104 protein-coding genes, 1 tRNA gene and 1 pseudogene (2 of these 106 running past the window's edge) are annotated in these 113,260 nt (G+C 71.3%); 35 read left to right on the plus strand and 71 right to left on the minus strand.

The window, feature by feature from the left end:
- On the minus strand, positions 1-618 hold the 5' portion of the coding sequence (locus ACZ6NZ_RS28415) for an endonuclease domain-containing protein (RefSeq protein ID WP_465861009.1). 357 nt of this gene lie to the left of the window's left edge; the window shows 618 of its 975 coding nt (coding positions 1-618); it begins with the start codon at positions 616-618; its stop codon lies off the left edge, out of view.
- Between the two features lie 161 nt (positions 619-779).
- Between ACZ6NZ_RS28415 and ACZ6NZ_RS28420 the strand changes: the two genes are divergently transcribed.
- The 3 genes from ACZ6NZ_RS28420 to ACZ6NZ_RS28430 are packed head-to-tail and all read left to right on the plus strand — an operon-like array spanning position 780 to position 2,492.
- Positions 780-926: a hypothetical protein gene (locus tag ACZ6NZ_RS28420; protein ID WP_465861010.1), complete on the plus strand. Its 147-nt coding sequence runs from the start codon at positions 780-782 to the stop codon at positions 924-926.
- Positions 917-1,105: a DUF397 domain-containing protein gene (locus tag ACZ6NZ_RS28425; RefSeq protein WP_465861011.1), complete on the plus strand. Its 189-nt coding sequence runs from the start codon at positions 917-919 to the stop codon at positions 1,103-1,105. The genes ACZ6NZ_RS28420 and ACZ6NZ_RS28425 overlap by 10 nt, the downstream gene beginning before the upstream one ends.
- Before the next feature lie 13 nt (positions 1,106-1,118).
- Entirely contained in the window at positions 1,119-2,492 is a 1,374-nt protein-coding gene (locus ACZ6NZ_RS28430; protein WP_465861012.1) for an AI-2E family transporter, read from the plus strand.
- Between the two features lie 43 nt (positions 2,493-2,535).
- Here the strand turns inward: ACZ6NZ_RS28430 and ACZ6NZ_RS28435 are convergent, their stop codons facing one another.
- The 7 genes from ACZ6NZ_RS28435 to ACZ6NZ_RS28465 all read right to left on the minus strand — a co-directional run bounded on the left by ACZ6NZ_RS28435 (position 2,536) and on the right by ACZ6NZ_RS28465 (position 8,994).
- On the minus strand, positions 2,536-3,345 hold the full coding sequence (locus ACZ6NZ_RS28435) for an alpha/beta hydrolase (protein WP_465861013.1): 810 nt from the start codon (positions 3,343-3,345) through the stop codon (positions 2,536-2,538).
- Between the two features lie 137 nt (positions 3,346-3,482).
- Positions 3,483-3,812, minus strand: a complete 330-nt coding sequence (locus tag ACZ6NZ_RS28440) for a hypothetical protein (protein WP_355008042.1) — start codon at positions 3,810-3,812, stop codon at positions 3,483-3,485.
- Positions 3,813-3,823: 11 nt separating this feature from the next.
- Positions 3,824-4,978: a hypothetical protein gene (locus tag ACZ6NZ_RS28445; protein WP_465861014.1), complete on the minus strand. Its 1,155-nt coding sequence runs from the start codon at positions 4,976-4,978 to the stop codon at positions 3,824-3,826.
- Positions 4,975-5,469, minus strand: a complete 495-nt coding sequence (locus ACZ6NZ_RS28450; RefSeq protein WP_366608065.1) for a SigE family RNA polymerase sigma factor — start codon at positions 5,467-5,469, stop codon at positions 4,975-4,977. Before ACZ6NZ_RS28450 ends, ACZ6NZ_RS28445 begins: the two co-directional genes overlap by 4 nt.
- Positions 5,470-5,510: 41 nt before the next feature.
- Positions 5,511-7,301, minus strand: coding sequence for a 3-hydroxyacyl-CoA dehydrogenase family protein (locus tag ACZ6NZ_RS28455; protein ID WP_366608064.1), 1,791 nt, complete (start codon positions 7,299-7,301; stop codon positions 5,511-5,513).
- A gap of 125 nt (positions 7,302-7,426) precedes the next feature.
- Entirely contained in the window at positions 7,427-8,497 is a 1,071-nt protein-coding gene (locus ACZ6NZ_RS28460) for an alpha/beta hydrolase (protein ID WP_465861015.1), read from the minus strand.
- A gap of 80 nt (positions 8,498-8,577) precedes the next feature.
- A complete protein-coding gene (locus ACZ6NZ_RS28465; RefSeq protein ID WP_465861016.1) occupies positions 8,578-8,994 on the minus strand; it encodes an FHA domain-containing protein in 417 nt (138 codons plus the stop codon).
- 257 nt (positions 8,995-9,251) lie between these two features.
- Between ACZ6NZ_RS28465 and ACZ6NZ_RS28470 the strand changes: the two genes are divergently transcribed.
- On the plus strand, positions 9,252-10,748 hold the full coding sequence (locus ACZ6NZ_RS28470; RefSeq protein WP_465861017.1) for an aldehyde dehydrogenase family protein: 1,497 nt from the start codon (positions 9,252-9,254) through the stop codon (positions 10,746-10,748).
- Positions 10,749-10,828: 80 nt separating this feature from the next.
- The gene (locus ACZ6NZ_RS28475; RefSeq protein WP_465861018.1) at positions 10,829-11,485 is read left to right on the plus strand and encodes a class I SAM-dependent methyltransferase; all 657 of its coding nucleotides are present in this window, start codon (positions 10,829-10,831) and stop codon (positions 11,483-11,485) included.
- A gap of 8 nt (positions 11,486-11,493) precedes the next feature.
- Here the strand turns inward: ACZ6NZ_RS28475 and nucS are convergent, their stop codons facing one another.
- The gene (nucS, locus tag ACZ6NZ_RS28480) at positions 11,494-12,153 is read right to left on the minus strand and encodes an endonuclease NucS (RefSeq protein ID WP_366608060.1); all 660 of its coding nucleotides are present in this window, start codon (positions 12,151-12,153) and stop codon (positions 11,494-11,496) included.
- 71 nt (positions 12,154-12,224) lie between these two features.
- Here nucS and ACZ6NZ_RS28485 point away from each other — a divergent pair, with 71 nt between their 5' ends.
- Positions 12,225-12,842 carry a DUF4126 domain-containing protein gene (locus ACZ6NZ_RS28485; RefSeq protein ID WP_465861019.1) on the plus strand — a complete coding sequence of 206 codons (618 nt, stop codon included), beginning with the start codon at positions 12,225-12,227 and terminating at the stop codon, positions 12,840-12,842.
- Positions 12,843-12,925: 83 nt separating this feature from the next.
- Positions 12,926-13,222, plus strand: coding sequence for a DUF1540 domain-containing protein (locus ACZ6NZ_RS28490; RefSeq protein WP_357756083.1), 297 nt, complete (start codon positions 12,926-12,928; stop codon positions 13,220-13,222).
- Positions 13,223-13,264: 42 nt separating this feature from the next.
- Here the strand turns inward: ACZ6NZ_RS28490 and ACZ6NZ_RS28495 are convergent, their stop codons facing one another.
- Positions 13,265-15,271, minus strand: a complete 2,007-nt coding sequence (locus tag ACZ6NZ_RS28495) for a protein meaA (protein ID WP_465861020.1) — start codon at positions 15,269-15,271, stop codon at positions 13,265-13,267.
- Between the two features lie 151 nt (positions 15,272-15,422).
- Here ACZ6NZ_RS28495 and ACZ6NZ_RS28500 point away from each other — a divergent pair, with 151 nt between their 5' ends.
- Both ACZ6NZ_RS28500 and ACZ6NZ_RS28505 read left to right on the plus strand, forming a co-directional pair.
- Positions 15,423-16,274 carry an ABC transporter ATP-binding protein gene (locus ACZ6NZ_RS28500; RefSeq protein WP_465861021.1) on the plus strand — a complete coding sequence of 284 codons (852 nt, stop codon included), beginning with the start codon at positions 15,423-15,425 and terminating at the stop codon, positions 16,272-16,274.
- Positions 16,271-17,116 carry an ABC transporter permease gene (locus ACZ6NZ_RS28505; protein ID WP_465861022.1) on the plus strand — a complete coding sequence of 282 codons (846 nt, stop codon included), beginning with the start codon at positions 16,271-16,273 and terminating at the stop codon, positions 17,114-17,116. Before ACZ6NZ_RS28500 ends, ACZ6NZ_RS28505 begins: the two co-directional genes overlap by 4 nt.
- A gap of 40 nt (positions 17,117-17,156) precedes the next feature.
- On the opposite strand, the gene ACZ6NZ_RS28510 is transcribed toward ACZ6NZ_RS28505, so the two are convergent.
- Together ACZ6NZ_RS28510 and murA are read right to left on the minus strand one after the other, a co-directional pair.
- Positions 17,157-18,005, minus strand: a complete 849-nt coding sequence (locus ACZ6NZ_RS28510; RefSeq protein WP_355008054.1) for a 3-hydroxyacyl-CoA dehydrogenase family protein — start codon at positions 18,003-18,005, stop codon at positions 17,157-17,159.
- Between the two features lie 80 nt (positions 18,006-18,085).
- Positions 18,086-19,528: a UDP-N-acetylglucosamine 1-carboxyvinyltransferase gene (gene murA / locus ACZ6NZ_RS28515; protein ID WP_465861023.1), complete on the minus strand. Its 1,443-nt coding sequence runs from the start codon at positions 19,526-19,528 to the stop codon at positions 18,086-18,088.
- Between murA and ACZ6NZ_RS28520 the strand changes: the two genes are divergently transcribed.
- Complete coding sequence (locus ACZ6NZ_RS28520; protein ID WP_091405871.1) at positions 19,527-20,099, plus strand: cob(I)yrinic acid a,c-diamide adenosyltransferase; 573 nt, start codon at positions 19,527-19,529, stop codon at positions 20,097-20,099. The genes murA and ACZ6NZ_RS28520 overlap by 2 nt on opposite strands.
- Positions 20,100-20,502: 403 nt before the next feature.
- On the opposite strand, the gene ACZ6NZ_RS28525 is transcribed toward ACZ6NZ_RS28520, so the two are convergent.
- From ACZ6NZ_RS28525 to ACZ6NZ_RS28585, 13 genes are all read right to left on the minus strand, one after another.
- Complete coding sequence (locus ACZ6NZ_RS28525; protein WP_366608054.1) at positions 20,503-20,958, minus strand: DUF2550 domain-containing protein; 456 nt, start codon at positions 20,956-20,958, stop codon at positions 20,503-20,505.
- A 12-nt stretch (positions 20,959-20,970) separates the two neighbouring features.
- Complete coding sequence (locus ACZ6NZ_RS28530; protein WP_366608053.1) at positions 20,971-21,252, minus strand: F0F1 ATP synthase subunit epsilon; 282 nt, start codon at positions 21,250-21,252, stop codon at positions 20,971-20,973.
- A gap of 88 nt (positions 21,253-21,340) precedes the next feature.
- Positions 21,341-22,483: an LCP family protein gene (locus tag ACZ6NZ_RS28535; protein ID WP_366608141.1), complete on the minus strand. Its 1,143-nt coding sequence runs from the start codon at positions 22,481-22,483 to the stop codon at positions 21,341-21,343.
- A gap of 224 nt (positions 22,484-22,707) precedes the next feature.
- Positions 22,708-24,144: a F0F1 ATP synthase subunit beta gene (atpD, locus tag ACZ6NZ_RS28540; RefSeq protein WP_366608052.1), complete on the minus strand. Its 1,437-nt coding sequence runs from the start codon at positions 24,142-24,144 to the stop codon at positions 22,708-22,710.
- Complete coding sequence (locus ACZ6NZ_RS28545) at positions 24,144-25,073, minus strand: F0F1 ATP synthase subunit gamma (protein WP_465861024.1); 930 nt, start codon at positions 25,071-25,073, stop codon at positions 24,144-24,146. The genes atpD and ACZ6NZ_RS28545 overlap by 1 nt, the downstream gene beginning before the upstream one ends.
- 4 nt (positions 25,074-25,077) lie before the next feature.
- Positions 25,078-26,730 (minus strand): F0F1 ATP synthase subunit alpha, encoded by a 1,653-nt coding sequence (gene atpA / locus ACZ6NZ_RS28550; RefSeq protein WP_465861025.1) that lies wholly within the window; start codon positions 26,728-26,730, stop codon positions 25,078-25,080.
- A gap of 142 nt (positions 26,731-26,872) precedes the next feature.
- Positions 26,873-27,694, minus strand: a complete 822-nt coding sequence (locus ACZ6NZ_RS28555) for a F0F1 ATP synthase subunit delta (RefSeq protein WP_366608050.1) — start codon at positions 27,692-27,694, stop codon at positions 26,873-26,875.
- A complete protein-coding gene (locus tag ACZ6NZ_RS28560) occupies positions 27,694-28,233 on the minus strand; it encodes a F0F1 ATP synthase subunit B (RefSeq protein ID WP_112584053.1) in 540 nt (179 codons plus the stop codon). Before ACZ6NZ_RS28560 ends, ACZ6NZ_RS28555 begins: the two co-directional genes overlap by 1 nt.
- Before the next feature lie 32 nt (positions 28,234-28,265).
- On the minus strand, positions 28,266-28,493 hold the full coding sequence (locus tag ACZ6NZ_RS28565; RefSeq protein ID WP_074314047.1) for an ATP synthase F0 subunit C: 228 nt from the start codon (positions 28,491-28,493) through the stop codon (positions 28,266-28,268).
- Positions 28,494-28,556: 63 nt separating this feature from the next.
- Positions 28,557-29,354, minus strand: coding sequence for a F0F1 ATP synthase subunit A (gene atpB, locus ACZ6NZ_RS28570; protein WP_124857598.1), 798 nt, complete (start codon positions 29,352-29,354; stop codon positions 28,557-28,559).
- 11 nt (positions 29,355-29,365) lie between these two features.
- Entirely contained in the window at positions 29,366-29,602 is a 237-nt protein-coding gene (locus ACZ6NZ_RS28575; RefSeq protein ID WP_091405894.1) for an AtpZ/AtpI family protein, read from the minus strand.
- A 181-nt stretch (positions 29,603-29,783) separates the two neighbouring features.
- Positions 29,784-30,209, minus strand: coding sequence for a hypothetical protein (locus tag ACZ6NZ_RS28580; protein WP_465861026.1), 426 nt, complete (start codon positions 30,207-30,209; stop codon positions 29,784-29,786).
- Positions 30,202-31,491, minus strand: coding sequence for a serine hydroxymethyltransferase (locus tag ACZ6NZ_RS28585; RefSeq protein ID WP_366608048.1), 1,290 nt, complete (start codon positions 31,489-31,491; stop codon positions 30,202-30,204). The genes ACZ6NZ_RS28580 and ACZ6NZ_RS28585 overlap by 8 nt, the downstream gene beginning before the upstream one ends.
- Before the next feature lie 200 nt (positions 31,492-31,691).
- Here ACZ6NZ_RS28585 and ACZ6NZ_RS28590 point away from each other — a divergent pair, with 200 nt between their 5' ends.
- Positions 31,692-33,155, plus strand: coding sequence for an SDR family oxidoreductase (locus ACZ6NZ_RS28590; protein WP_465861027.1), 1,464 nt, complete (start codon positions 31,692-31,694; stop codon positions 33,153-33,155).
- A gap of 485 nt (positions 33,156-33,640) precedes the next feature.
- Here ACZ6NZ_RS28590 and ACZ6NZ_RS28595 read toward each other — a convergent pair whose 3' ends face one another.
- From ACZ6NZ_RS28595 to prmC, 4 genes are all read right to left on the minus strand, one after another.
- Positions 33,641-35,752, minus strand: a complete 2,112-nt coding sequence (locus ACZ6NZ_RS28595) for a transglycosylase domain-containing protein (RefSeq protein ID WP_465861028.1) — start codon at positions 35,750-35,752, stop codon at positions 33,641-33,643.
- A 106-nt stretch (positions 35,753-35,858) separates the two neighbouring features.
- Positions 35,859-36,470 (minus strand): arsenate reductase/protein-tyrosine-phosphatase family protein, encoded by a 612-nt coding sequence (locus tag ACZ6NZ_RS28600; RefSeq protein WP_465861029.1) that lies wholly within the window; start codon positions 36,468-36,470, stop codon positions 35,859-35,861.
- Positions 36,471-37,118, minus strand: a complete 648-nt coding sequence (locus tag ACZ6NZ_RS28605; RefSeq protein ID WP_091406475.1) for an L-threonylcarbamoyladenylate synthase — start codon at positions 37,116-37,118, stop codon at positions 36,471-36,473.
- Positions 37,118-38,065: a peptide chain release factor N(5)-glutamine methyltransferase gene (prmC, locus tag ACZ6NZ_RS28610; RefSeq protein ID WP_465861030.1), complete on the minus strand. Its 948-nt coding sequence runs from the start codon at positions 38,063-38,065 to the stop codon at positions 37,118-37,120. Before prmC ends, ACZ6NZ_RS28605 begins: the two co-directional genes overlap by 1 nt.
- 73 nt (positions 38,066-38,138) lie before the next feature.
- Between prmC and ACZ6NZ_RS28615 the strand changes: the two genes are divergently transcribed.
- The gene (locus ACZ6NZ_RS28615) at positions 38,139-39,683 is read left to right on the plus strand and encodes a GGDEF domain-containing protein (RefSeq protein ID WP_465861031.1); all 1,545 of its coding nucleotides are present in this window, start codon (positions 38,139-38,141) and stop codon (positions 39,681-39,683) included.
- Between the two features lie 124 nt (positions 39,684-39,807).
- On the opposite strand, the gene prfA is transcribed toward ACZ6NZ_RS28615, so the two are convergent.
- Entirely contained in the window at positions 39,808-40,896 is a 1,089-nt protein-coding gene (gene prfA, locus ACZ6NZ_RS28620; protein ID WP_366608042.1) for a peptide chain release factor 1, read from the minus strand.
- A gap of 133 nt (positions 40,897-41,029) precedes the next feature.
- Entirely contained in the window at positions 41,030-41,254 is a 225-nt protein-coding gene (rpmE, locus tag ACZ6NZ_RS28625) for a 50S ribosomal protein L31 (RefSeq protein WP_355008073.1), read from the minus strand.
- Between the two features lie 275 nt (positions 41,255-41,529).
- Between rpmE and ACZ6NZ_RS28630 the strand changes: the two genes are divergently transcribed.
- Complete coding sequence (locus ACZ6NZ_RS28630) at positions 41,530-42,426, plus strand: phosphatase domain-containing protein (protein ID WP_465861032.1); 897 nt, start codon at positions 41,530-41,532, stop codon at positions 42,424-42,426.
- Positions 42,427-42,468: 42 nt separating this feature from the next.
- Here the strand turns inward: ACZ6NZ_RS28630 and ACZ6NZ_RS28635 are convergent, their stop codons facing one another.
- The 10 genes from ACZ6NZ_RS28635 to argS all read right to left on the minus strand — a co-directional run bounded on the left by ACZ6NZ_RS28635 (position 42,469) and on the right by argS (position 60,825).
- Positions 42,469-45,963, minus strand: coding sequence for a phosphodiester glycosidase family protein (locus ACZ6NZ_RS28635; RefSeq protein ID WP_465861033.1), 3,495 nt, complete (start codon positions 45,961-45,963; stop codon positions 42,469-42,471).
- A gap of 171 nt (positions 45,964-46,134) precedes the next feature.
- A complete protein-coding gene (gene rho, locus ACZ6NZ_RS28640; RefSeq protein ID WP_465861034.1) occupies positions 46,135-48,300 on the minus strand; it encodes a transcription termination factor Rho in 2,166 nt (721 codons plus the stop codon).
- Between the two features lie 296 nt (positions 48,301-48,596).
- On the minus strand, positions 48,597-49,541 hold the full coding sequence (gene thrB, locus ACZ6NZ_RS28645) for a homoserine kinase (protein ID WP_465861035.1): 945 nt from the start codon (positions 49,539-49,541) through the stop codon (positions 48,597-48,599).
- Between the two features lie 64 nt (positions 49,542-49,605).
- The gene (locus tag ACZ6NZ_RS28650; RefSeq protein WP_355579839.1) at positions 49,606-50,850 is read right to left on the minus strand and encodes an MFS transporter; all 1,245 of its coding nucleotides are present in this window, start codon (positions 50,848-50,850) and stop codon (positions 49,606-49,608) included.
- Between the two features lie 11 nt (positions 50,851-50,861).
- A complete protein-coding gene (locus ACZ6NZ_RS28655; RefSeq protein ID WP_465861036.1) occupies positions 50,862-51,680 on the minus strand; it encodes a polysaccharide deacetylase family protein in 819 nt (272 codons plus the stop codon).
- A 158-nt stretch (positions 51,681-51,838) separates the two neighbouring features.
- Positions 51,839-55,120, minus strand: coding sequence for an efflux RND transporter permease subunit (locus ACZ6NZ_RS28660; protein WP_465861037.1), 3,282 nt, complete (start codon positions 55,118-55,120; stop codon positions 51,839-51,841).
- Between the two features lie 142 nt (positions 55,121-55,262).
- Positions 55,263-56,312, minus strand: a complete 1,050-nt coding sequence (gene thrC / locus ACZ6NZ_RS28665; protein WP_366608034.1) for a threonine synthase — start codon at positions 56,310-56,312, stop codon at positions 55,263-55,265.
- Positions 56,313-56,451: 139 nt separating this feature from the next.
- A complete protein-coding gene (locus ACZ6NZ_RS28670) occupies positions 56,452-57,762 on the minus strand; it encodes a homoserine dehydrogenase (RefSeq protein ID WP_465861133.1) in 1,311 nt (436 codons plus the stop codon).
- 8 nt (positions 57,763-57,770) lie between these two features.
- The gene (gene lysA / locus ACZ6NZ_RS28675; RefSeq protein ID WP_366608033.1) at positions 57,771-59,156 is read right to left on the minus strand and encodes a diaminopimelate decarboxylase; all 1,386 of its coding nucleotides are present in this window, start codon (positions 59,154-59,156) and stop codon (positions 57,771-57,773) included.
- A gap of 1 nt (position 59,157) precedes the next feature.
- Positions 59,158-60,825: an arginine--tRNA ligase gene (argS, locus tag ACZ6NZ_RS28680; protein WP_465861038.1), complete on the minus strand. Its 1,668-nt coding sequence runs from the start codon at positions 60,823-60,825 to the stop codon at positions 59,158-59,160.
- A gap of 97 nt (positions 60,826-60,922) precedes the next feature.
- On the opposite strand from argS, the gene ACZ6NZ_RS28685 reads away from it, so the two are divergent.
- The 4 genes from ACZ6NZ_RS28685 (at position 60,923) to ACZ6NZ_RS28700 (ending at position 63,574) form a co-directional block, all read left to right on the plus strand.
- Positions 60,923-61,720 carry a DUF3105 domain-containing protein gene (locus tag ACZ6NZ_RS28685; RefSeq protein WP_465861039.1) on the plus strand — a complete coding sequence of 266 codons (798 nt, stop codon included), beginning with the start codon at positions 60,923-60,925 and terminating at the stop codon, positions 61,718-61,720.
- A gap of 8 nt (positions 61,721-61,728) precedes the next feature.
- The gene (locus ACZ6NZ_RS28690) at positions 61,729-62,397 is read left to right on the plus strand and encodes a DUF305 domain-containing protein (protein ID WP_366608030.1); all 669 of its coding nucleotides are present in this window, start codon (positions 61,729-61,731) and stop codon (positions 62,395-62,397) included.
- 319 nt (positions 62,398-62,716) lie between these two features.
- Positions 62,717-63,409 carry a winged helix-turn-helix domain-containing protein gene (locus tag ACZ6NZ_RS28695; protein WP_465861040.1) on the plus strand — a complete coding sequence of 231 codons (693 nt, stop codon included), beginning with the start codon at positions 62,717-62,719 and terminating at the stop codon, positions 63,407-63,409.
- Positions 63,410-63,499: 90 nt separating this feature from the next.
- Positions 63,500-63,574: transfer RNA gene (locus tag ACZ6NZ_RS28700), tRNA-Arg, on the plus strand.
- Between the two features lie 359 nt (positions 63,575-63,933).
- Here ACZ6NZ_RS28700 and ACZ6NZ_RS28705 read toward each other — a convergent pair.
- The 3 genes from ACZ6NZ_RS28705 to ACZ6NZ_RS28715 all read right to left on the minus strand — a co-directional run bounded on the left by ACZ6NZ_RS28705 (position 63,934) and on the right by ACZ6NZ_RS28715 (position 66,289).
- The gene (locus tag ACZ6NZ_RS28705) at positions 63,934-65,172 is read right to left on the minus strand and encodes an RNA polymerase sigma factor (RefSeq protein ID WP_465861041.1); all 1,239 of its coding nucleotides are present in this window, start codon (positions 65,170-65,172) and stop codon (positions 63,934-63,936) included.
- A 64-nt stretch (positions 65,173-65,236) separates the two neighbouring features.
- The gene (locus ACZ6NZ_RS28710; RefSeq protein ID WP_366608028.1) at positions 65,237-65,608 is read right to left on the minus strand and encodes a YciI family protein; all 372 of its coding nucleotides are present in this window, start codon (positions 65,606-65,608) and stop codon (positions 65,237-65,239) included.
- Positions 65,609-65,650: 42 nt separating this feature from the next.
- Entirely contained in the window at positions 65,651-66,289 is a 639-nt protein-coding gene (locus ACZ6NZ_RS28715; RefSeq protein ID WP_465861042.1) for a DUF998 domain-containing protein, read from the minus strand.
- Between the two features lie 151 nt (positions 66,290-66,440).
- Here ACZ6NZ_RS28715 and ACZ6NZ_RS28720 point away from each other — a divergent pair, with 151 nt between their 5' ends.
- Positions 66,441-66,866: a hypothetical protein gene (locus tag ACZ6NZ_RS28720; protein WP_465861043.1), complete on the plus strand. Its 426-nt coding sequence runs from the start codon at positions 66,441-66,443 to the stop codon at positions 66,864-66,866.
- Between the two features lie 229 nt (positions 66,867-67,095).
- Here the strand turns inward: ACZ6NZ_RS28720 and ACZ6NZ_RS28725 are convergent, their stop codons facing one another.
- The 5 genes from ACZ6NZ_RS28725 to ACZ6NZ_RS28745 all read right to left on the minus strand — a co-directional run bounded on the left by ACZ6NZ_RS28725 (position 67,096) and on the right by ACZ6NZ_RS28745 (position 72,913).
- Positions 67,096-69,477, minus strand: coding sequence for an ATP-binding cassette domain-containing protein (locus ACZ6NZ_RS28725; protein ID WP_465861044.1), 2,382 nt, complete (start codon positions 69,475-69,477; stop codon positions 67,096-67,098).
- A gap of 30 nt (positions 69,478-69,507) precedes the next feature.
- Positions 69,508-69,918: a VOC family protein gene (locus ACZ6NZ_RS28730; protein ID WP_366608024.1), complete on the minus strand. Its 411-nt coding sequence runs from the start codon at positions 69,916-69,918 to the stop codon at positions 69,508-69,510.
- A gap of 5 nt (positions 69,919-69,923) precedes the next feature.
- On the minus strand, positions 69,924-70,373 hold the full coding sequence (locus ACZ6NZ_RS28735) for a helix-turn-helix transcriptional regulator (RefSeq protein ID WP_366608023.1): 450 nt from the start codon (positions 70,371-70,373) through the stop codon (positions 69,924-69,926).
- A 64-nt stretch (positions 70,374-70,437) separates the two neighbouring features.
- Positions 70,438-71,397 (minus strand): DNA polymerase domain-containing protein, encoded by a 960-nt coding sequence (locus ACZ6NZ_RS28740; RefSeq protein ID WP_465861045.1) that lies wholly within the window; start codon positions 71,395-71,397, stop codon positions 70,438-70,440.
- 31 nt (positions 71,398-71,428) lie between these two features.
- Complete coding sequence (locus ACZ6NZ_RS28745) at positions 71,429-72,913, minus strand: MFS transporter (RefSeq protein ID WP_465861046.1); 1,485 nt, start codon at positions 72,911-72,913, stop codon at positions 71,429-71,431.
- 74 nt (positions 72,914-72,987) lie between these two features.
- Between ACZ6NZ_RS28745 and ACZ6NZ_RS28750 the strand changes: the two genes are divergently transcribed.
- The 3 genes from ACZ6NZ_RS28750 to ACZ6NZ_RS28760 all read left to right on the plus strand — a co-directional run bounded on the left by ACZ6NZ_RS28750 (position 72,988) and on the right by ACZ6NZ_RS28760 (position 76,367).
- Positions 72,988-73,419 (plus strand): winged helix-turn-helix transcriptional regulator, encoded by a 432-nt coding sequence (locus ACZ6NZ_RS28750; protein WP_465861047.1) that lies wholly within the window; start codon positions 72,988-72,990, stop codon positions 73,417-73,419.
- A 105-nt stretch (positions 73,420-73,524) separates the two neighbouring features.
- The gene (locus tag ACZ6NZ_RS28755) at positions 73,525-74,112 is read left to right on the plus strand and encodes a TetR/AcrR family transcriptional regulator (RefSeq protein ID WP_366608020.1); all 588 of its coding nucleotides are present in this window, start codon (positions 73,525-73,527) and stop codon (positions 74,110-74,112) included.
- Positions 74,112-76,367, plus strand: coding sequence for an MMPL family transporter (locus tag ACZ6NZ_RS28760; RefSeq protein ID WP_465861048.1), 2,256 nt, complete (start codon positions 74,112-74,114; stop codon positions 76,365-76,367). Before ACZ6NZ_RS28755 ends, ACZ6NZ_RS28760 begins: the two co-directional genes overlap by 1 nt.
- A gap of 102 nt (positions 76,368-76,469) precedes the next feature.
- Here the strand turns inward: ACZ6NZ_RS28760 and ACZ6NZ_RS28765 are convergent, their stop codons facing one another.
- On the minus strand, positions 76,470-77,726 hold the full coding sequence (locus ACZ6NZ_RS28765) for an erythromycin esterase family protein (RefSeq protein WP_465861049.1): 1,257 nt from the start codon (positions 77,724-77,726) through the stop codon (positions 76,470-76,472).
- Between the two features lie 128 nt (positions 77,727-77,854).
- Here ACZ6NZ_RS28765 and ACZ6NZ_RS28770 point away from each other — a divergent pair, with 128 nt between their 5' ends.
- Positions 77,855-78,046: a DUF2795 domain-containing protein gene (locus ACZ6NZ_RS28770; protein ID WP_465861050.1), complete on the plus strand. Its 192-nt coding sequence runs from the start codon at positions 77,855-77,857 to the stop codon at positions 78,044-78,046.
- A gap of 176 nt (positions 78,047-78,222) precedes the next feature.
- Here ACZ6NZ_RS28770 and ACZ6NZ_RS28775 read toward each other — a convergent pair whose 3' ends face one another.
- Positions 78,223-79,125: a Gfo/Idh/MocA family protein gene (locus tag ACZ6NZ_RS28775; RefSeq protein WP_465861051.1), complete on the minus strand. Its 903-nt coding sequence runs from the start codon at positions 79,123-79,125 to the stop codon at positions 78,223-78,225.
- A gap of 276 nt (positions 79,126-79,401) precedes the next feature.
- Between ACZ6NZ_RS28775 and ACZ6NZ_RS28780 the strand changes: the two genes are divergently transcribed.
- The 3 genes from ACZ6NZ_RS28780 (at position 79,402) to ACZ6NZ_RS28790 (ending at position 80,659) form a co-directional block, all read left to right on the plus strand.
- Complete coding sequence (locus tag ACZ6NZ_RS28780) at positions 79,402-79,728, plus strand: cupin domain-containing protein (RefSeq protein WP_465861052.1); 327 nt, start codon at positions 79,402-79,404, stop codon at positions 79,726-79,728.
- 129 nt (positions 79,729-79,857) lie between these two features.
- Positions 79,858-80,250, plus strand: coding sequence for a hypothetical protein (locus ACZ6NZ_RS28785; RefSeq protein ID WP_465861053.1), 393 nt, complete (start codon positions 79,858-79,860; stop codon positions 80,248-80,250).
- A complete protein-coding gene (locus ACZ6NZ_RS28790; protein ID WP_366608013.1) occupies positions 80,243-80,659 on the plus strand; it encodes a hypothetical protein in 417 nt (138 codons plus the stop codon). Before ACZ6NZ_RS28785 ends, ACZ6NZ_RS28790 begins: the two co-directional genes overlap by 8 nt.
- A 93-nt stretch (positions 80,660-80,752) precedes the next feature.
- On the opposite strand, the gene fabG is transcribed toward ACZ6NZ_RS28790, so the two are convergent.
- Together fabG and ACZ6NZ_RS28800 are read right to left on the minus strand one after the other, a co-directional pair.
- Entirely contained in the window at positions 80,753-81,511 is a 759-nt protein-coding gene (gene fabG / locus ACZ6NZ_RS28795; protein WP_465861054.1) for a 3-oxoacyl-ACP reductase FabG, read from the minus strand.
- 42 nt (positions 81,512-81,553) lie between these two features.
- A complete protein-coding gene (locus ACZ6NZ_RS28800) occupies positions 81,554-83,206 on the minus strand; it encodes an alpha-amylase family protein (RefSeq protein ID WP_465861134.1) in 1,653 nt (550 codons plus the stop codon).
- A gap of 80 nt (positions 83,207-83,286) precedes the next feature.
- On the opposite strand from ACZ6NZ_RS28800, the gene ACZ6NZ_RS28805 reads away from it, so the two are divergent.
- Positions 83,287-83,901 (plus strand): DUF1349 domain-containing protein, encoded by a 615-nt coding sequence (locus tag ACZ6NZ_RS28805; RefSeq protein WP_465861055.1) that lies wholly within the window; start codon positions 83,287-83,289, stop codon positions 83,899-83,901.
- A 57-nt stretch (positions 83,902-83,958) separates the two neighbouring features.
- Positions 83,959-84,630 carry a DedA family protein gene (locus ACZ6NZ_RS28810; RefSeq protein ID WP_465861056.1) on the plus strand — a complete coding sequence of 224 codons (672 nt, stop codon included), beginning with the start codon at positions 83,959-83,961 and terminating at the stop codon, positions 84,628-84,630.
- A gap of 51 nt (positions 84,631-84,681) precedes the next feature.
- Here the strand turns inward: ACZ6NZ_RS28810 and ACZ6NZ_RS28815 are convergent, their stop codons facing one another.
- The 4 genes from ACZ6NZ_RS28815 to ACZ6NZ_RS28830 all read right to left on the minus strand — a co-directional run bounded on the left by ACZ6NZ_RS28815 (position 84,682) and on the right by ACZ6NZ_RS28830 (position 88,831).
- Complete coding sequence (locus ACZ6NZ_RS28815) at positions 84,682-86,082, minus strand: chitinase (RefSeq protein ID WP_465861057.1); 1,401 nt, start codon at positions 86,080-86,082, stop codon at positions 84,682-84,684.
- A gap of 147 nt (positions 86,083-86,229) precedes the next feature.
- Entirely contained in the window at positions 86,230-87,639 is a 1,410-nt protein-coding gene (locus ACZ6NZ_RS28820; protein WP_465861058.1) for a carbohydrate-binding protein, read from the minus strand.
- A gap of 72 nt (positions 87,640-87,711) precedes the next feature.
- Entirely contained in the window at positions 87,712-88,467 is a 756-nt protein-coding gene (locus tag ACZ6NZ_RS28825; protein WP_465861059.1) for a YidC/Oxa1 family membrane protein insertase, read from the minus strand.
- Between the two features lie 103 nt (positions 88,468-88,570).
- Positions 88,571-88,831 (minus strand): DUF6412 domain-containing protein, encoded by a 261-nt coding sequence (locus tag ACZ6NZ_RS28830; RefSeq protein ID WP_465861060.1) that lies wholly within the window; start codon positions 88,829-88,831, stop codon positions 88,571-88,573.
- 192 nt (positions 88,832-89,023) lie between these two features.
- Here ACZ6NZ_RS28830 and ACZ6NZ_RS28835 point away from each other — a divergent pair, with 192 nt between their 5' ends.
- From ACZ6NZ_RS28835 to ACZ6NZ_RS28845, 3 genes are all read left to right on the plus strand, one after another.
- Entirely contained in the window at positions 89,024-90,160 is a 1,137-nt protein-coding gene (locus ACZ6NZ_RS28835) for a carboxylate-amine ligase (RefSeq protein WP_366608000.1), read from the plus strand.
- Positions 90,161-90,183: 23 nt separating this feature from the next.
- The gene (locus ACZ6NZ_RS28840; RefSeq protein ID WP_465861061.1) at positions 90,184-91,563 is read left to right on the plus strand and encodes an FAD-dependent oxidoreductase; all 1,380 of its coding nucleotides are present in this window, start codon (positions 90,184-90,186) and stop codon (positions 91,561-91,563) included.
- Between the two features lie 72 nt (positions 91,564-91,635).
- Positions 91,636-92,604, plus strand: a complete 969-nt coding sequence (locus tag ACZ6NZ_RS28845; RefSeq protein WP_465861135.1) for a LacI family DNA-binding transcriptional regulator — start codon at positions 91,636-91,638, stop codon at positions 92,602-92,604.
- 124 nt (positions 92,605-92,728) lie between these two features.
- On the opposite strand, the gene ACZ6NZ_RS28850 is transcribed toward ACZ6NZ_RS28845, so the two are convergent.
- The 4 genes from ACZ6NZ_RS28850 to ACZ6NZ_RS28865 all read right to left on the minus strand — a co-directional run bounded on the left by ACZ6NZ_RS28850 (position 92,729) and on the right by ACZ6NZ_RS28865 (position 96,454).
- Positions 92,729-93,682, minus strand: a complete 954-nt coding sequence (locus ACZ6NZ_RS28850) for a carbohydrate kinase family protein (RefSeq protein ID WP_465861062.1) — start codon at positions 93,680-93,682, stop codon at positions 92,729-92,731.
- The gene (locus ACZ6NZ_RS28855; RefSeq protein WP_465861063.1) at positions 93,679-94,944 is read right to left on the minus strand and encodes an AGE family epimerase/isomerase; all 1,266 of its coding nucleotides are present in this window, start codon (positions 94,942-94,944) and stop codon (positions 93,679-93,681) included. The genes ACZ6NZ_RS28850 and ACZ6NZ_RS28855 overlap by 4 nt, the downstream gene beginning before the upstream one ends.
- Positions 94,945-95,180: 236 nt before the next feature.
- On the minus strand, positions 95,181-95,606 hold the full coding sequence (locus ACZ6NZ_RS28860; protein ID WP_465861064.1) for a nucleoside deaminase: 426 nt from the start codon (positions 95,604-95,606) through the stop codon (positions 95,181-95,183).
- A complete protein-coding gene (locus ACZ6NZ_RS28865) occupies positions 95,603-96,454 on the minus strand; it encodes an LLM class flavin-dependent oxidoreductase (RefSeq protein ID WP_465861065.1) in 852 nt (283 codons plus the stop codon). The genes ACZ6NZ_RS28860 and ACZ6NZ_RS28865 overlap by 4 nt, the downstream gene beginning before the upstream one ends.
- Before the next feature lie 99 nt (positions 96,455-96,553).
- Here ACZ6NZ_RS28865 and ACZ6NZ_RS28870 point away from each other — a divergent pair, with 99 nt between their 5' ends.
- Positions 96,554-97,450: an aminoglycoside phosphotransferase family protein gene (locus ACZ6NZ_RS28870; protein ID WP_465861066.1), complete on the plus strand. Its 897-nt coding sequence runs from the start codon at positions 96,554-96,556 to the stop codon at positions 97,448-97,450.
- 296 nt (positions 97,451-97,746) lie between these two features.
- Here the strand turns inward: ACZ6NZ_RS28870 and ACZ6NZ_RS28875 are convergent, their stop codons facing one another.
- Positions 97,747-98,556 carry an Fpg/Nei family DNA glycosylase gene (locus ACZ6NZ_RS28875; RefSeq protein WP_465861067.1) on the minus strand — a complete coding sequence of 270 codons (810 nt, stop codon included), beginning with the start codon at positions 98,554-98,556 and terminating at the stop codon, positions 97,747-97,749.
- Positions 98,557-99,064: 508 nt separating this feature from the next.
- On the opposite strand from ACZ6NZ_RS28875, the gene ACZ6NZ_RS28880 reads away from it, so the two are divergent.
- From ACZ6NZ_RS28880 to rocD, 3 genes are all read left to right on the plus strand, one after another.
- The gene (locus tag ACZ6NZ_RS28880) at positions 99,065-100,000 is read left to right on the plus strand and encodes a thrombospondin (RefSeq protein WP_465861068.1); all 936 of its coding nucleotides are present in this window, start codon (positions 99,065-99,067) and stop codon (positions 99,998-100,000) included.
- Positions 100,001-100,607: 607 nt separating this feature from the next.
- On the plus strand, positions 100,608-101,423 hold the full coding sequence (gene ddaH, locus ACZ6NZ_RS28885) for a dimethylargininase (RefSeq protein ID WP_465861136.1): 816 nt from the start codon (positions 100,608-100,610) through the stop codon (positions 101,421-101,423).
- Positions 101,423-102,637, plus strand: a complete 1,215-nt coding sequence (rocD, locus tag ACZ6NZ_RS28890; RefSeq protein ID WP_465861137.1) for an ornithine--oxo-acid transaminase — start codon at positions 101,423-101,425, stop codon at positions 102,635-102,637. Before ddaH ends, rocD begins: the two co-directional genes overlap by 1 nt.
- 53 nt (positions 102,638-102,690) lie before the next feature.
- Here the strand turns inward: rocD and ACZ6NZ_RS28895 are convergent, their stop codons facing one another.
- The 3 genes from ACZ6NZ_RS28895 to ACZ6NZ_RS28905 form a co-directional block, all read right to left on the minus strand.
- A complete protein-coding gene (locus ACZ6NZ_RS28895) occupies positions 102,691-103,845 on the minus strand; it encodes an FHA domain-containing protein (protein WP_366607985.1) in 1,155 nt (384 codons plus the stop codon).
- On the minus strand, positions 103,842-104,135 hold the full coding sequence (locus ACZ6NZ_RS28900) for a 4a-hydroxytetrahydrobiopterin dehydratase (protein WP_366607983.1): 294 nt from the start codon (positions 104,133-104,135) through the stop codon (positions 103,842-103,844). The genes ACZ6NZ_RS28895 and ACZ6NZ_RS28900 overlap by 4 nt, the downstream gene beginning before the upstream one ends.
- Positions 104,136-104,251: 116 nt before the next feature.
- Positions 104,252-104,797 carry a barstar family protein gene (locus ACZ6NZ_RS28905; protein WP_465861069.1) on the minus strand — a complete coding sequence of 182 codons (546 nt, stop codon included), beginning with the start codon at positions 104,795-104,797 and terminating at the stop codon, positions 104,252-104,254.
- Between the two features lie 71 nt (positions 104,798-104,868).
- Between ACZ6NZ_RS28905 and ACZ6NZ_RS28910 the strand changes: the two are divergent.
- Positions 104,869-105,012: pseudogene (locus tag ACZ6NZ_RS28910) on the plus strand (GntR family transcriptional regulator); the annotation flags it as partial.
- Positions 105,013-105,170: 158 nt separating this feature from the next.
- Here ACZ6NZ_RS28910 and ACZ6NZ_RS28915 read toward each other — a convergent pair.
- The 6 genes from ACZ6NZ_RS28915 to ACZ6NZ_RS28940 all read right to left on the minus strand — a co-directional run.
- On the minus strand, positions 105,171-105,662 hold the full coding sequence (locus tag ACZ6NZ_RS28915) for a hypothetical protein (RefSeq protein WP_465861070.1): 492 nt from the start codon (positions 105,660-105,662) through the stop codon (positions 105,171-105,173).
- Positions 105,663-105,667: 5 nt separating this feature from the next.
- On the minus strand, positions 105,668-107,134 hold the full coding sequence (locus tag ACZ6NZ_RS28920; protein ID WP_465861071.1) for a polymorphic toxin-type HINT domain-containing protein: 1,467 nt from the start codon (positions 107,132-107,134) through the stop codon (positions 105,668-105,670).
- 323 nt (positions 107,135-107,457) lie between these two features.
- A complete protein-coding gene (locus ACZ6NZ_RS28925) occupies positions 107,458-108,510 on the minus strand; it encodes a fatty acid desaturase family protein (RefSeq protein WP_465861072.1) in 1,053 nt (350 codons plus the stop codon).
- A 135-nt stretch (positions 108,511-108,645) separates the two neighbouring features.
- Positions 108,646-112,107, minus strand: a complete 3,462-nt coding sequence (locus ACZ6NZ_RS28930) for an SCO7613 C-terminal domain-containing membrane protein (RefSeq protein WP_465861073.1) — start codon at positions 112,105-112,107, stop codon at positions 108,646-108,648.
- A gap of 48 nt (positions 112,108-112,155) precedes the next feature.
- Positions 112,156-112,476: a divalent-cation tolerance protein CutA gene (gene cutA, locus ACZ6NZ_RS28935; RefSeq protein WP_091406014.1), complete on the minus strand. Its 321-nt coding sequence runs from the start codon at positions 112,474-112,476 to the stop codon at positions 112,156-112,158.
- A 21-nt stretch (positions 112,477-112,497) separates the two neighbouring features.
- Positions 112,498-113,260, minus strand: the 3' portion of a protein-coding gene (locus ACZ6NZ_RS28940) for a 1-acyl-sn-glycerol-3-phosphate acyltransferase (protein ID WP_465861074.1). Its footprint extends 242 nt past the window's final position; the window shows 763 of its 1,005 coding nt (coding positions 243-1,005); its start codon lies off the right edge, out of view — the gene reads right to left on this strand; the stop codon is at positions 112,498-112,500.

The raw sequence follows: 113,260 nt of genomic DNA on the forward strand, positions 1-113,260 counted from the left end.
GCCACCCGCGATGTCGCTGATGGTCTGCCCGATCAGCCGCCGACGGGGGGCCCGAGGGAGGACGTCGAGCACCACCCGCAGTTCCTCGGGCAGTACCCAGCGTTGCTGGCAACCGGCGGCCAGCACCGACTGCGCCTCGTCCACCCCGGCCGCCCAGCCCGCCGCGTCCACCAGAGCTCGCGCCGTCGTGGTACGCGGCGGCCGCGCCCGTTGGAGATGAGCCTCCGGGAGGACCGTCGTGCGGTGAACCAGAACGGCGGGCATGTCGATCGGAAGTCGACGCAGGGTGGTCCGCGCGGCACGGCGGGCTGCCGGCACCAGCACGTGCAGCGGTTCGCGTCGCAGTCCCCGTACCCCGGCTTCGGCGGCTGCGGACACCCCGGCCAGCACCGCGCCCGGCCCGGCGGCCAGCACCGCCACCCAGAGTTGCTGGTCACGGGTGAGTCGACCGTTGCCGGCCAGCAGGATCCCGCGGCAGATCGACCGCCACCGACCGGAGCGGATCCGGCCCCGCACCCGCGCTTCGCTGAGCAACCCGGCGACCTGCGCGGTCGTCAGCACGCCCGCCTGCTCGAAGGCGAGCCAGTCGAGTGCGTCGGCGTCATCGGAGGGCAGCATCCGGACAGCTTTCGCCTTTCAGCTCCGCCCCACCACCAGATCTTGGACAGTTTCCGTCATGCCGTGACGGAAACTGTCCAAGATCTGCGGGCCGGCGACGTCCCGAAGCGGAACGTGCGGCGTCCGCGCGCCGAGGCGTCGACGGTGGTTGGGTGAGGCACATGGAGCATCGGATTGACCCTCTCGTGGTCGATGGCGACCATGAGGTGACTACGCTGCTGGCGCGCTGGGAGATGATCAGAAATGGTGCGATGTCTCGCCGCCAGTCGATGGAACTGATGAAGGAAGTCGTGACCTCATGGACCTGACCGGCGCGCTCTGGCGCACGTCCAGCCCCAGCGGCAACGCGGAGTGCGTCGAGGTGGCGCACGACCTGCCCGGCACGGTGGGAGTGCGGGACAGTAAGGGTCCGTCCGGACCGGTGTTGGTGTTCGCGCCGGCCGCGTGGCGGGCGTTCGTGGCCGACGCCCGTCGTCCGACTGCCTGAGCCGGAGGTCCTGATGCCGCAGCACGACCCGTCCGGCGACGACCCGGACCTGCCGCCTGACCCCCGGCCGCCGAAGACGCCACCGCCGGCCGCAACGCCACCGCCGGCCGCAACTCCACCGCCCGCCGAGACTCCACCGGCCGCTGAGACGCCACCGCCGCCGAAGACGCCCCCGCCGGCCGAGACGCCACCGCCGCCGAAGACGCCGCCGTCGGGTGAGACGCCGCCGTCGGGTGAGACGCCGCCGTCGGGTGAGACGCCACCATCGATTGAGACGCCACCACCGGTGCCGGTTCCCGTTCCGGGGGTCGACCTGGACGAGCCGCCGGCGGTTCCGTCCGGAAAGTTCGGCACACCCGGGCGGCCACTGCGCCGCAGCAGCTTCCTGCTCGGCTTCACCGGTGCGCTGGGCGTGCTGCTGGCGTACACCCTCTATCTGGGGATTCGCAATGCCGGCGGCATCCTCGTGCTGGTGGTGATCGCGCTCTTCCTCGCGGTCGGCCTCAACCCGGCGGTGGTCCGACTACGCCGCTGGGGTGTGCCGCACGGCCTGGCGGTGGCGGCGGTCGCCCTGACGGTGGTGCTGCTGCTCTGCGGCGGCATCGTGGCGCTGGTTCCACCGATCATCACCCAGTCGGGGCAGTTCATCGACCAGATCCCGAGCCTGCTCGAGGAGTTGCGCCGCAACCCGACGGTCAACGACCTGGTGGAGCGGTACGACGTGGTAGAGCGGGTGCAGGGCGCGGCCAACGCGGAGACGGTCGGACGGGCGCTCGGCGGGGTGCTGGGCGGCGCACAACTGATCTTCGGCACGGTGTTCCGGACGCTGACCGTGCTGGTGCTGACCATCTACTTCCTGGCGTACTTCGACAAGCTGCGCTCGCTGGGCTACTCGCTGGTGCCCCGGTCGCGGCGGCAGCGGGTGCAGTTGATCGGCGACGAGATCCTGGCCAAGGTGGGCTCGTACATGGTCGGCGCGCTGAGCATCGCGGTGCTGGCCGGCGCGACCACCTTCGTCTTCGCGCTGATCGCCGACCTGCCGTACCCGTTCGCGCTGGCCGTGGTGGTCGCGGTGACCGACCTGATCCCGCAGATCGGCGCCACCCTGGGCGCGGTGATCGTGAGTCTGGTCGGTTTCGCCGCCGACCTGCCCACCGGCATCGCCTGCGCGGTCTTCTTCCTCGTCTACCAGCAGGTGGAGAACTACCTCATCTACCCGAAGGTGATGCGACGTTCGGTGGAGGTCAACGAGGTGGCCGCCCTGCTGGCCGCGCTGCTCGGAGTGGCGCTGCTGGGTGTGGTGGGCGCGCTGATCGCGATCCCCACGGTGGCCGCGCTGCAACTGATCCTGCGCGAGGTGGTGCTGCCCCGCCAGGAACGCCGCTGAGCGTCAGCCCACCTGACCGGCGGCCGGGCCGTGGGCCGTCGGGTCAGTCCGCCCTGGTGGCGGCCGGGCCGGGGACGGGGGTGTCGGCGAAGGCGGCCACCGTCCGGTCGGCGTACGCGCTGACGTCGCCGGACTCCATCGGGCCGTCCCAGGTTGTCGGCAGCGGCACCTCGACGGCCGGGTTGACCCGCCGGACGATCTCGTCGAGCACCGTCTCCGCGTCGCCCACCCACAGGTGCTTGGCGCCCGGCACCCCGACCACCTCGGCCTGCGGCACGGCGGCGAACCGCTCCCGCGCCTCGGTGGGGCGCAGGTAGTCGTCGAACTCCGGCACCAGTGCCACCAGCGGCCGACCCGAGTCGGCCCAGGTGCCCAGGTCCTCGGGGGCGGAGAAACGCAGCGGCGGGGAGAGCAGGATCGCCCCGGCGATCGTCGGGTCGCAGCCGTACTTCAGCGCCAGGTCGGTGCCGAACGACCAGCCGACGAGCCAGATGTCGGGCAGCTCGGCGAACTCCGCGTACTCGATCGCGGCGGCCACGTCGTACCGCTCGCCCACCGCCCCGTCGAAGGCTCCCTCGCTGGTGCCCCGCACGCTGCTGGTGCCCCGGGTGTTGAACCGCAGCACCGCCAGGTCGGCCAGCGCGGGCAACCGCCAGGCCGCCTTGCGGAACACGTGGCTGTCCATCATTCCGCCGTGGGTCGGTAGCGGGTGCAGGCAGACCAGGGTGGCCACCGGCGGCCGGTCGGCTGGTAGGGCCAGCTCACCGACCAGCCGCAGACCGTCGGCGGTGTGCAGCTCGATGTTCTCCCGGCGGCCGGGCAGGATCGACGACGCGCGGATCGCTGTGCTCACCGCCCAAGTCTGTCGCGAAGTCGCCGCCGCCGCCCGCCCAGGCACGAACAGGGTGACCCAGGTCGCTACCGGGTGGTCCCGCTCACCCCGGCAATCGGCTCGGTCCCAGCACGGCAGCGCCCCGAGGACCGGTCGTTTCAGTAGCGCGGGGAGCTGCGGCCCCGCTGCACCGCCGGCCCGCGCCGCTCCCGGGCCCGCCAGCAGCCGCTGTGCCAGTGCCGGCGGTCGGTCAGGTCACCCAGGCCGTCCGCCGGCCAGGCGACCAGGTGCGCCACCCCCGGTGGGATCTCCTGGTTACAACCGGGGCAACGGTACGTCTTGACCGACGCTCCGGCGCCGATGCCGCGTACCTGCCAGGCACCGTCGGTCCACTGCTGGACCGAGGCGACGCCCTGCCGGACCCGGTCGGCGTCCAGGTTGGCGTTGTCGTCCCGGCGAGGGCGATTGCGACGGGGGCTCACAGTCACCAAGGTTACGGTCACTCCCAGGTGGCCGGCTCGCCAAGGTCGTCGGCGACCCGGAGCCCGCCGATAACCGTGCTGACCTCCGCGTCCGTGGGCGACCGTTCCCAGCGGTTCTCGTACCCCATGGACAGCAGGGTGTTCGGAATTCCGAGCACGTGCCAGAAGTCGCCCATGTCGAACACCGGCCTGCCGGCGATCTCGCGATTGGCCTTGGCGGTGGCCCGGCCGGGCGAGGCGGGACGGGGTGAGTGGTCGAGCCGTACCGGTAGGGTGGCCGCGCCCTGGAGAGCGACGGTCAGCGCCGCCTCGGTGAGGTCCGAGGCCGCGTCGGGGATCTGCGTCGGCGTCGTGGTTCCCGCCACGTTCACGATGCGGGGCCAGAACAGTTGGCGTACCGCCACCTCGCACGCGCTGATCCGGGCACCCGGGGGCAGAGCGGTCAATCGAAACGGCGCGACGCAACGGCGGGCCTCGTCGAACCGGAGCGCTGCCGCCGCCCGGCGGACCTCGGCGCTGGTCTCCCCGAGAGCCGCGACCCGGACGTACAGGCCCGGAACGGGCTGCCAGCGCAGCACCCAACCCTTCGTGACCCGGTCAAGCTGACGTGTCACCCCGTTGTACCGCGATGCGGCGTCGACGTCCTGGCCAGGCGGGGCGAGTTCCTTGTCGCTGGTGACGGTGGCCTTGTCGGGGCCGATGTCACGCGACTGGCTCGGGTCACCGGTCTCGGCCGTCCGTGGGTCAGCGGCAACGGTCACCATCGCCTGCACGCCGCCGCCCAGGTCCAGTCGCATGCTCTCGACCTGGCCCGCGGAGCGCCAGGCGACCGGCTCCGCCGCTGTCGGGTCGACCCCGAAGTGCAACACCTGGGGGTCCGTGCCGACCAAGGCGGGGCGCGCCGCCGCGCCCGGCACTCCCGGTGCCCGGGGTGGCGTGACCACGACCGGGCTGGGCGTGACGGCCGGCTGAGGAGGCGCAGCCGGCGTACGCACTGCCACACCGGCCCCGAGCAGCACCGCGACGCCGAGCGCCGCCCCGATGACGGCGCGCCGTCGCCGCCGCCGGGCCCGTCCCCCGTTCACCGCCGCCGTCAGCAGGCTGCCGGTGTCCACGGGCCCGTCGGCCCTCTCCCGCAGCGCCCGTGCGATCCGCTCGTCGAGGTCGGTCACGGCCGGCTCCCGTTCGTCGTGGGGACGCCGTGGCGCTCCCGCAGCTGGCTGAGCGCCCGCATCGCGTGGGTGCGGACGGTGACCGGGGAACAGCCGAGAATCTGGGCGATGCTCGAGTCGTCGAGGTCCTCGTAGTAGCGCAGCACGAGCACCGCGCGCTGCCGGTCGGGCAGGCCGAGGATCAGCCGCCACATCTCGTCCCGGTCGGCCGCATCGCCACCCAGGTCCCCGCGCCCGGGCCGGTCGGCGAACTCGGCCGTGGCCAACTCCCTGCTGGATCTGCGGCGCCACCAGGAGGTGTTGGCGTTGACCATCATCCGGCGCACGTACACGTCCGGGTGGTCGGCGCGGGAGATCTTGCGCCAGTGCACGTACGCGCGCGCCAACACGTCCTGGGTGAGGTCCTCGGCCCGGTGTTCGTCACCGGTCAGCAGTCGGGCCAGCCGGACGAGCGCCGGCCCGCGACTGCTGACGTACTCCTCGAAGGTCACACCACTCAGACGCCGTCACCGGCGCGCGCTGTTGACACCGCTCAGCGGTGCGAGTGGTCGCGGAAGCCGCGGCGGGTCTTACGGCCCAGGTAGCCGGCGGTGACCAGGTGCTCCAGCAGCGGCGCGGGCGCGAAACCCGGCTCGCGCAGTTCCAGGTACAGCTCGCGCTGGATGGCCAGCGAGACGTCCAGCCCGACCACGTCGAGCAGCTCGAACGGGCCCATCGGGTAGCCGCAGCCCAACTTCATGGCGTGGTCGATGTCGTCGGCCGTCGAGTAGCTGGCCTCCAGCATCTTCACCGCGTCGTTCAGGTACGGGAAGAGCAGCGCGTTGACGATGAAGCCGGACCGGTCGCCGCAGACAACGCCGGTCTTGCCGAGCGCGGCGCAGACGGCGCGGGCGGTGGCGGTGGCCTCCGGTGAGGTGCGGATGGTGCGGACGACCTCGACCAACGGCATCACCGGGGCCGGGTTGAAGAAGTGCAGCCCCACCACGTCGGCCGGGCGCTGGGTGGCCATCGCCACGTCGATCACCGGCAGCGACGAGGTGGTGGTGGCCAGGACCACACCCGGCTTGCAGATCTCGTCGAGGCTGGCGAAGAGGGCCTTCTTGACGCTCAGCTCCTCGACCACCGCCTCGACCACCAGGTCGACGTCGGCGAGATGGTCGAGCGTGGCGGACCAGCTGATCCGGCCCAGGGCGGCGTCCCGGTCGGCCTCGGCGAGCTTGCCGCGCACCACGCCCTTGTTGAGCGAGGTCTTCACGGCCTCGCAGACCGTCGCGGACTTCTCCATGCCGCGGGTGACCGAGACGACCTCGTAGCCGGCCTTCGCGAAGACCTCGATGATCCCGGTGGCCATCGTTCCGGAGCCGACCACGCCGACCTTCGCGATGGCGCGCGCGCCGTCGGCGAGCGCGGCGTCGGTGGCCGACGGCGTCGCACCATCCGGTACGACCACCGGGGAGCCGGGCCGCTCGTAGGTGTAGAAACCCCGGCCGGACTTCCGGCCGAGCAGCCCCGCCGTCACCATCTGCTTGAGCAGCGGCACCGGGGCGTGGCGGCGGTCCCGTCCGCCGCGCCGGTACATGGTGTCCAGGATCTCGTACGCGGTGTCCAGGCCGATCAGGTCCATCAACGCCAGCGGGCCCATCGGCAGGCCGCAGCCGAGCTTCATGGCGGCGTCGATGTCCTCCCGGGTCGCGTAGTGCGACTCGAACATGCCGACCGCGTGGTTGAGGTAGCCGAAGAGCAGCGCGTTGGCGATGAAGCCGGCCCGGTCGTTGATGGTGACGTCGACCTTGCCGAGCCGGGCGCAGAGCGCCTCGACGTCGGCGACCACCTCGGGTGCGGTGACGACGGTGCGGACCACCTCGACCAGCTTCATCACCGGGGCCGGGTTGAAGAAGTGGATGCCGATCACCTGGTTGGGTCGGCTGGTGGCGACCGAGATCTCGGTGACGCTCAACGACGAGGTGTTGGTGGCGAGGATCGTCTCCGGTCGGCAGACCCGGTCCAGCTCCGCGAAGATCCGCTGCTTGAGGTCGAGGTGCTCGGGCACCGCCTCGATGACCAGGTCCACGGAGTGCAGCGCGTCCAGCCCGACAGCGAAGTGCACCCGCTCGTGCAGGGCGTCGCGGTCCGCTTCGGCGAGCTTGCCCTTGGCGACAGCCCGGTCGGTGGAGCCCTTCAGGGTGGCCCGGCCGCGCTCCAGCGCGGGTGCCGAGATTTCCACCGCCACCACGTCGATGCCGTTGCGGGCGAAGACCTCGACGATGCCGGCACCCATGGTGCCCAGCCCCACCACGCCAACGGTGCTGAACTCGCGCGCCACGACCGGCCTCCCCGGGACTCCGCACGGCCACTGAACGGCCGCTAAGGTTATGCGCGCGAGTCTGCCACGTGACGGTGAGTTGTCGAGACGCCGTGGCCTATGTCACCCACGACCCCGCGGTGCCGTTATCCGGCCGCCACGCTGGTCAGGGCCAACAGTTCCGCGACGAACTCCGAAGGGCGCTCCAGGTGCGGGCTGTGCCCGCAGCCGGGCAGCACCACCTCGTGGTACGCGCCGCCGGCCGCCGCGTAGCGGTCGAGCACCGCCCGGGTCTGGCCGACCATCGGCTGCGGCGGGCAGGCGTCCGCGCCGGGCCAGCCGGGCACGAGATCCAGCGAACCCAGGTACGCCAGGTCGAACAGCGAGGTGTCCGAGACGATGACGTCGACGTCTCCGCGTACCCAGGTGACCGGGGGTTTCTCGGCGACGGCCACCAGCTCGTCGGCGAGCCGGAACCAGGTCGGCGCGAGCGCGTTGAGCACCCCGCGCTCCCCCGGCGCGGTGCCCGGCCAGTTCTCCGACGGCACCGCCGTGCCCGGGTAGTTGTCGTCGCCGGTGGCGGTGGAGAGCACGGTGTCCAGCAGCAGTTCCTCGTCGGCGCCCAGCGAGGCGGGATCGGCCACATAGGTGGCTCGCAGCACGGCGCGCGGGCTGGCCGGCGCGTCCGCGCTCCGGTCACCGGCCGCGAGGCGGGCGACGAAGTCCGGGTTCGCCGTGCCGGCGCCGGTGCCGGCGAAGTCGGGGGTGGTCGGTGTGCCGGTCAGGTCGCGGGTGCCGCCGAAGCCGTACGGGGAGACCGGTGCGGCCAGCAGCAACGCCCCCACCCGGTGCGGATGGTCGACCAGCAGGCGCATCGCCACCCCGCCGCCGAGGGAGTGCCCGACCACCACCGGTCGCGCGTCGGCGTCGAAGAGCGTCGGGTCGTCCAGCAGTGCGGCCACGTCGTCGGAGAAGTCCCGCAGGCCCCGGGTGGCGTCCACCGGCGCGGTGGCGGAGTCGCCGTACCCCCGCAGGTCGGGGGCGACCACCCGCAGCGTCGGCGGCAGACGGCGGACCAGCGGCTCCCAGAACAGCGCGGACGAGCAGTTGCCGTGGATCAGCAGGACCGGTGTGCCGTCCGGCGGGCCGGCCACCCGTACCGCCTGAGTGATGCCGTTCGCCGTCACGGTCCGCTGCTCGGTCTCCATCCGCGGCATGGTGCCACGGGTCCCCCCGCCGGTCCAGGTGTCGAACCGCCATCCGACGGGGCGACCCGGTGTGGCGGGTCACCAGGCGATCAGCGCCGCGAGCCCGGTGGCGCGGCCAGCGGCAGCGGCAGCGTCGGTCGGACATCGCGCCGGGACGGGCCGAAGCTGAGGCCCACCGGGTCGGTGAGCGCCACCCCGGGGTCGAACAGGCGCAGTTCGGTACGGCCCAGCCGGATCACGTCACCGTCGGAGAGTCGTTCCACCTCGGTGATCCGCCGGTCGTTGAGCCAGGTGCCGTTGGTGGAGCCCAGGTCCCGCAGGGACGGGCCCTCCGGTGCCAGCCACACCTCGGCGTGGCGACGGGACAGGTGTGGGTCGTTGATGACCACCTGACCGGTCGGCGCTCGGCCGATCACCTGCACCTCGGCTCGCATGCGAAAGCTCGCGCCGCGCATCGGTCCACCCGCGACCGTCAACAGCGGCATCAGTTCCGGATGTTCCTCCATGGACAGTCAGCCCTCCACCCCACACCGTCACTCCGCGCGTCAGCTTGCCATCAGACGGTAGTCGTCAATACCGACCGGCCGGTCAGCCTCTCGTCACCTCCCGGCCACCTGCCGTTCGACGATTCGGGCGGGCCATTTCCGATACCAACGCCCTGACCTGCACTGATCAACGATCGGCCGGGTCGGTGCGACGCCGCTCCCCCGGCCCCGAATCGGGGACCCTACCGGTGAGTAATCCTCGGGTCTAGACTTCCGCCATGACGGCAGTGCATATCCCGGGCGTTCCGGTCATCGATGCGGGCCAGCTGGTGTCCACCAGCCCGGCGACCGGCGCTGAGGCCGGTCGCCTCCCGGTCGCCACCGACACCGACGTGCGGCAGGCCGTCGACCGGGCCCGCGCCGCGGGCGAATGGTGGGCGGGTCTCGGCTTCACCGGCCGCCGTCAGCGGATGCTGCGCTGGCGTGCCCTGCTGGCCAAGCGCATCGAGCAGCTGGCCGAGTTGGTGCACCTTGAGGGCGGAAAACCGATCGCCGACGCCATCGTCGAGATCGTCACCGCGATCGAACACATCGACTGGGCCGCCCGCAACGCCGGTAGCGTGCTCGGTCCACGTCGGGTGCGGTCCCGACTCATCCTGGCCGAGTTCTCCGGGCACCTCGAATATCAGCCCTACGGTGTGGTCGGCGTGATCGGGCCGTGGAACTATCCGGTCTTCACGCCGATCGGCTCCGCCGCGTACGCCCTCGCGGCCGGCAACGCCGTGGTGCTCAAGCCGAGCGAGTACACGCCCGCCGTCGGCCAGTGGCTGGTGGACAGCTTCGCCGAGGTGGTGCCCGAGCAGCCGGTCTTCACCGCCGTGCACGGGCTGGGCGACGTGGGTGCCGCGCTGTGCCGCTCCGGCGTCAACAAGCTGGCCTTCACCGGCTCCACCGCCACCGCCCGCAAGGTGATGGCAGCCTGCGCCGAGACGCTGACCCCGGTGCTCATCGAGGGCGGCGGCAAGGACGCCATGATCGTGGACAGCGACGCCGACCTGGACGCGGCCGCCGAGGCGTGCGTCTGGGGCGCCATGACCAACGCCGGTCAGACCTGCATCGGCATCGAGCGGGTGTACGCGGTCGACGCCGTCTTCGACGCCTTCGTCGACAAGGTGGTGAGCCGCGCCGGTCGACTGACCGTCGGGCCGGAGGGCACCGACATCGGCCCGATGACCATGCCCAAGCAGATCGACGTGATCCGTCGGCACATCGACGCCGCGATCACGTCCGGCGGGCGCGCCGTGCTCGGCGGCCCGAGCGCCGTCCAGCCGCCGTACGTCCACCCCACCGTGCTGGTGGACGTACCGGAGGAGTCGGCTGCCGTGCGCGAGGAGACCTTCGGTCCCACGCTGACCATCAGCCGGGTCCGCGACGCCGACGAGGCCCTCACCCGCGCCAACGCCCTGTCGTACGGCCTCGGGGGTTCGGTCTTCGGCCGGCGGCGCGCGGTGGCCATCGCCCGCCGACTGCGCTCCGGGATGGCGTCGATCAACTCCACGCTGACCTTCGCCGGCATGTCCACCCTGCCGTTCGGCGGTGTCGGCGACTCCGGCTTCGGGCGCATCCACGGCGAGGACGGCCTGCGTGAGTTCGGTCGGGCCAAGGCGATCACCCGGCGTCGGGCCCGGTCGCTGCTGCCGTCGATGACCTTCGAGCGCACCCCGGCCGACGTGGCCCGACTCGTCAAGGCCATCAAGGTCATGTACGGCAGGTGAGTGTCGGATAACCGATCATCAACAAGGATCGGCGCATCCACATGTTTGGTCGCTGTGGCCACGGCGGTACATTGCGTTAAATGGGCCCCAATCGATTGCGCTACCGCCTTGTCGACAGTGACCAGTCGTGGAGCGCCCGACGGCGTCGACACCGCTCGGACTGGCTGGCGCGCACCTTTCCCGAGATCGGCGACATGCACGTGGTCGACCTCGGTGGTCGGCTCGGCACCTGGCACCGCGCCACCGTCCGACCGGCCCGGGTGACAGTCGTCAACCTGGAGCAGCCGCCCGCCGTCGTCCCGGATTGGGCCCACGTCGAGCAGGCCGATGCCTGCGACCTGCCCCCGCACCTCACCAAGGGCGGCTACGACCTGGTCTTCTCGAACTCGGTGCTGGAGCATGTGGGCGGGCACGAACGCCGGATCCGCTTCGCCGCCGCCACCCGCTCACTGGCCGACCGGCACTGGGTGCAGACGCCCTACCGCTACTTCCCCATCGAGCCACACTGGATCGCGCCCGGCATGCAGTTCCTGCCGGTACGACTGCGCACCGCGTTCGCCCGACGCTGGCCGCTGGGGCACAAGCCGACCCGCAGCCACGACGCCGCCATCCACCAGGTGCTCTGGACCGAGCTGTTGGACCGCTCGCAGATGCGTCACTACTTCCCCGACTCGACAATGCTGGTGGAGCGGGTGTTCGGTCTGCCGAAGTCGTTGATCGCGGTGCGCGCCGGGTAGTCCGCCGGTCAGAAGAGGGTCAGCTCGTCCTTCACGATGCCGCGCAGCTTGTCGTAGTCCACGACCACACACCTGATGCCCCGGTCGGTGGCGAGCACCCGGGCCTGCGGCTTGATCTCCTGGGCGGCGAAGACCCCGACGACCGGGCTGAGTAGCGGGTCACGGTTCATCAGCTCGAGATAGCGGGTCAGTTGCTCCACGCCGTCGATGTCGCCGCGCCGCTTGACCTCGACGGCTACCGAGCCCGAGTTGGCGTCCCGGCACAGCAGGTCGACCGGGCCGATGGCCGTCATGTACTCGCGGCGGACCAGCGTGAACCCCTCACCCAGGACGCCCGGGTTGGCGGCCAGCAACTCCTGCAGGTGCGCCTCCACGCCGTCCTTGCGCAGGCCCGGATCCACACCCAACTCGTACGAGGTGTCCTGGAAGACCTCCTCCAGGGTGATCCGCAGCTCCTCGCCGGCCTTGTTGACGACCCGCCACACACCGGGGGCCTCCTCCAACCGACACGGCGGGCTCATCCAGTTCAACGGCTTGTACGCCCGGTCGTCGGCGTGAATGGAAACCGACCCGTCCGCCTTCACCATCAACAACCGGGTGGCCAGCGGCAGGTGAGCCGAGAGCCGTCCGACGTAATCCACCGAGCACTTCGCAATGACCAACCGCACCCGACGAGGGTAGCCGAGCACCCCCCGGTCGCCAGCGAGCGGCACTGGCGCGTCGATGCGATGCTGAGACCGTGTTCGAAGTCCTCACCGGTACCGGTCTCGCCGCCTCGGCGGGGCTGAACGCCTACATACCCCTGCTCATCCTCGGCCTGCTCGGCCGTTACACCGACCTGATCGACCTGCCCAGCGGCTGGACCTGGCTCGGCAACGGCTGGGTCATCGCCATCATGGCCGTGCTGCTGGCCGTGGAGATGGTGGCGGACAAGGTGCCGGTGGTCGACCACATCAACGACGTGGTCCAGACCGTGGTCCGACCCACCGCCGGTGGCCTGGCCTTCGGTGCCGGCTCCTCGTCGGAGACGGTGACGGTCAGCGACCCGGGGAGCTTCTTCTCGTCGCACCAGTGGGTGCCGGTCGTCACCGGCGTGCTGCTGGCGTTGGGCGTGCATCTGCTCAAGTCCGCGGCCCGCCCGGTGATCAACGCGACCACCGCCGGAATCGGCGCCCCGGTCGCCAGCACCGCCGAGGACGCCACCAGCGTGGTGGTCTCCCTGGTGGCGATCGTCCTGCCGGTGCTGGTGCTCGTCGCCCTGGTCGGCCTGGCGTTCTTCGCCTTCTGGTTCTTCCGCCGTCGGTCCGATCGACGTCGCGAACGGGAGGCCGCCCGCGCCGCCGGCTTCCGCGTCTGACGCGTGATCGGCGACTCGCAATACCGGAGCTGCGCGGGGCGACAAAAGCCTAGGATCGGGGCAAGAGCCTAGAGGAGGTCGGCATGACCGCAGCGTTGGAGATGCCCCGAGTCCAGGAATGTGTGGTCGCCGCGTGCGCGTACAACCAGTCGGGTGACTGCCACGCCTTCGCGATCACCATCGGCAGCATGGATCACGCCCACTGCCACACCTTCGTCGAGTCGCCCGTCCGGGGTGGCGTGGAGAGCCTGATCGCGCAGGTGGGGGCGTGCCAGCGCGCCGACTGCCGGCACAACGAGCAGTTGGAGTGCCACGCGGCGTCGATCAGGGTCGGCCCGGACAACGACATGGCCGACTGCATGACCTACACCGGCCGCTGACCCACGCCGGGCCGACGACCTGCCCGAGAGACGACCCTGCGGTCAGGGCAGGTCGTTGGCGCGACGGATGACGGTCACCAGGTCGTCGATGATGCCGGTGAGGGCGAAGTCCTTCGGCGTGAAGACCCGGGCGACCCCGGCCGCGCGGAGGGTGTCCGCGTCACCGGCCGGGATGATGCCGCCCACCACCACCGGCAGGTCGGCCCGGCCGGCGGCGCGCAGCCCGTCGAGCACCGCCGGCACGGCGGCCAGGTGCGACCCGGAGAGCACGGAGAGCCCGACCAGGTCGACGTCCTCCTCGACAGCCGCGGCGACGATCTGCCCCGCGGTCAACCGGATGCCCTGGTAGACGACCTCGAAACCGGCGTCCCGGGCACGTACCGCGATCTGCTCCGCGCCGTTGGAGTGCCCGTCCAGGCCGGGTTTGCCGACCAGCAGCCGCAGCCGGCCACTGCCCAGCTCCCGCGCCGTCGCGGCGACCCGCTCGCGGACCGCCGCGAGGCCCGGCTCCCCGCCGCCGCCGGTGGCGCCGGCCAGCCCGGTCGGCGCCCGGTACTCGCCGAAGACCTGGCGCAGCGCGCCGGCCCACTCGCCGGTGGTCACCCCGGCCCGCACGCACTCCAGGGTGGCCGGCATCAGGTTGGTGGTGGTCGCGGCGTCCGCGCGCAGCCGGGCCAGCGCCGCGTCGACGACGGCCGCGTCCCGGTCGGCCCGCCACCGGCGTACGCCGTCCACGGCGGCCGCCTCGACCGCGGGGTCGACCTGCTCGACGGCGCCCGCGCCGGCAGCGGTCAGTGGGGACGGTTCGGTCTCGGTGTACCGGTTGACCCCGACCACCACGTCGGCACCGGACTCCATCCGTCGACGCCGCTCGGCGAGCGACGCGACCAGCGCGCTCTTGAGGTAGCCGGTCTCCACCGCGGCGACGACGCCGCCCAGCTCGAGCACCGCGCCCAGCTCGACCCGCGCCCCGGTGACGATCTCGTCGACGAGCGCGGTCATCACGTGCGAGCCGGCGAAGAGGTCGGGATATTCGAGCAGGTCCGACTCGTACGCCAGGACCTGCTGCATCCGCAGCGACCACTGCTGGTCCCACGGTCGGGGCAGGCCGAGCGCCTCGTTCCAGGCGGGCAGTTGAACCGCGCGGGCCCGGGCGTCGCGGGACATCGTCACGCCGAGCATCTCCAGCACGATGCGCTGGATGTTGTTCTCCGGCTGCGCCTCGGTCAGGCCGAGGGAGTTGACCTGCACGCCGTAGCGGAACCGCCGGTGTCTGGCGTCGGTGACCCCGTACCGGTCCCGGGTGATCTCGTCCCAGAGCGCGCCGAAAGCGCGCATCTTGGCGATCTCCTCGACGAAGCGCACCCCGGCGTTGACGAAGAACGAGATCCGCTGGACGACGTCACCCATCCGCTCGGCCGGCACCTGACCGGAGTCCCGTACCGCGTCGAGCACGGCGACGGCGGTGGCCAGCGCGAAGCCGACCTCCTGCACGGGCGTGGCACCGGCCTCCTGGAGGTGGTACGAGCAGATGTTCACCGGGTTCCACCGGGGCATCTCGCGCAGCGTGTACGCCACCACGTCGGCGGTGAGCCGCAGCGACGCCGACGGCGGGAAGATGTAGGTGCCCCGGGACAGGTACTCCTTGATGATGTCGTTCTGGGTGGTGCCGGCGCAGCGGGCCAGGTCGGCGCCCTGCTCCAGCCCGACGGTGCCGTACAGGGCGAGCAGCCACATCGCCGGGGCGTTGATGGTCATCGAGGTGTTCGTCTCGGTGAGCGGGAGACCGTCGAAGAGCGCCCGCATGTCGCCCAGGTGCGCCACCGGCACGCCGACCCGTCCGACCTCACCGGCGGCGAGTTCGTGGTCCGGGTCGTACCCGGTCTGGGTGGGCAGGTCGAAGGCGACCGAGAGGCCGGTCTGCCCCTTCGCCAGGTTGCGGCGGAAGAGCGCGTTCGTCGCCGCGGCCGACGAGTGGCCGGCGTAGGTGCGCATCACCCACGGGCGGTCCCGCTCGGGCAGCCGCCCCGGGAATGGCGTCTCATCCATGGCCGGAGTCTAAGTTACCGTTCAGTAAAAGGAGCTGTGGAAAACCACACAGGTCCATGTCGGGGACGTCCGGGCGTCAAGCCCCCGCTGTGGCGCGGACCGCCACACCCCGGACACCCGCCCGCTGCTGCCAGGACGCACACTTGACGGCATGGATGACGAGCTGGCCATCTCCGTCCGAGGGCTGCGCAAGGCGTACGGCGACAACGTCGCCGTGGCGAGCGTGGATCTCGACGTCCACCGTGGCGAGGTGTTCGCGTTGCTCGGCCCGAACGGCGCCGGCAAGACCACGACGGTGGAGATCCTGGAGGGTTACCGGCACCGGGATGCCGGCGAGGTCCGCGTGCTCGGCGCGGACCCGGCCAACTCCGACGCCGACTGGCGTTCCCGGGTCGGCATCGTGCTCCAGGGCACCGGCGAGTTCGACGAGCTGACCGTGGCCGAGGTGATCCGGCACTTCTCCGGCTTCTACCCCGACGCCGACGACCCGGCAAAGGTGATCGAGCGGGTCGGGCTGGCCGACAAGGCGAAAGCCCGCACGCACACCCTCTCCGGCGGGCAGAAGCGCCGCCTGGACGTGGCCCTGGGCATCATCGGTCGCCCCGAGCTGCTCTTCCTCGACGAGCCGACCACCGGTTTCGACCCGGAGGCCCGCCGTGAGTTCTGGGAGCTGATCCGCGATCTCGCCGCGGCCGGCACCACGATCGTGCTCACCACCCACTACCTGGACGAGGCCGAAGCCCTCGCCGACCGGGTCGGCGTGATCGCCGGTGGCCGACTTGTCGAGGTCGCCGCGCCCAACCGGCTGGGCAATCGGCAGGAGGCCCTCGCCACGGTCTCCTGGCGCACCCCGGACGGGACGCTGGAACGTGCGCAAACCGCGACGCCGACGGCCCTCGTGGCCGACCTCGCCGCGCGTCACGGCGGTGAGGTCCCCGGGCTGACGGTGACCCGGCCGACCCTGGAGGACGTCTACCTGAAGATGATCGGACACTCGCGATGACGACCACGACGAAGCCGGCGACGCCGGTCACCGCGACCCGCGGCCGACGGCCGGGTGCCGGCGCGCTCGCCCTGCGCCAGGGCCGACTGGAGATCACCCAGTTCCTGCGCAGCCGGGAGTCGGTGGTCTTCACGATGGGCTTCCCCATCATCATGATCCTGATCTTCGCGTCGATCTTCGACGGCACGATCGGCGGCGGGGTCAAGTTCACCCAGTACTTCATCACCGGCATGATCGCGACCGGCCTGATGACGGTGAGCTTCCAGAACCTGGGCATCTGGATCCCGATCGAGCGGGACCGGGGCGTGCTCAAGCGCTACCGGGGCACGCCGATGCCGAAGTGGGTCTGGTTCGCCGGCAAAGTGATCATGGTGGTGGCGATCGGCATCGCCGAGACGGCGCTGCTGCTGGCCGTCGCGGTGGCGCTGTTCGACCTCGACCTTCCGGGCACCGCCGCGAAGTGGCTCACCTTCGGCTGGGTCTCCGTGCTCGGGGTGACCGCGTGCACCCTGTGCGGCATCGCCATCTCGTCGCTGGCCCGCACCGCCCGCAGCGGCTCGGCGGTGGTCACCCCGGTGGCCCTGGTGCTCCAGTTCATCTCCGGGGTGTTCTTCGTCTTCACCGACCTGCCCACCTGGATGCAGCAGGTGGCAGCGGTGTTCCCGCTCAAGTGGATGTGCCAGGGGTTGCGCTCGGTGTTCCTGCCGGAGAGCTTCGGCGCCCAGGAGCCGGGCGGCTCGTTCGAGCTGGGCCGGGTGGCCGTGGTGCTGGTTCTGTGGTGCGTGATCGGTGTGGTGCTCTGCCTGACCACCTTCCGCTGGACCACCAAGCGCGACGGCTGACCGGCCGACCGGAGCGGGTGCCCGCCCCGGTCGCCACAACTCAGTAGGTGTAGAAGCCCTTGCCGGTCTTGCGGCCCAGGTCGCCGGCGGTGACCATCCGCTGGAGCAGCTCCGGCGGGAAGAACTTCTCGTCGGCGGTGTCGGTGTAGATGTTCTTCGAGGCGTGCAGGAGCACGTCCACGCCGGTCAGGTCGGTGGTGGCCAGCGGGCCCATGGCGTGCCCGAAGCCCAGCCGGCAGGCGGTGTCCAGGTCTTCCGCGGACACCACACCGGACTCGACCAGCTTGACCGCCTCCATCACCAGGGCGGAGATCAGCCGGGTGGTGACGAAGCCGGCGATGTCCCGGTTGACCACGACGACCGTCTTGCCGATCTCCTCGGCGAAGGCCCGCGCGGTGTCCAGCGCGGCGTCGCTGGTCTTGTACCCGCGTACCAGCTCGCAGAGCTGCATCATCGGCACCGGGGAGAAGAAGTGGGTGCCGACCACCGCCTCGGGCCGCTCGGTCACCGCGGCGATCTGGGTGACCGGGATCGCCGAGGTGTTGGTGGCGAGCACCGCGTCCGACTTGCAGATCTTGTCCAGAGCGCGGAACACCTCGTGCTTGATCTCCAACCGCTCGAAGACCGCCTCGACCACGATGTCCGCGTCCGCCGCCGCCTCCAGGTCGGTGGTCGGCGTGATCCGCGCGAGGGTCGCCTCGACCTCGGACGCCTCGATCTTGCCCTTCTCGGCGAACTTCTCCAGTGACTTCCGGATGCCGCCCAGACCCCGGGTGGTGGCCGCCTCGTCCAGGTCGCGCAGCGTCACCTGCCAGCCCGCCTGCGCCGCCACCTGGGCGATGCCGGAACCCATCAACCCGGCCCCGACGACCGCGAGTCGACCCGCCATCTGTTTCTCCCTCGCTGCGATTGAGTGCCTGCCTGCACCCTAGTCGGCGAGACTGAACGATGGCTAAGTGGCGGTCGGGGTCAGATCTCCAGTTCCGGCTCCTCCGGCGTGGTGCCCCGCTCGACCGTCACCCCGAGTGCTCGCAGGTCGGCCACGAAGTCCGGGTAACCCCGGTCGACGTGGTGCACGTGGGAGACCTCGGTGACCCCCTCCGCGCAGAGTCCGGCGATGATCAACCCTGCTCCGGCCCGGATGTCGGTGGCCCGCACCGGGGCACCGGAGAGCCGGTCCCGGCCCCGGACGACCGCGTGATGCCCGTCGGTCTTGATGTCCGCGCCGAGCCGCATCATCTCGTTGGCGAACATGAACCGGCCGTCGAAGATGTTCTCGGTGATCAGGGAGGCGCCGTCGCTGACGGCCGCCAGCCCGATCGCCATCGGCAGCAGGTCGGTGGCGAAACCGGGGTACGGCAGCGTCACCACGTCCACCGCCCGGGGCCGCTCGTCCATCCGTACGCGGAAGCCGTCCCCCCGGGTCTCCACCAGCGCGCCGGCCGCCACCACCTTGTCCAGGGCGACCTCCAGGAAGGCCGGGTCGAGCCCGGTCACCGTCACGTCGCCGCGGGTCATCGCCGCGCCGAACGCCCAGGTGCCGGCGACGATCCGGTCCCCCACCGTGGCGTGGCGCACCGGACGCAGACCGGGCACACCGGTGATGCGCAACGTCGACGTGCCCGCGCCGACGATCCGCGCGCCCATCTGGTTGAGCATGGTGCAGATGTCGACGATCTCCGGCTCCCGCGCCGCGTTGTCGATCATCGTGGTGCCCTGGGCCAGGACCGCCGCCATCACCAGGTTCTCGGTCGCGCCGACGCTGGGGAAATCCAGCACGATGTCCGCGCCCCGCAGCCCGTGTGGGGCGGAGGCGATGACGAACCCGTGCTCACCGGAGATCTCCGCGCCCATCCGGGTCAGCCCGGAGATGTGCATGTCCAACCCCCGCGACCCGATCGCGTCGCCGCCGGGATGCGCCACCCGCACGTACCCCCGGCGGGCCAGCAACGGCCCGAGCACGCAGATCGACGCGCGCAACCGCCGGACCAGGTCGTAGTCGGCCTCCGCGCCCGGCTGCTCGGGTACGTCGATCGTCACCGACCGGGACCGGGCCACCCCGCCCCGGGCGACCATCGGGTCGACCGGGTCGTCCGCGTCGAACTGGACGTCGCAGCCCAGCCGACGCAGCACCTCCCCCATGATCGCGATGTCGGTGATCCGGGGGACGTTGGTGATCACGCTGCGGCCCGGCGCCAGCAGCGCGGCGGCCATCAGCTTCAACGCCGAGTTCTTGGCACCGACCACGTGCACGGTGCCGGACAGCCGGGCGTCACCGTGTACCCGGATGACGTCGACATCGTTGACCGCCGAATCGCCGGCGTCGCCGGGGCCCACCACCACCGGCCAGCCGGCGGTGCTGTCCGGCCGCGCCGGGATCGTCAGGTCGGGAATCCGTAGGCTGTGCGTCATGGCCGTCCACCTCACGCGCATCTACACCAAGGCCGGCGACGCCGGCATGACCAGGCTGAGCAACAACGAGCAGGTGCCGAAGACCGATCCACGGATCGCCGCGTACGCGGATGTCGACGAGTGCAACGCGGCGATCGGCGTCGCGCTCGCGCTGGGAAACCTCGACGAGGAGCTTCGCGGCGTGCTGGGGTCGGTGCAGAACGACCTGTTCGACGTCGGCGCCGACCTGTCCACCCCGGTCGAGCCGGAGCCGAAGTACCCGCCGCTGCGGGTCACCGAGGAGTACGTCGAGCGCCTGGAGGGCTGGTGCGACGAGTACAACGCACGCCTGAGCAAGCTCGACTCCTTCATCCTCCCCGGCGGCACCGCAGGCGCGGCGCTGCTGCACGTGGCGCGGACCGTCGCCCGGCGTGCCGAACGGGCAGCGTGGGCGCTGGTCAGCCACGATCCGGAACGAACCAGCACGCTCCCGGCAAAGTATCTCAACCGGCTCTCCGATCTGCTCTTTATCCTGTCAAGAACGGCAAATCCGGCAGGAGATGTGCTATGGGTGCCGGGCGGCAAGCGCTGAACGTCGGGCGCTCCGCACCACGTCGAGGTCCGAGTTCCCACTCTGCCCGCCACCACGCGTAGCCAGGGCCGACTCGTCGACGAAGGCCCACCAACGCCTTGATCAACTCTGGTTCCTTGATGTCGGGGCATCCCCGCCACCCGGACACCCCGACATCAAGAAAACCGAGTCGATCAAGCAGGCTGCCTAGCCGCGACGGCGCGACCGGGTGCCACCCGACCGCCGAGAAGGCGGAACTCAGCTGCACCGGTGACGGCAGGTGATCACAAACCGCGCCGGACCGACGCGCAGCGGCAGCGACAGGGTTTCCGGGGGAGCCCGACCGGCGCAGGGATCAAGCCTGACCGCCCGGAGCCGGGCGGGCTCCCCCGGAAACCCAGAAGAGCAACCACAGAAGAGCCGATCAGGCAGCCGGCCAGTCCTGGGAGGCCATACGCGGCGAGACCGCCCCCGGAGGAGCGGCCTCGAGCCAGGAGAGAAAACCGGTCACTGTCGATCGCGCCATGGCGATCTCCACCGGTGCGTGGTGACTGGTACAGCGGAGGATCACCCAGTCGGCCGGCATGGAGAACCGTTCCTGACCTTCGGGCAACCGGCGGCGCTCCACGGCCAGCCCCTTGCGGGAGAGCACCCGCTTGGGGCGAATCGCGAAGCTGAACATCCGGTACCAGCGGAGCTCGTCACCGGCGAACCGGCCGAAGCCGGGCGACCAGCCACGGCCGTCGAGCATGGTGGAGACCCGGACGCTGAGCCGAATGATGCCGCCGCTGCGGGTGACCACAGCTCGCCGGACGAAGAGGATCAGAAGCGCGCCGAGGATGACGACAACGCCGATTCCGAATCCTTCGACGATCTCCATCCCCGGTGTGGCTCAGCGGCTCTGCGCGGAGACCGGGGTTGCGCTCTCGGCCAGCACGGTGACACCTTGGGCGCTCACCGAGAGGAAGCCGCCGGCCACCTCGTAGGCGACCTGCTCGCCGCCGGCGAGCTTGATGCGTACCTGCCCGGGCTCGGCGAGCTGGCCGAGCAGCGGCGCGTGCCCCGGCAGGACACCGAGCTCGCCTTCGGTCGTCCGGGCGACGACCATCTCGGCGTCACCGGACCAGACCTTCTCCTCGACGGCGACGAGCTCGACGTGAAGCTGCTGTGCCACGCTGTCTCCTTGCTGCGGCTACGGATTGCCGAAAGTCTAGCCTGACGATGCGGCGCGCCCAACGCGGGTGGGGACAACGCCGACCTGACTACTTGGTCTTGTTGACGAATTCCGGGTGCTCCAGCAGGAACGGGTCGAGTTGCTCGTTGTGCAGGGCGGTGAAGAAGTCCGGCACACCGTCCTGGAACTGCTCGCCCAGGTACTTCTTACCCTCGAAGACTCCACCACCGGGCAACTTGATCATCTCAATGGTGTTCGGGCGGATGTCCTTCAGCGCGAGCCCGAAGTCGACAACGCTGTTGCCCCGACCGTTGAAGATCAACGACTGGCCGGCGGCGCGGAGCACCTTGTCCAGCTTGATCGGGTTGGACACCACGTCGGCGCTGAACGCCTGGCCGACCATGGCCTTGACGAACTGTTGCTGGTGGCGCTGGCGACCGTAGTCGGAATCCGGAACACCGTTCTTCGGGTAGCGCTGCCGGACGTAGTCCAGCGCCTGCCACCCACTGAGGTGCCGGTTGCCCTTCTTGTAGATCGCCTGCGGGCCGACGTAGCCCTCACCACGGGTGTTGCCCGGCCGCGGCTTGCCGTCCGGCTGCTTGTGCTCGGACTTCACGTCGCGCTCGATGTACATGTCGACGCCGCCCATGGCGTCGACGATCTTCTGGAAACCGGTGAAGTTGATGATCGCGCCGGCGTCGAAGCGCTTGATGCCGGTGACGTTCTGCACGGTGCTGGCCAGCAACTCGAAGCCCCGCGCCGCGTCGGGGTTGGCCCCCGGCACCCTGCTGCCGAACGACATCGCGGCGTTGATCTTCGTGGTCTCGCCCGGGAACTCGGCCTTCTTGAACGCCGGAATCCGCACGTAGAGGTCACGAGGCAGCGAGAACAGGTAGGCCCGGTCCATCGAGGCCGGCACGTGCAGCACCATGATCGAGTCGGCCAGCGGCGCGGCCGTCGCCGTACGCGGGTCGATGCCGACGAGCAGGATGTTGAGCGGACCCTTGATGTCGCTCTTCTTCGCCTGGGCGCCCGCCGCCTGGTCGCCGAAGAGGTCGGCCTTGCCGACGGACCCCTCGTAGCGGGCCATCAACACCTCGGTGCTGACCAGCACGGCGCCGCTGAGCACGGTCAGCACGGTGCCGAACACCGTGCAGAGCCTGGCCCACCGCGGCACACCTCGCCAGAGGGACGGCTTGCGGCCACTCTTGCCGGCCTTACCCACGAGCAGCTCCGTTCGTTACGCCCACGCCGAGAAAGACGGGCGCACGTCGTCGAAAGGTTGCACAGATCAACGCTCGTTCAGGTGAGCGCGGAACGAACCGTAGCTCGGGAGCCGCGAGAGTGACTACCACGAGTAATGGACCGCGACGATGGTAAGGCGCGAACATGAACAAAAGACTGCCCCGGCATTGCCGGGGCAGTCTTTTTGCTACGGGAATCGATGGGGGCTGGTCAGCCCTTCATCAGCTCCTCAGCCTTCTTCTCCAGGTCATCGAGACCGCCGCACATGAAGAACGCCTGCTCGGGGAAGTGATCGTACTCACCCTCGCTGATCTTGCGGAAGGCCTCGATGGTCTCCTTGATCGGGACCGTCGAGCCCGGCACGCCGGTGAACTGCTCCGCCGCGTAGGTGTTCTGCGAGAGGAAGCGCTCGATCCGCCGGGCCCGGGCCACGGTGATCTTGTCTTCCTCGGAGAGCTCCTCGATGCCGAGGATGGCGATGATGTCCTGCAGGTCCTTGTAGCGCTGCAGGATCCGCTTCACCTCGGTGGCGACCTGGAAGTGCTCGGCGCCGACGAACTCCGGGGCGAGGATCCGGGACGAGGACGCCAGCGGGTCCACCGCCGGGTAGATGCCCTTGTCGGAGATCGACCGCTCCAGGTTGGTGGTCGCGTCCAGGTGGGCGAACGTGGTGGCCGGAGCGGGGTCGGTGTAGTCGTCCGCCGGCACGTAGATCGCCTGCATGGAGGTGATGGCCTGGCCCCGGACGGAGGTGATCCGCTCCTGGAGCTCGCCCATCTCGTCCGCCAGGGTCGGCTGGTAACCCACGGCGCTCGGCATACGCCCGAGCAGGGTGGAGACCTCCGAGCCGGCCTGGGTGAAGCGGAAGATGTTGTCGATGAAGAGCAGCACCTCCTGCTTCTTCACGTCGCGGAAGTACTCCGCCATGGTCAGCGCGGAGAGCGCCACCCGCAGCCGGGTGCCCGGCGGCTCGTCCATCTGGCCGTAGACCAGCGCGGTCTTGTCGATGACGCCGGACTCGGTCATTTCGGCGATGAGGTCGTTGCCCTCACGGGTGCGCTCACCCACGCCGGCGAAGACCGAGGTACCACCGAAGTTACGGGCAACACGGGTGATCATCTCCTGGATGAGCACCGTCTTGCCCACGCCCGCGCCGCCGAACAGGCCGATCTTGCCGCCCTTGACGTACGGGGCGAGCAGGTCGATGACCTTGATGCCGGTCTCCAGCATCTCGGTCTTCGGCTCCAGGTCCGCGAAGGCCGGGGCCTTGCGGTGGATACCCCAGTGGTCGTCCGGGTTGAGGGTCTCGCCCTCCTTGAGGTTGAGCACCTCGCCGATCGCGTTGAACACGTGGCCCTTGACCGCGTCGCCCACCGGAACGGTGATCGGCGAACCGGAGTCACGAACCTCCGCGCCGCGAACCAGACCGTCGGTCGGCTGCATCGAGATGGCGCGGACCAGGTTGTCACCCAGGTGCTGGGCGACCTCCAGGGTCAGCGTCTTCTCACCGCCGGACAGGCTCACGGTGACGTTCAGGGCGTTGAACAGGGCCGGCATGGCGTCGCGCGGGAACTCGGCGTCGACGACCGGGCCGATGACCCGGACCACGCGACCCGTGGCCGTCTTGGTCTCTACTGGTGCAGTCATCACACTTCACTTCCCGACGCGGCAAGCGCGTTGGCGCCGCCGACGATCTCGCTGATCTCCTGGGTGATCCCGGCCTGACGGGCCGAGTTCATCTCACGCGTGTACTTCTCGATCATCTCTTCGGCGTTGTCGGTGGCGCTCTTCATCGCCCGCCGCCGTGCCGCCGACTCACTCGCCGCCGACTCGAGCAACGCCGCGTAGATCCGCGTGTTGATGTACCTCGGCAGGAGCGCGTCGAGCAGCGCCTCCGCCTCGGGCTCGAACTCGTACGCCGGCAGCAGCCCTTCGGAGCGCGGCCGGACCTCGACCTGCATCGGGCCGATGATCTTCGTGACCGGGTTCTGCGTCATCAGCGAGTGGAACTCGGTGTAGACGATGTGCAACTCGTCGACGCCGAGCACCCCGTCCGCGCCAGCACCACCGTCGACGTCGTCCGCACCGGCGGTGAACGCCTTGATCAGCGTCTCACCCACGGTACGGGCGTCCTCGAACGACGGCTGCTCGCTGAACCCGGTCCAGTTCGCCTCGATCGGCCGGTCGCGGAACCGGTAGAACCCGACGCCCTTACGCCCGATGACGTAGAGCACCGGCTCCTTGCCGTCCGCCTTGAGCCGCGCGATCAGCGACTCGGCCATCCTGATCGCGTTGGAGCTGTAACCGCCGGCCAGGCCACGGTCGCTGGTGACCAACAGGACGCCCGCCCGCCGCACCCGCTCGCGCGGGGTGAGCAGCGGGTGGTCGATCCGCGCGTTGGACGCCAGCGCCGTGAGCACACCGGTGATGGCCTGGGCGTACGGCAGGGACGCCTGCACCCGGGCCTGGGCCTTGGCGATCCGGCTCGTCGCCACGAGCTCCATCGCCTTGGTGATCTTCTTCATCGACTTCGCCGAGCGGATTCGTTGACGAAGAACGCGAACCTGGGCCGCCATGGGATCAGCTCTCGGCCGGGCGGTCGGTCGCGCTGTCGCGGAAGCGGGTCACCGTCTCGCGGTTCTCGTCGCCCTCGAGCGGAGCGGCCGGCGCGTCGTTGACCTTGCGCTCGTCCTCCTTGTTGAGGAAGACCTGCTTGAACTCCGCGATCGCGGTGTCCAGGGAGCCGGTGATGTCGTCGTTCCACTGGTTGTCGGCGATCGACGCGAGGACACCCTCGTGCTTGTGCCGCAGGTACTGGAGGAACTCCGACTCGAAGCGCCGCACCTCGCCGACCGGGATGTCGTCGAGCTTGCCCTCGACACCGGACCAGACCGAGACGACCTCTTCCTGCACCGGGTACGGCGAGTAGTTCGACTGCTTGAGCAGCTCCACCAGACGCGAACCACGGTTCAGCTGGTTCTGCGAGGCCTTGTCCAGGTCCGAGGCGAAGGCGGCGAACGCCTCCAGCTCGCGGTACTGGGCCAGGTTGAGCCGCAGCGAACCAGAGACCTTCTTCATCGGCTTCACCTGCGCGGCGCCACCGACCCGGGAGACCGAGGTGCCGACGTTGATCGCCGGACGAACGCCCTGGTTGAACAGGTCGGTCTCCAGGAAGATCTGGCCGTCGGTGATCGAGATGACGTTGGTCGGGATGAAGGCCGAGATGTCGTTGGCCTTCGTCTCGATGATCGGCAGGCCGGTCATCGAGCCGCCACCCAGCTCGTCGGAGAGCTTCGCGCAGCGCTCCAGCAGGCGGGAGTGCAGGTAGAAGACGTCACCCGGGTACGCCTCACGGCCCGGCGGGCGACGCAGCAGCAGCGACACGGCCCGGTACGCCTCGGCCTGCTTGCTCAGGTCGTCGAAGACGATCAGAACGTGCTTGCCGCCGTACATCCAGTGCTGCCCGATGGACGAGCCGGTGTACGGGGCGAGGTACTTGAAGCCGGCCGGGTCGGAGGCCGGCGACGCGACGATGGTGGTGTATTCCAACGCGCCCGCCTCCTCCAGCTGCCCCTTGATCGAGGCGATGGTGGAGGCCTTCTGGCCGATGGCGACGTAGATGCAGCGGACCTGCTTCTTCGGGTCGCCGGTGCGCCAGTTGTCCCGCTGGTTGAGGATGGCGTCCAGCGCGACGGTGGTCTTGCCGGTCTTGCGGTCACCGATGATCAGCTGCCGCTGGCCCCGACCGATCGGCGTCATGGCGTCGATGGCCTTGATGCCGGTCTGCAGCGGCTCGAACACCGACTGCCGGGCCATCACGTTCGGAGCCTGCAGCTCCAGCTCGCGGTAGCCCTCCTCGGCGATGTCGCCGAGGCCGTCGATCGGCTGGCCGAGGGCGTTGACCACGCGGCCGAGGAAGGCGTCGCCGACCGGGACCGAGAGGACCCGGTCGGTGCGCTTGACCCGCTGGCCCTCCTCGAGCTTGGCGGAGTCACCGAGGACGACGACGCCGATCTCCCGCACGTCGAGGTTCAACGCCACGCCGAGCGTGCCGTCCTCGAACTCCAGGAGCTCGTTGGTCTTGGTCGAGGGCAGGCCCTCGACGTGGGCGATGCCGTCGCCGGTGTCGGCGACGGTGCCGACCTCCTCGCGGGAGACGTCGGACGAGTAGGAGGAGACGTAGCGCTCCAGGGCGCCGCGGATCTCCTCCGTCGAGATGGTCAGCTCGGCCATCCTCTGCTTCCTTAAAATTCAGGGGCCCGGGATACCTAGTACCAACCGGTCCGAATGGCGTCTGTCAATCCGGGCGCTGCGGCGGCGGAGCCGCCCCAACGGTGAGGCGGCGGAACCACCGCATTGCGGGCGGCGAAGCCGTTCAGCGCTTCGCGAGCGCGTTGCGGGTCTCGTTGAGGCGGCGCAGGATGGTGCCGTCGTACAGGTCGGAACCGACCCGGACGCTCACGCCACCGAGAACGGCGGGGTCGACCGTCTGCTTGACGGAGACCTCTCGACCGTATATCGCGGTGAGGCTCGCACCCAGCCGACGCTCGTCCTCGTCACTCAACGGGGCCGCGACCGTCACGTACGCCACCTGCCGGTCACGCCGGTCGGCGGCCAGCTCGACCAGCCGGGTGAGCGCCCCGCTGAAGGAGCGTCCCCCGAACCCGCCGAGCGCCGCCTCGACGAGGCGGACGGTGACCGGGCGGGCCTTGTCGGCGAGCAGCTCGCGGGCCAGGGTGGCCCGCTGCTCGACCGGGGCGACCGGGTCGGCGAGCGCGTTGCTCAGCGCCGACTGCCCCGAGACGACCTGGCCGAAGCGGAACAGCTCGTCCTCGACCTCGCCCAACTCGCCAGCGGAGTCAGCGCTGGCCAGCAGCGCCTCCACGCCGAGGCGCTCGGTGCCGTCGAGCAGCTCCGACGGTGCCGACCACCGGCCGGCGACCAGCGACACGAGCAGGTCGAGCGCGTCCGCGCCGATCCGCCCGCCCAGCATGTCGCCGAGCAGCGCTCCGCGATCCTCGCCGGAGCGGGCCGGCTCGGAGAGCGCCCGGCGCAGCCGCGGCTCCCGCCGCAGCAGGGTCGCCACGGAGAGGATGGCGTCGGCGGTGGAGGCCACCGCCGACGGCTCCGCGCCGCGGACGTACGCGTCGAGGCGCTCGGCCGCGACCTTGTACGACTCCCGGCTGGCGGCCTGCATCAGCGGGCCCCCGTGCTCTCGAGACCGCTCAGGAACCGGTCGACGGTGCCCTTACGCCGTGCCTCGTCGGCCAGCGACTCGCCAACGATCTTGCTGGCCAGGTCCACCGCGATGGTGCCGACCTCCGCGCGCAGCTCGCGCACGATGGTGGCCCGCTCGGCGGCGAGCGCGTCCTTGCCCGCCTGAATGACCCGGTCGGACTCTTCCCGCGCCTTGGCGAGGATGTCCTGGCGGATGCCCTCGGCGTCGGCCCGCGCGTCGTCACGGATCTTGGCGGCGTCGGTCCGAGCCTCAGCGAGCTGGGCACGGTACTGCTCGAGCAGCTGGTTCGCCTCGGCCTGGGCGGCCTCGGCGCGCTTGATGCCGCCCTCGATCGCGTCGACCCGAGCCTGGAACGTCTGCTCCATGCGCGGGAAGACGAACTTCATCAGCACGAAGCAGAGCACGGCGAAGGCGACCGTGCCGACCACGATCTCCTGCCAGATCGGAATGATCGGGTTGTGGTCTGACTCACCACCCTCGGCGGCGAGGAGGAACAACATGGGTGACCTCCCGGTCGGAAGGGGCGGAATCAGCCGGCCCAGATGAAGCCGAAGGCGATGCCGAACAGCGCGAGCGCCTCGATGACGGCGAAGCCGATCCAGACGTACGGCAGGGTCATGCGCGACGACTCGGGCTGCCGGGCGGTCGACTGGATGTAGGCGGCGAAGACCAGGCCAACGCCGATGCCCGGGCCGATGGCCGCGAGGCCGTAGCCGATGGCGGCGGTGCTGCCCTCTACCGCGGCGACGTAATCCATTAGTGGTTCCTCCTGGTTATCACGCGTGACTCTCACGCGGGACGACAACGGTTGGTGCGTGGATCAGTGCTCTTCGGCGAGCGCGCCCTGGATGTAGCTGGCGCTCAGCACGGTGAAGACGTATGCCTGCAGGACGATGACCAGCGCCTCGAGGAGGGTCAGCGCCACTGTCATCACCCAGGAGACCACCGAGATCGGAGCCAGCCAGGCGTTGGCGTTGAGCATCGCGAAGCCGCCGAGCGTGAAGACCAGCAGGAGCATGTGGCCGGCGAACATGTTCGCGAAGAGACGGACGGCCAGCGAGAACGGCCGGATGATGAAGGTCGAGAACGCCTCGATCGGGATCAGCAGCGGCAGGATGTACCACGGTGCCGGCGGGATCAGGGCGTGCTTGAAGTATTTGCCGAAGCCGTGGTGCCGGATGCCGATGTAGTTGAACAGCACGTAGCTGATCACCGCGAGGATCGCCGGGAAGGCGATGTGCGAGTTCGGCGAGATCTGGAAGAACGGAATGATCGCGAACGAGTTCGTCAACAGCACGAAGCAGAACAGCGTCGTGAAGTACGGAGCGAACCGCACGCCCTGGTGACCGATCATGTCGACCGAGATGTTGTTGCGCACGAAGCCGTAGATCGACTCGGCGAACCACTGCTTCTTGGTCGGCACCAACTGGGGGTTCCGATAGGTCGCCAGGAAGAAGATGATCAGAACGCCGACCGCGATCCAGATCATCAACGTGAACTTGGTGAACCACGGGGCGTTCTCCGCGCCCCAGGGCACGATCGCGGGCAGGTAGAAGTCGTCCACGCTGGGTGGGAATGCCGCCTGGCCCGCTGCCAGAACGTTCGCCTGTCCGAACACCGTGTCCCTTCCTAAGTAGGCGTGCCGAGCCGACGGACGACGAGGATGATCCCCCCGGTCACGCCGAGCACGACGCCGATGCCGGTGGCGACGCCACCTGTATCGAGCCACTGGTCGACCAGCCAGCCGATGAAACCCCACACGAGCATTCCTCCGATGAGGTAGCTGAGCGCGGTCCAACCCTGACCGGCCCCGGACGGATAATCGTCCGGTTCACCGGCGGGACGGGGGGTTTGGTCACCAGCCATGACGGGGCGAACGATATCAGCCGGGAAGACGAGGCTGTGCCTCACCCCCCGCACAACCGTCGTTGTGTGGGCTTCTCGTGGGCGCCGTCGTCTGTGGGCACGCTACTCCCCTTCCGCCCGTCGGAAAATGACCGGAGGCCGACACATTGCGGCGCGTCCGCTGGTTGGGACGACCGCCGGGTCAGCCGTGCGGCCGGCGAGCGTGCACCGCGGTCAGCCACCAGAGGTGCACCGCTGTCCACACTGCCACCCCGGCGACGATGCCGAGGCAGAGAGGGATCAAACCGGGCCAACCAGTCGACCCCACCGCCACCAGCACCGCACCCAACAGGCTGAACTTCAACACGTACAGGCCCACCCCGAGCGGCAGCACCAACTGCGGGTTGACCTGATCGGCCCGCGCCAGCACCACAGTGGTGAGGGTGTAGCTGAGCACCGTGACGCCCACTCCGGCCGCCGCGCCGACCGCGGCCGTCACACCCCCGAGCACCCCGCCCACCACCGCGGCGACCACGGCGAGCGCCGCCGACGCGGCCAGCAACACCGGCAGGTGCCGCAGCCGCCACCGTCGGTCGGTGCCCGGCTCGACCACCCCGGGCTCAGCCACGGGGGTACGCCGGAAACGCCGCGACCAGCTCGGCCACCTCGGCACCGAGCCGGGTCAACTCGTCGACCCCGCCCGCTGCGCCGGGATCGGTGCGCACCGCACGGGCGATCAGGGTCGCCACCTGGCGCAGCTCCCCCTCGCGCATCCCCTGCGTGGTGACGCTCGGTGTGCCCACCCGGATGCCGGAGGCCACCATCGGCGGCTGTGGGTCGTACGGGATGGCGTTCTTGTTCAGGGTGATCGACGCGGCGTCGCAGCGCCGCTCGGCCTCGGTGCCGGTCACCCCCAGCTCCCGCAGGTCGATCAGGGCGAGGTGGGTGTCGGTGCCACCGGACACCGGGCGCATCCCCTCGTCGGCCAGCCCGGCGGCGAGCGCCTGGGCGTTGCTGACCACCTGCCGGGCGTACGTCTGGAACTCCGGCTGGGCGGCCTCGCGCAACGCGACCGCCTTGGCCGCGACCGCGTGCATCAGCGGGCCGCCCTGGGTGAACGGGAAGACCGCCTTGTCGATCCGCTGGGCCAGCGACTCGCGGCACAGGATCATGCCGCCGCGCGGCCCGCGCAGCACCTTGTGGGTGGTGGCGCAGACGACATCGGCGTACGGCACCGGGGACGGGATCGCCCGACCGGCGACCAGGCCGATGAAGTGCGCGGCGTCCACCATCAGGTACGCGCCGACCTCGTCGGCGATCTCCCGGAAGCGCGCGAAGTCGATCAGGCGCGGGTACGCGGTGGCCCCACAGATGATCAGCTTGGGTCGGTGCGCCCGCGCCAGGTCCCGTACCTCGTCGTAGTCGATCAGCTCGGTGTCCGGCCGCACCGGGTAGCCGACCGGGTGGAACCACTTGCCGGAGAAGTTCACCCGGCTGCCGTGGGTGAGGTGCCCGCCGTGCGGCAGGTCCATCGCCAGCACCGTGTCCCCCGGCTGCACCAACGCGGCGTACGCGGCCAGGTTGGCGCTCGCCCCGGAGTGCGGCTGGAGGTTTGCGTGCTCCGCCCCGAAGAGCTCCTTGGCCCGGGCGATGCCGATCTCCTCGGCCCGGTCCACCTCGGCGCAGCCGCCGTAGTAGCGCCGGCCCGGGTAACCCTCGGCGTACTTGTTCGTCAGCGTCGAACCGAGCGCGGCCAGCACCGCCGGCGAGGTCAGGTTCTCGCTGGCGATGAGCTGCAGGCCGCCGCGCAACCGGTCCAACTCGCCGAGGACCACCTCGGCGATCTCCGGGTCGGTGGCCCTGAGCTGCGCGAAATCCGGCCCCCAGAAGGTGCTCGTGTCGGTCTCCACAGCGAACGAGTCTAGGGCCTGTTGCACAAGGGCGGCCGAGCCGAGGCGGAGTCCGGGCGGCGATCCGGCAAGGCGCGGTCACGTCCGGCTACCGGTGTTGTATCCGGACGTGACCGCAACGCCGCCGGGCGGCGTCCGGGCCCGCCGCAGGCCGGCCAGTTCTTGTGCAACAGGCACTCGGGGGCCGCACACTGGAACCCGTGAGATGCCTCGTCACCGGCGCTACCGGCTACATCGGCGGGCGGCTGACGCCGCTGCTGCTCGCCGACGGGCACACGGTGCGCTGCCTCGCCCGCAAGGCGGTACGGCTGCGCGACGTGCCCTGGGCCGCGGCGGCCGAGATCGTCGAAGGAGACCTGAGTCGTCCGGAGACGCTGCCCGCCGCGTTCGCCGACGTGGACGTCGCGTACTTCCTGGTGCACTCATTGGGCCGGTCCGACTTCGAGGCGGCCGACCGGACGGCGGCGACCAACTTCGCGGCCGCGGCGCGCGCGGCCGGCGTACGGCGGATCGTCTACCTGGGCGGCCCCGAGCCGGCGTCCGACGCGGAGGTGCCCTCCCCACACCTGAGGTCCCGTGCCGAGGTCGGCCGGATCCTGCTGGACAGCGGGGTGCCCACCGCGGTGCTCCGCGCCGCGGTGATCATCGGGTCCGGCTCGGCGTCGTTCGAGATGCTGCGCTACCTGACCGAGCGGCTGCCCGCCATGATCACCCCACGCTGGGTCCGCAACCGGATCCAACCGATAGCGGTCCGCGACGTGCTGCACTACCTGGCCCGCTGCGCCGAACTGCCGACCGAGGTCAACCGGGGCTTCGACGTCGGCGGTCCGGACGTGCTGACCTTCCGCGAGATGATGCAGCGTTACGCCCGGGTGGCCGGGCTGCGCCGGCGGATCATCGTGCCGGTCCGCCCGCTCACCCCGTCCCTCTCCTCGCACTGGGTCGGGCTGATCACCCCGGTGCCGAACAAGATTGCCCGCCCCCTGGTGGAGAGCCTCATCCACGAGGCGGTCGCCCACGAACACGACATCGCCCGCTACGTCCCGGACCCACCCGGCGGGCTGACCGGCTTCGACGAGGCGGTGGCGCTGGCGCTGGCCAAGGTGCGCGACGCCCAGGTGGAGACCCGCTGGTCCACCGCGAGCGGCCCGGACGCGCCCGCCGAACCACTGCCCACCGACCCGGTGTGGTCCGGTGGCACCGCCTACACCGACGTACGGGAACGAGCGGTCGACGCACCACCCACCGCGCTCTGGCGGGTCGTCGAGGGCGTCGGCGGCGAACACGGCTGGTACTCGTTCCCCCTCGCCTGGTCGGTTCGCGGCTGGCTGGACCGGCTGGTCGGCGGGGTCGGGCTGCGCCGGGGTCGACGCGACCCGCACCGCCTCCAGGTCGGCGAGGCGCTGGACTTCTGGCGGGTCGAGGAGATCGTCCCGGGCGAGTTGCTACGACTGCGCGCCGAAATGCGGCTACCCGGTCGGGCCTGGTTGGAGATGCGGGTCCTACCGGCCGACGACGGCCGCAGCCGCTACCAGCAACGCGCCGTCTTCCTGCCGCGCGGCCTGCCGGGGCACGCCTACTGGAAGTCGGTGGCCCCGTTCCACGCGGTGGTCTTCGGCGGAATGGCCCGCAACATAGCCCGCAACGCCGAACAACCCCGCTAACCACCGCCTCTCCGCACCCGCCCCGCCTCTCCGGCACCCGCCCCGCATCTCCGCACCCGCCGCGCTCCCACCCGCTCTACTCCCGCGATCTTGCACTTTGTGTAGTCGATTTGAGAGCTTGGGCATCCTTTGTCGCGACAGAAACTGCAAGATCGCGGGAGTGAGGCGGGCGCAGGCCGGGGCATGGGACAGGGCGCGTCTCGCGCTACCCGCGTCGCGCGTCACCGCGTCGATCATGGAGTTGTGGTGCCCCATAAAAAGGGCTTTTGTGGATTCAACGCCCACCACAAGTCCATGATCGACCGGATCGGGGTGGGGCGGGGCCGGGGCGGGGCCGGCGCAGGGGTGGGGTGGGGCCGGCGCGGCGCGGGGCGGGGCCGGCGCGGGGTGGGGCCGGCGCAGGGCTGGAGCGGGGTGGGGCCGGCGCAGGGCTGGAGCGGGGTGGGGCCGGCGCAGGGCTGGAGCGGGGTGGGGACTGGGTGGGGTTAGTTGCCGGCTTGGGGTTGGGTTTGGAAGGCGGTGCGTTCGCTCGGTGGGACGAAGTCACGGACCGGCTGGTCGCGCAGGGCGGAGGCGAGCACCTCGCCGACCGCGTTCACCATCTGGGCCTGCACCGCCTGACCGACCGCGTCCCGGGGGTCGTCCGGGTTCGCGGCCATCGAGGCGACCACGAGTTGCGGTGTGAACGCCACCACCGTCTCCGTCTCGTACCGCTCGGAACTGCCGGTCTTGCCCGCCACCGGGCGGCCGAGCTTCGCCCGCAACCCGGGTGCGGTGGCGCCGTCGCAGCGCCCGTACATCGACTGGTCGCCGACCGGGCAGCGGGCCGCGTCGGCGGCCGCCCGTGCCACGTCGGCGTCGAGCACCTGTCGGCAGTCCGGCTTGGCGGCGTCGACGGGTCGGCCGCCCGAGTCGGTGATCGAGACCACCGGCAGCGGCGCGCACCAGGTCCCCTCGGCCGCCACTGTGGCGTACGCGCCGGCCAGGTCCAACGGGGTGGTCGCGGCCACCCCCAGGGTGAAGGGGCCCCAGTCCTTCGCGCCATAGCGGGCCAGCTTGGCGTCGGACTCGGCCCGCAGCACGATGCCGAGCCGCTCGGCCATCTCCACCACCCGGTCGGCGCCGACCTTTTCGGTGAGCCAGGCGAAGTACGTGTTCACCGAGCGGCCGAACGCGCTCCACATGGTGCGGGGGCCGTCCATCGACGACGGGCTGGCGTTCGCCGGGCACCACCGTCCGTCGCAGCTCGCTGCCCCGGTCACCGGGAAGCGGGTGAGCAACTGGGTCGGCGCCACGAAGTCGGTCGACAGCGGCAGGCCGGACTCCAGCGCGGCGAGCAGGGTGAAGAGCTTGAACGTCGAACCGCCCTGGTACCCCTCGATCGCACCGCCGCCGGCGACCAACTGGTTGACGGTGTTCGGGCGGTTCTTCTGCCCGACCGGGTTGTCCGCCACGCTGTAGGCGCGGTTCACCGACATCGCCAGCACCCGCCCGGTGCCCGGTTGCACCACCGCGGTGGGCACCGCCTCGGCCCTGGTCGGCGCGTAGATCTTCAGCACCTGCTCGGTGGTGGCCCGCTGCACCCCCGGGTCCAGCGACGACACGATGGAGAAGCCGCCCCGGCGCAGCGCGCGCTGCCGTTCGTCGGCGGTCGCCCCGAACGCGGACTGGCTGCTCCACCAGCGGGTGAACCAGTCGCAGAAGAAGCCCCAGTCGCTGTGCGCGTCGGGCACACCCGTGCAGTCGTTCGGGGTCTCGCTGGGCCGCAGTTGCAGCGGTTCGGCGCGGGCCGCCGCCGCCGCGTCCGCCGCCACCTGACCTGACTCCACCAGCCGCTCCAACACGTACGACCGGCGGGCCACCGCGCTGTCGGCGTCGCCGTTGATCGGGTCGTCGCTGTCCGGCGAGCGCACCAGACCGGCGAGCAGTGCCGCCTGGGCCAGGGTCAGCTCGGCCGGGGATCGGGAGAAGTAGCGTTTGCTGGCGGCCGCGATGCCGTACGCCCCGGCGCCGAAGTAGGCGATGTTGAGGTAACGGGTGAGGATCTCGTCCTTGTCGAGTTCCCGCTCCAACGCCAGCGCGTACCGCATCTCCTGGAGCTTGCGGACGGTGGTGAGTTCGGTGGCGGCGTCCCGCTGCGCCTCGGTCAGCCGAGGGTCGTTGCTGAGCACGTTGCGGACGTACTGCATGGTCAGCGTGGAGGCGCCCTGCCGGGTCCGGCCGTCGCGCTTGTTGACGGTGAACGCGCGCACGACGCCCCGCAGGTCGACCCCGCTGTGCTGGTAGAACCGGACGTCCTCGGCGGCCACGATCGCCCGGCGCATGACCGGAGCCACCTCGTGCAGCGGTACGTCCACCCGGTCCTCCTGGTAGAAGGAGGTGATCAAGGTGGTGCCGTCGTTGGCGTACAGGTTGGAGCGCTGCGCGGTGGGCGGTGTCCGGAGGGTGTTCGGCAGCTCCGAGTACGGCGTCGACAGGGCGCTGAAGCCGACCCCGAAGACCAGGGCCGCGGGCAGTGCGGCGGCGGCCAGCACCAACCCGGCCAGCACTCCAGCGATCACCACGGTCAGCAGTTTGTCGAGTTGGGCCCGGATCATCAGCTCTCCCCGCAGGAGCCGGTCACGCTAGGACCCGTTCAGAATGACCCGGAACGCCCCTTTGGCCCTGGGTTTTCCCCAAACCCGGAGGAAACTCGCACCACGCTCAGGGCAGCAGCGCGCCGGCCAGCGGGTGGACCGTCTCCTCGATCTCGTCGGCGACCCGGCTGAAGCACTGGTCGCCACGACCCCACGGGTCATCCAGATCATCGGTGGTCAGCGCCGAGGCGCCGAGCCGCGCGTCGTGCGCCGCCGCCACCAGGGCCGTCCCTCGGGCGTACACCGCTTCCGGAGTGGCGTCACCCGGCGGCAGCGCGGCGGCGTCCACGGCGGCCAGCAGCCGGCCGAACTCGCCCAGGACGAACGTGCGGGCCGCCGCGTCCGGACGAAGCGCCACCACGTACTCCTGCTGGTCGGCGGTGGCGGTCAAGACCAGGTCGGCGGCGTCGATGTGGTCCGAGCGCAGCTTGCGCGCGGCGAACCCCGCCACGTCCCCACCGCGGCCGGTGACCTGCCGCGCCGCCGGCGGGTTCATCTCCTCGCCCGCGTGCCAGCCACCCGTGCCGGCACTGTGGCTGTGCACCAGCTCCTCGGCCTGGGCCGGGTCCTGCGAACGCCGGGTCAGCCGGTCCCGCACTGCCAGGGCCAGCAGCCGCTCCGCCATCGGCGAACGGCAGATGTTGCCCATGCAGACGTGCAGAACGGTGAACGGGGGCACTCAGACCGCCCGACCGTCGACGAGATCCGGAACCACGTCGCGCAGTTTCTCCAACGGGATCGCCCCGGCCCGCAGGAGCTGCGGCACCTCACCGGTCAGATCGACGATCGTGCTGGGCACCGGATCCGGGCAGGGGCCGGCCTCCAGGTAGGCCCGCACCGAGTAGCTGAGCTGGTCACGTGCCTCGTCGGCGGTGACCGCGGCCGGCTGGCCGGTCTTGTTGGCCGACGAGACCGCCATCGGGCCGGTCTCGCGCAGCACCTCCAACGCCACCGGGTGCAGCGGCATCCGCACCGCCACCGTGCCGGTCTTGTCGCCCAGGTCCCACTGCAGACTCGGCGAGTGCTCGACCACGATCGTCAGGGCACCCGGCCAGAACGCCTCCACGAGGTCCCGAGCGGCCGTGGGCAGCGAGAAGACCAACCCGTCCAGGGTGTGCCGCGAGCCGATCAGCACCGGCGGCGGCATCTGCCGACCCCGACCCTTGGCGTCGAGCAGCGCCTTCACCGCGTACGGGGTGAACGCGTCCGCGCCGATCCCATACACGGTGTCCGTCGGGAGAACGACCAGCTCGCCGTTCTTGACCGCCTCGATCGCCGCGGCGATGCCGCGGTCCCGATCGGCGGGCGATCGGCAGTCGTAGAGCATCACGAGGAGTCAGTCTGCCACGCCGCCCCGATCGGGGCGTGCTGGCCGTCCGCCCGTCGGGACGCGGTCGCGTAGCGGGGACGCCCGGTGAGGTCCGGATGCTCCGCGACAGCGGTGAAGCCGCCGTCCCGGGCGAGCAGTTCGGGCACCGCCGCGCCGTGGGTGTCGTCGTGCTCGACGCCGAACGCACCCCCCGGGCGCAACAGCACCGCCGCCCGGGCGACGACCGGCCGGATCACCACCAGGCCGTCCGCGCCGCCGAAGACCGCCTCCGCCGGGTCGTGCCCGGCCACCTCCGGTGGGACCACCACGTCGTCCGGCACGTACGGCGGGTTGCAGAGCAGCACATCCACCCGGCCCACCAGCTCGGCCAACAGGTCCGGCGCTGTCACATCGGCCTCGACCACCTCGATCGGCCGGTCCCCCGCCGCGGCGCGCTCCGCCGCGTTGCGGCGCAGCCACACCAGCGCCTCCGCGGACCGCTCCACGGCGATCACCCGTGCAGCCGGCAGCTCCTGAGCGACCGCGAGGGCGATCGCGCCCGAGCCGCTGCACAGGTCCACCACCACCGGGTCGGGCCGCCCCTGGGCCTGCTCGACGCCCCAGCCGGCCAACAGCTCGGTCTCCGGCCGGGGAACGAAGACACCCGGACCGACCGACAGCTCCAGGTGCCGGAACCCGGCCCGCCCGGTCAGGTGCTGCAACGGCTCACGCTCGGCGCGGCGGCGCGTCAACTCGTCGAGCCGCGCCACCTGGTCGTCGCTCAGGCCGTCGGCGAGGGCCAACCGGCCCCGAGAAACCCCGAGCACGTACGCCGCCAGCACCTCGGCCTCCACCCGGGCGGGGCCGACCCCGGCGGCGGCGAGGGCGCGGGCCGCTCGGGCCACCGCGGCGGACGGCCGGATGGGGCCTGTCCCTTCGGGGGGGTGTTGCGGCAAAGTACTCACGACATAATCATGAAGCGTCGCGGGCGACGTGACGAACAGGTGCGCCCGGGCGCGCACGACAGGAGGTTGGCGGGTGGGCTGGCTCGACCGGGTCGTTGACCAGGTTGACGCCCTGACGCACGCCCGGGCGTTGCAGGAGGCCAGCCGCTCCGCGGAGGCGTACGTCCTGCTGGAGCGTGTGATCCGCACCACCGACGACCCGGCGGCGCGCGCGGACGCCATGGTGCAGCGCCTCTCCGCGCTGATCAATCTCGGCCGGACGGCGGAGTTCACCCGGGCCATCGAAGAGGCGTCGGCGGCGGTCCGCGACCTCGCCGAGCCCTACCTGCACGGTCACCTCAACGCCCTCGCCGCGCTCGCCGCGCACCACCAGGGCGCACTGGACCGCTGCGTCATGCACCTCGTCCGGGCGGCCCGGGCGCTGGGCGCCGTCACCGACCCGGACCGGGACACCGCCTGGGGCTGGCACGACCTGGCCATGGCCTACAGCTACCTCAGCTTCCACGGGTACGCCCTGGGGGCCATCGAGCGGGCCCGGCAGCTCGGGTTGACCGCCGGCATCCCGGAGGAGACATTCGCCGCACCGGGCATCCGGCTGCGCAACGCGGTGGCCCTCGACCACAACGGCGACAGCGACGGTTGCCTGCGGGTGCTCCGGGACGTGGCCGCCGACCTGACCCGCTTCGTCCGCGCCGGGCGGGCCGCCCAGCTACGCCCGAGCAGCCTCGCCGCGTACGGCTACGCGGCGGCTCGACAGGCCGCGCTCGGCGATCAGGTGGCGACCGAAGGCCCCGAGCCGGCCCGGTTGATGACCCACGGCGGGGACAGCGCCCGCGCCCGCGACCTGCGTCAGCTCGGGCAGGTGTGCCTTGCCGTCGCCGACGGGCGGCCGATCGAGGCGGTCGCCCGGCTGGACACCGTCCAGGTCTCCAACGAGACGCTCGGGGCGGCCGAGCCGGCCCGGCTGCGCAGCATCGCGTTGACCCGCGCCGGGGACCATCTCGCGGCGCACCGGGCCGATCGGCTGGCGTTCCGGCTCGCCGCGCAGCGCAACGACCGGCTGCGCGACGTCTACATCGACGGCATCGCCGCCCGCATCGACCACGAGGAGATGCGCCGTGAGGCGGCACGCTTCGAGGGCGAGGCGTTGACCGACCCGCTCACCGGGCTGCCCAACCGCCGCCGGTTGGAGCGCTACATCACGGCGGTGGTCACCCGCGGCGATCGAGTGGTGATCGGCGTCTGCGACCTGGACGGTTTCAAGGCGGTCAACACCCGGCACGGGCACCACTCGGGCGACCTGGTGCTGCAACGCATCGCCGGCGTGATCAACCGGGTGATGCGCCGGGGCGACTTCGTGGCCCGCTACGGCGGTGACGAGTTCGTGGTGGTGCTGCCGGACACCGGCATGATCGAGGCCGCCGAGGTGGCCCGCCGGATCGAGGCAGCGGTCCGCCTGGAGGACTGGGAGTCGCTGGTTCCGGGCACCCCGGTCGGGGTCAGCATCGGCTTCGCCGAGGTTTCCGGTGGCAGCGGGCTGCGCGACGCGCTCAGCGTCGCGTTCGAGCAGGCCGACCGCGAGATGCTCCGCGCCAAGACCCGCCCGCGCGCAAGCTGACCGCCCCCGGCGGGTCGGGGTCGATCATGGAGTTGTGGTGCCCCACAAAAGGCCCACGACGCCCCAATCAGCCCACCACAAGTCCATGATCGACCCGGGCGTTGGAAGGCTCGGGGGCCGGGGGTCAGCGGCGGGTTAGCTCGGTGTCGCCGGCCAGGCGGGCGGCCCGGTCGGCCTCGGTGAGGGCGTCCAGCACCCCGTCCAGTTCGCCGCCGAGCGCCAGATCCAGGTTGTACGCGGTGTAGCCGATGCGGTGATCGGTGATCCGGTTCTGCGGGAAGTTGTAGGTGCGGATCCGCTCCGAGCGGTCCACGGTGCGCACCTGAGCCTTGCGCGCGTCCGAGGCGGCGGCGTCGGCCTGCTCCTGCGCGACGGCGAGCAGCCGGGCCCGCAGGATCCGCATCGCCTGCTCCCGGTTCTGCAACTGCGACTTCTCGTTCTGGCAGGAGACGACGATGCCGGTCGGCAGGTGGGTGATCCGTACCGCCGAGTCGGTGGTGTTCACCGACTGGCCACCCGGGCCGGACGAGCGGAACACGTCGATGCGCAGCTCGTTCTGGTCGATGGTGACGTCGACGTCCTCGGCCTCCGGAAGCACCAGCACCCCGGCGGCGCTGGTGTGGATCCGGCCCTGCGACTCCGTGACCGGAACACGCTGCACCCGGTGCACGCCGCCCTCCCACTTGAGCCGCGACCAGACGCCGTTGCCACCGTCCGGCACACCCTTGGTCTTGATCGCCAGGGAGACGTCCTTGACCCCGCCCAGGTCGGAGTCCTGTGCGTCGATCACCTCGGTGACCCAGCCGTGCCGCTCGGCGTACCGGGTGTACATCCGCAGCAGGTCACCGGCGAACAGCGCTGACTCCTCGCCACCCTCACCGGCCTTGATCTCGACGATCACGTCCTTGGCGTCGTGCGGGTCGCGCGGGATGAGCAGCTCGGCGAGCCGTTCCTCCAGCACCGGCAGGGACCCGGCGATGGCGTCCGCCTCAGCGGCGAAGGACGGGTCCTCGGCGGCCAGCTCGCGAGCCGCGGCCAGATCGGCGCGGGCCTGCTCCAACTCGTCGGCGGCCTTGTGCAGCGGCACCAGCTCGGCGTACCGGCGGCCGACCCTGCGCGCGGTGGCCTGGTCGGCGTGGATCGCCGGATCGGCCAACCGCTTCTCCAGCTCCGCGTACTCGTCGAGAAGGCCGGCCAGACGCTCGCTGCTCATGCTGCGGATGCTCCTTCGACGTGCGCGACGACCGGGCCGGGGGCCGGGAGGCCAGCGGCCGGGCGGAAGTGGAGGAAAACGCGGACGGCGCCCGCGTCCGGTGGAAAACCGGACGCGGGCGCCGAACGAGGAGTTACTTGGCCTTCTTGGCCTGAACCTTGGCGTACTTCTGCTGGAACTTCGCGACCCGGCCCGCGGTGTCGAGAACGCGCTGCTTACCGGTGTAGAACGGGTGGCAGGCGCTGCAGGTCTCGGCGTGGATCGTGCCGCCCTTGGCGGTGCTGCGGGTCGTGAACGTGTTGCCACAGGAGCAGCTGACCTCGGTGGTCACGTACTCCGGGTGGATGTTTGCCTTCATCTCGCCTCGGTCCTCTCGTTGGTGGTCGCCGGGTCGCCGTCATCGCTCGTCGCGCCGTACGCGACGGGCTCGGGCGTGAACCGGAACCGGTGGCCGATTGACCAGTGTGCCATGGGCCTGAGCCGACCCGGTAATCGGGCCGCACACCTCGTCCGGCATCGTCAACACGTGCCCACCCGTCCGCATTCCCGCCGCCCGGCGGGGCATTCGCGCACCTGCCGGACCGCCGCCCGGTACCCCGGCCGGGGTACGCCCGTCGAGCCGAAGGTGCGCCGATGACCCGCCTGATCGCCACCCGGGGGCTGCCCGCCTCGGGCAAGACGACGTTCGCCCGCACGCTCCAGCCGTCCGTGTCGCGGGTGAACCGGGACGATCTGCGGCGCATGCTGCACGGCGAACGGTTGTTCACCCAGTGGGCCGAGGCGCAGGTGACCGCCGTACAGCAGGCTCAGGTCGAGGCGCTGCTGCGGGCCCGGGCGGACGTCTGCGTGGACGACACCAACCTGCGCGCGCGGACCCTGCGCGGCTGGGCCGAGCTGGCCGCCCGTCACGGCGCGGACTTCGAGGTGCACGACTTCACCGACGTGCCGCTGGACGAGTGCCTGCGCCGCGACGCCGCCCGCCCGGCCACCGATCAGGTCGGCGCGGACGCGATCCGCCGGCTGCACGAGCGCTACCTTCAGGGGCGGGAGATGCCGTTGCCGGTGCCGCGGGCCCGCACCGGACGACCCGCCGTGGTGCACCCGCCGTCGACCGAGCCACCGGAGATCGTCCTGGTGGACATCGACGGCACGGTGGCGCTGGCCGTCTCCCGCAGCCCGTACGACATGACCCGGGTCGGCCAGGACCAGCCGAACACGGCGGTGATCGCGGCGGTCCGGGCGATGCACGCCGCCGGCTACGGGGTGGTCTTCTGCTCCGGGCGGGACGCCTCCGCCCGCGCCGCCACCGAGGCGTGGCTGGCCCGGCACGTACGAGTGCCGTACCTGGGCCTGCACCTGCGCGCCGTCGGCGACTCCCGGAAGGACTCGATCGTCAAGCGGGAGATCTACGACCGGGAGATCCGGGACCGCTACCGGGTGGCCGGCGTCTTCGACGACCGCGTCCAGGTGGTCCAGATGTGGCGATCTCTCGGCCTCACCGTCTTCCAGGTCGCCGACGGCGACTTCTGAGGTGTCCGGACGGGCCCCGGGTGTGGGGCCCGTCCGGACGGCTCACCCGGTGACGGTGACGGTGGCCTCGGCGCGTGCGCCGTTGACCTCGACCGTCAGGCGTATCGGCGCGCCGGGCCGCAGTGCCGTCAGGGTGCCGGTGGCCGGGTCGAATCGGGCGGTGTGCCAGGGACGCACCCCGGTCGGCGGGCCGACGTGCACTCCCGGCGACGCCGACCAGTCGGCGCTGACCGGTGCGGCCACCGGGACCGTACGCCCGCCGGGCTGGGTCAGCGTGGCGGTGACCGCCACCGGGGTGCCGACCGCGACGCTGGCCGGGGCGGCCACGGTGAGGCGGTCGGCGTGCGCGTGGAACTCCGCGTCCACCCAGCGCGGGCCCTCGGCGAGCGGGTCACGGCGGGCCCGGTCGGCCTCGGCCGGGGTCACCGGGTCCACGCCGAACTCCGTCCAACCGGTGAATCCACCCTGGTCGGCAGGGGTGGACGGCGTCTTGCCGGCGTTGCCGTTGATCACGTACGGCACCCCGTCCACCCGGTCGGCGTGGAAGGTGCCGACGTGCCCACCCACGAACAGCGCGCCCTTGCCGGTGCGGTGCTGGAAGTCGGCCAGCCACTGTTCCAGCAGCGCCGCCTCCTTGCGGTCGCCGAGCTGGCTGGCCTGCGCCGGGCTGGGGTCACGCGGCGGGTGGTGGTGCAGGACGACGATCGAGCCCACGCGCCGGTCGGTGGCGGCGGCGTCCAGCGTCTCGCGGAGCATCCGTACCTGGTCGAAGCCTCCGCCGCGCAGCGTCCCGGTGGACGAGTTCAGCGTGACGAACCGGGTGCCGTCGTGGTCGAACACCCGGGAGGTGGCACCGAACGCGGCCGCGAAGTTGCTGATCGGAGCGCCCATGATCTCGTGGTTGCCGGGCACGTAGTACCAGGGCAGCGCGTCGCCCAACTCCTCGTCGAGGATCCGCCGGGCCAACGCGAAGTCGGCCGGGTAGGCGGTGTCCACGAAGTCGCCGTTGATCAGGAGGAAGTCCGGCCGGGCCGCCCGCACCTCCCGCAACGTCCGCCGGGCCTGGGCGACCAGGTCGCTGTCCGGGTCGGCCGCGACGAACTGGGCGTCGGAGAGCACGGCGAACCGCCACGGCGCGCCGTCCACCGTGCCGTCGCGGACCACCACCCGATCGGTACGCGGGGCCACCGGCGGCACGTCGACCGCCGGGGGCACCTTCGCCACCAGGTCGTCGATGATCACCTCGCTGGTGTACTGCGCCGTCGCGTTCGTCTCGGCCACGTAGAAGCGGCGCACCCGCACCGGGTACTGCACCCCGGTCGGCACCGCGAACTCCACGTACCGCCAACCGGTCCAGGTGATCAGTGGGCCGCGCAGCACGTGTTGGGTGTCCTGGGCGTCGTGCAGGTGCAGGCTGGGCCACTCCCCGGTGCCGTTGCCGTGGATCCACATCCCGAAGGCCTGCGGTTGACCGGGCACGTCGATCCAGGCGGGCGGGTCGGCGTACGCGGCCCGCGTGCCGGTGGACTGGCTGAAGTCGTACGACATTCGCAGACCGGTGCCGGTGTGCCCGGGCGCCGACGCCACCGAACCGCTGGCACGGGCCTGACTGAACCGCCAGGACGCGGCGTCGTCGAAACCGGCGACCGGCACGTCGGTCAGCCCGACGGTGACCGGCAGGACGGCGCTCGTGCGTCCGACGTGAACGGTCACCAGGCCGGAGCCGGTGTCCCGCAACGCGGCGATGGACAGGTTGCCGTCCCCGGTGGGGGTGATCCGCAGCAGGTTCCGGTCGTAGTCGAGGGTGAGGTCGTCCGGCTCGATCGGCGCGGTGTTGCCTTCGGCGTCGTACCCGACGACGCCGACCAGGGCGGCGGCGTCCCGGCCGGTCAGCCCGACCCGCGGCGTGGTGGTGCCGATCCGGGCCAGTGGGCCGAGCACCGTGAGGTTCAGCGAGCCGGTGACCCGCCCCCGTCCGGCGGTGACCGTGCTGGCCCCCGGCGCGGCGGCGTGGAACACGCCGTCACTGCCGACCCGGCCGCGTACCGCCGGGGTCGCCCGCCAGGTGGGGGCGCCGGCGGCCGGGCCGTACGTCTCGTCGTAGCCGGATGCGGTGAGAGTGCGGGTCAACCCCGGGAAGACCCGGTCGGGCCGCCCACCTCGCACCGGTGAGACGCCCGGGGCGGCGGTGGGGTCGCTGGCCGTTTCGACCCAGTAGCCGGTGAGTCGCCCGCTGCCCTTCGGGGCGTAGATGGCCAGGCCGTTGGGCACCGCCCGCTCGCTGCCGTCGGAGGGGCCGTTCTCCAGCTGCACGGCCGGCGCGCCCGGCTCCCGGGCCAGCAGCGTGGACGATCCGCCACCGTCCAGGTTGAGCGCGTGGTGGGCGCCCAGCTCGGCCATCATCCGGCCCATCTCGGTCTGCGTCACGCCGCGGCTGTCGACCTGACGGCCGTCCACCGTCAGCATGATCATTTTTCGACCGTCGGCGCTGAAGCCGACGGCGGTGCGGGGTGCGAGGGTCGGGTCGGCGATGCTCTGCACGACGCCGTCGCGGACCAGGACGTTGCCGCCCCCGACCGCCGCGTGCAGGGTGCTGCCGTCGGACGGCTTCGGCCGCCAGGCGACGGCCACCGGGTCACCGGGGCGCAGACCGGCAAGCGCGTCCGCGCCGAGGTCGCGGCCGAGCAGCACGGTGCTGCCCGCGACGATCGGGCCGCTACCGGCCACGCCTCCCACCGCGGCCACCCGACCGCCGGTGACGGTGACCTCGACCACCCGGGCCGCGCCCTCCACGGCACGCTGCCGCGAGTACGTCCCCCACAGCTCGGTGAACGCGCCGATGCCGTCGGCCTGCACCATGTTGTTGAACTGAGTCAGCGGGACCGGCCCGGTGGGCAGGGCGGCGCTGCCGTCGAAGTTCACCTCGATCACCCGCCCGACCCCGTTGGTGGTGACGGCCACCGCGTTGCGATGACCGTCGACCCCCGACTGGATCAGCTCGCCGTCACGGACGCCGACGCCCTGGGCGGCACCGGAGTTGTTGATGTCGAAGAAGTCGCCGTTGACCGCGGCGACCGCGCGCGACTGGTCCACCGCCTTTCGCAGCGGCTCGGCCCGGCTGACCGCGCCGGAGTTGACGTAGTCGACGGTGGAGCCGCCGCCCAGGTCGGTGGTGAGCGCGTCGGCGCGCAGCCAGCCCTCGGCGTCGTACCGATCGAAGGACGTCAGCTGCACGCCCGGAGCGACCGGCCGGGTGGCCTTCGTGGTCTCCAGCCCGCCGGCCGGCTCCAGACCACCGGCGCCGGTGGTCGGGGAGGTCGCGACCGTCGCAGCGGCGGCCAGGCTGACCGAGCCGGCCGGGCGGGAGGACGCGGCCGGCGCGTCCTCGGCGATGGTGGGTGAGGCCACCGACGGCGCGGCCGGTGTGGGCGGGTCGATGGTGGGCGCGGCGGTGGCCGGCGGCGACAGGGCCAGGGCCAGCAGCGGCGTCAGCAGCAGGACGCCGGTGCGGCGGGCGGATCGTCTGCGGGTACGCATGGACGACAGTCAACCCGGCAATGAATAGAAGTTTCAATACCTGTCGACTTAACCGAAGGAAAATTCCATCACCTGACGGCGGCTCCCGCGGCTGCTGATGTCGGGGCCCGGGAACATGACGAAGGGGCACGGCCGCGATGGCCGTGCCCCTTCGTCGTCACCCGGGGATGGTTACTCCCCCGGCGTCGACTTCGCGATCTGCATCAGGAACTCGATGTTCGTGCGGGACTGCTTGAGCCGGTCCAGCAGGAGATCCATCGCGGCCTGCGAGTCCAGCGAGTGCAGCACCTTCCGGAGCTTGTGGATGATGGCCAGCTCTTCCGGTGCGAGCAGGACCTCTTCCTTACGCGTACCGGACGGGTTGATGTCGATGGCCGGGAAGGTCCGCTTGTCGGCGATCTTCCGGTCCAGCTTCAACTCGGCGTTGCCGGTGCCCTTGAACTCCTCGAAGATGACCGTGTCCGCCATGGACCCGGTCTCCACCAGCGCCGTGGCGATGATGGTCAGCGACCCGCCGTTCTCGATGTTGCGGGCCGCGCCGAGGAAGCGCTTCGGCGGGTACAGCGCCGTGGAGTCGATACCACCCGACATGATCCGGCCGCTGGCCGGCGCCGCCAGGTTGTACGACCGACCGAGCCGGGTCACCGAGTCGAGGAGCACGACGACGTCGTGCCCAAGCTCGACGAGCCGCTTGGCCCGCTCGATGGCCAGCTCCGCCACCGTGGTGTGGTCCTGCGGCGGACGGTCGAACGTGGCCGCGATGACCTCGCCCTTGATCGACCGCTGCATGTCGGTGACCTCTTCAGGCCGCTCGTCCACCAGCACCACCATCAGGTGGCACTCCGGGTTGTTGCGGGTGATCGCGTTCGCGATCGCCTGCAGCACCATCGTCTTACCCGCCTTGGGCGGAGACTGGATGAGTGCCCGCTGGCCCTTGCCGATCGGCATGACCAGGTCGATGACCCGGGTGGTCAGGATGTGCGGCTCGGTCTCCAGCCGCAGGCGCTCCTGCGGGTAGAGCGGGGTGAGCTTGTAGAACTCCGGACGACGCCGGGCCTCCTCGGGCTCCATCCCGTTGATCGTGTCCAGCCGCATCAGCGGGTTGTACTTGTCGCGCCGCTGGTCGCCGCTGTTGCCGCCCTCGCGGGCCGCCCGCACCGCACCGGTGATCGCGTCACCGCGGCGCAGGCCGTACTTCTTGATCTGGGACATCGACACGTACACGTCGTTCGGGCCGGCCAGGTAACCGGTCGTCCGCACGAAGGCGTAGTTGTCGAGCACGTCGATGATGCCGGCCACCGGAACGAGTACGTCGTCCTCGTTGACCTGCGGCTCACGCCCGCCGGTGTCGGCACCGGTCTCGGTGCGCTCGCCGCGCCCACGGCGACGGTCGCGGAAACGGCTGCGCCGGCCGCGCCGGCCGCCACCATCTTCGTCGTCGTCGCTGTCCCGCTCGGCACGCTGACCACGGTCGTTGCGGTCGTTGCGGTCGTTACGGTCGTTGCGGTCGGATCGGTCGTTGCGCTCGGCCCGCTCGCCCCGGTCGGAACGCTCGCCCCGGTCGTTGCGCTCGCGCTCGCTACGCTCACCCCGGTCGGCACGGTCGCCCCGGTCGTTGCGCTCGCCACGCTCAGCCCGATCGCCACGCTCGGTCCGCTCGCCCCGGTCGGCACGCTCACCCCGGTCGGCACGCTCACCCCGGTCGGCACGCTCGGCACGCTCGGCGCGATCGCCCCGGTCGGCACGCTCGGCGCGCTCCGGACGCTCGGCCCGGTCGCGGCGGTTCTCGCCACGGTCGGCCCGCTCGCCGGCTTCCGCCTCGTCGCTGCGCGCCTCGGTCGCCCGCGACTCGGTCGCCCGCGACTCGGTTGCCCGCGACTCGGTCGCCCGCGCCTCAGCGGGGCGAGCCTCGGTGGTACGGGCCTCCGCCGTTGCGGTCCGGCTCCGCCGGGTGCGGCTACGGCCCTCGGTCTCGGCGGCCGGCTCGGCCGGCGCCTGCTCGGCACCGCGTCCTTCGGCTGCCGGCCGGTCGGCGGTCTCCCGCACCTCGGCGCGCACTCCCTCACGGGTCGGGGCGGCCGCGGCCGCGACCTCGGCCCGTGGTCGAGGGGTCCCGGCGGCGTTGCCGCCCTGCCGCTCGGAGATCGCGGCGATCAGCTCGCCCTTGCGCATGCGAGCCGTGCCGGAGATGCCGAGCGACGCGGCCAGGCTCTGCAGCTCTGGCAGCAGCATCGCCGACAGACCGGTGCCGCTGCGCCGACGACGGGCGGGAGCGGCTGCGGTGGCATCGCCAGCGACGTTGGAAACATCCGACGTCACGTCGGTGGTGTCGCTCAATGGATTCCTTCCCTCGATAGGCCGGGACTGCCCGGAGTCGGAGCTCAGGTGGCCGGGCGGCCTCGGTGCACCCGCCTCGCAAGGACGCGTCGCGGGAGTCTGTGACACAGCAGCCGGTCGGTATCCCGACTCACCAACGTCGGTGAGCAGGTCTCGCCGTCTGCGGCGACCTGTGGAAACTGCGGTGCGGCGTGGGCCTTTGGCAGGGGTAGACGGGCTGACCGCCGAGAGCTTCGGGGGTGCGCCGCCCCGCAGGAGATCGCGTGCTTCGCGGCTGTGCTAGGTCTAGAGCGTAATCAACTCTTCCGACCTGCGGCAACAGGGTCCCGCTCGGCGTGTCCAAGTCTACCCCGTGCGACCCGCGCGCCGCTGACGTCTATCGGTAACTGCCAGATCTCCCAGTCTGTTCCCACTCCGAAGCCCGCCGGAGGCTGACTGAGCGCCAGCACAGTCGGCCCGGCCCCACTGACCACAGCCGCCACATCGGCCGCACGCAACGCGCTGACCAGGGCAGACGTGCCCGGCATCCCGGCTGCGCGGTAATCCTGATGGAGTCGGTCGACGGTCGCCGGCAGCAGCAGGGTCGGGTCCGTGGTGAGCGCGTGCACCAGCAGCGCAGCCCGCCCGGCGGTCAACGCGGCGTCACCATGCGGCACGGTCGCCGGCAGAGCCGCCCGCGCGGTCGCGGTCAAACCGCGTTCCGCCGGAACGAAAACAGTGGGCCGGACCGCTGCGGCGACGGGCAGCGAAACCGCCCGAGCGCCGCCCGGCTCGGACCAGGCCACCGTGAAACCGCCCAGCAGGCACGGCGCCACGTTGTCGGGGTGGCCCTCGATCTCGGCGGCCAGCCGCAGCGCGCCGGCGTCGTCGAGGCGCTGCTCCCCATCGACGACCAGGGCACGGGCCAGCAGCACCCCGGCGACGATGGCGGCGGACGAGGACCCCAACCCACGCGCCTGCGGGATCCGGTTGACGCACTCCACGCTCAGCCCCGCAGGATGGGCCCCGAGCACGTCGAACGCGGCCCGCATGGCCCGCACCACCAGGTGCCGGTCGTCGTCGGGCAGCTCACCGGCGCCCTGCCCGGTCACTGTCACCCGGACACCGGCCGAGGCGACCTCGGCGGCCACGTCGTCGTAGAGCCCGAGGGCGAGACCCAGCGCGTCGAAGCCCGGGCCCAGGTTGGCGCTGGTCGCCGGGACGCGGACCCGGACCGGCTCGGCGGTGAAGTTCGTCGGCACGCGCCCATGCTAGGGCTCAGGGCCGACGAACCGGTCCCGCGCCCGCTGCCTGGGACCGCCGAGTTCAGCCGGCCGGGTCCGGGACCGGCTCGACGGCCGGATCGGTGAGCGACAGCCGGCGGGTGGCGATCCGCCAGCCGACCGCGTACACGAGGGTGATCAGACCGCAGCCGGCGAGCACCACCCGTTCGTCGACCGAGTCCACCACCAGGGCCACCGCCAGTTGGCTCACCGAGATCGCCAGCGTCGCCAGCATCATGTCGGTGGCGAAGACGCGGCCCCGCAACCGGTCCGGAACTTCACCCTGAAGGGCGAAGTTCGACATCACCCAGTTGCTGCCACCCGCGAAGTGCGCCACGAAGACCAGCAGCAGTACCAGCGGAAACCAGCGCACCACCGAGGTGCCCAGGTAGGACAGGCCGTAGAGCGACATGGACAGCGCGAGCCCGGGCAGCAGCCAGGCCCGGTTGGTCAACACCCGGCGCATCAGGATCGGCCCCACCAACGCTCCCGCGCCGCGGACGGCGAAGAGCAGGCCGGCGCCGAGCGGGCCGACACCGTACACGCCGGCCAGCAGTGGAAACACCGTCAGCACGCCGTTGCCCAGACCCACTGCGGACTTGACGGTGACCAGCGCGAGCACCCGGGGGCGGTGACCGATGTAGCCGAGCGCCTCGCGGACCGCCGACCAGGTTCGCTGGGCCGGTTGGTCGGCGTCCCGGGGCGCCTGCAACGGCCGACGGATCCGGGTGGCGAGGGCCGCGGCCACCGCCAGGCCCACCGCCGCGACCCAGAAGCAGACGTACGGGCCGGCAGCGGTGCTGAGCACGCCGCCGAGCGACGCACCGACCACGGTCATGGTGCCCCAGGCCGAGCCGGCGACGGCGTTGCCCGCAGCGAGTTCGTGGGGCTCCAGCACGTTGGGCAGCGCGGCCTGGGCGGCCGGCGAGTAGAACGCCTTGGCGACCGCCACCACTCCGATGGCGACCAGCGCCAGCCACGCGGTTCCGGCGTTCCGCACGCCGAGCAGCAGCAACACGCCCGCCAGCGCGGCCACGTTCGCGGCGATCATGATCTTTCGGCGGTCGAAGCGGTCGGCGATCGTGCCGGTGTACGGCAGCAGCAACGCCACGATGCCGGTGTCCACGGCCAACACCAGCGCGCCCCAGACGCCGCTGCCGGTCAGGTGCGGCAACAGCACCAGCAACGGCACCATGACGAACCAGTCGGCGCCGAAGACCACCAACTCGGCGAGGAACAGGTTGCGGAAGCTCCGATTGCCGGTCAGAACCGAGAGGGTGGACGCCACGGAGCGCGACCCTACCTGGTCGGCGTCGTACCCACACCCGCTCCCAGCAGCGCCGAAACCGTGACGAAGGTGTAACCCCGCGACCGTAGCCCCTTGATCATGTCGGCCAGGCCCCGCAGCGCGACCAGCCGCCGGTGCGCCCCCACATCGTGGCCGAGCACGATCGTTCCCGGTCGAACCTCGGCCACGATCCGTTGGGCGTGACCGGCCGGGTCGTCGGGAAACTCGCGCTCCACCATCTGCAACGACCAGAGCACCAGCCGATAGTCCAGTCGGGCCGCCGCGTGCAACACCGCCCCGCCCAGGTGGCCGTACGGTGGTCGGAGGAGCGCCGGCGGCACCCCGGTCAGGTCGCCGATCGCGTCGTGGCTGCGACGCAGGTCGTCGTACGCCTCGGCGGCGTCCAGCTCAGCGAGGTCCCGGTGTTCCCAGCTGTGGTTGCCCACCTCGTGCCCGGCGAGCCGGTCGCGCACGACGTCGGCGTGTCGACGGACCTGCGCCCCGACCATGAAGAAGGTGGCCGGCACCCGGTGCTGGGCCAGCGTGTCGAGCACCATGGGAGTCCACTGTGGTGCCGGGCCGTCGTCGAAGGTGAGGGCCACCAGGCGCTGGTTGGTCCGCCCGGACCAGACGACGTCCACCGCCCCGGAGCCGACATCCTGCTGGCCGTTACCGAGGGTGGCGCTGGCCGGGCCTCCGGCGATCGGCATCCGGCGACGGGTGCTCCACCACACCTCGGACGACCCCGCGCCGACGGTCACACCGCCCACCACCAGCAGGCCACGACGCAGCAGGTCGCGTCGGTCCCACCCGCGCGCGCCCTCGGCCATCCGCCCACCCCGCTCCACCCACACCCCCACCCGTCTACGAGGAGTATGCAAGAAGTTACACAAAGTATGGGGCGGTCGAGTCGGAGTGTTTTCGGACGAATGAACCTGGAACGCCCCCGGCGACAATCCGCCGGGGGCGTTCCGAACTGCTCTGCGACCTACTCGGTCGGCTCCGCCGGAGGCAGCGGGGAGGTACGGCTACGCGGCAACCGCAGCACCTCGAACTGGTCCGTGCCCTCCACCAACGCGGCCGACGGCGCGGGTCGCGCGGCCGGCTGCACACCCTCGGTCGCGACCGGGGCGGGTGCGTCGCTCGGCACCGCGACCTGGTTCGGCGCCGGCGCCTCGTCGGTCTCCGTCGTCGTGCTCACCGCCGACCCGCCGGAACGCCGTCGTGCGCGCCGAGCCCGCAGCGACTCCTTGGTGTGCTCCACCATCGTGTAGAGCGTCGGCACCAGGATCAGCGTGAGCAGCGTCGAGCTGAGCAGACCACCGATCACCACGACCGCCAGCGGCTGCGAGATGAAGCCGCCCTCACCGGTCAACCCGAACGCCATCGGCAGCAGCGCGAAGATCGTCGCCACCGCCGTCATCAGGATCGGGCGCAGCCGGCGACGGCCACCCTCGACCACGGCTTCCCGGACCCCCATGCCCTGCGCCCGGTACTGGTTGATGAGGTCGAGCAACACGATCGCGTTGGTCACCACGATGCCGACCAGCATCAGCACACCGATCAGCGCCGGCACACCGAGCGGCGTCCCGGTGACCAACAGCAGACCGATGGCACCGGTCGCCGCGAACGGAATGGAAATCAGCAGGATCAGCGCCTGGGTGAGGCTACGGAACGTCGCCACCATGATCAGGAAGACGATGGCGATCGCGGCCAGCACCGCCAGGCCCAGGTCCGCGAAGGCGTCCGCCTGATCCGCGCTGACACCACCGATGGTGAAGCTCGCACCCGGCACGTTGAGACCGTCCAGCCGCTTCTGCAACTCCGCGCTGGTCGCGCCCAGGTTCGAGCCGGTCGCCGCGCCGGTCACCGACACGCTGCGCTCACCGTCGATACGGGTGACCTGCTGCGGGCCCTCGCCCTGGGTGACCTGCGCGATGTCGCCCAACTTGACCGGGCCCACCGGCAGTGCCCGCAGCTCCTCCACCGTCATCGGCGGCTGCGTGCCCAACCGCAGCACCACGTTCTGCTGCTGGCCGTCGAGCGCGACCTGACCCAGCGGCGCCCCCCGGAACGCCTGCGACACGAGCTGCCCCACGGCGGCCTCGGTGAGCCCGACCCGACCGGCGGCGACCCGGTCGACCACCACGTCGACCCGCGGCACCCGCGCGGCCAGACTGGTGGAGACGTCCTCGACGTCCGGCACGCCGGCCATCGCGGCCCGCGCCTCCTCGGCGGCCCGGGTCAGCGCCTCCGGGTCGCTGGCCTGGACGATCACCTCCAGCTGGCTGGTCGACGCCTCCTGCCCGCCACCGAAGCTGATCTCACCCACGCCGGCGCCGAGCTTCTCGAACTCCTTGCGCAGCACCTCACGCATCTGCTTCGCGTCGGTGTCACCGTCGAGCGCCAGCGACCAGCTGGCGACGTTGTTGCCGCCGCCGCCCGCCCACGGGTTGTCCCCACCGCCGGCCGTCACCTGGTACGTCTCCACGCCGTCGGTGTTCGACAGCACCGACTCGACCTGCTTGGCCGCCGCGTCGGTGGCCGCCAGGCCACTGCCGGCCGGCAGCTCCTGGCTCATGTTGAGGGTGTCCTGGCCGGAGTCGTCCAGGAAGTTGGTCTCCAACTTCTGCGCCAGACCGAAGGTGCCGAAGAGCACCAGCAGACCGAGCCCGACGGTGATCCAACGGGTCGACCGCTTGCCGGTGGCGAACCCGATCACGGGCAGGTACGCCCGCTGCAACGGGCTGCGCAGCTCCTTCTCCTCCGCCGCGTGCCGTACCGCCTCGTCGTCAGCGGTGCCGCCGCGCGGCTTGAGGAACCAGTACGCAAGGACCGGGATCACGGTCAGCGACACCAGCAGCGAGGCGAGCAGGGCGACCGTCACGGTGATCGCGAACGGCGCGAAGAGCTGGCCCACGAACCCGCCGACCAGCGCGATCGGCGCGAACACCGCCACCGTGGTGAGGGTCGACGCGGTCACCGCACCGGCGACCTCCCGGACGCCGGTGATGATGGCGTGCCGTTTCTCCTCGCCGTACTCCAGGTGGCGTTTGATGTTCTCCAACACGACGATCGAGTCGTCGACCACCCGACCGACCGCGATGGTCAACGCGCCGAGGGTGAGCAGGTTGAGCGAGTAGTCACCGATCCACAGGGCGATCAGCGCCACCAGCACGGAGAGCGGGATGGAGACCGCAGTGACCACCGTCGAGCGCACCGACAGCAGGAAGACCAGGATGACGATGACCGCCATCACCAGGCCCAGCAGGCCCTCCGTGGTCAGCGACTCGATCGACTTCTCGACGAACGGCGCCTGGTCGAAGACCACGGTCAGCTCCGCGCCGGAGGCGTCCTTCAGGTCGTCGAGCCGGTCCCGGATCTCGTGCGAGATCTCCACCGCGTTGCCGTCCGGTGCCGCGGTGACCGCGATACCGAGGCTGTCCTTGCCGTTGGTCCGGGTGATCGCCGTGGCCGGGGCGAGCTGCTGCTCGACCGTCGCCACGTCACCGAGGCGGACGGGCGCCGCGGCCGGGACGACCACGATGCCGCGCAGCTCCTCCAGGGTGGAGATCGGCGTGCCGACCTGCACCGGGAGGGCCAACGCCCCGTCGGTCACCGCGCCGGCCGGAACCGCCACGCCGTTGGTCTTCAGCGCCGCGCCGATCGCCGTCGGCTGAATCTTCGCGGCGGCCAACTTCGCCGGGTCCGGGGTGACCACCACGACGTCGTCGCGGGTGCCGGTCACCTCGACCGTGCGTACCCCCTCGATGCCCTCCAGCTCCGGCACCACCGTCGAGCGCAGCTTCTCGGCCAGCGCCCGCTCGTCCCCGGTGCCGGCCGCGGCCAGCACCACCGCCGGCAGGTCGTCGGTGCTACCCGCGATGACCTGCGGGTCGACGCCCTCCGGCAGTTGGGAGTCGATCCGGCTCAACGCGGTCTGCATCTTGTTGACCACGTCGTCGAGATCGGTGCCGAACTCGTACGTCACCTGGACGGTGGCCGCCCCCTCCCGAGAGGTGGAGGTGACCTGGTCCAGCCCCGGAATGCCCTGGAGGGCGTTCTCGATCGGCTCGGTCACCTGAGACTCGACGATCTCGGGGCCGGCGCCGGGGAAGGGAGCCACGATGAACGCGGCCGGGAACTCGAGCGACGGCAGCAGTTGCTGCTTCAGCGACGGCACGGCGAACACTCCGAACACCGTGGTCACCACCGCGATGAGGGCAATCAACCCTCGGTTGGCGAGGCTGAATCTGGCGAGCAGCGACATCGGCCTGGCTCACTCCTGAACGAGAATGCGGGCGGGGATACCCGAAAGTGTGCCGGACTCGCATACCTCGACCCCCGCCGCCCCCGGGCCGTCGCGCCGTCCAGCTGCCCGCCGTCGAACACCGCCTGCGACGGCGGCGCGTTCAGGCCAGGTCGAGGGCGCGCGCCGCGGCCAGCGGGTCGTTCGCGATGGTCACCGGCGCCGGCGCGGTGGAAATCGCCCATTCCGGGTCCTTCAGCCCGTGGCCGGTCACCGTGCAGACCACAGTGGAGCCGGGCGGCACCGCACCCGCCGCGGCCTGCTGCAACAGGCCGGCCACGCTGGCCGCGCTGCCCAGCTCGACGAAGACCCCCACCTCACGGGCGAGCAGACGGTACGCCGAGAGGATCTCCCGGTCGGTCACCGACGCGATCAGGCCACCGGAGGCGTCTCGGGCGTCCAGGGCCTTGGTCCAACTCGCCGGGTTGCCGATCCGGATCGCGGTGGCGATGGTGGACGGCTCCGGCACCACCTGGCCGGTCACGATCGGGGCCGCGCCGGCCGCCTGGAAGCCGTACATCTTCGGGGTGCGGGTGGTGGCGCCGGCAGCCAGATCCTCCGCGTAACCCATCCAGTACGCGGAGATGTTGCCGGCGTTGCCGACCGGCAGGCAGTGGATGTCGGGCGCATCGCCGAGCGCCTCGACGATCTCGAAGGCCGCGGTCTTCTGGCCGTGCAGCCGGTCGATGTTCACCGAGTTGACCAGCGCGACCGGGTAGTCCTGGGCGAGCTTGGCGGCCGTCGCGAGGCAGTCGTCGAAGTTGCCGCTCACCTGGAGCAGCTTCGCGCCGTGCACCAGCGCCTGGGCCAACTTGCCCAACGCGATCTTGCCCTGCGGCACCAGCACGGCGCAGGTCAACCCGGCCCGGGCCGCATACGCCGCGGCGGAGGCGCTGGTGTTACCGGTGGAGGCGCAGATGATGGCCTTGTTGCCGGCCTCGACCGCCTTGGACACCGCGAGGGTCATCCCCCGGTCCTTGAAGGACCCGGTGGGGTTGGCACCCTCCACCTTGAGGTGCACGTCGCAACCGAGCCGGGCGGACAGCACCGGCGCCGGCAACAGCGGGGTGTTGCCCTCGTGCAGCGTGACGACCGGCGTGGCCGCGGTGACCGGCAGCCGATCCCGGTACGCCTCGATCAGACCCCGCCACATGTCGTTCTCCTCGCCTCTACCGCCGTGCCCACCCGATTGTCAGGGCCACCTTGGACCAGCCTGTTGGAGTGGTCAATGGCACACCCCCGCCTACCCACCTGGCGGGACGCGCGCGCCGCCCCCCCGATGATGCAACGACTCAGGCGCCGCCCTCGACCCGCAGCACACTGGTGACCGACCGGACGATGTCCAGACCGCGCAGCTCGCCGACGGTCGCGGCGAGCGCGGCGTCCGGTGCCACGTGGGTGACGATGACCAGTTCGGCGTCGCCGTCGCGGCCCGCCGGCCCGCCCGCCGAGCCCTGCCGCACCGTCGCGATCGACACGTCGTGCCGGGCGAACACGCTCGCCACCGACGCCAGCACACCCGAGCGGTCGGCCACGTCGAGGCTCACGTGGTAGCGGGTCAACGCCTCACCCATCGGCCGGACCGCGAGGTCCGCGTACGCGCTCTCGCTGGCCGCGCGCACCCCGGCGAGCCGGTTGCGGGACACCGCGACCACGTCACCGAGCACCGCGCTGGCGGTGGGCGCGCCACCGGCGCCCCGACCGTAGAACATCAACTGCCCGGCCGCGTCGGCCTCGACGAAGACCGCGTTGAACGCGTCCCCGACGCTGGCCAGCGGGTGGCTGCGCGGAATCATCGCCGGGTGCACCCGGACGCTGACCGTCTCCTGGCCGCCTGCGTCGACACCCCGGGCCGCGATGCAGAGCAGTTTGATCGTGCAGCCCATCGCCTGGGCGCTGGCCATGTCCGCGGCGGTCACCTCGGTGATGCCCTCACGGTGCACGTCGGCGGCGGCGACCCGGGTGTGGAACGCCAGCGAGGCGAGGATCGCCGCCTTCGCCGCCGCGTCGAAGCCCTCCACGTCGGCGGTCGGGTCGGCCTCCGCGTACCCCAGGGCGGTGGCCTCTTCGAGAGCCTCGGCGAAGCCGGCGCCAGTCGCGTCCATCGCGGAGAGGATGAAGTTGGTGGTGCCGTTGACGATGCCGGTGACCCGGTTGATCCGATCGCCGTGCAGCGACTCGCGGAGCGGGCGCAGCAGCGGGATGGCCCCGGCCACGGACGCCTCGTAGTAGAGGTCGCCGCCGCCCTCGGCCGCCGCCTCGTGCAGGGCCACGCCGTCCTCGGCCAGCAGCGCCTTGTTGGCGGTGACCACGCTCTTGCCGGCGCGCAACGCCTCGACCAGCCAACTCCGGGCCGGTTCGATGCCACCGACCACCTCGACGACCACGTCCACGTCGTCGCGCTTGATCAGGCCGAGCGCGTCGGTGGTGAACAGGTCCTCGTCGACCGGCAGGTCACCCCGGTCGCGGCCGAGCCGACGGACGGCGATGCCGGCGATCTCCAGCGGGGCGCCGATCCGCGCGGTCAGGTCGGCCGACTGCTCGTGCAGCAGCCGGACCACCTCCTGGCCGACAGTGCCACAGCCGAGCAGCGCCAAGCGCACAGGTGACGTCATCCAACATCCAATGCGAGCAGGTCCTCTTCGGTTTCCCGCCGGACGATCAGACGCGCCTGGCCGTCGCGCACGGCGACCACCGGTGGCCGGGGCACATGGTTGTAGTTGCTGGCCATGCTTCGGCAGTACGCACCGGTGCCGGGCACTGCGACAAGATCTCCGGGCTGCACGTCGGCGGGCAGGAATTCATCCTTCACCACGATGTCCCCGGACTCACAGTGCTTTCCCACCACGCGGGCGAGCAACGGCTGCGCGGTCGAGGCCCGCGAGGCCAGCGTCGCCGAGTAGGACGCGTCGTAGAGGGCGGTGCGGATGTTGTCGCTCATCCCGCCGTCGACGCTGACGTACGTCCGGAGGCCGTCGAGGTCCTTGACCGTGCCGACCTCGTAGAGGGTGAACACGGCCGGTCCGACGATGGCCCGGCCCGGCTCGATCGACAGGTGTGGCACGGCCAGGTTCTCCGCCGCGCACTCCGAATCGACGATCTTGCGCAGCCGCTTGGCCAGGTCCTGCGGGGTCGCCGGGTCGTCCTGGGTGGTGTACGCGATACCGAAGCCGCCGCCCAGGTCCAGCTCGGGCAGCTCCACCCCGCGCGCGTCGCGGATCTGCGCCTGCAGGGCGAGCACCCGGCGGGCCGAGACCTCGAAGCCGCTGGCGTCGAAGATCTGCGACCCGATGTGCGAGTGCAGGCCGCGCAGCTCCAGCACGTCCTCATCGAGGATCTTGAACGCGGCGGTCGCCGCGGCACCGCCCGCGAGAGAGAAGCCGAACTTCTGGTCCTCGTGGGCGGTGGCGATGAACTCGTGGGTGTGCGCCTCGACGCCCACGGTGACCCGGACCAGCACCCGAGGCCGGACCCCGCGCTCGCGGGCCAGCGCGGTAAGCCGGTCGATCTCGGTGAACGAGTCGACGATGATCCGGCCGACTCCGGCGTCCAGCGCCCGACCCAGCTCCGCGACCGACTTGTTGTTGCCGTGGAAGCCGATCCGCTCCGGCGGCATCCCGGCCGACAGCGCGGTGGCCAGCTCACCGCCGGTGCAGACGTCCAGGTGCAGCCCCTCCTCCGCGATCATCCGGACCACCGCCCGGCAGAGGAACGCCTTGCCCGCGTAGAAGATGTCCTCGGTCGGGAAGGCCGCCCGGAAGTCACGGCAGCGCGACCGCAGGTCGGCCTCGTCGAGGACGTACACCGGGGTGCCGAACTCGGCCGCGATGTCGCGGACGCTGAGGCCCGCGACGGCGAGCGCGCCGTCCGCGCCGCGCGTCACGCTGCGCGGCCACAGCGTGGGGAGCAGGGCGTTCACGTCCTCCGGGGTACGCAGCCAGGCCGGCCCCCGGTTGCTGATGTCCGCGTGCAGCGCACCAGCCTCATGAGCCCTCATGTCACATCCTCTCGGGTGCGGAGACGCCGAGCAGGTGCAGGCCGTTGGCGATCACCGTGCGGGTGGCGTTGTTGAGCCAGAGCCGAGCGCGGTGCAGGTCGGTGATCTCCTCGTCGCCCAGCGGCAGCACCCGGCAGTTGTCGTAGAAGCGGTGGTAGGAAGCGGCGACGCTCTCCTCCAGGTAGCGGGCCACCCGGTGCGGCTCCCGCAGCTCGGCGGCGGTCGCCACCACCGCGGGGAACTGGGCGAGCGCCTTGAGCAGCTCGTTCTCCTTCTCGTGGGCGAGCAGCTCGGGGCGGAACGCGTCGGCATCGCCCGGAACCAGCCCCACCTCGGCGGCGTTGCGGGCCACGCCCGCCGTCCGGGCTGCCACGTACTGCACGTAGTAGACCGGGTTGTCGCGGGTCGCCCGGGTCCACAGCTCGATGTCGATGTCGATCGGGGAGTCGCTGGAGTAGCGGGCCAGCGCGTACCGGGAGGCGTCCACCCCGATCGCGTCGACCAGATCCTCCAGGGTGATCACGGTGCCGGCCCTCTTGCTCATCCGCATCGGGGCGCCGTCGCGCAGCAGGTTGACCAGCTGCCCGATGAGGATCTCCAGGTTGCGCTCCGGGTCATCGCCGAAGCAGGCGGACATCGCCTTCATCCGGCCGATGTAGCCGTGGTGGTCGGCACCCAGCATGATCACGACCCGTTCGAAGCCGCGCTCGCGCTTGTCCAGGTAGTAGGCGCAGTCCGCGGCGAAGTACGTCCACTCGCCGTTGGACTTGCGCAGCACCCGGTCCTTGTCGTCGCCGAAGTCGGTGGTGCGCAGCCAGGTGGCGCCCTCGGACTCGTAGAGGTGCCCCTGCTCGCGCAGCCGGTTCAGCGCCAGGTCGAGCTCGCCCCGGTCGTGCAGGTCCTTCTCGTTGAAGTAGGTGTCGAACTCCACCCCGAAGTCGCGCAGCGAGGAACGGATCTCGTCGAACATCAGCGCGACGCCCTCGACCCGGAAGACCTCCTGGGCGGCGTCGTCGTCGAGCGAGGACACCTCCGGCCGGCGGGCCTGCACCTCGGCGGCGATCTCGGCGATGTACGCCCCGCCGTAGCCGTCCTCCGGCGCCGGCTCGCCCTTGGCGGCGGCGAGCAGCGACCGGGCGAACCTGTCGATCTGCGAACCGGCGTCGTTGAAGTAGTACTCCGTGCCGACGTCGGCGCCGGTGGCCCGCAGCAGCCGGCTCAGCGCGTCACCGACGGCCGCCCAGCGGACCCCACCGATGTGCACCGGCCCGGTCGGGTTGGCCGACACGAACTCCAGGTTGATCTTTTCGCCGGCGAGCCGGTCACTGCGGCCGTACTCCGCGCCGGCCTCGACGATCACCCGCGCGAGCTGACCGGCCGCGGCCGCGTCGAGCCGGATGTTCAGGAAGCCCGGCCCGGCGATTTCCACCGATTTGACACCCTCTGCCCGACCCAGCTCGTCGGCCAGGGTCGTCGCCAGCTCCCGGGGCGGAACGCCCACCTTCTTGCTCAACTGCAGCGCGAGCGTCGAGGCGTAGTCGCCGTGCTCGGGGTTGCGCGGTCGCTCCACCACGGTGCTCGCCGGCAGCGCGGCGCGGTCGAGCCCCCGCTGCTCGAAGACGGCGTGGGCGGCGGCAAGGACGACCGAGGCTAGTTCTGCAGGAGTCACCCAACCATGTTATCGGGGGTAGACTCGGGCACTCGGCGGCTCCCCTGCGCGTCTACCGGCCCGCCACTCCCCTGACCGACCGACTTGACGAGGCACGATGAGCATCAGCACCCCGGGTGGCCCTGAGCGCCGCCCGACCGTGGTCAGCACCGGCAAGAAGCCGGCTGCGGGCCGGCCGGCGTCCGGCGCCAAGGCCGGTTCCGGCAAGCCGACGGGCTCCCCCCGGGGCGGGGGCAAGGGCCCGCGCAAGCCGGTCACACCGGTCAAGGTGAGCCAGGGCCGCGCCTGGGGCCCGATCGCGCTCTTCGTCGCGGTCGGCGTGCTCGCGGCCGGCATCATCGGCTACGGCGCCTGGGCGTCGTTCCAGGGCTCCAAGCCGTGGGACAAGCGGGCCAACGCCATCGACGGCATCGTCAACATCCGCAAGTCCGACCCGGAGAGCCTGAAGTACGAGTCGCACAAGTCGGGCCCGCTGACGTGGAAGTACGCGCCGCCGGTGGGTGGGGTGCACAACGCCGCCTGGCAGAACTGCATGGGCGACGTCTACGACGCCCCGATCGCCAACGAGCACGCGGTGCACAGCCTGGAGCACGGCGCGGTGTGGATCACCTACCGCCCCGACCTGCCGCAGGACCAGGTCGACAAGCTCGCCGGCAAGGTGCGCGGCGTCGAGAAGACCTTCATGAGCCCGTACGAGAACCTGGACAAGCCGATCTCGCTCCAGGCGTGGGGCTACCAGCTCAAGGTCGACAACGCCGACGACTCGCGGATCGACGAGTTCATCAAGGACCTGCGGGTCAACGCCTCCGTCGAGGGCCCGACGGCGCTCTGCAACACCGGCATCACCGCCACCGGCACCACGCCGCGTGAGCTCCAGCAGCAGCCCCAGCAGTAAGGACGGCAATGACCGCTCCGGCGACCACCGACAGCGAGTACGACGAGATCCCGGCCGACCCGGAGGAGGGCGGCCGGGCTCCGGCGTCGCGCTACGGCGTGCTGGCGCTCGCCATCATGCTGGTGGTGGGGCTTCTCCTCGGCTACGGGGGCGGTCTGCTCACGCCGCGGCTCACCCGACCCGGTGACGCCTCGGTCGAGGCGGGTTTCGCCCGGGACATGACGACCCACCACGCGCAGGCGGTGGAGATGAGCCTGATCGCGTACCGGTCGGCGACCCTCCCCGAGGTGCGGCAGATCGCCGTCGACATCGCCACCGGGCAGCAGGGCGAGATCGGCGCGATGCAGACCTGGCTGCGCGAGTGGGGCCTCAGCCCGACCGGGTCGAACCCGCCGATGTCGTGGATGTCCGACGGGGCCACCGTCAAGGACGGTCTGATGCCGGGCATGGCCACGCCGCAGCAGATGACCGCCCTGCGCAACGCTCAGGGCATCGAGGTCGACCGCCAGTTCCTGACCCTGATGTACGACCACCACCTGGGCGGCATCCACATGATCGACGCGGCGCTCGACGAGACCGACAATGCCGAGGTCGTGCGGGTGGCCCAGACCATGAAGAACACCCAGCAGACCGAGCTGAACAACCTCCGGCAGCTCCAGGCGCAGGCCAAGGGCTGACCGACCGGACGGGCGCAACGGCCCGCGTCACCGCCACGGATCGGCGGGGACGCGGGCCGCACCATGTGTCCCGCCCGCTCCGACCCCTGCCGCCCGGCCTTGATCGACTCGGGTCGCAGGAAACCGCGCCGTCCACGCGACCCGGATGCCCCGAGGTCCAGGAACCCGAGTCGATCAAGAGGTCAGACCCGCCGTGTATGACCTGAACACCCCTCTCGCACCTTGTGGGCGTTTTGAGTGGGACAGGCGATTACGTTGCTTAGAGAGTTTTCTCCCCACATATCGTGACCAGTTGCGATTCGGGCTCGTTGCCCAAGACGTGGGGGTTGCACTCAGAGACGCACGGCGTTCGGTCACCAGTTGGTGCCGACGCCACACCATCGGTGGTGACGGGGCGGTGGCAGCCGTCCGTCGCGGACAGCGGCAGAGCGAGCCGGGAATGCTCAGCCGCGAACAGGAACTCGAGTTGATCGACATGCTGCGGGGAGTCCATCCCGACGAGTTCGGCCTGGACGAGGAGTTGTGGACGCGGCAGAGCCTCACCACGCTCATCCAGCAGCGCTTCGAGCTGCCGCTGGACACCGGCGCGGTCGGGGCGTACCTGCGGGCCTGGGGGTTGGGTCCGCGGGAACCGCGGGAGCGGGCCTGCGGGCTCTGCGTCAGCGCGGTGGAGCGCTGGGTCCGCAGCGAGTACCCGGGGATCACCCGGGCCGCCCAGGAGCACCTCGCGGAGGTCTACTGGATCGGCCGGGTCCGGCTGCGCGGCACGATGCCCGCCGCCGACGTGATCTCCGCCGTCTCGTCCCGCGGTCGGGTGCGCTTCATGATCACGACGCCGACGGTCGACCCGCCGCTCCCCCGCGACTTCGTGCTGCGACTCAGTGGCGAGGAGCAGCGCACCGTCCACCTGATCGTGGACGGCTCCTGGCCACGCAACGAGTGGCCGCGCCGGCTCCCTCGGCGAATCGTCCTGCACCCGCTGCCCAGCTGCGGGCGGGCGGTAGCCGCCTGAGCACCGGGTGGGCCGGTCCGACCCGATCGGCTCACCCGATACCGATTCGGCGTACGCAGGGGAGGTTTGCTAGTCTTCTCCAGTCGCTGAGCCCCCGTAGCTCAGGGGATAGAGCACCGCCCTCCGGAGGCGGGGGCGCAGGTTCGAATCCTGCCGGGGGCACCAAAAGGAACTGCGCCGCACCGGGGCGCGTGCTGGTGGTGCAGGGCAACCTACCCGCTGCCGCCCAGCCGACAGGGCTGAGGGGCGCCTCCGGACGTATCACGACCGATGTGAGGACGACCTTCGCTGGCGTTCGCATCGGTCGTTTCCGTAGGTGTCGGCGTACCGGCTCCGACGCGGAGCCAGGCACGGCTCGACACAGGGCCGCATCAGGGTCAGCCAGCCTCCCGTTGGTGGGCTGCTGGAGACGGTTGGGACAGGCGGGCCGCCCCGGTAGGTGACGCTGTGTGACACGCGACCGTCCGACGAAGCGGGGCTCGGCATCCGGATCTGCCGATGTGCGGACGTCGGCCGACAATTGGTCAGCCGAGGCGGTGGGCTCGGCGTTGGAGGTATCGCTGTTCGACCTGGTTCCGGGTCAGGGAAGCTGCTTCGCGATACCAGGCCGCCGCGCCGGCCGTGTCACCGGTCATCTCGAGCAGATGTGCGCGGATCGCGCGTTCGCGCTGTCGGGTCAGCGGGTCCTCGTCCAGGTGGTAGCTGCGGTTGAGGTCGTCTAGCAAGGCCAGCCCTCGGCCCGGCCCGTACGCGTGCGCGACTGCGACCACCCGGCTGAGCCGTACCGGCGCGGTCGGACTGAGCCGTTCCAGTCCCAGGTACAGGGCCGCGATCTGGGGCCAGTCCGTCTGGTCCGGCGACGCGGCGGCGGCGTGCACGGCCGCGATCGCGGCCTGCAGCTGGTACGTGCCGACCTCACGCCGCCGCCAGACGTTGTGGATAAGCCCGATGCCCTCGCGGATCAGCTCGGGATCCCACCGTGTCCGGTCCTGCTCGTCCAGCGGCACCAACACGTCCCCGTCGGTACGGGCAGCGCGCCGCGACTCGGTGAGCAGCATCAGGGCGAGCAGCCCGGTCACCTCGGGGTCGTCCGGCAGGGAGTCGCGGAGCATGCGGGTCAGCCGGATTGCCTCGCGGGTCAGGTCCACGCGGGTGAGTTCGTCCCCGGCGGAGGCGGTGTAGCCCTCGTTGAAGATCAGGTAGAGCACCTGCATGACGGCGTTCATCCGGCTGTCGCGGTCGGCGTCGGTCGGCGGGGTGAACCGGGCACCGGCGCGGGCCAGTTGCTGCTTGGCCCGGCTGATCCGGGCGCCCATGGTGTTCTCGGTCGTCCCATGCGCGTGTGCGATCTCCGTGGTCGTCAGGCCGCCGACCGCGCGCAGCGTGAGCGCCACCTGGGAGGTCGGGCTCAGCGTGGGGTGACAGCACAGCAACAGGAGGGTGAGGCTGTCGTCGGTTTCCAGCGCAGGACCCGCCTGGCGGCTCGGGTCCCGCATCGCCAGCTCGCTCATGCCGGCGTGCCGCTCGCGGCGGCGCCGGGCCTGATCGGTGCGAAGCAGGTCGACCATCCTCCGGTACCCGATCCGGATCAGCCAGCTGCGCGGGTTCTCCGGCACTCCGTCTGTCGGCCACGCCCGGCTCGCGACGAGCATTGCCTCCTGTACCGCGTCCTCGGCGATATCGAAGTGGCCGAAGCGCCGCACCAACGCGCCGAGGACCTGCGGCGCCTCGGTGCGCAGCAGGTGCTCGACGTTCGGTGTCACGCGGGTGCTGCCGTTCGTGTGCCCTCCGCGTCTGCCGCCGTCCGGCGACGCTGGATGCAGAGGGTCACGCCGCGAAGTCCGCGCCCATTATCGGCCGGATCTCCATCGGCTCGCCCAGAACCTCGACCATTCGCGAGACGATCTCGACGGCGCGTTCCTGGTTGTCCACGTTGATCACCGCGAAGCTGGCCAGGACCTCCTTGAGCTCGACGAACGGGCCGTCGGTGGCCACCACGCCGGTCGGGGTCTTGCGGACCGTGGTGCTGACCACCGGGTGACCGAGTCCCTCGCTGCTGAGGAACTCGCCGGTTTCGATCAGCTCCCGTTCGAACCGCTGGTACGCGGCGAACGCGGCAAGCGCCTCCTCGGACGGGGTGTCGGCCGTCGCGGCGTCCCAGGCGGCGGCCGGCGTGTAGCTGAGCAGCAGGTATTTCATGATCATCCTCGTGTTCGCGGGGCTCGGATCACGCTACGCCGATCAGCTCGTACGGCGCAGGGAGAGGGCGACGACCGTCGTCCAGGTGAAGGCGACCAGGCCGTTCACGGCGATCTGGATGCTCATGTGGTTCGGCGACATCGGCGTCAGCAGGATGAGCGCGACGAGGCCGTTCAGCACCGCCGGCAGGGTGGCCCGACGGCGGACGTGCCGGATGGTGAGCACGATGGCGGCGACGGCCAGCGCGGTGAAGGCGATGGCGGCCGCCGCCGAGTGCGCGATGCTGTGCCAGGACATCTCGCCGACCGGCCCGTCAGGGGTCCCTACCGGGAAGCCGTATTCAGGATCCATGGTGAACACCCCGGCCGCGATGAGTCCGGCGCCGAAGATCCCGATGAAGATTGGCAGTACACGCCGCCCGGTTCCCTCGGTGAGCGTGCGTCGGACACCGAGGGCGAGGGCGACCCCGCCGAGCCCGGCGAGCACGAACGTGACGATCTGGATCCAGCCGAGACTTCCGGTGGCCAGTTGGCTGATCGGATGCCGGGTGATGTCGTAGCCCTCCCGGGTGAGCATCTGCGTCACGGCCGAGGCGAAGAAGACCGGTCCGGCGAGGCCGCCGGCGAGGAGCAGGCGGTCGGACGAGCGGCGTTCGGCGGGAACGGCGGCGATGGTGGCCATGACTTCCTCCTTGGTGGGTGCTTGTCGCTACCTCGTGGCCGCACCGTGAACTTTGACATTCCGGGAGCGTGACCCAGCTCACCTGACGTCGACGTCAAAGCCCGGGCGTCGCCTCCGAGGTACCGGCAACAACCCGCCCGAGGAGGACACGATGTCTGAGAACATCCAGCCGAGCGCCGAACTGGCCGCCCTGGACCGTCTGGTCGGCACCTGGTCGGTGACCGGCGGCGCCGAGGGAACCGTGCGGTACGAGTGGATGGCCGGCCGGTTCTTCCTGCTCCAGCACGTCGAACTGAGCCAGTTCGACCAACCCGTCACCGGTCTGGAGGTCATCGGCAATCTGCACCCGTTCGGTGAGCCGGTCGGCGCGGATGTGGCGTCGCGGTTCTACGACACGGCCGGCAACACCTTCGACTACGTCTACGAACTCGTCGGCGACAAGCTGACCATCTGGGCCGGCGCGAAAGGCAGCCCGGCCTACTACGAGGGCACCTTCAGCACCGACGACACCACGGTCACCGGCGAATGGACCTACCCCGGCGGAGGCGGCTACACCTCCACTATGACCCGGATCTGAGACCTGAAAGCCGCACCGACCCGATCGCCCGGAGCCATCGTCTCCTCGAAAAGACAATGCGCTCCGGGCGTGTCGTCCTGCCCTTGCGAACCTCATGGTCGTCGGGGGTGCGCAGGTCGGCCGTCGAGACGGGACGGCCGGCCCCTTCGCGTTTACCTCGGGCAGATTCGGTCAGGAGCCTTCATCGTGTTGGCGCGACACCCGCCACAATGGTGACGGAGGCGGCCGGTCAGCCGCCGACGTACGCCGCCAGGTGCTCGCCGGTGAGGGTGGAGCGGGCGGCGACGAGATCCGTGGGTGTGCCCTCGAAGACGATCCGGCCACCGTCGTGGCCGGCGCCGGGGCCGATATCGATGATCCAGTCGGCGTGCGCCATGACCGCCTGGTGGTGCTCGATGACGATCACCGACTTGCCGGCGTCGACCAGGCGGTCGAGCAGGCCGAGCAGTTGCTCGACGTCGGCCAGGTGCAGGCCGGTGGTCGGCTCGTCGAGGACGTAGACGCCGCCCTTCTCGGCCATGTGGGTGGCCAGCTTGAGCCGTTGCCGCTCACCGCCGGAGAGGGTCGTGAGCGGCTGCCCCAGGCTCAGGTAGCCGAGCCCGACGTCGGCGAGCCGTTCGAGGATGGCGTGCGCCGCCGGCGTACGCGCCTCGCCGGCGCCGAAGAACTTCTCGGCCTCCGTCACCGACATCGCGAGCACCTCGCTGATGTCGCGGCCGCCGAAGCGGTATTCCAGCACCGACGCCTGGAACCGCTTGCCCTCGCAGTCCTCGCAGGGCGCGGCGACGCCCGCCATCATCCCCAGGTCGGTGTAGATGACGCCGGCGCCGTTGCAGCTCGGGCAGGCGCCCTCGGAGTTGGCGCTGAACAGCGCCGGCTTCACCCCGTTGGCCTTCGCGAACGCCTTACGGATCGGGTCGAGCAACCCGGTGTAGGTGGCGGGGTTGCTGCGCCGTGAGCCGCGGATCGCGCCCTGGTCGATCGCTACCACGCCCGCGCCGGCCGGGATCGAGGAGTGCACCAGCGAACTCTTGCCGGAGCCGGCGACGCCGGTCACGACGACGAGCACCCCGAGGGGTACGTCGACGTCCACGTCCTGGAGGTTGTTGGCGGTGGCGCCGCGGATCTCCAGCTTGCCGGTGGGCGTCCGCACCGTCTCCTTGAGGGCCGCCCGGTCGTCGAGGTGGCGGCCGGTGATGGTGCCGCTGACCCGCAGACCCTCCACAGTGCCCTCGTAGCAGACCGTCCCGCCCTCCGTGCCCGCGCCGGGCCCGAGGTCGACGACGTGGTCGGCGATGGCGATGGCCTCCGGCTTGTGCTCCACGACCAGCACGGTGTTGCCCTTGTCGCGCAGCTGGAGCAGCAGCTCGTTCATCCGTTGGATGTCGTGCGGGTGCAGCCCGATCGTCGGCTCGTCGAAGACGTAGGTGACGTCGGTGAGCGAGGAGCCGAGGTGGCGGATCATCTTGGTGCGCTGCGCCTCGCCGCCGGAGAGGGTGCCCGACGGTCGATCGAGGGACAGGTAGCCCAGCCCGATCTCCTCGAACGAGTCGAGGAGATGTTGCAGGCCGGCCAGCAGCGGGGCCACCGACGGCTCCTCGATCCCGCGTACCCAGGTGGCCAGGTCGCTGATCTGCATCGCGCACGCGTCGGCGATGTTCCTGCCCTTGATCTTCGAGGACCGGGCCTCCTTGCTGAGCCGGGTGCCGGCACACTCGGGGCAGGTCGTGAAGGTCACCGCGCGCTCCACGAAGGCGCGGATGTGCGGCTGCAGGGCGTCGATGTCCTTGGCGAGGAAGGACTTCTGGATCGACGGGATGAGGCCCGAGTAGGTCAGGTTGATCCCGTCGATCTTGATCTTGGTCGGCTCCCGGTGGAGCAGGTCGTGCAGCTCCCGCTTGGTGAACTTGGCGATCGGCTTGTCCGGGTCGAAGTAGCCGCAACCCCGGAAGATCCGGCCGAACCAGCCCTCCATGCTGTAACCCGGGATGGTGATCGCACCCTCGTTGAGCGAGAGGTTGTCGTCGTAGAGCGCCGACAGGTCGATGTCGGTCACCGCACCCATGCCCTCGCACCGCGGGCACATGCCGCCGAGACGGTTGAAGGTCGCCTTCTCGGTCTTCGTCTTGCCGGCGCCGCGATCGACGGTGATCGCCCCGGTCGCCTTCACCGAGGGAACATTGAAGGAGTACGCGTTGGGCGAGCCGATCTGCGGCTGCCCGAGCCGGCTGAACAGGATGCGCAACATCGCGTTGGCGTCGGTGGCGGTGCCGACGGTGGAGCGGGAGTTCGCGCCCAACCGCTCCTGGTCGACGATGATCGCCGTCGTCAGGCCATCCAGCAGGTCGACCTCGGGCCGCGCCAACGTCGGCATGAAGCCCTGCACGAAGGCGCTGTAGGTCTCGTTGATCATCCGCTGCGACTCGGCCGCGATGGTGCCGAACACCAGCGAGCTCTTGCCGGAGCCGGAGACGCCGGTGAACACCGTCAGCCGCCGCTTCGGGATCTCGACGCTGACGTCCCTGAGGTTGTTCACCCGCGCGCCCTGCACCCGGATCAGGTCGTGGCTGTCGGCGACGTGCGGCGCGGACGGCTGGATGGCCGTGCTCATCGTGTCTCCATCTCCTCGGGCGCGCAGGACTCAGCGCACTTCCTGGATGCGGACCATGTTGCCCGCCGGGTCCCGGAAGGCACAGTCGCGCACGCCGTACGGCTGGTCGGTCGGCTCCTGGACGACCTCGGCGTCGCTGGCCTCCAGCTTGGCGAAGGTCGCGTCGAGGTCGGTGGTGGCGAGGTTGACGCCGAAGTAGCTGCCCTTGGCCATCAGCTCAAGGATGGTCTGCCGCTCGTCGTCGGTGATGCCGGGGTTGGCGGCCGGCGGGTGCAGGACGATGGCGGTGCTGGGCTGGCCGACCGGCCCGACCGTGATCCACCGCATCCCCTCGTACCCGACGTCGAGGCGGACCTCGAAGCCGAGGACGTCGCGGTAGAAGGCCAGCGAGGCCTCCGGGTCGGTGTGCGGCAGGAAACTCGAATGAATGGTGATGTCCATGCTGGTCACGCTAGTTGCGGCTCGGCGACCCGCGCTTCTCGATTCCTGACCGGTCTGGTCACCTGCTTCGCCACGCACGACGGCATGCCGGCCGTCGCCTGTGCCGCCTGCCGCCGGTAGACGCTGGGCGGCACGCCCACCAGCTCGGTGAAGCGGGTGCTGAAGGTGCCCAACGACGAACAACCGACAGCGAAACAGACGTCGGTGACGCTCAGGTCGCCACGGCGCAACAGGGCCATCGCCCGCTCGATCCGCCGGGTCATGAGGTAGCTGTAGGGAGATTCACCATAGGCGAGCCGGAACTCACGGCTGAGGTGCCCGGCCGACATGTGTGCGCCACGGGCGAGCGCCTCGACGTCCAACGGAGACGCGTACTCCCGGTCGATCCGGTCGCGGACCCGGCGCAGCCGCGCCAGGTCGGCCAGTCGCTGGGTAACGTCGGATTTGCTGCTCACCCGCGAAATCGTGCCACAACCCACCGACAATCCGCCGCACCCCGGGCGGGGGCCGGCGGGCCGGTCAGCCAGCCTCGCGGCGGGCGCGGGCCCGGCGCTTCCCCTCGTGCATGGCCTGCACCCGGGCCACCGGGATGGTCCGGCCCTCGGCCACCAGGTCGGCGGGGAGCTGTTGCGCGGCCGGCATCAGCGCGGCCCACGGGTCGCCGTCAACGAGCAGTGCGGGCGCGGTCCGGATGGTGAAGTCGGCGGGGGTCACCTCGGTCAGGTCCGCCCAGTCGACCGGGAACGAGACCGGCATCCCGGGGCGCAGCCGGGGGCTGTACGCGGCGGCCACCGTCGCTCCGCCCGCCCGGGTGGCGTCCACGAAGACCCGGCCGCCCCGGTCCTCCTTGATGTAGGCGGTGGTGGCCAGCGCCGGGTCGAGCCGCTCGGCGCGGACGGCGAGCGCCCGGGTGGCGGCGGCCAACTCCTCGGCCGTTGGTTCGTCGCTCACCGGAACGAAGACGTGCACGCCCTTGGCGCCGCTGGTCTTGACCGCGCCGGCCAGGCCGGCGTCGGCGAGCGCCTGACGGACCAGCAGGGCGGCGTCGACCGCCGCGCGGAACCCGTCGCCGTCCGGCGGGTCCAGGTCGAGGATCAGGTGGGTCGGGCGATGCAGATCCGCCACGGTGGCCAGCGTCGGGTGGTACTCCACCGCCCGCTGGTTGGCGAACCAGAGCAGGGTGCGGCGGTCGTCGCAGAGGGCGTAGGAGATCTCCCGGTGCGACGCCTCCGCCCAGACCGGGGCTCGGCGGACCCAGTCCGGGGTGTAGCGGGGCAGATTCTTCTGCATGAACGGCGGCTGGCCGGGACGGACCCTGATCACCGACAGCGGCCGGCCCCGCAACTGCGGGAGGATCCGGTCGGCGACCGCGTCGAGGTAGTCGACCAGGTCACGCTTCGTCGCGTCGTCGCGGTCGGACAGCGGCTGGTCCAGGTTGGTCAGGGCCACGCCGTCCCGGGTCTCGTCAGCCTTGCTCACCCGATCACCCTCCCGGCCGCACCGCCGTCGGTCAACTGGACGCGGCGCTTCGGGCCGGATCGATTCCGGCGCCCACCCCGGCCGGTTCCGACTCATCGGCCGCCGGCGACGGCTGGGCCGGGTGTCGGGGCACTGTGGTCAGCGCCACCAGCCACGCGGCGACCACGAGACCCGTGGCCACGGCGAACGCCGTCCGGTACCCGCCGGCGAGCGCGGCGGTCTCGGCCCAGCCGGCGGCCCGCAGCCCGTCGGCGCGGGTGGCGGCGACTGTGGCCAGCGCGGCGAGGCCGACCGCTCCGCCCACCTGTTGGGTGGTGTTGGCCAGGCCGGAGGCGAGCCCGGCGTCGGTGTCGGTCGCGCCGGCCATGGCCACCGTGGTGACCGCGGGCAGGGTCAGCCCGCCGGCCACCCCGAAGATCAACATCGCGGGGAGTACGTCAGCGACGTAGGCGCCGTCGACGGGCAGCCGGGCGAGCAGGAGGAAGCCGACACTCGCCAGGCCGAGCCCGACCAGCAGGACCATCCGGGCACCGAAGCGGGCGATCAGTCGACCGGCCAGGCCGAGCGAGACCACGGCGATCACGACAGGGGTGGGCAGGAAGGCCCAGCCGGTCGCGGCGGCGTCCAACCCCAGCACCAGTTGCAGCTCCACGGCGAGCAGGAACTGGAACCCGAAGTACGCGCAGACCATGAGGAACTGCACGGCGTTCGCGGCCACCAGGCCCGGGACGCGCAGCACCCGGGGCGGCACGAGCGGGGCCGCCGCCACCCGTTGGCGCAGCGCGAACCCACCGAGCAGCAGCACCGCGAGGGCCACCGCGCCGAGCGTCCGGGGGCTGGTCCAGCCGTGCTCGCCCGTTCCGACGATGCCCAGCACCGCGGCCATCAGACCGGCGGTGGCCAGCAGCGCGCCGGGCAGGTCCAGGCCAGCGCGCAGGCCGAACCCTCGTTCGGCCGGCAGCCGGCGCAGGGCCGCGACGAGGATGACCGCCCCGATCGGCACGTTGACCAGGAAGATGGTCCGCCATCCGGCGGCCTCGGTGAGCACCCCTCCGGCGACCGTGCCGACCGACGCACCGGCCGCGCCGGTGAAGCTGAAGACGGCGATGGCGCGGGCCCGCTCGGCCGCTTCGGGGTAGAGCCGGACGATCATGCCGAGGCTGACCGCCATGGCCAGAGCGCCGCCGACGCCCTGCCCGAACCGCGCGCCCACCAGCAGGGCCGGCCCGGTGGCGACCGCGCAGGCCAGCGAGGCGACGGTGAACATCGTGACGCCGGCCAGGAAGACCGCGCGCCGGCCCAGCAGGTCTCCGAGCCGACCGGCGAGCAGCAGCAGCCCGCCGAACGCGACCAGGTAGGCGTTCACCACCCAGGCCATGCCGGCGGCGCTGAAGCCCAGGTCGCGTTGGATGGCGGGCAGCGCCACCGCGACGACGGTGCCGTCGAGAATGATCATCAGGCTGCCAGCGCAGAGCACCAGCAGCGCCGGCCAACGGGATGGGACGACACGTTCCACGGAACCCTCCTTGGTGCACGTTTTGTTACCGAGGTCATCGTCTGTGACCATTAACCGCGGCGGAAGGAGGCACTTTGATGTCCCAGAGGAACAGCGATGTGTCCGCGCTGGTCAAGGCCGAGCTGACCTGCTCGGCCGAGAACGTGCCGTTCACCCCCGGTCAGGCTCGCGCGTGCACCGTCCGCGAGGTGCTCGACCGGGTCGGCGGCAAGTGGAGCATCGGCATCCTGGTGGCCGCCTCCCACGGCCCGGTGCGCTTCACCGAACTGGAGCGGCACATCGAGGGGATCAGCCGTCGGATGCTCACGCTGACGCTGCGCAACCTGGAGCGGGACGGCCTGCTGCACCGCACCGTCTATCCGACCGTCCCGCCCAAGGTCGAATACATGGCCACCCCGATGGCGCTGGAGCTCTACGAGTCGCTGGTCGCGCTGACCAGTTGGGCCGAGCGGCACCGGCGAGCCATCGCTGCGGCCCGGACCAGGTACGACGCCGAGCACGTCTGACGAAACCCGCCAGGAGTGTGGTGAACGCCACCGCTTCCATCTGACCGATCGGTCAGGGTCTGACCGATCGGTCAGGCATGCTGGTCTGCGGGAGGTGGACCGGGCATGGGCAGAGCGGTACCCGACACGCACGGCGAGATTCTCGCCGCGGCGGCGCGGCGGTTCACGGTGACCGGCTACCGGGGCACCTCTCTGCAGGACATCGCCCGGGAGGTCGGCTGCTCCAAGGCCACCGTGCTCTACCACTTCGCCAACAAGGAAGCCCTGCTCGCCGAACTGATGGCACCCGCGATCGAGGTGCTTCGCAGCCTCGACGACCAGCTCAACGGCCTGACCGGGGCGGCCGCCCAGGAGGTTGCCGCACAGGGCTTCGTCGACCTCGCGGTGCGGTTCCGACAGGAGATCGCCGTCCTGCGCGGCGAGTTCCCGGAGCTGCTGTGCCAGCCCGCCTTCGCGCACATCCAGGAGATCTCCGACCGGCTGCGGGACGCCCTCGCCGGGCACTCCGACCGGCCAGGCGCCCGGATCGCCGCGCTGGTGCTGCTCGCCGGCATCTCCGAGGCGTGCGCCGAGTTCGCCGACATCCCCGACGACGAACTGCGCCTCGCCCTGCTCACCCTCGCCCGACGGGCCGTCGAACCCGTCGACGCACCAGTGCCCCATCCACCCACGACCGAGGACAAGGACTCCTGATGGCCACCCTGCTCTACCGGCTCGGCCGGGGCGCGTTGCGCCGGCGACGGCTCGTCGTCGCGCTCTGGCTCGTCGTACTCGTCGTCGCTGGCCTGGCCGCGGCGACCCTGCGCGGCCCGACGGCGAGCAACTTCACAATGCCCGGCACCGAGAGCCAGCGCGCGCTCGACCTGCTGGCGGACCAGTTCCCCGCGGCCAGCGGCGCCACCGGCACCATCACGGTCAAGGCGCCCGCCGACGGCCAACTGGCCACCCCGCAGGGCCAGGCCGTGGTGCAGGAGCTGGTCCAGGAGGCGTCGGCACTGCCCGGCGTGGTCGGGGCGGTCAATCCGCTCCAGGTCGGCGCGGTCTCACCCAACGGCCGGTACGCGCTGGTCCAGGTCCAGTTCGCCACCGGCGGTGACGACGTGACCGACGACCAACGCACCGCGTACGAGGAGGTGGGCGCGGCGGCCAGGGCACAGGGCTGGCAGGTCGCCCCCGGCGGTGAGGTGCTCGGAGGTGAGCCGGAGATCGGCTCCACCGAGGCGCTCGGCGTGCTGGTCGCCGCGATCGTCCTGATCATCACCTTCGGTTCCCTGGTCGCCGCCGGCATGACGATGCTCAACGCGCTGATCGGCGTGGGCGCCGGCATGGCCGGGCTCTTCGCGCTGAGCGGCGCCGTCCAGCTCACCAGCACCGCGCCGATCCTGGCGCTGATGCTCGGTCTCGCGGTCGGCATCGACTACTCGCTCTTCATCACCTCCCGGCACCGGCAGAACCTGCTCGACGGCCTGTCCCCGGAGGAGGCGGTCGGCCGGGCCGTGGGTACCGCCGGCTCGGCAGTGGTCTTCGCCGGCGCCACGGTTGTCATCGCCCTGGCCGGGCTCGCCGTGGTGGACATCCCGTTCCTCACCGTGATGGGTCTCGCCGCCGCCGGCACGGTCACCGTCGCCGTGCTGGTCGCCATCACCCTTCAGCCGGCGCTGCTCGGCTTCGCCGGTCGCCGGGTGCTCCCCCGCCGGCTCCGCTCCGTCTCCACCGACGGGACCGCCGCTGACGGCACCGCCACCGACGGCACCGCCACCGACGAGGACGACTCGGACGTCACCGACCGGCCGGCCGCGACGCCGACCACGACCGACGAGCGCAACCGGTTCGGTTTCCGCTGGGCGCGACTGATCACGCGGTTCCGCGTACCGGTCATCCTGGTCGGTCTGCTCGGCCTGGGGCTGCTCGCGCTGCCCACGCCGGACATGCGGCTGGCCCTGCCGGGCGCCGCGACGGCCGCCGTCGGCTCACCCGCCCGGGTGGCGAACGACCTGACCGTCGAGGGCTTCGGTCCGGGCTTCACCGGCCGGCTCGCGGTGGTGGTCGCCGGTGACAGCCCGCAGGCGACCTCGGCGGCCGTGCCGCAGGTCACCGCCCTGCTCCAGCGAACCGAGAACGTCCTCGCGGTGGCGCCGCCCCAGCTCAGCCCGGATGGTCGGACCGCGCTGCTCGGCGTGGTGCCGAAGACCGGCCCGACCGACGAGGCCACCGAGACGCTGGTGCACGACATCCGTGGCGCGGTGAGCGGAATCCCCGACGCGGACGTGCTGCTCACCGGCGTCACCGCCATCGGCATCGACGTCTCCGAGAAGCTCTCCGACGCGCTACCGATCTACCTGCTGCTGGTGGTCGGGCTCTCGGTGCTGCTGCTGATGCTGGTGTTCCGCTCGCTGCTGGTGCCGATCAAGGCGGCGCTGGGCTTCCTGCTCACCGTCGCCGCCACGTTCGGCATCACGGTGGCCGTCTTCCAGCAGGGGCACCTCGCCGACCTCGTCGGCCTGGACACCCCCGGCCCGCTGATCAGCTTCCTGCCGATCCTGCTCATCGGCATCCTGTTCGGGCTCGCCATGGACTACGAGGTGTTCCTGGTGTCCCGTATGCGGGAGGACTTCGTCCACGGTGAGACGGCCCGACAGGCCACCATCAGCGGCATGGGACACGGCGCACGGGTGGTCACGGCCGCCGCGCTGATCATGATCTCGGTCTTCGGGGGCTTCGTCTTCCTGGAGGACCCGGTGATCAAGTCGATGGGCTTCGCGCTCGCCATCGGCGTCGCCATCGACGCGTTCGTGGTCCGGATGACCATCGTCCCGGCGGTCATGTCGCTCCTCGGCGACCGCGCCTGGTGGCTGCCCCGCTGGCTCAACCGCGCGCTGCCCAACGTGGACATCGAAGGCGAAGGCCTGCGTACCCACCTGGAAGACCGCACCCCCACGCACGTCTAACGCACCTCCGCGGTCGATCATGGAGTTGTGGTGCCCGTTGCGCCCCGATCAGGGGCCTTCGTCCAGCACCACAACTCCATGGTCGACTCCAGCAGACGCCGGTCAGACTCCGGCTGGGTAGGTTTGCATCTCGCCGGGGGCCGCCGGCACCGGTAGCGGGTGCAGAGCCGTGGTGTCGTCACACCAGATGAAGGCGTCATAGCGGTCACCCAGCCGGGTGGGCACGTAGTTGCCCCAGGACTCGAACGACGGGTCGTAGACGACCCCGATCGCCCGGTGGTCCACGGTCTCGGTGACCCAGCCCGGCTGATCGTCGCCGCCGAAGATCAGCACCGCCCGCTCCGGCATCAGCTCGTGCAACCGCCGCTCGACCGAGCCCTCCCGAGCCGGGGGCACCACCATCGCCTCAGGCGGTGAACCCCAGCGGGGCGCGGCGATCACCGTGCCCCGGTAGCTGCCGAAGCCGACCAGGGCCACCGAGTCCTCGCCGTGCCGCTCCCGCGCCAACTGACCAAGGTTGACCATCCCGTCGGCGGCCATGTCGGTGGCCCGCGCATCTCCGACGTGCGTGTTGTGCGCCCAGACGACTCCCCGCGCGTCCGGGCCGTACCGGCCCAACAGCCGGTCCAGGGTGTCCTGCATGTGGGTGTCGCGGATGTTCCACGAATCCGGCCCACCGGCCACCATCGCCCGGTAGTAGCGCTCGGCGCCGGCCACCACCTCCGCGTTCTGCCAGGCCGAGAAGCTGTCCGGGCCGTCGGAGAGGGCGTGTTCACGGGTCCGGGCGAGCAACCGGACGACCTCCTCCTCGCACCGGGCGGAGACGAAGCGGCTGGCCGCGCCGTACTCCTCGACCCTCTTGCCGTACGGCTCGAAACACCGGTAGGCGTCCTGCGCCGCCTCCAGCGACTTCGGGTCCTCCTCCCCCAGGTAGTCGAAGATCGCCTGCATCGACTCCCAGAGGCTGTACACGTCGAGGCCGTGGAACCCGGCCCGTTGCTCCTCCGGCAGTTCCACGTTCCAGGCCCGCAGCCAGCTGGCGAACCGGGCCACCTCGGCATTGGCCCACATCCAGGTCGGCCATCGCTCAAACTGGTCGAGTGCGAGCTGCGGGTCGAGCGCGCCACCCGGCGCGGCCGTCACCGACCGGTGCACCCGGTCGCAGTCGGGCCAGTCACCCTCCACCGCGACGAAGGAGAAACCACACTCCGCGATCAACCGGCGGGTGAGCTGCTCGCGCAACCGGTAGTAGTCGTAACTGCCGTGGGTGGACTCGCCGATCATCACCACCCGGGCGTTGCGAACGCGCTCCAGCAACGGGTCGAAATCGCTCGGCGCGCCGAGCCGCTGAACCAGCATGCCAGCGGCTACCCGACCGCCGCAGCGGCAAACCGTGCGCGCGTCGCGGGCCGACACGCCGGCCGCCGGGCCGTCGTGGGCTCCAACCCACCCTGTGTACGACCACCGCGAGCGGGTAGCCGGCCGACATGACCGTCACCGGGGTTCAGTTGCAGGAGTACCTGGCCGGGCTCGACTACCCGGTCTCCCGGGAGGACCTGATCCGCTGGGGTCAGGAGAACGGGGCCAGCACGGCAATGTTGCAGATGCTCCAGGCCCTACCACCCGAGCAGTTCAACAACCCGGACGAACTCAACGCCGCCCTGTCCACCCCCACCTAAACCCACCCCCACCCTTCCCAGCCCCGCCCCGCCCCGCCCCGCCCCGCCCCGGTGATCATGAGGTTATTGCCACCCGCCACGGCGTGTCGCGCCGCTAACTTCATGATCACCGGGGCGACGGGGGGTGGAGGCGGGCGACGGCAGGTGGGGTGGGAGTCGGGGTGGGGGTGGGGGGTTTAGGGGAGGGGGATGGTGCGGGATTCGGTTCGGGCGGTTTCGGCGGCGGCGATGATGGCGACGACCTCGCGGCCGAAGCGGACGTCGCAGCGGTGGTCCCGAGTCCCCGCCCGCACCTGCTCGACGAGTTGGTCGATGGCGACGCCGAACGCGGTGGCGGCGTCGTTCTCACCGACCGGAACGTTCTCGATGCCGTTCTCGCCGTAGAACACGAACTCCCGGGCCATCGACTCGGTCGGGGCGTCCAGGGAGAGCGAGGCGCTGCTCGTGGCGCCGCCCTCGTGGGTGAGCAGCAGATGCACCATCCCGCTCGGGCCGTCCATCGCGGCCACCTGCGTCACCCGGCCCAGCACCGGCAGGAGGATCGAGAGCGCGTGCGGGGCGATGTCCCACAGCGCCCCGTGCTCCCGACGCCACAACGAGCCGCCGTACGGGCTGCCGTCCTGGAAGATCGAGGCGAACGCGGTGGTTCGGCCGTGCTGCCAGCCCCCGGCGGCGGCGGTGGCCGCGAGGAACGCCGTCACGTTCGGCTGGAACCGCTGGGTGAAGAAGACGACCGAAGCGACCCCGGACTCCTCCGCGGCGGCCACGACCCGGTCGGCGTCGGTCACGCTGAGCGCCAGCGGCTTGTCCAGCAGCAGGTGCCGACCGGCGCGGGCCGCCCGGACCGCGATGTCGGCCTGGATGTCCGGCGGCAGGGCGACGGCGATCGCCTCGCACTGCTCGATGAGCGCGTCGACGTCGGCGTAGGCGGGCACCCCGTACCGCTCGGCCAGCGCGGAGGCCCGCTCCGGGTTGCGACCCCACACACCGACCAGCTCCGCGTCGGGATGGGCGTGCAGCGCCTTCCCGTGCGTCTCGATCGCCCAGTGACCGGTGCCGAACAAGCCGAACCGCAGCACGTGTACCTCCGCTGTTTCCCCGCACCGCGACAACGCCACGGACGTGATCCACGCTAGTCGCCCCGGCGGCCGGATCGGCGGCGGGTTCGACCAATCGAAGCAGCTCACCTTGCATTTCCGGGTCGGTGGCCGAGCTACCCGACCGATTGTCGGTGAGCAGCGGTCCGCCGCGCCGCTGCGGGCAGTGTCAGGTCCGATCGCCGCCAGACAGACCAGGTACGGCGGGGCAGTCTCGACGACATGCGGAGCTCGGATTCAGCGATCACCAGCGGTGTCGTGACGTTTGACCACTGGTACGACTTCACCGAGGGCGGCCCGGTGCACCGCGCGCTGCTGCCGTTTCCGTCGACGGCGCCCGCCCCGTTCGAGGTCGCGCGCTGGTCGGTGGCCCCGAACACCTCCAACGACCTGGATGTCCATCGCTCCCGTGAGGTGTGGATCATCGTGTCCGGGGTCGGAACCCTGACGTTCGCCGACCAGGCGCGCGTCCTGCGGGCGGGCGACGTCGCGGCGTTCGACAGCGGGGTGCCGCATCAGATTCGCAACGACGGACCGGACCCACTCCTCGCCGTCTCCGTCTACTGGCTGCAAGCCGGCGACTGACGCCAACCCGAGGAGCATGGGCCGCGGGCCCTCGACGGGCGCGCGTCACACGCGCAGAGGCAGGGCAGCCCTGTACTACGACGGTTAGTAGGCTGTGCCGGTGACCGAGGCAACGACCGGGTGGTGCCGGTGACCAGCGCGGGCGTCGATTCGCCGGTGGACGGGATCGTCGCGGCAGTGCCGATCGTGCTGTCGCTGCTCGTGGCGGTGTGGGCGCTGGTGGCCGCGATACGCCACCGGCCGCCGGACCGGGTGCAGGTCGTCGGTCTGGCCGTACTCGAAGTGGCGTTGCTGGTGTTGAGCGTGCTGGCCCTCGTCGCGGTCGGCGGCGGGGATCGGCCCGGCGAGCCCGGCGCCTTCTTCGGCTATCTGGTCACGCTGGTGTGTCTGCCGCCACTGGCCTGGGTGCTGGCCCGGATGGAACCGACCCGCTGGGGCTCGGCGATCGTGTGCGCGGTCTGCCTGGTGGCCCCGGTGGTGGTGGTCCGGTTGCAGCAGACCTGGGAGGTGCTCGGTGGTTGAGACAGGATCGGCTCGGCAGCGCACGAACTCCGGCCCGGGTCGGCTGCTGATCGCCGTCTACCTGCTCTTCGCGATCGCGGCGACGAGTCGGGCGGGCTTGCAGATCGCCACCAAGTTCGACGAGGCGCCGGTGGCGTACCTGCTCTCCGGGCTGGCCGCGCTCATCTACATCGTGGCGGCGGTGGGTTTGGCCCGCGCCGGGCACGCCGGCCGTCGGGTCGCGCTGGCGTGCTGCTCGGTGGAGCTGGTCGGGGTGGTCGCGGTCGGCGTCCTGAGCCTGGTCGACAAGGATCTCTTCCCGGACGAGACGGTCTGGTCGCAGTTCGGCAGCGGGTACGGCTACATCCCGCTGGTGCTGCCGGTGCTCGGCCTGATCTGGCTCTGGCGCACCCGCCGCGCACCGGCCTGACCCACCGCGCCGCACCCGCCCGACGCGCTCTCGGCTGACCCGGCGACGAGGGCGCCGGCTGGTCTGCCGGAGCGCCCTCGTCGGGGGTACGGGTCAGTCCCGTGGGCCGCCCGCGACGTAGATGACCTGACCCGACACGAAGCCGGCGCCCTCGCTCGCCAGGAACGAGATGGTGTGCGCGACGTCCTCCGGGCGGCCCGGGCGGCGGACCGGGATCTCGGCGGCGGCGTGCTTCTGGAGGTCGTCGAAGTCGACCTTCATCCGGGCGGCGGTGGCCGCTGTCATGTCGGTGACGATGAAGCCGGGTGCGACGGCGTTCACCGTCACCCCGAACGGACCCAGCTCGATGGCGAGCGTCTTGGTGAAGCCCTGGAGACCGGCCTTGGCCGCGGCGTAGTTCGCCTGGCCCCGGTTGCCCAGCGCGGAGGTGCTGGAGAGGTTGACGATCCGCCCCCACTTCCGGTCCACCATGTGCTTCTGGGCGGCCTGGCTGAACAGGAACGCGCCGCGCAGGTGCACCCCCATCACCGTGTCCCAGTCGGCACTGGTCATCTTGAACAGCAGGTTGTCGCGGAGCACACCGGCGTTGTTGACCAGCACCGTGGGCGCGCCCAGCTCGCCGGCGACGCGACTCACCGCAGCCTCGACCTGGTCGCGGTCGGACACGTCGGCGCCCACTCCGAGCGCCCGGCCACCGGCCCCGGCGATGGCGTCCACCGTCTCCTTGGTGGCCGCCTCCTCGATGTCGACCACGGCGACGGCCATCCCGTCAGCGGCCAACCGCCGGGCGGTGGCCGCGCCGATACCGCGCGCGGCTCCGGTGACGATGGCGACGCGGGGCTCCTCCGACATGACTACCTCCGGGTAACTTGGGGTGATCGGAGGAGCTTAGCGTCAGAACCCCCGACCCCGGCATAGGCGAATCCACCGGTATCCGTGGCCCGAGACCTTGACCGCGCCGAGCTTGCCCAGCTCTCCGTAGCCACGGTCGGCCAGCACGTCGATCGGCAGGTCGGCCTCCGGCTCAAGGCTGCTGAGGTCAACCTCGACGTCCTCGGTGCCAAGGTTGTGCACGAAGACCATCGTGCCGGTCGGCCCGTCGGCCCGGTGCGCGAGCACTCCGGCCGGCATCGCCACGTCGATGTGGGTGGTCGAGCCGGAGCCGATCTCCGGGGCCTCGCGCAGCGTACGGATCATGCGCTCGAACCAGGCGAGCAGCGACTTCGAGTCGCCGCGCTGGGCCGTGACGTTGACGTTCTGGTAGCCGAACTCACCCTTGTCGATCACCGGACGGACCAGCTTCTCCGGGTCCGCGGTCGAGAAGCCGGCGTTCGGCTGGTACGACCACTGCATCGGCGTACGGATCGCCTCACGGCCGGGCAGCGACAGGTCCTCGCCCATCCCGATCTCCTCGCCGTAGCGCAGCACCGGCGTGCCGCGCATGGAGAACTGGAGGGCGTACGCCAGCTCGATGTGCCGCCGGTCGTTGCCGAGCATCGGGGCGAGCCGGCGACGAATGCCCCGGTCGTAGATGCGCATGTTCTCGTCCGGGCCGAACTTCGCGTACACCTGGTTGCGTTGTTCGGTGGTCAGCCGGGACAGGTCGATCTCGTCGTGGTTACGCAGGAAGGTGGCCCACTGCCCGCCGACCGGCAGCTTCGGGGTGTCGCGCAGCGCCTCGATCAGCGACTCCGGGTCCTCGCGGGCCAGGGCGAGCATGAGCCGCCCGTTGAGCATGAAGTCGAACAGCATGTGGATCCGGTTGCCGGAACCGCTGGCGTCACCGAAGAACGTCGGCAGCTGGTCCGGCTCGACGTTCGCCTCGGCCAGCAGGACGGCGTCGCCGCGACGCCACTGGACGTGCTGGCGCATCTCGGTGAGGAACTCGAAGTCCTTCGGGGAGTTCGGGTTGCCCGGCTCGGTCAGCTCGATGATGAACGGCACCGCGTCCATCCGGAAGCCGGAGACGCCGAGCTGGAGCCAGAACGACATGATCTTCTTGACTTCGGCCCGGACCTGGGGGTTGGCGAAGTTGAGGTCCGGTTGGAACTTGTAGAACCGGTGGTAGAACCACGCCTTGGCGGTCCGGTCGTAGCTCCAGGTCTCGTCCTGCTCGCCGGGGAAGACCATGCCCTGGTGCCGGTCGGCCGGCTCGGTGTCGGACCAGACGTACCAGTCCCGGTAGGGCGAGTCGGGGGAGGAGCGGGCGGACTGGAACCACGGGTGCTCGTCGGAGGTGTGGTTGACCACCAGGTCGATGATCACGCGGATGCCCCGGTTCTGCGCCTGGTGCAGCAGCTCGGCGAAGTCGCCGAGGGTGCCGAAGCGCGGGTCCACGTTGTAGAAGTCGGTGGCGTCGTAGCCGTCGTCGCGGTTGGGTGACGGGTGGATCGGGTGCAGCCACAGGCAGGTGACGCCGAGGCGGGCCAGGTAGTCCAGCCTTCCGATCAGGCCACGGATGTCACCGACCCCGTCGCCGTCGGAGTCGGCGAACGTGTCGATGTCGAGGCAGTAGACGACGGCTTCGGAATACCAACGGTCACCCATGCCGAAGAAATCTCTCCAGTTGATCACCGTGGCAAACCAGCCGGACCGACCGGCGACCGCCGTGGGTTACCGTGCCCGTCATGGAGAACGACCTCGTACCGCCGAGCGAGTTGTTGGACTGGTCCCGGGGTAGCTGGCTGCACCCGCCGGTCCACGTCGAGCAGGGCCCGGCCGGCGAACTGGTGGTCGAGCCGGCGGCGGAGAGCGACTTCTGGCGGCGGACCAGCTACGGCTTCGTGCACGACAACGGCCCGGCCCTGCTGGCGCCGCTGCCGGTGGGCGCTGCCATGGAGGTGAGTTTCCGGCTCGACTTCTCGGCGCAGTTCGACCAGGCCGGCGCGTTCGTCCGCGTCGACGAACACACCTGGACCAAGGCGGGTGTCGAGGTGAGCGACGGCGAGGCGCAGCTCGGCGCTGTGGTGACCCGGGAGTTCTCGGACTGGTCGGTGGGGCCGGTGCCGGACTGGGCGGGCCGAGAGGTGACCGTCCGGGTCAGCCGGGCCGGGGACGCGCTGACCGTCCGCGCCCGGGTCGACGACGAGCCGTGGCGACTGGTCCGGCTCGCTCCGCTGGACCCGGCGGCCGAGGCCGTCGCCGGCCCGTTCTGCTGTTCTCCGTCCCGCGCCGGGCTGTCAGTGGTGTTCACTGGTTGGCGGCAGGGGCCGGCGGACACCGCGCTGCACCCGGAGGTGTAGATCGGGCCACGGTGGGTATGACCCTCCGATCCCCGACCGCCGACCGGAAGGACGACAATGGCGTACGCCCAGGCTGGCGACCCGTCCGAGTTCACCGGGTTGACCGGCTGGGTGGCCTCGGTGATCGAGGCGATGGGCCCGGTCGGAGTGGCCCTGCTGGTGGCGCTGGAGAGCATCATTCCGCCGATTCCCAGTGAGATCGTGCTGGCGCTCGCCGGTTTCCTGGCGCACGAGGGCGAGTTCAACGTCTTCGTCGTGGTGCTGGCCGCGACGGTCGGCTCACTGGTGGGCGCGCTGGTGCTCTACTGGCTGGGCGCGGCGCTGGGCGAGGAGCGGCTCAAGCGCTGGTTGGACCGCATTCCCCTGGTGGACAGCGACGATCTGGAAAAGGCCGACAAGTGGTTCGAACGGCACGGCCGGTGGGCGGTGCTGATCGGCCGGGTGGTGCCGGTGGTCCGCAGCCTGGTCTCGGTGCCGGCCGGGGCCAACCGGATGCCGCTGGGTGAGTTCATCCTGCTCACCACCATCGGCAGTGGGGTGTGGAACGGGTTGATCGTGGGGGCCGGCTACGCGCTGGGGAGCCGCTGGCAGGACGTCGAGCGCTACAGCGACTGGTTCAACTACGCCATCGCCGCGGTCTTCATTGTGATGGTGGTCAGTTGGGTGGTCCGTAAGGTCCGCAAGCGCCGGGATCGCGACGACCGGCGGTCGGTGACCGCCGGTCGCTGATCCGCGTCACCGCCTGCCGCCGGCGTCCTGACCGGACGCCGGCGACCGCGGTCAGGGCAGGGTGTCCAGGTGTGGTCCCACCGTGTTGGCGAAGCCGTTGCCGTTGCTGACGTCCCAGTTCACCGACCAGGTCATCGCGCCCCGGATGCCCGGGTAGGTGCGCGGCGGGCGGAAGCTGCCGCAGTTGGTGCCCCGGGCCAGGCAGTCCAGGGCGGCGTTGACCACGCTGGGCGCGACGATGCCGCCACCGGCCGCCCCAGCTCCGGCGGGCAGGCCGAGGCCGACCTGGTCGGGGCGGAGCCCGGCCTCCAACTGGATGCAGGCCAACGCGACGATGAAGTTCACGGTGCCCTGGCCGTACGCGGCGTTCTGGTCGCAGCCGAGCATCGCGCCGGAGTTGTAGTACTGGGTGTTGACGACGGTGAGGATGTCCTTGATGTCGAGCGCCAGCTTGAAGTAGCCGCCGGCCGGATTCTGCATGTCGATGGTCTGCGGCGCCATCGCGATGATCAGGCCCGATCCGATCTTGGCCCGCAGCGCGCGCAGCGCCTGCGCCATGTACGTCGGGTTGAGTCCGTTCTCCAGGTCGATGTCGATCCCGTCGAAGCCGTACCTGGCGATCAGCGCGGCGGCCGTGTCGGCGAACGCGGTGGCCGAGGCGGCGTTGTTCACGGTGACCCGGCCGGTCTCGCCGCCGACGGAGAGGATCACCCGCTTGCCCCGGCTGTGCAGGGTGCGGACGTCGGCGGTGAAGTCCGCGTCGGTGTAGCCGCCGAGCGAGGCGGCCAGTCCGGGGTCGACGCCGAAGGTGAGCGCGCCGGGCGTCGAGGTGGCCTCGGCGAAGGCCACCGCCACCAGGTCGTACTCGGTGGGGACGTCGCGCAGCCGCAGTTCGACCGCCGGGTTGTCGAAGTTGTGCCAGTACCCGGTGAGCAGGTGCTTGGGCAACCCACCGGTGGGCGGCTCGGTCGGCGGTGGGGTGGTCGGCGGGGGCGTCGTCGGGGGCGGCGTGGTGGGTGGTGGCGTGGTGGGTGGTGGCGTGGTGGGCGGGGTGCCGCCGCCGCAGGACGCGCCGTTGAGCTGGCAGCCGCTGGGCGAACCGGAGCCGCTGGCCAGGAAGCCGAAGGAGACCGACGCCCCCGGGGCGACGGCGCCGTTCCAGGACCTGTTGGTGAAGGTGTGCCGCTGGCCGGTGGAGCTGAGCAACGCGTCCCAGTAGCTGCCGAGGGTGGTGCCGGACGGCAGGTCGAAGGTCAGGTTCCAGCCGTTGATGGTCGAGCTGCCGCCGTTGGTGATCGTGTACTTCCCCTCCCAGCCCGAGCCCCAGTCGGCGGTCTTGACGAAGCTGGCGGTGGCACCGGCGGCGTACGCGGGCAGTGCCACCCAGGCCGCGCCGAGGGTGGCCGCGAGGGCGGTGACGAGGGACAGGACAAGGGATCTGGAGCGTTTCATGCGACCCTCCGGGCCCGGACGGGCATTTATGGACGTCAACGTTGCCGCTAATTATTAAGACAGTTAACTGTTTCTGTCCAGGGGTCGACGCGGAAGGATCGGGCCGCCCGTCGCGTGATCGCGCGGCGGGCGGCCCGAGGGGGTCGATCAGCGACGGAAGGTGAACCAGTTGACGTTGACGAAGTCGTTCGGCTGACCACTGGTGAAGGTCAGGTACACGGAGCGCCGGCCGGTCACCGCTCCCACGTTGCCGGGCACCGAACGCCAGCTCTGCCACCCACCGGTGTTGCCGATCGCGAAGCTGCCGATCGGCGTCGCGGTCGGGCTGCCCACCCGCACCTCGACGAGGCCACTCGCACCGCCACCCGCGCCGGAGGCGACCCGGGCCACGAAGTCGCGGGGCGAGGCGGAGCCGAAGTCGACATTGTCGTAGCGCACCCAGTCACCGTTGCGCAGCGCGGCGATGTTCTGCCCGCCCTCCGAGCACGCCTCGACGAGCACGCCGTTCTGCCCGTTGAACGACTCGGCCTGGATCTGGGCGTACGCGTCCCTCGTGCCACTGGGCGGCGGCGTGGTGGGCGGCGGGGTGGTGCCACTGCCGCGCTGGTACACCGCCACGTAGTCGACGAGCATCGGTCGACCGGGAACGGTTGCCGCGGTCGGCGTGCCACTGCCGGCCACGCCGTTCGGGAAGGCCCCGCCCATCGCGACGTTGAGCAGCAGGAAGTAGCCCTGGTGCGAGGTCATCTGCGACCAGGCGCTCGCGCCGACCTGGCTAGACGTGACGGTGTGGTAGAGCTGCCCGTCGACGTACCAGCGCAGTTGCTGTGGGCTGATCGAGGCGTCCCACTCGAACCGGTACGTGTGGAACGCGGACTGGCAGCTCGAACCCGGACAGGCTCGGGACGCGCCGAGGCCGTTGGACTCGTTGCACGGCCCGCCCGGCGCGACACCGCAGTGCAGCACGCCCCAGACCGAGTTGATGCCGTTGACGTTCTCCATCACGTCGAACTCACCGATGCCCGGCCAGTTCTGGTAGTTGCCCCGGTAGGGCGCGCCGAGGGCCCAGAACGCCGGCCAGTATCCGGCGGCCGCGGCGCCGGTGACGTTCGGCATCTGGATCCGACCCTCGATGGCGAGCACGCCGCCGGACGGGGCCTTGAAGTTGCTGCGCACGGTCTCGATGCGGGCGGAGGTCCAGCCGCCGCCGCTGTCGCGCAGCGGTGTGATCCGCAGGTTGCCACCACCGTCGTGGCTGACGTTGGCGGTGCTGGCGGTGTAGTTCTGGATCTCGCCGGTGCCCCAGTTGCCCGGACCACCGGGATAGCTGTGACCCGTGTCGATGATCCAGTTTGCGGACGACGGCAGGGTTCCGGCGGCGCCGGTGAAGTCGTCGCTCCAGACCGTGCTCCAGCCGGTCGGCGGTGGCGGCACGGCCGCCTGCGCGGTGACGGTGACGCCGGCCAGGACGGTGGTGGTGGCGACGAGCAGGACGGAGGCCAGCCGCAGCCGGCGTCGGACGAGTGGGGCGGCGGGGGCCGCCGAAGGAGGTGTCATGGACGTGCCTCTCTGCGGAGACGGGTCGAGAGAGCGCTCTCTCAGGGTTGTACGCCTCCGCCATGACATTTGTCAACGTCGATCTACTTCCTCGTTCGCCGACACCGCCTGCGGCCGCCGGAGCACCGCCTGCTCGGCCGCCGACCACACGCTCGTGGTGACCAGGTAGATCACCGCGGCGAGCGGCAGCACCAGCGCCACCAGCACGGTCGTGAACGGCAGCAGGGGCAGCAGCCGCCCGAGCACGGCCGCCCCCGGTCCCTCGGTCGGCGTACCGGCCACCGTGCCCACCGCCGCCGACGCCCGGCGGGCCCGCCGGGACGACCACCAGGCCACCGCCAGCAACACCGCCAGCAACACGGCGAAGAGCGGACCGGCCGCTCCGGTCAGCCCGTCGGTGAGATGGTGACCCAGGGGCACCCCGGCGAGACGCTCGTCCAGCAGCCCGGTGCCACCCTCGCTGGTGGTGAACAGCCGGTACAGGACCAGCAGGAACGGCGCCTGGAGCAGCAACGGCAGGCAGCCGGCGATCGGGTTCGCCCCAGCCTCCCGGTACAACGCGAACACCTCGCGCTGAAGCGTGGCCGGGTCGTCGGCGTACCGCCGCTGGAGATCACGCACCTGCGGGGCGAGGGCCGCGCGGCGTCGCTCGCCGCGCACCTGCACCACGGTGAGCGGCGAGATCAGCAGGCGGATGGCAACGGTGAAGAGCACGATGGCGGCGGCGGTCGCCATGCCGCCGGCCAGCGGTTCGAGCAGATCGGTGAGCCAGGACAGCGCGGTGCCGGCAGCGGCGACAGCGTCGTGCAGTGGTGCGAAGGCAAGCATGGGAAACCCCTCGGTCCGATTCCGGTGAAGCCCTCCCCTCCGGCGGCATCCGCTCAGCAAGGGGGGCCGGTGACGGCGGGATCGGCCGCGCGGCGGCGGGGCGCTACGCGGCCGAGGGGTGCCCGGGAGCGCGGGGACGGGGTCGACCGGCCGCATCCGGGTCGATCTGGCGGGGCATTCGGCGGCTTCGGGAGCGGGCCCGCAGGCCAGCCGACCGCGGCCCGGCACCGGGCGCGCCCGCCCGGTCGTGCACCCGGGCCGCGAGCACCACCGCGAGTAGCACCAGGGCGGTCAGCGCGGCACCCGTCAGCAGGTCGACAGGGCGGCCCGCCAGCAGGGTGAGCTGGGCGAACGCGGATACCACGCGACCCCGACATAGCCCAGCAGCACCGGCACGGGCTCAGCATAGGACGCCGTGTCACGTCGTCCGGCCGGATCGCCGGCGCGTGGGCCAAGAGGTTCCGCCGCCACGTTTCCCGGCATCGCCACGTTGGGTAACCAAACGACGGACCGACGCGGACGGACCGCGAACGGTAGGAACGGACGGGTGATGTCGATGACCGGTCAGGTGGCGGAGGCGCTCAGCGACAGGGCTGCGGCCACCGGGTTGCTCACCGTGGGTGTCGAGGAGGAGTTCCTGCTCGTCGACCCGCACACCGGCGCTGCGGTTCCGGCCGTGGACCTCGTCATGGAGCAGGTGCCGGCCGAACTTCGCGGGCAGGTGGAGCGGGAGTTCCAGACCAGTCAGATCGAGATCGGCAGCCCGCCCGGCCTGGAGCTCTCGTCGATCCGGCACTCCCTCGGCGTACTGCGTAAGGCGCTCTCCGACGCCGCCGAGCGGGCCGGCGTACGCCTGCTCGCCATCGGCACCGGCCCGGTCGACGGCCCGGTGCCACCGGTGGTCGACAAGCCACGCTTCGACCGGATGATCGAGCGGTTCCGGCTGCTCGTCCCCGGCCCCGGCAACAACGGCATGCACGTCCACGTCGGGGTGCCCGACCCGGACACCGGCGTGCAGGTGCTCAACCACGTACGGCCGTGGCTGCCGATGCTGCACGCGGTGACCACCAACTCGCCGTTCTCCCGGGGCGAGGACACCGGCTACGCCAGTTGGCGCTCTGTCGAGTGGGAGCGCTGGCCGTCGGTGGCGCCGACCCCGTTCCTGGAGTCGCACGAGCACTACCAGCGGTTGATCCGCCAGCTGATCTCCAGCGGGGTGATGCTCGACGAGGGGATGCTCTACTGGTACGCCCGCCTGTCGGCGAAGTACCCGACCGTCGAGCTGCGGATCGGCGACGTCTGCCCGTCGGTGGACGACGCGGTGCTGGTCGCCGCGCTGGTCCGGGCGCTCGTCGCCACCGCCATGGCGGATGTCGAGGCCGGCCGGCCGGCGTTGCAGACCGACCACCACCTGCTGGTCGGGGCGCACTGGCGGGCCGCCCATGACGGCCTGGAAGGCGAGGCCGTCGACGTCACGAACGGCGAGCTGCGCCCGGCCTGGGAGCTGTTGGACCGGTTCGTGGAGCGGATGCGGCCGGCGCTGGAGCAGCACGGCGACTGGGCCGAGGTGAACGACCTACTGGGCGGCTTGCGCCGGCACGGCAGCGGCGCGGCGCGGCAGCGTGCGGTGTTCGAGCGCACCGGCCGACTCACCGACGTGGTGCAGGACGTCGCACGGCAGACCCGCGGCTGATCACCGCGTGACAAGATGAGCCCGTGACGCAACGGCTGATCGTCATCGGCGGGGACGCCGCCGGAATGTCGGCGGCGTCCCAGGCCCGACGCCGCCGTGGCCGTGGCGACCTGGAGATCGTGGTCTTCGAGCGGGGCAACTTCACCTCCTACTCGGCGTGCGGCATCCCGTACTGGATCAGTGGCCTGGTGCCCGGCCCGGAGGCGTTGATCGCCCGCGACCCGGAGACGTTCCGCACCGAGTACGCGATGGACGTCCGGATGCGCCACGAGGTCACGGCCATCGACCTGGAACGCCGCGAGGTCGTGGCCCGGGACCTGACCGGCGGCGGCGAGGTCCGCGAACGCTTCGACGACCTGGTGTACGCCACCGGGGCGGTGCCGGTGAAGCCGCAGTGGGCGGTCACCGACGCGGACGGCGTGTTCGGCATGCAGACCCTCGACGACGGTGCGGCACTGCGGCACTGGCTGGACGCCGACCCGCAGCCGCGCCGGGCCGTGGTGGTCGGCGGCGGGTACATCGGCGTCGAGATCGCCGAGGCGCTGATCCAACGCGGCCTCTCGGTGATCCTGGTGGAAGCGGGCGAGCAGCCCATGGCGACCGTCGACGCCGAGATGGCCGAACTGGTCACCGAGGCCATGCGCGGCCTCGGCGTCACCATCCGCACCAGCCTGCCCGTGGTTGACCTGGAACAGCGGGACGGCCGGGTCTGCGCGGTGGTCACCGCCGAGGGGCCGATCCCGACCGACGTCGTGGTCCTGGGTCTCGGCGTACGCCCCAACACGGCGCTCGCCAAGGCCGCTGGGCTGCCCCTCGGACCGACCGGCGCGATCCGGGTGGACCGCCGGATGCGGGTGCCCGAGCACCCCGGCGTCTGGGCGGCCGGTGACTGCGTGGAGACCCTGCACCGGGTCAGCGGGTTGCCGGTGCACGTGCCGCTCGGCACGCACGCCAACAAGCAGGGCCGGGTCGCCGGGATCAACATCGGCGGCGGGTACGCCACCTTCACCGGCGTGATCGGCACGGCCGTCACGAAGGTCTGCGAGTTGGAGGTGGGCCGGACCGGCCTGCGCGAACGGGAGGCCACCGCCGCCGGCTTCGAGTTCGTCTCGGTGATCGCCGAGTCGACCAACCGGGCCGGCTACTACCCGGGCGCACGGCCGATGACGGTCAAGCTGATCGCCGAGCGCCCCAGCGGTCGGCTGCTCGGCGCGCAGATCGTCGGCTGGTCCGAGGCGGCCAAACGGATCGACACGCTGGCCGTGGCGCTGTGGAACGGCATGACGGTGGACGATATGACGCAGCTGGACCTGGGCTACGCTCCGCCGTACGCGCCGGTCTGGGATCCGGTGCTCATCGCTGCCCGAAAAGCGGTCGACGCGCTCGCCGCCCTCGACCGCTGACCCGCGCCCGCCGTGGAGGACCATCCCGTGACCCAGACCCCGACCCGGCCGACCGTGCGTCGGCGTCCCACGATGGTCGATGTGGCCCGTCGGGCCGACGTCAGCCTGAAGACGGTCTCCCGGGTCGTGAACGACGAGCCGGTGGGGCAGGAACTGGTCGGCCGGGTGCTGGCCGCCATCGCCGAGCTGGGCTTCCGACGCAACGACATCGCCCGTAACCTGCGCTCCCGGCAACTCAATGCCACCGTCGGGCTGTTGATCGAGGAGATCGCCAACCCGTTCTACGCGACCATCGCCAGCGTCGCCGCCGAGATCGCCGCCGCCCACGGCACCATGCTGATCACCGCATCGTCGGAGGAGGACCCGGAGCGGGAACGCGCCCTGCTCCAGGACTTCACCCAACGCCGCGTCGACGGTCTGCTGGTGGTGCCGGCGGGCCTGGACCACTCGTTCCTGCGCCGCGAGGTCGAGCTGGGCATGCCCGTCGTGTTCCTGGACCGGCCGCCGAAGGGGCTGCACGCCGACGCCGTGCTGTTGGACAACCGGGGTGGCAGCCACGCCGGGGTGAGCGCCCTGCTCGACGAGGGGCACCGACGGGTGGGGCTGCTGCTCGGCGCGCCCAGCGTGCCCACCATGCGGGAGCGGCTGGCCGGAGCACGGTCGGCGCTGGACGCCGCCGGGGTCGAGCCGGACGAGTCGCTGATCCGCGAGCGGCTCATCGCCCCGGAGGAGGCCGGCCGAGCCGTCGCCGCGCTGCTCGACCTCCCGGAGCCGCCCACCGCGTTCTTCTGCGCCAACAACCGGCTCACCGTCGGCGCGCTCCAGGAGCTGCACCGGCGGGGCAGTGACGCCGCGCTGGTCGGTTTCGACGACTTCGAGCTGGCCCACCTGATGCCCCGGCCGTTGACCGTCGTCGCCTACGACACGAGAGAGCTGGCCAAGGTGGCCACCGAACGCCTCTTCCAGCGAATCGCCGGAGACGACACCCCACCCGACACGACGGTCCTCCCCACCAGACTCCTCAAACGAGGCCTGACCTAACCCCGCCCCCGCCCTAGCCCTGCCCCGCCCCCGCCCCCGCGATCTTGCACTTACTGTTGGCCAATTGTGCGGATCGCGTCTTCTGCCGGGACAGAAAGTGCAAGATCGCGGAGAAGGGGGGCGGTCAGGGCGCGGGGGTTAGGAGGGCTTCGACCTCTGCTTTTGTCGGGGGGTTGGCGCCTCGGCGGGCGCAGGTCAGGGCGGCCACCGTGGCGGCCTGCCGGAGCACCGCATCCCACTGCTGCGGAGTCACTGCGGCGAGCCGGTCGGCCGGGCGGTCGCCGAGCGCGTCGAGGTCGGCCAGCGCGGCCAGCAGGCCACCGGTGAACGAGTCACCGGCCCCGACGGTGTCGACCACCGTCGTGCGGACCGCCGGCTCCTCGTGCAGCGAGCCGTCGGGCGCGAGCAGCCAGGCGCCGTCCCCGCCCCGGGTCACCACGGCGCACGACACACCGGCGGTACGCCACTCGGTCATCACGTCGGCCACCGAACGGTCCGGGTAGAGCCAGGCCAGGTCCTCGTCGCTGGCCTTGACCAGGTGCGCGAGGCGAACCTGCCGGCGTACCCGCTCCTGTTCCGCCGCCCGGTCGGTGACGATGCTCGGGCGCAGGTTGAGGTCGATGGAGACGGTGAGCCCGTCCCGCTGGTGTTCCCGGGCGAGCAGGCCCTCCAGCGCCTGCGCGCCGGGTGCCAATGCGAGCGCGAGGGACCCGCTGTGCAGCGCGATGACCGGTGACCCTGCCAGCTCGGGCAACTCCTGCGGCGTCCACTGCCAGTCGGCCGCGCCGGCCAGCCGGAACTCGTAGCTGGCCTGCCCGGCGGCGTTCAGAGTGGCCACCGCCACCGACGTGGGCTCCGCAGCGCGTACCGCCCACCCCAGGTCCACCCGGTTGGCGCTCAGGTGCTCGACGAGTTGCCGACCGTAGTCGTCGTCGGCGAGTCGGGCCAGCAGTCGTACCGGCTGGTCGAGCCGGGCCAGCGTGACGGCGACGTTCCCCGGCGAACCACCCGGGACGGCGCGCTGCCCCTCGGCGGTGACGACCAGGTCGATCAGCGCCTCACCCGCGACGACGATCATGCCGCCACCTCCCCCGGCGCGAGCGGGCCGGGGCCGCCGAGCCCGTCGGCCGCGCGGGACAGCAGCACCGCCTGGTAGGCGTGGTAGACGTCCGGCCGGCCGTGCCAGACGGTGTCGGCGGGCAGGTTCTGTGCGTCCAACTCGTGCCGCCATCCGGTCTGGTCGATGAGGCTGCGGCGGGCGTACGCCCAGAAGACCCGGTACCAGTCGAGGTAGACCGCGTCTCCGGTACGGCGACCCAGGGTGATCGCCGCGCCGATGGCCTCGGCGAGAACCCAGTGCATCCGGGAGCGCACCACCGGCCGGTCGTCCCAGTCGATGGTGTAGACGAAGCCGTCCGCGCCGTCGACCGCCCAGCCGCGACGCACGGCGGCGGCGAACAGGGCACGGGCGTCGGCCAGCAGCCAGCGGGGTGGCTGCGGCAGCACGGCCTCCAACTCCAACAGCAGCCGGGCCCACTCCAGCCAGTGCCCGATCGTGGAGCCGTACGGCCGGAACGGGTCGGCGGGCTGGTCCCGGTTGTAGTCGGGCAGCGGCGTCCAGTCGGTGGTGAAGTGCTCGGGGAGCCGCCAGTCGTGCCGGGCCGCCTCACCGTGCACGAGGTGGGTGGCGATCCGCAGCGCCCGGTCGGCCCAGCTCGGGTCGCCGGTGGCGGCGGCAGCGGCGAGGAACGCCTCGACCATGTGCATGCTGCTGTTGGCGCCCCGGTAGTCCTCGGTGACCGTCCAGTCCCGGTTCCACGATTCGCGGACAGCGCCGGCGTCGTCGTCCCAGAACCGGTCCCGTACGACGGCCAGCACGTCGGCGAGCAGCCGGTCCGCGCCGGGGCGTCCGGCGCGCGCGGCGCTGGAGGCGGCGAGCAGCACGAACGCGTGGTCGTAGCCGGCCTTGCGGTCGTTGGCGGGCACTCCCTGCTGGTCCACCGCGCCGAACCAGCCGCCGTACCGGTCGTCACGCAGCAGCGTGCTGAGCGCGGCGATCCCGTGGTCGACCAGGGCGGCGGCGTCCGGGTCGCCGTTACGGTGGGCGAGGGCAGCCACGTGGGTCATCCGGCAGGTGATCCAGGTGTGGACGGGTTCTCCGCGATCCGGGGTGCGGTCGTCGGTGAGCCACCAGAAGCCGCCCTCCGGCCGGGCCGAGCGGCGGGCGGTGTCGAGCAGCGTCCGGGTCTGGTCGGCGAGGAACTCGTCCAGCTCGGGCAGGTCTGGTGACCCCGCCGGGGCGGGGGTCGTTGCGGCGTCGGATCGGGGCACGTCGGTCATCTCAGCTGGTCACCGTGGGGTAGGAAAGGGACATACGGCCAGGATCGGCGAACGGACCGGGTCCGCGCCGCAAAACCGCCAACGGTACGCCACGAGTCGACTGGCCGAGGTCGGCACGCAGCGAGAGGCTATTCCTCCCATTTGACCGTTGACATCGTTGTCACCGCTCAACCCTGCTCTCGCAGCCGGCCGACTGTCAATTCCGGCTGCGTCACACCGACCCGGAGCGGCGCCGCTCAGTAGTAGTCGTCGATCGGCCGGCGGGCCTCGTCGAACAGCGCCGGCCCCTCGTACCGAACCGGGGGCAGCGGCGGGGTGGCCGGCTTGACCTCCTCGAACTGCTCGCTGGACAGCGCGTACACCACCCGCCCGAGCCCGGACCGGTCGATCGCCGTCGCGCACATCGCGCAGGGCTGACAACTGGTGAACATGGTGGTGCCGGCAGCCACCTCGGGAGAGAGTTCCCGAGCCGCCCAGCGGGCCAGCTTCAACTCCGGATGGGCGCTGATGTCCGCGTCGGAGACCACCGTGTTGTGGTCCTCGATCAGGACGACACCGGCCGCGTCGACAAGCAACGAGCCGAACGGCCGTTCGCCGGAAGCCCCCGCCCGCCGGGCGATGTCGACGGCATGGCGGAGAAACTTCTCGTCGTCGGGGGTCATCGGTCCTCCTGGGTTCTGTGATGTGCGGCCACTGCCGCAAGGGTCCGCCAGGCACGTTCGGGCTGGCGGATCTCGGTCAGGTCGCCGTTGAACGGGTCCAGCACCACCGTCGCCGCGCCGAGCACACGAAGTTGGTCCAGGTCGGCGACGATCTGATCGATGGTGCCGACACCGGCGAGCCGGTCGGCGTCGGTGATCGGTTCCCGGGTCTCCTGAAGCGCGATCCGCGGCACCAACGCGGGCACCGGGCGACCCAGCTCGTCGGCGATGTCCGTCAGTCGCCCGACCGCCTCGGCCAGCCGTCCCGGCGTGACCCGCAGCGGGTGCCAGGCGTCACCGAGCAGCACCGCGCGGCGCATGCCGGCCTCGCTGTTGCCACCGACCCAGATCGGAATCGCGGCCGTGTCGTAGTCGTCGGTGTCCTGCCAGGCCGCACGCATGGTGTGCAGGTACTCGTCGGTCAGCGCGCCGCGCTGCCGGAACGGCACCCCGAGCGCCTCGAACTCCTGCCGGGCCCAGCCGACGCCGACACCGAGCACAAGCCGTCCGCCGCTGAGCCGGTTGAGGTTCGCCGCCATCCGGGCGGTGAGCAGCGGGTGCCGGTACGGGACGATGAGCACCGTGGTGCCCAGTCGAACCCGGCTGGTCACCCCGGCCAGCCAGGACAACGTGGTGAACGGCTCGTAGAACGGCGCCGGATACTGCTCGGCCACGTCCGGGGTCACCGCGATGTGATCGGAGACCATCAACAGGTCGAAGCCGAGACCCTCCACCGTCTGCGCCCAGCGACGCAGCACGTCGGGGTCGGTGCCCGGGGCGAAGTTCGGTACGTTCACACCAATCTGCACCCGTCCACGCTAGCCATTGTGGACCGGTGTGTGAACGCCGCGGCCCGGTCGAGTCACCCAGGGGCCGCCACGGACCGCCGCACGACTCAGGAGCGCCGGATGGATCTGCCCGAGGGGCTCGACTGGGTTCACGGCTCACAGGCCGGTCGCGCCTGGCTGGCCGCACTCCCGACGTGGCTGAACGAGTGCGCCGAGCGCTGGTCGCTGCGGGTCGGGCCGCCCTTTCCTTACGCGTACGCGTCCCTGGCGCTGCCCGCCCACCTGCCCGATGGCACTGCGGTGGTGCTGAAGCTCCAGTACCCCGACGAGGAGAGCCGGCACGAAGCCGACGCGTTGGCGCACTGGGACGGCGTCGCGGCGGTTCGTCTGCTCGCCCACTACCCCGAGCGGCGCGCCCTGCTGCTCGAACGCTGCCAGCCCGGCACTCCCCTGCACGACCTTGCGCCGGACCGAGCGCTGGACGTGGTGGTCGGACTTCTCCCCCGGCTCTGGCGACCGGCCGGCGCGCCGTTCACCCCGCTGGCAGAGGAGGCCGCCGGCTGGATCGACCGGATGCCCCGCGCCTGGGAACGGGCCGGCCGACCGTACGAGCGACGGCTGCTGGACGCGGCGCTCGACCTGCTCACCGGCCTGGCGTCCAGCCAGGGCGAGCAGGTGCTGGTCAACCAGGACCTGCACGCCGGCAACATCCTCGCCGCCAACGCGCACGGCGGCGACGCGCTCGGCGGCGGTCGATGGTCGTGGCTGGCGATCGACCCGAAACCGCTGACCGGGGAACGGGAGTTCTCGGTCGTGCCGATGGTCCGCGGCCCGGAACTGGGCCACTCCCCGGCCGCCGTCCGGCATCGGCTGGACCGGCTCAGCACCGACCTGGGACTGGACCGGGCTCGGGTCCGGGGCTGGACGATCGGACACACGCTGGCCTGGGGCCTCGCCGACGGAACGGTCTTCCCGAAACAGATCGAAGTGGTCCGCTGGCTGCTCGACCGCGACTGACCTCCACCAACGCGCGAGCCTCCCACACCCGACCCAACCCCGCGGCCGCACCCGACCCAACTCCGCGGCCGCACCCGACCCAACTCCGCGATCTTGCACTTTCTGTCCCGACACAGGACGCATATCCACCCATGTCGACGACAGAAACCGCAAGATCGACGCGTGCGGGGCGCGGGGCGCGCGCGGGGCGCGGGGCGCGCGCGGGGCGCGGGGCGCGCGCGGGGCGCGGGGCGCGCGCGGGGCGTGAGGCGCGCGGGTCGTGAGGCGTGCGGGGTGCGCGCGGGGCGTGGGTGGGGTCAGCTGGGCTGGCAGGTGCGGCACCAGTACAGGTTGCGGCCGGCCATTTCGCCGCGACTGACCTCGGTGCCGCAGACGTGACAGGGTGCTCCCGGGCGGCGGTAGACGTACACCTCGCCGCCGTGCCGGTCGACCCGCGCCGGCCGACCCATGGTCTCTGGCAGGTGCGCGTCGCGGACCGTGTCGATCCGACCGTGCTCGACGGCGAGCCGCATCAAGCCGACCAGGTCGGCCCAGAGGGCGTCCCAGCCGGTCCTGGTCAACTGTCGGCCCGGCATCGTGGGCGGCAGTCCCGCCCGGAACAGCGCCTCGGTCACGAAGATCAGACCGGTACCGGCCACCACCGATTGATCCAGCAGCAGAGCGGCGAGGGGGGTGGGACTGCGGGCGATCCGGGCGTACGCCTGCTCCGGGTCGGCGTCGGCGCGCAACGGATCGGGCCCGAGACGGTCCCGCAGCGCGGCCACCTCCGGTGGGGTGAACACCTCACAGGCCGTGGGCCCGCGCAGGTCGAGCCAGTGCCGGTCGCTGGCCAGCCGGAGTCGCACCTGCCCGACCGGCTCCGGCGGCTCCCCCGGCCCGTCGGTGAACTTGCCATACAACCCGAGGTGTACGTGCAACGTCAGCTCGCCGGCGTAATGGTGTAACAGGTGTTTCCCGTACGCTTCGGTGCCTTCGAGAACTGTCCCGGAGAGTCGTGCGGCACCCTCGGCGAAGCGGCCCTGCGGGCTGGCGGCGAGCAGCTTGTCCCCGGCGAACAGCTCGGCGTGCCGGGCCGCCAGGCGATGGATCGTGTGTCCCTCTGGCACAGGTGCCAAGGATAGCCAGCCCCGCCCGACCGGTCCGCGCTGAACCGCTCGGGCCCGCCGCCGCGGTGACGATCCGGCCGCCGCACTGATCGACATCCGGCCGGCCGCCGCGCTGACGGGTCCGCCGCCGCGCCGATCGGCATCCAGCCCGCCGCCGCCCTGACGGGCCCGCCGCCGCCCTGACGGGTCCGCCGCATCGATCAACCCGGCCCCCATCACGTTGATCGACTCGGGTTGCAGGAAGTCGGGGTGTCCACGGAGACGGGAAGCCGCGACTTCCAGGAAATCGAGTCGATCAAGGCCGCGGCAGGGCTGGCCCGGACCAGGCGGCCAGGTTAGCCGCGACCGGTCGAGGCCGGTTGCCCGCCGGTCGCGGCTAACCGCGGCCGGTCTTGGTGGCCGTACCCAGGATTGGTGTCAGGAAACGCCCAGGTGGGTATTTGGGGGCCGACACCGCGTGGGTGCCACCCCTTCCATCGGCCACCACGCATTCATCAGGAGGTGTGTAGTGGTCAGGATTCCTTCGCTGTCCCGCCGGTCCGAGCCGGCGCCGACGCGGGACGAGAACCTCGACGGCCGCGTGGACGGTCGCGACACCCCGGTCACCGAGACCGCTCAGTCCGACGGCGGCGTCGGCCGTCCGGTGGTCAGCGACCGGGACGACGACCAGACGACGCACCGCAGCGCCGGCACGACCGGCGGCCAGACCAGTGCGGCCGAGCGGCGGGCCAACGAGCGGGCGGCGGTGGCCCGAGCCGCCACCGGTCGACCGGCGGAGGCCGACTCGCGGGGCACCGCCCGCCCGGTCGCGCCCGAGCCCTCGAACGGCACGAACCGCCCGGTCGCACCTGAGCCCGTGAACGGCACGACGCGCCCGGACACTCCGGAGCCCCGCACCAGCACCATCGGCAAGGTGCAGACCGAGGACCGTCCTGCCGTCGCCCCGACCACGGCGCGCACCGCCGAGCGGGACGCGGACCTCGACAGCACCACCCGTCGGCCGGACACCACCGACCGGGTCACGACCGACAGTGCCGTCACGGACCGGACCAGCACGGACCGCACTGTCGACCCGACCCCGGGCGCGAGCACGCCTGAGCCGCCGGTGACGCGTGGCCCGAAGCCGCGGGCCAGCCTGCTCGCCACCCTCGGCCTGATCGTCTCGGTCGTCGGTGCGACGTTCGTGCTGACCGGAACCTTGGCCGGGTACGGCATCGGGCTCGGCGCGTTCGGCGCGGTGCTGTCGGTCCTCGGTCTGATGGCCACCCGCCGCCGGCACGTCGCCGGCAAGACCGACGCGCTCTTCGGCGTGCTGATCGGTCTGGCCGCGGTGGTGATCGGGGTGCTCGCGATGACCGGTCAGTTCGACTGGCCGACCACCGACGGCGACTGGGTGCAGCGCTTCCGGGAGTGGCTCGACTCACAGTTTGTCGATCGTTTCTAGCGGGCACTGTTCCGCTCGCCGGTGATGCACCGGCGAACAGCCGGCGGTTCGCCGGCAACCCGATCAGTCCGGTGGTTCACCGGCCGGGGGACACCCTTTCAGGGGCGGCGGTTCGCCGCCCCTGAAGTGTTTCCAGGGTTCGACGGTTCCGGTCCGGATCACTGCGGCGACCTCGCGCGTCACCCGGAGATCCGCGCCTCTCGACTGCCGGGCGAACCACGTACGCCAGCCTTTGCTCTGCTGCCCTATATGCGCCAGCGAGGTCGGAGCCAGGCGTCCGACGAGCGGCGCCGGGAGCGGCCGGCGGGTTCCGCTCCTGGTCAGTGACGGCGGCGCCGGCTGGTGGCGCACATACGGCAGCAGAGCAAAGGCTGCGAACGAGCTTTCCGGCTCTACCTCCGAGCCCTGCCGCCGGCCCCTGCCTCCCGGATCTCGGCTTCAACGCAACGAATCGCCTCAGAGGGTTCACCACACGCAACGGATCTACGCCATGCGCAACTCTCGGTGGTGGATCCTGCCGCTGACGCCGCATACCGTTGAGCAACGGCGCCAGCCCGTGGGCCACGGTGGCCGGGCGCGCCCGACCCCTGGGAGCAGGACAATGACGATGGACGCCACCAGCCAGCGCCTGTTGATGTGCCGGCCGACGTACTTCGCCGTCGACTACGCGATCAACCCCTGGATGGACCCGACCGCGCCGGTCGACGCCGCGCTGGCCGTTCGGCAGTGGGAGCAACTGCGCCAGACGTACCTTGACCTGGGCCACACCGTCGAGGAGATCACTCCGGTGCCCGGCCTACCCGACATGGTCTTCGCCGCCAACGGCGGCACCGTGATCGACGGCAAGGCGATGGCCGTGCAGTTCCGGGACCCGCAGCGCGCCGACGAGGCGCCGGCGTTCCGGGCCTGGTTCGAGGCCGCCGGCTTCGAGATGTACGACCCGAAGCACGTCAACGAGGGCGAGGGTGACGTCCTGCTGGCCGGTGACCACCTGCTGGCCGGCACCGGCTTCCGCACGGCGCACGCCGCACACGCCCAGTTGCAGGAGGTCTTCGGCTACCCGGTGATCACCATGCAACTGGTCGACCCGCGCTTCTACCACCTGGACACCGCGTTGACCGTGCTCGACGAGCGGACCGTGGCGTACCTGCCGGAGGCTTTCTCCCCGGGCAGCCAGGCTGTGCTGCGGCGGCTCTTCCCCGACGCGGTGCACGCCACCATGGCCGACGCCGAGGTGCTGGGGCTGAACGCGGTCAGCGACGGGCGGCACGTTGTGCTGCCCGCGCAGGCCACCGACCTGGCCGCCAAGCTGCGCGACCGGGGCTACGAGACCATCGGGGTCGACCTGTCCGAGCTACGTAAGGCCGGCGGCGGACCGAAGTGCTGCACGCTGCGACTCCGTCAGGGAAAGGCAAGCAAGTGATCGTGGACGACAAGCTGCGTACGCCGGGAGCGGTCCGGGACGCCGAGCGCTGGACGGCGCACAACTACCACCCGCTGCCGGTGGTGATCTCGTCCGCCGAAGGTGCCTGGCTCACCGACGTGGACGGCCGCCGCTACCTGGACTGCCTGGCCGGCTACTCCGCGCTGAACTTCGGTCACCGGCACCCGCAGTTGATCGCCGCCGCGCACGCCCAACTGGACCGGCTGACGCTGACCAGTCGCGCGTTCATCCACGACCAGTTCGCCGACTTCTGCCGGGAGCTGGCCGAGCTGTGCGGCAAGGACCTCGTGCTGCCGATGAACACCGGCGCCGAGGCGGTGGAGACCGGAATCAAGGTGGCCCGCAAGTGGGGCTACCAGGTCAAGGGCGTGCCCGCCGGCCAGGCCAACATCGTGGTCGCCGAGGGCAACTTCCACGGCCGGACCACCACCATCGTGAGCTTCTCCACCGACGAGGACGCCCGCGCCGACTTCGGGCCGTACACCCCGGGGTTCACCGTCGTGCCGTACGGCGACCTGGAGGCGCTGACCGCCGCGATCGACGAGAACACCGTGGCCGTGCTGCTGGAGCCGATCCAGGGCGAGCAGGGTGTGGTGGTGCCGCCGGAGGGCTACCTGCCGGGCGTACGCCAGGTCTGCACCGAGCGCGACGTGCTGTTCATCGCCGACGAGATCCAGTCGGGTCTGGGGCGTACCGGCGCGACCTTCGCCTGCGACCATGAGGGCGTCGTGCCGGACATGTACCTGCTCGGCAAGGCCCTCGGCGGCGGCATCGTGCCGGTCTCCGCGGTGGCCGCGAACGCCGACGTGCTCGGGGTGCTCAAGCCCGGCCAGCACGGCTCCACGTTCGGCGGCAACCCGCTCGCCTGCGCGGTGGCGATCGAGGTGGTCCGGCTGCTGGCCACCGGCGAGTTCCAGCGCCGCTCGGCCGAGCTGGGTGAGCGGCTGCGGGCCGGCCTGGAAGGGTTGGTCGGCAAGGGTCTGGTCGGGGTACGCGTCCGGGGCCTGTGGGCCGGGCTGGACATCGACCCGGCGCTGATGAGCGGCCGGGAGGCGTGTGAGCGGCTCGCCGCGCGCGGAGTCCTCGCCAAGGACACCCACGGCTCCACCATCCGACTCGCCCCACCCCTGGTCATCACCGAGGACGAGATCGACCTGGCGGTGACCCAGCTGGCCGAGGTGTTGGCCGGCTGAGCAAGGAACGTGCTGAAGGGCGGGCGTCGGAGTTCCGACGCCCGCCCTTCGCGTCAGGGGCGGGGCAGGCGCATCGCCATCGTGGGGGCCTCGGCCATCACCGAGGTGGGAGTGAACGGGGCGCCGGTGGGCAGCTCCTCGGCCCGACCGATCTGCACCCCCGGGTACAGCTCGATCATGTCGTTCTCGCCCAGCACCCGGGACTGCTGCGGGGCCAGCGGGATCCGGTCCGACTCGGTCATCGAACCGCCCGGCCGGATGCCCGAGCCGTTGGTGCTGACGTCGGTCACGATGATCTCGCCGACCCGCAGCTCGAAGCGGACGTGACCACGGCTGATCCAGCGCCGGGCCTCGTCGTTGAGCCACTGCCCGAGCATGATCCCGCCGTCCTGCTCGGGAGCCCGACCGGCCACGACCGGCTGTTCCTCGCTGAGCACGAACCGCCGTCGGACCAGGCCGCCGACGCGCACCGCGAGCACCTCGGTACGCGGACGCGGGCCGCCGTCACCGAGCCGTACGCCGTGTCGGGGGCAGGTCGGCACGCCGTTGCGCAGGGCGGGCGGCGGCTGCGCGGCGGGGCTGCGGTCGGCACCCCCGGCCAGGTCGGCGAACGCGCCACCCCCACCGCCGCCGCCGAACAGCGCGCAGCCCGACTCCGGGCAGCGCCACTGGCGGGCCAGCAGCTTGACGCCGGTCGGTGACCGTTTGCCGGCCACCGGCGAGTGGCCACCACCGACGTGCGCGATGAACACCGGCCCGCCAGCGCCCGGCACCGGCGCGACCACCCGACCGGGCTGCTCGACCAGCCACGGGAAACGCCCCCGCAGCCCGTCGAAGCGGACCCGGCTGAGCACCGGCAGACCGAGCAGGTCGGCGACCTCCAACATCCGGTCACCCGGGTTGTCGAGCACCTCGACGAGCCCGTCGTCGGCCCAGCGGCGGACGACCATCCGCTCGTTGGAGGTGAGGTCGGCGTCGGAGAGCAACGCGCGGTGCACGACCGCGTAGACCTGGACGCTGTCCTCCTCCAGCTCGCGGGAGAGCGCGTCGATGACCATGCCGAGGCGTAGCAGGCTGGCCGGCCGACCACCGTCGATGTCCTGGTAGCGGATCACCTCGGCCAGGTCGACCACGGCTCGGGCCAGTGACGGGTCCGTGCAGACCCGACCCTCGATGGCATCCAGAACCTTGCTGATCTCGAATCTCATGCCGCACTCCGGACGATGTCGTCAATGCGCCGGGCCAGCTCGACGTCCCGGCGGGTGACCCCACCGGCCGAGTGCGTGACACAGCGGAAGGTCAGGGTCCGCCATCGGATGTCGATGTCGGGATGGTGGTCGATCTCCTCGGCCACCGCCGCCACCCGGTCAACCACCGTGATGGCGGCCGGGAAACTGCCGAGCTGGACGGTACGACCGATGCCGGTCGGGTCGCCCGACCAGTCGGGCAACCGGCCCAGCTCTTCTCGCACCGCGTCCGCGGTGAGCAGGTCTGCCATGACCAGACCCTACCGGTGGCGCGTCCGACGAGCCGGACGCGCCACCTCCCGTCAACCGCCCAGTGCCAGGTAACGGCACGAAGCAGCTCGTGTCTGCGGAGCCACGCCGCGTCACATCACGCGGGTTGGGACCACACCAGAAGACGACCGTCGGATTCGCTAACCAACACGTCATCTTGCGAGCTCAGTTCCTTGGCTACCTCCCGAACTCCACGACGCGCCAGAAAGAACATGAAGTGGAGTGGGAACGGCGGGCGACCTCGGGGAAGGCCATCCGCGTCGAGAGAGAGGTTGGCTCGTTCAGCAGCCTCGCAGAGCAGGGAGATGAACAGCGGAAAGAAATCCTTTCCTACCAGGACGTCAGCCTCCTCCACGACGATGACCACCGCACGCTTGTCGTGCCAACTGCCGTGAAGGTCATCGAGACAATCCACGAGCGCATACCAGTTGTGCCCGAAGTACGAGGGGAATTCCAACTTCTCCGCGAATTCAGCAAAGAGGCCAGCGGCATGGACCATCCCCCGAGAGTCCAGCCGCCGGACGACGCCGCCGGGTGCAAGCGCCGCCACCTTCTCGCGAGAAACGCGGTCGTCGTCCCGTGCGACCACCACCCAAGGGCCGACCGGCGACGCGAGGTCGAACGACGTCACGAAACTACTCACGGATATTCCTCCGACGCTAGGTCGACCACTTCGCGAAGCTCCCCCTACGCGGCGGCGTCCTCCGCGAACCCATCGACGAAGTGATCAAATACCATGCCGACCGAGGCAACTTAGCCCAGCAGCCCGAACACCTCCAACGGGCCAGCGACGACGAGCAGGCCCCGCCACCCGCCAAGCGTCCCCGCAGCAGCCGCGGCCGCGCACCGAAGCAGTAAGCCAGCCGGACCAAGGCCCTCGACCAAGATCCGACTGGCTCAAAACATCAAAGGCTCGTGCGCGACGGCAACCCTGACGGCAACCCAGGCCGCCAACTACAACCGTCAGCACACGACGCGCACGAGCCATCAACGTTCGAAGTAGGCGCGACATCCTGCTACCGAGCAGAAACCCAATCCACAAAGGGAGCAGTTTTTGCGCACTGCGGCCAGACAATCCGCATGAATTTGGCAAACTCAAACGCTACGGATTCAATCATCACCAACAGTTCAGCGAGATCGGTTTCCTCTACATCCGGATTGGGAATCCATCCGGTTCGGGAAGCGCAGGTGATCGTCACGCGATCGCCAGCAACCACGAAGCTTAGCGTGCGCTCTACGCCCTGCCCGTACAGATCCACTTCCACCGAACCATTGGACCGCAAGCTACTCAGCAATTCCGGAAGTTGTTCAATTAGGGTAGACAAGTCGTACCGGATATCAACAGGCCACTGCGCTTGACCGAAGCCAGCCATTCTGAACACGCAATCGGTTTCAGCAAGTCGACTGCACAACTCCATGACAATCGACTCGTAGTCCAGGTCAGACGGCCCCTCGGCCGCCGGCTCAGCGGTCGAGGGAACGACAAGCACGATGCTAAACGACGCCATCACAGTTATCCTACAGCAATCGGGAACGCGGACTTATACAGGCCGTTCCGGCCTGGCACGAGTTGTGCATGCGTTGCCGAAACCACTGAACCGTCGGGTCTAATTACACTTCCCATTCCCGCCGGAAGTGGCACCTGCCGAGGCCCCGCACCCGGAACGTACTGATCACGCAGCCAGGCAGCAGCATTATCATTGTTTGCCCACTGACCTTGATCATTTCCGGTACTCCTCGCGCGGTCCGTCAAACTGCGAGTGTTGCGGGCTCCAGCACCATGCTCACTGAATGTATGGCCAAACGTCGGCCGGCTATTCGGACTCCAGTTCGTCGGATTCTGCGCGGCACAACTACACGGGTTACCCTTGGCATCAACACCGCCGCCGCAGTTGTGCACAAGCACTGGCGTGTTGCCGGCTACCACATAGTACGTGTGGATGTCCTCGACGGTGAGGTTGTAGACCGCGACGCTCTGCGTCCAGTGCCGAGTCCCGACCACCGTCAAGGTCCGGCCGTCTGGCGTTGCCACCTGGTCGCCCGCGAGGAGCTGCCCGGCCTCGATCCATCGGCCCTCGTCGGCCACCCAGAACGGGTGTCCGTCGGTCGCCACGATCTTCTCGGTCGACTCTCCAGCGTCACCGTCGACGTCGACGGTGACGTCCACCAGGTCGCGATACCCCTCGCCGCCGATGAGACGGCTCACCGGCTTTGCCTTGGTCTCGCCGGTCTCCGGGTCGGTCGCCAACACCTCGTCGTCGAGGTCCACGTCCTCGATGGCCTTCGTGGTGCCGTCGGCGAGCAGCACCAGGGTGCCGGCCACGAAGCTGTTGGAGATGCAGTTCCGTGCCGCGTTGGAGGTGGCACCGCCCTTCGAGGCGCGGCTGGCAGCGCCGGCCTTCGCCGCGCTACCGGCCCGGCCCGCCCCCTTGCCGGCGAACATGTCCACCGCGGCCACGGTCAGGTTGCCCGCACACTCGGCACCCGACTTGTCGTCGCCGCACCCGACCGACTGCTTCACCGAGTCGCAGGCGGCCTTGTCGTTGTTGAAGCCGCAGTCACCGGCCTTGTCGAACTGCTCCCCGGTCGTCTTGGCCTTGCCGCGAAGACTGTCGCAGGCCGCGTCGCTGTCGCCGGAGGAGCAGTCGTCCAACTCGGCGTAGGTGTCCAGCGCGCCCTTCGCGGTGTCCTTCAGGCCACTGGCCACCGTCCCGACGTAGTCCTTGACGGCGTCCTTCGCCGTGTCGAGCCAGCCGTGACCATCCAGTTCGATGTTCGAGATCGGGTTGCCGCCGGCGAATGCGTACCGGTTGCCGGTGTACGGGTCGATCGCCAGCGACAGGTCGTTCAGCGCCCCGTTGTACGAGTCCCGGGTCAGGAACTGGTTAATGCCCGGGTCGTAGTCACGGAAGCCCTTGTCGTACTTGCCGGTGGACTGGTCGAAGCGCTTGGACTGGAAGCGGTACGAGTTGTAGGGCACCCGGTCCGGGTTGTCGGGGTTGCTCGCGTCCGGCTTGTCAGCCCCGGTGAACTGGCCGCTGTCGTTCTTGCCGCAGTGAAACTAGCAACCGCTGATTGATCGCAGCAACTATTTACCCAGGGCAATTTTTGCCCCAAGGCCAGGAACAATGGCCCAATATGGACATCAAGATTTGTCAGATCGGTGTCGAGTGACGCCCGCGCCGAACCGCGGTCCAGGCACACGACGGTGGGGCGGGCATCATCAGATGCCCGCCCCACCGTGCAGTCTCGTGTCGGCCGCGCAGCGGCCGGCGTCGTTCAGCCGCGCAGCGGCCGGTCTGGTCAGCCGCGCAGCGGCCGGCCCACCTCGTGCAGGTGTCCGAGGGCCTGCCGGTACGACTCGACGAGCCCGGTCTCGGCGTACGGGATGCCCTGCTCGGCGCAGTAGGCCCTGACGATGGGCTGGGCCCGGCGCAGGTTGGCGCGGGGCATGTTCGGGAAGAGGTGGTGCTCGATCTGGTAGTTGAGGCCACCCAACGCGGTGTCCACCAGTCGGCTGCCGCGTACGTTGCGGGAGGTCAGCACCTGCTTACGCAGGAAGTCCAGCTCGTCCTCGGCGGTCGGCATCGGCATGCCCTTGTGGTTCGGCGCGAACGCGCAACCCATGTAGAGCCCCCACAGGGCCTGGTGCACGACGGCGAAGAGCAGCGCCTTGACCGGGGACATGACCGCCAGCAGCAGCGCGACATAGCCGACGGTGTGCGCGAGGAGCAGCGCCGCCTCGGCCGCTCGGTGCCGCATCGGCACGGTGTACCCGCCGTTCGGTTCCCGGCCGACGATGGCCCGGATGCTCGCCACGTGCAGGTTCAGGCCCTCCAGCAGAAGCATCGGGAAGAAGAGGTACGCCTGCCGCCTGGCCAGCCAGCGACCGAACCCCCGCGTGCCCAGCGCCTGCTCGTGCGTCCATACCAGGGCGCCCGCGCCGACGTCGGGGTCCTCGTCCTCGTGGTTCGGGTTGGCGTGGTGCCGGTTGTGCTTGTCGACCCACCAGCCGTAGCTGAGGCCGACCGCCGCGTTGCCGGCGAACAAACCCACCAACTCGCTCGGGCCACGCCGGCGGAACATCTGGCGGTGCCCGGCGTCGTGGCCGAGGAAGGCGACCTGCGTGGTGGCGACCGCCATCAGGGCCGCGAGGGGAAGTTGCCACCAGGAGTCGCCGAGCAGGAACACGGCCACCCAGCCCGCCACGAAGACACCGAGGGTGAGCACGATGCGGGTGGCATACCAGCCGGGGCGCCGCTCCAGCAGGCCGGCCTGGCTGATCCGTCGGGACAACTGTGCGTAGTCACTGCCTCGCCGTCGTACCGGCGGTTCCGCCACCGCTCCGAGCGTCATCGCTGCTCCCGTTCGACTCGCGCCCGCACCAGGGTGGTTCGGGCTACTGTCGAGTCTCCCGATCGCGGTAGCGCTGAGTAACCCCGACAGCCCCCGAATGGGGGGTAGGGCAGGCCCTACCCCTACTGGTCCGGCTCAGCCCAGTCGGCCGACCGCGGCGCGCAGTCGAGCCAGGTCACGTCGACGCCGCTCGTAGGTGGCGGCGAGCCCGACCAGCGCCAGTCCGCCGATCCCCAGGTAGATCCACCGGGGCAGCAGGTCCCACCCCCGGGCCAGCTCGTGCAGCGCCAGCAGCGTCAGCACCCCGCCGCCGAGCAGGACCGGCGCCTGCCACCGGCGGGTCGCGCCGGCCAGCACCGCGCCGGTCGCCGCCACGCCGAGCAGCAGTCGCCGCCACGGCTGCGGGTCGGCCCCGGCCAGCACCGACACGAGGCTGGGCAGCAGCGCCGCCACCAACCCCGGGCCGAGGGCCGGCCAGCTGGTCAGCCCCGGCCGGGTGCGCAGCGCCAGCAGACCCGCTGCGACGGCGAGCGCCGCGGCCGGCAGTGTGTACGCCTCCAGCACGGTCACCCCGCCGGCGGCCAGCAGCACCCAGGCCCCGAGCAACTCGCTGCCGGCGGCGATCCCGGCGAACACCCAGCGCAGGGCGGCCGGCTCACCCCGGCGCAGCAGCCGCAGCGCGACGGCGGCACCCCAGAGCACGCAGACGGTGGCGAGGTGCCGCGCCGCCTCGACGGCGAGCACCGCCGCCACCAGCGCGACGGCCTGCGCGGCGGCGTCCAGCACCCGTCCCAGCCGGACCCGCGCCGGGGTGAGCGCCGCGGCAGCCAGCACGAGCGCGGCCACCCCCAGCAGTGGGTACGCGGCAGCCCGCACGGGCAGCCCAGCGGCGAGGGGGGCGGTCATCGCCAACGCGGACGCCGCGCCCACGGCGGCGAGACAGCCGGCGACCCGTACCTCGAACCGGCGCGCGCCGGCGGCGACCGCGACCGCCGCCACCAGCAGCGCCCCCTCGGCGGCAAGCGTCCCGGCCCGGGTGGCCAGCAGACCGAGCACACCGGAGGCCACCAGCACCACGCCCACCGGCACGGCGACCGGTGTGAGCGCCGGGCGGGCGGCGGTCAGCGCGGCGAACAGCAGCGCCGCCAGGCCGGCGAGCAGAACGGCGGCCGGAAGCACCGGCCACGGCGCGCCGATCGCGATGAGCAGCACCGGCAGCGCCCCCGCGAGGAACGGCAACGCGGCCGGCAGCGGCAGGCCGACCCGCCGACCGGCCAGCGCACCGGCCACCGCCAGCACGACCAGCGCGAACCCGACCGGCAGCACCGTCGGGTCGGCCACGACGGTGGGCGCCCCCGACCACACCCGGTTCCCGCCGCCGTAGGGCGACCCGAGCGCGCTGAGCACTGTCGGCAGGGCCGCCAGGACGGCGACCACCGCCAGCGTTGCGCCGGCCGCCAGCAACAACGCCGACCGGGCCGACCCGCGCCCGTCAACCGCCGGCCGCTCTCCGAGAGCCACCTGGCCGAGGCCGCTCGGCGACGCCAGCACGTAGCCGACGAACGCGACACCCAGCGCGGCCAGCGCCGCGTACGGCGCGAGCGGCTCGTCGCCCGCCGCGACCAGCGGCGCGAGGCCGGACACGGTCGCCGCGGCGACGGCGCCGGTCACCGCGTACCCGATCAGCTCCACCCGGTGGCGACGGACCGCGAGCGCCGCGACCAGCGACAGCCCGGCGGCGGCCAGCGCGAGCCGGGCCTGCCACCAGGGCGGCCCGCCCGCGGCGAACGTCGCCACCGCCGCGATGCCGGGCAGCGCGAGCTGCCCGACCAGCAGACCCGCGCCGGCCACCTCCCGGTACGCGCCGGCCCCCGGTCGGACGGCCAGCGCCAGCCCGAGGACGGCGAGCACGCCGAGCGCCACCAGGGCACCGGCCGGGGCGGCCAGGGCGACCAGCAGCCCGTGCCCGAGCAGGACGGCACCGCCGAGCGCACGCGAGCGCAGGGCGACGGGTGGGGTGGTCGGACGGGCCAGTACGGCGAGCAGCAACGCGACCCCGCCGACCAGGTCGACGGCCACCACCTGAGGCCAGGAGACCGTCCAGCCGGCGGGCACGGCGAACAGCACCGCCACCGCCCCGGCCGTGGCGAGCACCGCGCGCGTGCTGGCCGGGAGCAGCAGCACCGTGGCGCCGATCGTCAGTGCCACCGCCGGTGCCAGCTGCCAGCCCCAGCTCAGGTCCGGCCCCGTCCCGGCCCCGCCCCAGGGCGGCAACGACCGGCCGACGGCGGCGACCGCCAGCCCGACGGTGATCAACACGGTGACCTGCGCCGTGCCGGCCGCGACGAACAGCGCACCGGCCCGCGGACCGGTCCGCCAACCGCCGCCACCGTCCGCCGCCGCCGGCAGGAACCGCACGGCGGCGGCCATCCCCAGGGCCACCGTCGCCGCCGCGAGCAGCAGCACTGACGGCCGCAGCTCCGCCACCGGACGCAGCACGGCGGCGGCGAGCACCGGCACCAGCAGCCCCGCCGCCACCGCCCGCAGCGCCCGCCCCCCGACGAGCCGGGCCGCGCCGAAACCGGTCAGCGCGACCAGCAACAGCGGCACCCCGGCCAGCAGTGCCGAGCCCCCCGCCCGCCCACCGACCAGCGGCACCACCGCGCACGCCGACGCGCCCACCAGCGCGCCGACGTGACCGGCGCCGGCCAACACCCGGCCGACGAGCTGCGCCGCCCCTCCCCGGCCACGCAGCACGGCCAGCACGGCCAGGTTCAGCGACGCCACCCCGAGCAGGACCAACGCCCACCCCGCCGCACCCAGCCCGGCCTCGGCGGCGAGCAGCGGCAAGGCCGGCTGGGCGGCCACCAGGGCGGCGAACCAGGGCCCCGTCAACCCGCTCCACCGGCCGTACGCCACGGCGACCGCCGCGCTGGCCCCCCCGACCAGCGCGGCGTACCGGCTGCCCGGCCAGCCGGTCACGCCGGCCAGGTCCACCGACCAGGCCGCGTAACCGTCCAGCACCACCAGCAGCAACCCCACCGCGGCGAACGTCTCCGCCGTGCCGCGCAGCCGTCGGCGGACCGCCAGCAGCGGTACGCCCAGCGCGAGCGCGGTGAACGCCGCCAGAATCAACGCCCGGCCGGCGACCCCCACCGCCGCCCAGGCGACCGCGGTGAACACCACCGCCGCGGTGCCCAGCAGCAGTCCACCGAGGACGAAGAGCAGACCCTGGACCGTCCGGGTCGAGGTTTCCGCCGCACCCGGCCGGGAGCCCGCCGCGACACCAGGGCCCGGGCCGATGAACGGCGCCGGTCCAGCCACCGGCACCGGGCGCGCCACGACCGGGACCGCCAGCCCGGCGCGGACGACAGCGGCCAGTTCGGCCCGCCGACCGGACACTGTCGACAGCCGTCCGGCCAGCTCGGTGTACGTGCGGCGAGCCCGCTCCACCTGCGGCTCCAGCTCGGCGACCTCCCGGCTCAGCCGAACCACCTCGGCGGCGATCGGGTCGGGCGCGCGCCGGCAGCCGGAGCATCCGGCGCTCAGATCGGCCGGTGCGCCGCAGGCGGGGCAGGGGTAACGGGTGTCGTCCACCGGGTCATCATCGACAACCGACCGGGGTGCGACCCAGAGTGCGCGTACTCAGGATCGGGTGTGCTCGTACACCCAGGTGGCGTAGTCGGGGTTTCCGCTCTCCACCCTGGACACCAGGATCTCCGGCACCTCGTACGGGTGGCTGACCCGGATCTGGTCCAGTAACGCGGTGAGCCGATCCGGTGCGGTCTTGAACTGCACCGACCACTCGGTGCTCGTCTCCATCCCGGATCGCCACCAGTAGGTGCTGTCCACCTGACCACCCACCTGGGCGCAGGCGGCGAGCCTGCCGGCGACGGCCGCAGCCGCCAGCACGTCGGCGACCGAACGCGCGTCCACCACCGTTGTCACCACGCAGATCTCGTCCACGCCCGCACCCTACGCGGACATTTACCGATTAGCGGCGATCCAGGCATCAATCTGCGCCCACCAGTCGAAGAGCCAGTCGATGCGCTCCTGCCGTCCGGTCGGTACGTCCTCCGGCGGCACGGACCAGAACCGCATCACGATCCGCTTGTCCATCGGCAGTTCCCGCCACACGTCGGCGACGGTGAGCATCCGGTCCAGACCGGTGTGGGCGACGAAGATGACCCCGGCGTCGGGTGCGGCGTCCAGCGCGGCGAGCATCCCACCGGGCTGCGGGGCGAGCACGTGGCGCATCCGCTCGGCGCGCAGGGCCATCCGTTCCAGGCCGAGGGAGCGCAACCGGGCGATGGCGCGCAGCCGTCGCCGGGGGGTGAAGTTGCCGCCCTCGGGGAAGATCACGAACGCGTCGTTGTCGTCCAGGCCGGTGGCGAGGTGCCCGACCTGGCGTACCGTCTCCTCGCCGCGCTCCGGAGTCGGCGCGATGAACCGGTTGGGCAGCCGGTTGAGCAGCACGTCGATCGCCGGATCCCACTGGAGGCTGTCCTTGAGGACGATCCGAGGCTCCCGGTGGAACCAGTTGACCAGCCCGTGGATCAGGATGAACGAGTCGCCCGGCCCGGCGTGCCGACAGAGCACCAGCTCGGGCCGGCCGGGCAGCGCAGTGTCCGGGTCGGTGCCCACCACGTCGATGCTCAACCGCAGTGTCCACCGTGCCTGCCAGAACAGCACCCGCAGGAACCACCCGGCCAGCACGTAGTGGGCGCGCTGGAAGGCCGGCGACCGGGTC

This window comes from Micromonospora sp. NPDC047756, from assembly GCF_055587245.1.

What these genes read in the sequence shown, in the direction of transcription:
- ACZ6NZ_RS28420 (WP_465861010.1), top strand. Translation starts at nt 780, where the DNA reads ATGGAGCATCGGATTGACCCTCTCGTGGTCGATGGCGACCATGAGGTG.
- ACZ6NZ_RS28425 (WP_465861011.1), top strand. Translation starts at nt 917, where the DNA reads ATGGACCTGACCGGCGCGCTCTGGCGCACGTCCAGCCCCAGCGGCAAC.
- ACZ6NZ_RS28430 (WP_465861012.1), top strand. Translation starts at nt 1,119, where the DNA reads ATGCCGCAGCACGACCCGTCCGGCGACGACCCGGACCTGCCGCCTGAC.
- ACZ6NZ_RS28460 (WP_465861015.1), bottom strand. Translation starts at nt 8,497, where the DNA reads ATGCCGCGGATGGAGACCGAGCAGCGGACCGTGACGGCGAACGGCATC.
- ACZ6NZ_RS28465 (WP_465861016.1), bottom strand. Translation starts at nt 8,994, where the DNA reads ATGGAGGAACATCCGGAACTGATGCCGCTGTTGACGGTCGCGGGTGGA.
- ACZ6NZ_RS28470 (WP_465861017.1), top strand. Translation starts at nt 9,252, where the DNA reads ATGACGGCAGTGCATATCCCGGGCGTTCCGGTCATCGATGCGGGCCAG.
- ACZ6NZ_RS28475 (WP_465861018.1), top strand. Translation starts at nt 10,829, where the DNA reads ATGGGCCCCAATCGATTGCGCTACCGCCTTGTCGACAGTGACCAGTCG.
- ACZ6NZ_RS28490 (WP_357756083.1), top strand. Translation starts at nt 12,926, where the DNA reads ATGACCGCAGCGTTGGAGATGCCCCGAGTCCAGGAATGTGTGGTCGCC.
- ACZ6NZ_RS28495 (WP_465861020.1), bottom strand. Translation starts at nt 15,271, where the DNA reads ATGGATGAGACGCCATTCCCGGGGCGGCTGCCCGAGCGGGACCGCCCG.
- ACZ6NZ_RS28500 (WP_465861021.1), top strand. Translation starts at nt 15,423, where the DNA reads ATGGATGACGAGCTGGCCATCTCCGTCCGAGGGCTGCGCAAGGCGTAC.
- ACZ6NZ_RS28505 (WP_465861022.1), top strand. Translation starts at nt 16,271, where the DNA reads ATGACGACCACGACGAAGCCGGCGACGCCGGTCACCGCGACCCGCGGC.
- ACZ6NZ_RS28510 (WP_355008054.1), bottom strand. Translation starts at nt 18,005, where the DNA reads ATGGCGGGTCGACTCGCGGTCGTCGGGGCCGGGTTGATGGGTTCCGGC.
- ACZ6NZ_RS28520 (WP_091405871.1), top strand. Translation starts at nt 19,527, where the DNA reads ATGGCCGTCCACCTCACGCGCATCTACACCAAGGCCGGCGACGCCGGC.
- murA (WP_465861023.1), bottom strand. Translation starts at nt 19,528, where the DNA reads ATGACGCACAGCCTACGGATTCCCGACCTGACGATCCCGGCGCGGCCG.
- ACZ6NZ_RS28525 (WP_366608054.1), bottom strand. Translation starts at nt 20,958, where the DNA reads ATGGAGATCGTCGAAGGATTCGGAATCGGCGTTGTCGTCATCCTCGGC.
- atpD (WP_366608052.1), bottom strand. Translation starts at nt 24,144, where the DNA reads ATGACTGCACCAGTAGAGACCAAGACGGCCACGGGTCGCGTGGTCCGG.
- ACZ6NZ_RS28545 (WP_465861024.1), bottom strand. Translation starts at nt 25,073, where the DNA reads ATGGCGGCCCAGGTTCGCGTTCTTCGTCAACGAATCCGCTCGGCGAAG.
- atpA (WP_465861025.1), bottom strand. Translation starts at nt 26,730, where the DNA reads ATGGCCGAGCTGACCATCTCGACGGAGGAGATCCGCGGCGCCCTGGAG.
- ACZ6NZ_RS28555 (WP_366608050.1), bottom strand. Translation starts at nt 27,694, where the DNA reads ATGCAGGCCGCCAGCCGGGAGTCGTACAAGGTCGCGGCCGAGCGCCTC.
- ACZ6NZ_RS28565 (WP_074314047.1), bottom strand. Translation starts at nt 28,493, where the DNA reads ATGGATTACGTCGCCGCGGTAGAGGGCAGCACCGCCGCCATCGGCTAC.
- ACZ6NZ_RS28575 (WP_091405894.1), bottom strand. Translation starts at nt 29,602, where the DNA reads ATGGCTGGTGACCAAACCCCCCGTCCCGCCGGTGAACCGGACGATTAT.
- ACZ6NZ_RS28595 (WP_465861028.1), bottom strand. Translation starts at nt 35,752, where the DNA reads ATGATCCGGGCCCAACTCGACAAACTGCTGACCGTGGTGATCGCTGGA.
- ACZ6NZ_RS28605 (WP_091406475.1), bottom strand. Translation starts at nt 37,118, where the DNA reads ATGCTCTACGACTGCCGATCGCCCGCCGATCGGGACCGCGGCATCGCC.
- prfA (WP_366608042.1), bottom strand. Translation starts at nt 40,896, where the DNA reads ATGAGCAGCGAGCGTCTGGCCGGCCTTCTCGACGAGTACGCGGAGCTG.
- rpmE (WP_355008073.1), bottom strand. Translation starts at nt 41,254, where the DNA reads ATGAAGGCAAACATCCACCCGGAGTACGTGACCACCGAGGTCAGCTGC.
- ACZ6NZ_RS28630 (WP_465861032.1), top strand. Translation starts at nt 41,530, where the DNA reads ATGACCCGCCTGATCGCCACCCGGGGGCTGCCCGCCTCGGGCAAGACG.
- ACZ6NZ_RS28635 (WP_465861033.1), bottom strand. Translation starts at nt 45,963, where the DNA reads ATGCGTACCCGCAGACGATCCGCCCGCCGCACCGGCGTCCTGCTGCTG.
- ACZ6NZ_RS28655 (WP_465861036.1), bottom strand. Translation starts at nt 51,680, where the DNA reads ATGGCCGAGGGCGCGCGCGGGTGGGACCGACGCGACCTGCTGCGTCGT.
- ACZ6NZ_RS28660 (WP_465861037.1), bottom strand. Translation starts at nt 55,120, where the DNA reads ATGTCGCTGCTCGCCAGATTCAGCCTCGCCAACCGAGGGTTGATTGCC.
- thrC (WP_366608034.1), bottom strand. Translation starts at nt 56,312, where the DNA reads ATGTGGCGGGGTCTGATCGAGGCGTACCGGGATCGGCTGCCGGTCACC.
- lysA (WP_366608033.1), bottom strand. Translation starts at nt 59,156, where the DNA reads ATGAGGGCTCATGAGGCTGGTGCGCTGCACGCGGACATCAGCAACCGG.
- ACZ6NZ_RS28685 (WP_465861039.1), top strand. Translation starts at nt 60,923, where the DNA reads ATGAGCATCAGCACCCCGGGTGGCCCTGAGCGCCGCCCGACCGTGGTC.
- ACZ6NZ_RS28690 (WP_366608030.1), top strand. Translation starts at nt 61,729, where the DNA reads ATGACCGCTCCGGCGACCACCGACAGCGAGTACGACGAGATCCCGGCC.
- ACZ6NZ_RS28710 (WP_366608028.1), bottom strand. Translation starts at nt 65,608, where the DNA reads ATGAAATACCTGCTGCTCAGCTACACGCCGGCCGCCGCCTGGGACGCC.
- ACZ6NZ_RS28715 (WP_465861042.1), bottom strand. Translation starts at nt 66,289, where the DNA reads ATGGCCACCATCGCCGCCGTTCCCGCCGAACGCCGCTCGTCCGACCGC.
- ACZ6NZ_RS28720 (WP_465861043.1), top strand. Translation starts at nt 66,441, where the DNA reads ATGTCTGAGAACATCCAGCCGAGCGCCGAACTGGCCGCCCTGGACCGT.
- ACZ6NZ_RS28725 (WP_465861044.1), bottom strand. Translation starts at nt 69,477, where the DNA reads ATGAGCACGGCCATCCAGCCGTCCGCGCCGCACGTCGCCGACAGCCAC.
- ACZ6NZ_RS28730 (WP_366608024.1), bottom strand. Translation starts at nt 69,918, where the DNA reads ATGGACATCACCATTCATTCGAGTTTCCTGCCGCACACCGACCCGGAG.
- ACZ6NZ_RS28755 (WP_366608020.1), top strand. Translation starts at nt 73,525, where the DNA reads ATGGGCAGAGCGGTACCCGACACGCACGGCGAGATTCTCGCCGCGGCG.
- ACZ6NZ_RS28760 (WP_465861048.1), top strand. Translation starts at nt 74,112, where the DNA reads ATGGCCACCCTGCTCTACCGGCTCGGCCGGGGCGCGTTGCGCCGGCGA.
- ACZ6NZ_RS28765 (WP_465861049.1), bottom strand. Translation starts at nt 77,726, where the DNA reads ATGCTGGTTCAGCGGCTCGGCGCGCCGAGCGATTTCGACCCGTTGCTG.
- ACZ6NZ_RS28770 (WP_465861050.1), top strand. Translation starts at nt 77,855, where the DNA reads ATGACCGTCACCGGGGTTCAGTTGCAGGAGTACCTGGCCGGGCTCGAC.
- fabG (WP_465861054.1), bottom strand. Translation starts at nt 81,511, where the DNA reads ATGTCGGAGGAGCCCCGCGTCGCCATCGTCACCGGAGCCGCGCGCGGT.
- ACZ6NZ_RS28800 (WP_465861134.1), bottom strand. Translation starts at nt 83,206, where the DNA reads ATGGGTGACCGTTGGTATTCCGAAGCCGTCGTCTACTGCCTCGACATC.
- ACZ6NZ_RS28805 (WP_465861055.1), top strand. Translation starts at nt 83,287, where the DNA reads ATGGAGAACGACCTCGTACCGCCGAGCGAGTTGTTGGACTGGTCCCGG.
- ACZ6NZ_RS28810 (WP_465861056.1), top strand. Translation starts at nt 83,959, where the DNA reads ATGGCGTACGCCCAGGCTGGCGACCCGTCCGAGTTCACCGGGTTGACC.
- ACZ6NZ_RS28815 (WP_465861057.1), bottom strand. Translation starts at nt 86,082, where the DNA reads ATGAAACGCTCCAGATCCCTTGTCCTGTCCCTCGTCACCGCCCTCGCG.
- ACZ6NZ_RS28820 (WP_465861058.1), bottom strand. Translation starts at nt 87,639, where the DNA reads ATGACACCTCCTTCGGCGGCCCCCGCCGCCCCACTCGTCCGACGCCGG.
- ACZ6NZ_RS28825 (WP_465861059.1), bottom strand. Translation starts at nt 88,467, where the DNA reads ATGCTTGCCTTCGCACCACTGCACGACGCTGTCGCCGCTGCCGGCACC.
- ACZ6NZ_RS28835 (WP_366608000.1), top strand. Translation starts at nt 89,024, where the DNA reads ATGACCGGTCAGGTGGCGGAGGCGCTCAGCGACAGGGCTGCGGCCACC.
- ACZ6NZ_RS28845 (WP_465861135.1), top strand. Translation starts at nt 91,636, where the DNA reads ATGGTCGATGTGGCCCGTCGGGCCGACGTCAGCCTGAAGACGGTCTCC.
- ACZ6NZ_RS28850 (WP_465861062.1), bottom strand. Translation starts at nt 93,682, where the DNA reads ATGATCGTCGTCGCGGGTGAGGCGCTGATCGACCTGGTCGTCACCGCC.
- ACZ6NZ_RS28855 (WP_465861063.1), bottom strand. Translation starts at nt 94,944, where the DNA reads ATGACCGACGTGCCCCGATCCGACGCCGCAACGACCCCCGCCCCGGCG.
- ACZ6NZ_RS28860 (WP_465861064.1), bottom strand. Translation starts at nt 95,606, where the DNA reads ATGACCCCCGACGACGAGAAGTTTCTCCGCCATGCCGTCGACATCGCC.
- ACZ6NZ_RS28870 (WP_465861066.1), top strand. Translation starts at nt 96,554, where the DNA reads ATGGATCTGCCCGAGGGGCTCGACTGGGTTCACGGCTCACAGGCCGGT.
- ddaH (WP_465861136.1), top strand. Translation starts at nt 100,608, where the DNA reads ATGGACGCCACCAGCCAGCGCCTGTTGATGTGCCGGCCGACGTACTTC.
- ACZ6NZ_RS28895 (WP_366607985.1), bottom strand. Translation starts at nt 103,845, where the DNA reads ATGAGATTCGAGATCAGCAAGGTTCTGGATGCCATCGAGGGTCGGGTC.
- ACZ6NZ_RS28900 (WP_366607983.1), bottom strand. Translation starts at nt 104,135, where the DNA reads ATGGCAGACCTGCTCACCGCGGACGCGGTGCGAGAAGAGCTGGGCCGG.
- ACZ6NZ_RS28915 (WP_465861070.1), bottom strand. Translation starts at nt 105,662, where the DNA reads ATGGCGTCGTTTAGCATCGTGCTTGTCGTTCCCTCGACCGCTGAGCCG.
- ACZ6NZ_RS28925 (WP_465861072.1), bottom strand. Translation starts at nt 108,510, where the DNA reads ATGACGCTCGGAGCGGTGGCGGAACCGCCGGTACGACGGCGAGGCAGT.